At 63.6% G+C, this 112,775-nt stretch carries 113 protein-coding genes, 1 tRNA gene and 1 other RNA gene (1 of these 115 running past the window's edge); 49 read left to right on the forward strand and 66 right to left on the reverse strand.

What is annotated here, in order from left to right:
• Positions 1-132: 132 nt before the first annotated feature.
• The 7 genes from HDE76_RS14090 to rpoZ form a co-directional block, all read right to left on the reverse strand.
• Positions 133-1,428, reverse strand: coding sequence for a citrate synthase (locus HDE76_RS14090; protein WP_179482639.1), 1,296 nt, complete (start codon positions 1,426-1,428; stop codon positions 133-135).
• A gap of 272 nt (positions 1,429-1,700) precedes the next feature.
• Positions 1,701-1,955, reverse strand: coding sequence for a type B 50S ribosomal protein L31 (locus tag HDE76_RS14095; RefSeq protein ID WP_179482637.1), 255 nt, complete (start codon positions 1,953-1,955; stop codon positions 1,701-1,703).
• A gap of 79 nt (positions 1,956-2,034) precedes the next feature.
• Positions 2,035-2,970 carry a nucleoside hydrolase gene (locus tag HDE76_RS14100; RefSeq protein WP_179482635.1) on the reverse strand — a complete coding sequence of 312 codons (936 nt, stop codon included), beginning with the start codon at positions 2,968-2,970 and terminating at the stop codon, positions 2,035-2,037.
• 109 nt (positions 2,971-3,079) lie between these two features.
• Positions 3,080-5,200 (reverse strand): ATP-dependent DNA helicase RecG, encoded by a 2,121-nt coding sequence (gene recG, locus HDE76_RS14105; RefSeq protein WP_179482633.1) that lies wholly within the window; start codon positions 5,198-5,200, stop codon positions 3,080-3,082.
• 94 nt (positions 5,201-5,294) lie between these two features.
• Positions 5,295-5,678: a RidA family protein gene (locus HDE76_RS14110; protein ID WP_179482631.1), complete on the reverse strand. Its 384-nt coding sequence runs from the start codon at positions 5,676-5,678 to the stop codon at positions 5,295-5,297.
• 128 nt (positions 5,679-5,806) lie between these two features.
• On the reverse strand, positions 5,807-7,975 hold the full coding sequence (locus tag HDE76_RS14115; protein WP_184508530.1) for a bifunctional (p)ppGpp synthetase/guanosine-3',5'-bis(diphosphate) 3'-pyrophosphohydrolase: 2,169 nt from the start codon (positions 7,973-7,975) through the stop codon (positions 5,807-5,809).
• 138 nt (positions 7,976-8,113) lie between these two features.
• Positions 8,114-8,404: a DNA-directed RNA polymerase subunit omega gene (gene rpoZ / locus HDE76_RS14120; RefSeq protein ID WP_179482627.1), complete on the reverse strand. Its 291-nt coding sequence runs from the start codon at positions 8,402-8,404 to the stop codon at positions 8,114-8,116.
• Positions 8,405-8,606: 202 nt separating this feature from the next.
• Between rpoZ and HDE76_RS14125 the strand changes: the two genes are divergently transcribed.
• Positions 8,607-9,443 (forward strand): VacJ family lipoprotein, encoded by an 837-nt coding sequence (locus HDE76_RS14125; RefSeq protein ID WP_179482625.1) that lies wholly within the window; start codon positions 8,607-8,609, stop codon positions 9,441-9,443.
• A 71-nt stretch (positions 9,444-9,514) separates the two neighbouring features.
• Here the strand turns inward: HDE76_RS14125 and HDE76_RS14130 are convergent, their stop codons facing one another.
• The 6 genes from HDE76_RS14130 to gmk form a co-directional block, all read right to left on the reverse strand.
• Positions 9,515-9,823, reverse strand: a complete 309-nt coding sequence (locus HDE76_RS14130) for an STAS domain-containing protein (RefSeq protein WP_343205715.1) — start codon at positions 9,821-9,823, stop codon at positions 9,515-9,517.
• Positions 9,820-10,494, reverse strand: a complete 675-nt coding sequence (locus HDE76_RS14135) for an ABC transporter substrate-binding protein (RefSeq protein ID WP_179482623.1) — start codon at positions 10,492-10,494, stop codon at positions 9,820-9,822. Before HDE76_RS14135 ends, HDE76_RS14130 begins: the two co-directional genes overlap by 4 nt.
• Positions 10,495-10,520: 26 nt before the next feature.
• Complete coding sequence (gene mlaD, locus HDE76_RS14140; RefSeq protein ID WP_179482621.1) at positions 10,521-11,426, reverse strand: outer membrane lipid asymmetry maintenance protein MlaD; 906 nt, start codon at positions 11,424-11,426, stop codon at positions 10,521-10,523.
• 67 nt (positions 11,427-11,493) lie between these two features.
• Positions 11,494-12,270, reverse strand: a complete 777-nt coding sequence (gene mlaE / locus HDE76_RS14145; protein WP_179482619.1) for a lipid asymmetry maintenance ABC transporter permease subunit MlaE — start codon at positions 12,268-12,270, stop codon at positions 11,494-11,496.
• Positions 12,267-13,103 (reverse strand): ATP-binding cassette domain-containing protein, encoded by an 837-nt coding sequence (locus HDE76_RS14150; RefSeq protein ID WP_184508534.1) that lies wholly within the window; start codon positions 13,101-13,103, stop codon positions 12,267-12,269. The genes mlaE and HDE76_RS14150 overlap by 4 nt, the downstream gene beginning before the upstream one ends.
• Before the next feature lie 103 nt (positions 13,104-13,206).
• Positions 13,207-13,860: a guanylate kinase gene (gmk, locus tag HDE76_RS14155; RefSeq protein WP_179482615.1), complete on the reverse strand. Its 654-nt coding sequence runs from the start codon at positions 13,858-13,860 to the stop codon at positions 13,207-13,209.
• Positions 13,861-14,144: 284 nt separating this feature from the next.
• On the opposite strand from gmk, the gene HDE76_RS14160 reads away from it, so the two are divergent.
• On the forward strand, positions 14,145-14,774 hold the full coding sequence (locus tag HDE76_RS14160) for a hypothetical protein (protein ID WP_179482613.1): 630 nt from the start codon (positions 14,145-14,147) through the stop codon (positions 14,772-14,774).
• A gap of 93 nt (positions 14,775-14,867) precedes the next feature.
• Here HDE76_RS14160 and HDE76_RS14165 read toward each other — a convergent pair whose 3' ends face one another.
• Positions 14,868-15,731 carry a YicC/YloC family endoribonuclease gene (locus HDE76_RS14165; RefSeq protein WP_179482611.1) on the reverse strand — a complete coding sequence of 288 codons (864 nt, stop codon included), beginning with the start codon at positions 15,729-15,731 and terminating at the stop codon, positions 14,868-14,870.
• Positions 15,732-15,821: 90 nt separating this feature from the next.
• On the opposite strand from HDE76_RS14165, the gene rph reads away from it, so the two are divergent.
• The 7 genes from rph (at position 15,822) to HDE76_RS14200 (ending at position 22,830) form a co-directional block, all read left to right on the forward strand.
• Positions 15,822-16,556 (forward strand): ribonuclease PH, encoded by a 735-nt coding sequence (rph, locus tag HDE76_RS14170; protein WP_179482609.1) that lies wholly within the window; start codon positions 15,822-15,824, stop codon positions 16,554-16,556.
• 7 nt (positions 16,557-16,563) lie between these two features.
• Complete coding sequence (rdgB, locus tag HDE76_RS14175) at positions 16,564-17,151, forward strand: RdgB/HAM1 family non-canonical purine NTP pyrophosphatase (RefSeq protein WP_179482607.1); 588 nt, start codon at positions 16,564-16,566, stop codon at positions 17,149-17,151.
• Between the two features lie 18 nt (positions 17,152-17,169).
• On the forward strand, positions 17,170-18,339 hold the full coding sequence (hemW, locus tag HDE76_RS14180; RefSeq protein ID WP_184508537.1) for a radical SAM family heme chaperone HemW: 1,170 nt from the start codon (positions 17,170-17,172) through the stop codon (positions 18,337-18,339).
• 100 nt (positions 18,340-18,439) lie between these two features.
• On the forward strand, positions 18,440-20,698 hold the full coding sequence (locus HDE76_RS14185) for a DUF1631 family protein (RefSeq protein ID WP_179482603.1): 2,259 nt from the start codon (positions 18,440-18,442) through the stop codon (positions 20,696-20,698).
• The gene (locus tag HDE76_RS14190; protein ID WP_179482601.1) at positions 20,695-21,054 is read left to right on the forward strand and encodes a PilZ domain-containing protein; all 360 of its coding nucleotides are present in this window, start codon (positions 20,695-20,697) and stop codon (positions 21,052-21,054) included. Before HDE76_RS14185 ends, HDE76_RS14190 begins: the two co-directional genes overlap by 4 nt.
• Positions 21,055-21,184: 130 nt before the next feature.
• Positions 21,185-22,507: a Xaa-Pro dipeptidase gene (gene pepQ / locus HDE76_RS14195; protein ID WP_179482600.1), complete on the forward strand. Its 1,323-nt coding sequence runs from the start codon at positions 21,185-21,187 to the stop codon at positions 22,505-22,507.
• Between the two features lie 26 nt (positions 22,508-22,533).
• Positions 22,534-22,830 (forward strand): hypothetical protein, encoded by a 297-nt coding sequence (locus HDE76_RS14200; RefSeq protein WP_179482598.1) that lies wholly within the window; start codon positions 22,534-22,536, stop codon positions 22,828-22,830.
• Between the two features lie 88 nt (positions 22,831-22,918).
• On the opposite strand, the gene HDE76_RS14205 is transcribed toward HDE76_RS14200, so the two are convergent.
• A complete protein-coding gene (locus HDE76_RS14205) occupies positions 22,919-24,229 on the reverse strand; it encodes an aminopeptidase P N-terminal domain-containing protein (protein ID WP_255457919.1) in 1,311 nt (436 codons plus the stop codon).
• Between the two features lie 71 nt (positions 24,230-24,300).
• Positions 24,301-24,864, reverse strand: a complete 564-nt coding sequence (locus tag HDE76_RS14210; protein WP_179482594.1) for a UPF0149 family protein — start codon at positions 24,862-24,864, stop codon at positions 24,301-24,303.
• A gap of 120 nt (positions 24,865-24,984) precedes the next feature.
• Here HDE76_RS14210 and HDE76_RS14215 point away from each other — a divergent pair, with 120 nt between their 5' ends.
• The 7 genes from HDE76_RS14215 (at position 24,985) to HDE76_RS14245 (ending at position 28,303) form a co-directional block, all read left to right on the forward strand.
• Positions 24,985-25,224 (forward strand): TIGR02449 family protein, encoded by a 240-nt coding sequence (locus HDE76_RS14215; RefSeq protein ID WP_179482592.1) that lies wholly within the window; start codon positions 24,985-24,987, stop codon positions 25,222-25,224.
• Between the two features lie 52 nt (positions 25,225-25,276).
• Positions 25,277-25,582, forward strand: a complete 306-nt coding sequence (locus HDE76_RS14220; RefSeq protein ID WP_179482590.1) for a cell division protein ZapA — start codon at positions 25,277-25,279, stop codon at positions 25,580-25,582.
• Between the two features lie 146 nt (positions 25,583-25,728).
• A non-coding RNA gene (ssrS, locus tag HDE76_RS14225) (6S RNA) lies at positions 25,729-25,915 on the forward strand.
• Between the two features lie 107 nt (positions 25,916-26,022).
• Positions 26,023-26,640, forward strand: a complete 618-nt coding sequence (locus HDE76_RS14230; protein WP_184508540.1) for a 5-formyltetrahydrofolate cyclo-ligase — start codon at positions 26,023-26,025, stop codon at positions 26,638-26,640.
• Positions 26,637-27,101: an EVE domain-containing protein gene (locus tag HDE76_RS14235; protein WP_184508543.1), complete on the forward strand. Its 465-nt coding sequence runs from the start codon at positions 26,637-26,639 to the stop codon at positions 27,099-27,101. Before HDE76_RS14230 ends, HDE76_RS14235 begins: the two co-directional genes overlap by 4 nt.
• Positions 27,102-27,191: 90 nt before the next feature.
• On the forward strand, positions 27,192-27,839 hold the full coding sequence (rpiA, locus tag HDE76_RS14240; protein WP_184508546.1) for a ribose-5-phosphate isomerase RpiA: 648 nt from the start codon (positions 27,192-27,194) through the stop codon (positions 27,837-27,839).
• 83 nt (positions 27,840-27,922) lie between these two features.
• Positions 27,923-28,303 (forward strand): MAPEG family protein, encoded by a 381-nt coding sequence (locus HDE76_RS14245; RefSeq protein WP_184508549.1) that lies wholly within the window; start codon positions 27,923-27,925, stop codon positions 28,301-28,303.
• Between the two features lie 42 nt (positions 28,304-28,345).
• On the opposite strand, the gene HDE76_RS14250 is transcribed toward HDE76_RS14245, so the two are convergent.
• From HDE76_RS14250 to HDE76_RS14265, 4 genes are read right to left on the reverse strand one after another with little or no spacing between them, the layout of a single operon-like run.
• Entirely contained in the window at positions 28,346-29,476 is a 1,131-nt protein-coding gene (locus HDE76_RS14250) for a zinc-dependent alcohol dehydrogenase family protein (RefSeq protein WP_184508552.1), read from the reverse strand.
• Entirely contained in the window at positions 29,473-29,898 is a 426-nt protein-coding gene (locus tag HDE76_RS14255; RefSeq protein WP_184508555.1) for a thioesterase family protein, read from the reverse strand. The genes HDE76_RS14250 and HDE76_RS14255 overlap by 4 nt, the downstream gene beginning before the upstream one ends.
• A gap of 47 nt (positions 29,899-29,945) precedes the next feature.
• Positions 29,946-31,604 carry a long-chain fatty acid--CoA ligase gene (locus HDE76_RS14260; protein WP_184508558.1) on the reverse strand — a complete coding sequence of 553 codons (1,659 nt, stop codon included), beginning with the start codon at positions 31,602-31,604 and terminating at the stop codon, positions 29,946-29,948.
• A 40-nt stretch (positions 31,605-31,644) separates the two neighbouring features.
• Positions 31,645-32,460 (reverse strand): IclR family transcriptional regulator, encoded by an 816-nt coding sequence (locus HDE76_RS14265; RefSeq protein ID WP_179482574.1) that lies wholly within the window; start codon positions 32,458-32,460, stop codon positions 31,645-31,647.
• A gap of 418 nt (positions 32,461-32,878) precedes the next feature.
• On the opposite strand from HDE76_RS14265, the gene HDE76_RS14270 reads away from it, so the two are divergent.
• From HDE76_RS14270 to HDE76_RS14295, 6 genes are read left to right on the forward strand one after another with little or no spacing between them, the layout of a single operon-like run.
• The gene (locus HDE76_RS14270; protein ID WP_184508561.1) at positions 32,879-34,978 is read left to right on the forward strand and encodes a 3-hydroxyacyl-CoA dehydrogenase NAD-binding domain-containing protein; all 2,100 of its coding nucleotides are present in this window, start codon (positions 32,879-32,881) and stop codon (positions 34,976-34,978) included.
• Complete coding sequence (locus HDE76_RS14275) at positions 34,975-36,159, forward strand: acetyl-CoA C-acyltransferase (RefSeq protein WP_184508565.1); 1,185 nt, start codon at positions 34,975-34,977, stop codon at positions 36,157-36,159. The genes HDE76_RS14270 and HDE76_RS14275 overlap by 4 nt, the downstream gene beginning before the upstream one ends.
• Complete coding sequence (locus HDE76_RS14280; protein WP_218862565.1) at positions 36,156-37,973, forward strand: acyl-CoA dehydrogenase; 1,818 nt, start codon at positions 36,156-36,158, stop codon at positions 37,971-37,973. Before HDE76_RS14275 ends, HDE76_RS14280 begins: the two co-directional genes overlap by 4 nt.
• Before the next feature lie 46 nt (positions 37,974-38,019).
• Positions 38,020-39,195 (forward strand): acyl-CoA dehydrogenase family protein, encoded by a 1,176-nt coding sequence (locus HDE76_RS14285; RefSeq protein WP_179482569.1) that lies wholly within the window; start codon positions 38,020-38,022, stop codon positions 39,193-39,195.
• A gap of 5 nt (positions 39,196-39,200) precedes the next feature.
• Positions 39,201-40,310 carry an acyl-CoA dehydrogenase family protein gene (locus HDE76_RS14290; RefSeq protein WP_184508568.1) on the forward strand — a complete coding sequence of 370 codons (1,110 nt, stop codon included), beginning with the start codon at positions 39,201-39,203 and terminating at the stop codon, positions 40,308-40,310.
• Between the two features lie 43 nt (positions 40,311-40,353).
• A complete protein-coding gene (locus tag HDE76_RS14295; RefSeq protein WP_184508571.1) occupies positions 40,354-40,788 on the forward strand; it encodes an H-NS histone family protein in 435 nt (144 codons plus the stop codon).
• A 135-nt stretch (positions 40,789-40,923) separates the two neighbouring features.
• Here the strand turns inward: HDE76_RS14295 and HDE76_RS14300 are convergent, their stop codons facing one another.
• The 5 genes from HDE76_RS14300 to rplM form a co-directional block, all read right to left on the reverse strand.
• Positions 40,924-41,946, reverse strand: coding sequence for an XVIPCD domain-containing protein (locus tag HDE76_RS14300; RefSeq protein WP_179482563.1), 1,023 nt, complete (start codon positions 41,944-41,946; stop codon positions 40,924-40,926).
• Between the two features lie 9 nt (positions 41,947-41,955).
• Positions 41,956-42,528, reverse strand: a complete 573-nt coding sequence (locus HDE76_RS14305; protein ID WP_184508574.1) for a hypothetical protein — start codon at positions 42,526-42,528, stop codon at positions 41,956-41,958.
• A 490-nt stretch (positions 42,529-43,018) separates the two neighbouring features.
• Positions 43,019-43,092 (reverse strand) — tRNA-Gln (locus HDE76_RS14310).
• Between the two features lie 66 nt (positions 43,093-43,158).
• Positions 43,159-43,551: a 30S ribosomal protein S9 gene (gene rpsI / locus HDE76_RS14315; protein ID WP_179482528.1), complete on the reverse strand. Its 393-nt coding sequence runs from the start codon at positions 43,549-43,551 to the stop codon at positions 43,159-43,161.
• A 9-nt stretch (positions 43,552-43,560) separates the two neighbouring features.
• Positions 43,561-43,989 (reverse strand): 50S ribosomal protein L13, encoded by a 429-nt coding sequence (rplM, locus tag HDE76_RS14320; protein ID WP_179482526.1) that lies wholly within the window; start codon positions 43,987-43,989, stop codon positions 43,561-43,563.
• Positions 43,990-44,462: 473 nt separating this feature from the next.
• Between rplM and coq7 the strand changes: the two genes are divergently transcribed.
• Entirely contained in the window at positions 44,463-45,104 is a 642-nt protein-coding gene (gene coq7 / locus HDE76_RS14325; protein ID WP_179482524.1) for a 2-polyprenyl-3-methyl-6-methoxy-1,4-benzoquinone monooxygenase, read from the forward strand.
• Between the two features lie 55 nt (positions 45,105-45,159).
• Here the strand turns inward: coq7 and speD are convergent, their stop codons facing one another.
• Positions 45,160-45,945 carry an adenosylmethionine decarboxylase gene (gene speD, locus HDE76_RS14330; protein WP_179482522.1) on the reverse strand — a complete coding sequence of 262 codons (786 nt, stop codon included), beginning with the start codon at positions 45,943-45,945 and terminating at the stop codon, positions 45,160-45,162.
• 377 nt (positions 45,946-46,322) lie between these two features.
• Here speD and crp point away from each other — a divergent pair, with 377 nt between their 5' ends.
• Entirely contained in the window at positions 46,323-46,937 is a 615-nt protein-coding gene (crp, locus tag HDE76_RS14335; RefSeq protein WP_255457917.1) for a cAMP-activated global transcriptional regulator CRP, read from the forward strand.
• A gap of 7 nt (positions 46,938-46,944) precedes the next feature.
• Here the strand turns inward: crp and HDE76_RS14340 are convergent, their stop codons facing one another.
• The 6 genes from HDE76_RS14340 to HDE76_RS14365 all read right to left on the reverse strand — a co-directional run bounded on the left by HDE76_RS14340 (position 46,945) and on the right by HDE76_RS14365 (position 51,933).
• A complete protein-coding gene (locus HDE76_RS14340) occupies positions 46,945-47,472 on the reverse strand; it encodes a GNAT family N-acetyltransferase (protein ID WP_179482520.1) in 528 nt (175 codons plus the stop codon).
• 5 nt (positions 47,473-47,477) lie between these two features.
• A complete protein-coding gene (locus tag HDE76_RS14345) occupies positions 47,478-48,158 on the reverse strand; it encodes a haloacid dehalogenase-like hydrolase (RefSeq protein ID WP_179482643.1) in 681 nt (226 codons plus the stop codon).
• An 89-nt stretch (positions 48,159-48,247) separates the two neighbouring features.
• Positions 48,248-49,042 carry an indole-3-glycerol phosphate synthase TrpC gene (gene trpC / locus HDE76_RS14350; RefSeq protein WP_179482518.1) on the reverse strand — a complete coding sequence of 265 codons (795 nt, stop codon included), beginning with the start codon at positions 49,040-49,042 and terminating at the stop codon, positions 48,248-48,250.
• 118 nt (positions 49,043-49,160) lie between these two features.
• A complete protein-coding gene (gene trpD / locus HDE76_RS14355; protein ID WP_179482516.1) occupies positions 49,161-50,237 on the reverse strand; it encodes an anthranilate phosphoribosyltransferase in 1,077 nt (358 codons plus the stop codon).
• Complete coding sequence (locus HDE76_RS14360; protein WP_184508577.1) at positions 50,234-50,830, reverse strand: aminodeoxychorismate/anthranilate synthase component II; 597 nt, start codon at positions 50,828-50,830, stop codon at positions 50,234-50,236. The genes trpD and HDE76_RS14360 overlap by 4 nt, the downstream gene beginning before the upstream one ends.
• Positions 50,831-51,150: 320 nt before the next feature.
• Positions 51,151-51,933 (reverse strand): hypothetical protein, encoded by a 783-nt coding sequence (locus tag HDE76_RS14365; protein ID WP_184508580.1) that lies wholly within the window; start codon positions 51,931-51,933, stop codon positions 51,151-51,153.
• Between the two features lie 421 nt (positions 51,934-52,354).
• Between HDE76_RS14365 and HDE76_RS14370 the strand changes: the two genes are divergently transcribed.
• A complete protein-coding gene (locus HDE76_RS14370; protein WP_184508583.1) occupies positions 52,355-53,890 on the forward strand; it encodes a cryptochrome/photolyase family protein in 1,536 nt (511 codons plus the stop codon).
• A gap of 7 nt (positions 53,891-53,897) precedes the next feature.
• On the opposite strand, the gene HDE76_RS14375 is transcribed toward HDE76_RS14370, so the two are convergent.
• On the reverse strand, positions 53,898-54,587 hold the full coding sequence (locus HDE76_RS14375; protein ID WP_255481608.1) for a hypothetical protein: 690 nt from the start codon (positions 54,585-54,587) through the stop codon (positions 53,898-53,900).
• On the reverse strand, positions 54,584-56,062 hold the full coding sequence (gene trpE, locus HDE76_RS14380; RefSeq protein WP_184508586.1) for an anthranilate synthase component I: 1,479 nt from the start codon (positions 56,060-56,062) through the stop codon (positions 54,584-54,586). The genes HDE76_RS14375 and trpE overlap by 4 nt, the downstream gene beginning before the upstream one ends.
• 204 nt (positions 56,063-56,266) lie before the next feature.
• On the opposite strand from trpE, the gene HDE76_RS20960 reads away from it, so the two are divergent.
• Positions 56,267-57,427, forward strand: a complete 1,161-nt coding sequence (locus HDE76_RS20960) for a pilin (RefSeq protein WP_179477964.1) — start codon at positions 56,267-56,269, stop codon at positions 57,425-57,427.
• A 64-nt stretch (positions 57,428-57,491) separates the two neighbouring features.
• Here the strand turns inward: HDE76_RS20960 and HDE76_RS14390 are convergent, their stop codons facing one another.
• The 3 genes from HDE76_RS14390 to pdsR are packed head-to-tail and all read right to left on the reverse strand — an operon-like array spanning position 57,492 to position 60,949.
• Entirely contained in the window at positions 57,492-59,519 is a 2,028-nt protein-coding gene (locus tag HDE76_RS14390) for a histidine kinase dimerization/phospho-acceptor domain-containing protein (RefSeq protein WP_184508589.1), read from the reverse strand.
• A 36-nt stretch (positions 59,520-59,555) separates the two neighbouring features.
• On the reverse strand, positions 59,556-60,260 hold the full coding sequence (locus HDE76_RS14395) for a hypothetical protein (protein WP_184508592.1): 705 nt from the start codon (positions 60,258-60,260) through the stop codon (positions 59,556-59,558).
• Positions 60,260-60,949 (reverse strand): proteobacterial dedicated sortase system response regulator, encoded by a 690-nt coding sequence (pdsR, locus tag HDE76_RS14400; RefSeq protein WP_179477967.1) that lies wholly within the window; start codon positions 60,947-60,949, stop codon positions 60,260-60,262. Before pdsR ends, HDE76_RS14395 begins: the two co-directional genes overlap by 1 nt.
• Between pdsR and HDE76_RS14405 the strand changes: the two genes are divergently transcribed.
• Entirely contained in the window at positions 60,948-61,244 is a 297-nt protein-coding gene (locus tag HDE76_RS14405) for a hypothetical protein (RefSeq protein ID WP_179477933.1), read from the forward strand. The genes pdsR and HDE76_RS14405 overlap by 2 nt on opposite strands.
• Positions 61,245-61,735: 491 nt before the next feature.
• Here HDE76_RS14405 and rpe read toward each other — a convergent pair whose 3' ends face one another.
• The 3 genes from rpe to HDE76_RS14420 all read right to left on the reverse strand — a co-directional run bounded on the left by rpe (position 61,736) and on the right by HDE76_RS14420 (position 63,619).
• On the reverse strand, positions 61,736-62,404 hold the full coding sequence (rpe, locus tag HDE76_RS14410) for a ribulose-phosphate 3-epimerase (protein ID WP_184508595.1): 669 nt from the start codon (positions 62,402-62,404) through the stop codon (positions 61,736-61,738).
• Between the two features lie 157 nt (positions 62,405-62,561).
• Positions 62,562-63,374 carry a co-chaperone DjlA gene (djlA, locus tag HDE76_RS14415; protein WP_184508598.1) on the reverse strand — a complete coding sequence of 271 codons (813 nt, stop codon included), beginning with the start codon at positions 63,372-63,374 and terminating at the stop codon, positions 62,562-62,564.
• Positions 63,371-63,619, reverse strand: a complete 249-nt coding sequence (locus HDE76_RS14420; RefSeq protein ID WP_255481609.1) for a c-type cytochrome — start codon at positions 63,617-63,619, stop codon at positions 63,371-63,373. The genes djlA and HDE76_RS14420 overlap by 4 nt, the downstream gene beginning before the upstream one ends.
• Before the next feature lie 202 nt (positions 63,620-63,821).
• On the opposite strand from HDE76_RS14420, the gene HDE76_RS14425 reads away from it, so the two are divergent.
• The 3 genes from HDE76_RS14425 (at position 63,822) to HDE76_RS14435 (ending at position 65,760) form a co-directional block, all read left to right on the forward strand.
• A complete protein-coding gene (locus tag HDE76_RS14425; RefSeq protein ID WP_184508604.1) occupies positions 63,822-64,748 on the forward strand; it encodes a phosphoribosylaminoimidazolesuccinocarboxamide synthase in 927 nt (308 codons plus the stop codon).
• A 137-nt stretch (positions 64,749-64,885) separates the two neighbouring features.
• Positions 64,886-65,356, forward strand: coding sequence for an Mpo1-like protein (locus tag HDE76_RS14430; RefSeq protein ID WP_179477972.1), 471 nt, complete (start codon positions 64,886-64,888; stop codon positions 65,354-65,356).
• Positions 65,353-65,760 (forward strand): hypothetical protein, encoded by a 408-nt coding sequence (locus HDE76_RS14435; RefSeq protein WP_179477973.1) that lies wholly within the window; start codon positions 65,353-65,355, stop codon positions 65,758-65,760. The genes HDE76_RS14430 and HDE76_RS14435 overlap by 4 nt, the downstream gene beginning before the upstream one ends.
• Before the next feature lie 37 nt (positions 65,761-65,797).
• Here HDE76_RS14435 and HDE76_RS14440 read toward each other — a convergent pair whose 3' ends face one another.
• Positions 65,798-66,241: a hypothetical protein gene (locus HDE76_RS14440; protein WP_179477974.1), complete on the reverse strand. Its 444-nt coding sequence runs from the start codon at positions 66,239-66,241 to the stop codon at positions 65,798-65,800.
• Positions 66,242-66,387: 146 nt separating this feature from the next.
• Between HDE76_RS14440 and HDE76_RS14445 the strand changes: the two genes are divergently transcribed.
• Positions 66,388-67,770, forward strand: a complete 1,383-nt coding sequence (locus HDE76_RS14445) for a DNA polymerase (protein WP_179477975.1) — start codon at positions 66,388-66,390, stop codon at positions 67,768-67,770.
• Positions 67,771-67,821: 51 nt separating this feature from the next.
• On the opposite strand, the gene HDE76_RS14450 is transcribed toward HDE76_RS14445, so the two are convergent.
• The 3 genes from HDE76_RS14450 to HDE76_RS14460 form a co-directional block, all read right to left on the reverse strand.
• Positions 67,822-69,447: a dihydroxyacetone kinase subunit DhaK gene (locus tag HDE76_RS14450; protein WP_184508607.1), complete on the reverse strand. Its 1,626-nt coding sequence runs from the start codon at positions 69,445-69,447 to the stop codon at positions 67,822-67,824.
• Between the two features lie 74 nt (positions 69,448-69,521).
• The gene (locus HDE76_RS14455; RefSeq protein ID WP_184508610.1) at positions 69,522-71,675 is read right to left on the reverse strand and encodes a beta-agarase; all 2,154 of its coding nucleotides are present in this window, start codon (positions 71,673-71,675) and stop codon (positions 69,522-69,524) included.
• A gap of 97 nt (positions 71,676-71,772) precedes the next feature.
• Positions 71,773-73,098, reverse strand: a complete 1,326-nt coding sequence (locus tag HDE76_RS14460; RefSeq protein WP_184508613.1) for an amino acid permease — start codon at positions 73,096-73,098, stop codon at positions 71,773-71,775.
• Positions 73,099-73,373: 275 nt separating this feature from the next.
• Between HDE76_RS14460 and HDE76_RS14465 the strand changes: the two genes are divergently transcribed.
• Positions 73,374-73,919 (forward strand): hypothetical protein, encoded by a 546-nt coding sequence (locus HDE76_RS14465; protein WP_184508616.1) that lies wholly within the window; start codon positions 73,374-73,376, stop codon positions 73,917-73,919.
• A 96-nt stretch (positions 73,920-74,015) separates the two neighbouring features.
• Positions 74,016-75,116 (forward strand): DNA polymerase IV, encoded by a 1,101-nt coding sequence (dinB, locus tag HDE76_RS14470; RefSeq protein ID WP_179477980.1) that lies wholly within the window; start codon positions 74,016-74,018, stop codon positions 75,114-75,116.
• A 12-nt stretch (positions 75,117-75,128) separates the two neighbouring features.
• On the opposite strand, the gene HDE76_RS14475 is transcribed toward dinB, so the two are convergent.
• Positions 75,129-75,548 (reverse strand): DUF3224 domain-containing protein, encoded by a 420-nt coding sequence (locus HDE76_RS14475; protein ID WP_179477981.1) that lies wholly within the window; start codon positions 75,546-75,548, stop codon positions 75,129-75,131.
• Between the two features lie 192 nt (positions 75,549-75,740).
• Here HDE76_RS14475 and HDE76_RS14480 point away from each other — a divergent pair, with 192 nt between their 5' ends.
• From HDE76_RS14480 to HDE76_RS14490, 3 genes are all read left to right on the forward strand, one after another.
• Positions 75,741-76,205 (forward strand): MarR family transcriptional regulator, encoded by a 465-nt coding sequence (locus HDE76_RS14480; protein WP_218862155.1) that lies wholly within the window; start codon positions 75,741-75,743, stop codon positions 76,203-76,205.
• 122 nt (positions 76,206-76,327) lie between these two features.
• The gene (locus HDE76_RS14485; protein ID WP_179477982.1) at positions 76,328-76,753 is read left to right on the forward strand and encodes an organic hydroperoxide resistance protein; all 426 of its coding nucleotides are present in this window, start codon (positions 76,328-76,330) and stop codon (positions 76,751-76,753) included.
• A gap of 154 nt (positions 76,754-76,907) precedes the next feature.
• Complete coding sequence (locus tag HDE76_RS14490) at positions 76,908-77,501, forward strand: NADPH-dependent FMN reductase (RefSeq protein ID WP_179477983.1); 594 nt, start codon at positions 76,908-76,910, stop codon at positions 77,499-77,501.
• Between the two features lie 89 nt (positions 77,502-77,590).
• Here HDE76_RS14490 and HDE76_RS14495 read toward each other — a convergent pair whose 3' ends face one another.
• Positions 77,591-77,953 carry a glycine zipper 2TM domain-containing protein gene (locus HDE76_RS14495; RefSeq protein WP_343205716.1) on the reverse strand — a complete coding sequence of 121 codons (363 nt, stop codon included), beginning with the start codon at positions 77,951-77,953 and terminating at the stop codon, positions 77,591-77,593.
• Positions 77,954-78,060: 107 nt separating this feature from the next.
• Between HDE76_RS14495 and HDE76_RS14500 the strand changes: the two genes are divergently transcribed.
• Positions 78,061-78,351, forward strand: coding sequence for a GIY-YIG nuclease family protein (locus HDE76_RS14500; RefSeq protein WP_179477985.1), 291 nt, complete (start codon positions 78,061-78,063; stop codon positions 78,349-78,351).
• Between the two features lie 123 nt (positions 78,352-78,474).
• Here the strand turns inward: HDE76_RS14500 and HDE76_RS14505 are convergent, their stop codons facing one another.
• The 3 genes from HDE76_RS14505 to aceF all read right to left on the reverse strand — a co-directional run bounded on the left by HDE76_RS14505 (position 78,475) and on the right by aceF (position 82,679).
• Complete coding sequence (locus tag HDE76_RS14505; RefSeq protein WP_179477986.1) at positions 78,475-79,197, reverse strand: DUF6624 domain-containing protein; 723 nt, start codon at positions 79,195-79,197, stop codon at positions 78,475-78,477.
• A gap of 10 nt (positions 79,198-79,207) precedes the next feature.
• On the reverse strand, positions 79,208-81,031 hold the full coding sequence (gene lpdA, locus HDE76_RS14510; RefSeq protein WP_184508619.1) for a dihydrolipoyl dehydrogenase: 1,824 nt from the start codon (positions 81,029-81,031) through the stop codon (positions 79,208-79,210).
• 133 nt (positions 81,032-81,164) lie between these two features.
• On the reverse strand, positions 81,165-82,679 hold the full coding sequence (gene aceF / locus HDE76_RS14515) for a dihydrolipoyllysine-residue acetyltransferase (protein WP_184508622.1): 1,515 nt from the start codon (positions 82,677-82,679) through the stop codon (positions 81,165-81,167).
• Between the two features lie 95 nt (positions 82,680-82,774).
• Here aceF and HDE76_RS14520 point away from each other — a divergent pair, with 95 nt between their 5' ends.
• A complete protein-coding gene (locus tag HDE76_RS14520; protein ID WP_184508626.1) occupies positions 82,775-83,662 on the forward strand; it encodes an ABC transporter ATP-binding protein in 888 nt (295 codons plus the stop codon).
• Positions 83,663-83,738: 76 nt separating this feature from the next.
• Positions 83,739-87,359 (forward strand): M1 family aminopeptidase, encoded by a 3,621-nt coding sequence (locus HDE76_RS14525; RefSeq protein ID WP_184508628.1) that lies wholly within the window; start codon positions 83,739-83,741, stop codon positions 87,357-87,359.
• Between the two features lie 18 nt (positions 87,360-87,377).
• Here the strand turns inward: HDE76_RS14525 and HDE76_RS14530 are convergent, their stop codons facing one another.
• The 10 genes from HDE76_RS14530 to HDE76_RS14575 form a co-directional block, all read right to left on the reverse strand.
• Complete coding sequence (locus HDE76_RS14530; protein ID WP_179477990.1) at positions 87,378-88,172, reverse strand: mechanosensitive ion channel domain-containing protein; 795 nt, start codon at positions 88,170-88,172, stop codon at positions 87,378-87,380.
• A 68-nt stretch (positions 88,173-88,240) separates the two neighbouring features.
• Positions 88,241-89,482 carry a low temperature requirement protein A gene (locus tag HDE76_RS14535; RefSeq protein WP_343205717.1) on the reverse strand — a complete coding sequence of 414 codons (1,242 nt, stop codon included), beginning with the start codon at positions 89,480-89,482 and terminating at the stop codon, positions 88,241-88,243.
• A gap of 99 nt (positions 89,483-89,581) precedes the next feature.
• Positions 89,582-89,926: a DUF2845 domain-containing protein gene (locus tag HDE76_RS14540; RefSeq protein WP_184508631.1), complete on the reverse strand. Its 345-nt coding sequence runs from the start codon at positions 89,924-89,926 to the stop codon at positions 89,582-89,584.
• Between the two features lie 206 nt (positions 89,927-90,132).
• Positions 90,133-90,306, reverse strand: coding sequence for a hypothetical protein (locus HDE76_RS20800; protein ID WP_255481613.1), 174 nt, complete (start codon positions 90,304-90,306; stop codon positions 90,133-90,135).
• Between the two features lie 349 nt (positions 90,307-90,655).
• Positions 90,656-91,102, reverse strand: coding sequence for a PA2169 family four-helix-bundle protein (locus tag HDE76_RS14550; protein WP_221262427.1), 447 nt, complete (start codon positions 91,100-91,102; stop codon positions 90,656-90,658).
• Between the two features lie 141 nt (positions 91,103-91,243).
• Complete coding sequence (locus HDE76_RS14555; protein WP_184508634.1) at positions 91,244-91,996, reverse strand: DUF2884 family protein; 753 nt, start codon at positions 91,994-91,996, stop codon at positions 91,244-91,246.
• A gap of 134 nt (positions 91,997-92,130) precedes the next feature.
• Complete coding sequence (locus tag HDE76_RS14560) at positions 92,131-92,991, reverse strand: energy transducer TonB (RefSeq protein ID WP_184508637.1); 861 nt, start codon at positions 92,989-92,991, stop codon at positions 92,131-92,133.
• Positions 92,992-93,079: 88 nt separating this feature from the next.
• Positions 93,080-93,637 (reverse strand): hypothetical protein, encoded by a 558-nt coding sequence (locus HDE76_RS14565; protein WP_179477995.1) that lies wholly within the window; start codon positions 93,635-93,637, stop codon positions 93,080-93,082.
• Positions 93,637-94,191, reverse strand: a complete 555-nt coding sequence (locus HDE76_RS14570) for a peroxiredoxin (RefSeq protein ID WP_179477996.1) — start codon at positions 94,189-94,191, stop codon at positions 93,637-93,639. Before HDE76_RS14570 ends, HDE76_RS14565 begins: the two co-directional genes overlap by 1 nt.
• A 119-nt stretch (positions 94,192-94,310) precedes the next feature.
• A complete protein-coding gene (locus tag HDE76_RS14575) occupies positions 94,311-94,772 on the reverse strand; it encodes a hypothetical protein (protein WP_179477997.1) in 462 nt (153 codons plus the stop codon).
• A gap of 332 nt (positions 94,773-95,104) precedes the next feature.
• On the opposite strand from HDE76_RS14575, the gene HDE76_RS14580 reads away from it, so the two are divergent.
• Together HDE76_RS14580 and HDE76_RS14585 are read left to right on the forward strand one after the other, a co-directional pair.
• Positions 95,105-95,521 carry a universal stress protein gene (locus HDE76_RS14580; RefSeq protein WP_179477998.1) on the forward strand — a complete coding sequence of 139 codons (417 nt, stop codon included), beginning with the start codon at positions 95,105-95,107 and terminating at the stop codon, positions 95,519-95,521.
• A 235-nt stretch (positions 95,522-95,756) separates the two neighbouring features.
• Positions 95,757-96,575, forward strand: coding sequence for a ferritin-like domain-containing protein (locus HDE76_RS14585; RefSeq protein ID WP_179477999.1), 819 nt, complete (start codon positions 95,757-95,759; stop codon positions 96,573-96,575).
• Positions 96,576-96,611: 36 nt separating this feature from the next.
• Here the strand turns inward: HDE76_RS14585 and HDE76_RS14590 are convergent, their stop codons facing one another.
• From HDE76_RS14590 to HDE76_RS14600, 3 genes are all read right to left on the reverse strand, one after another.
• Complete coding sequence (locus HDE76_RS14590) at positions 96,612-97,058, reverse strand: DUF6491 family protein (RefSeq protein WP_179478000.1); 447 nt, start codon at positions 97,056-97,058, stop codon at positions 96,612-96,614.
• Between the two features lie 137 nt (positions 97,059-97,195).
• Positions 97,196-97,930, reverse strand: coding sequence for a hypothetical protein (locus HDE76_RS14595; RefSeq protein WP_184508641.1), 735 nt, complete (start codon positions 97,928-97,930; stop codon positions 97,196-97,198).
• Positions 97,931-97,981: 51 nt separating this feature from the next.
• Positions 97,982-98,878, reverse strand: a complete 897-nt coding sequence (locus HDE76_RS14600) for a LytTR family DNA-binding domain-containing protein (RefSeq protein WP_184508643.1) — start codon at positions 98,876-98,878, stop codon at positions 97,982-97,984.
• Positions 98,879-99,031: 153 nt separating this feature from the next.
• Here HDE76_RS14600 and HDE76_RS14605 point away from each other — a divergent pair, with 153 nt between their 5' ends.
• From HDE76_RS14605 to HDE76_RS14620, 4 genes are all read left to right on the forward strand, one after another.
• On the forward strand, positions 99,032-100,234 hold the full coding sequence (locus HDE76_RS14605) for an acyltransferase (protein ID WP_184508645.1): 1,203 nt from the start codon (positions 99,032-99,034) through the stop codon (positions 100,232-100,234).
• Between the two features lie 125 nt (positions 100,235-100,359).
• Complete coding sequence (locus tag HDE76_RS14610) at positions 100,360-101,622, forward strand: MFS transporter (RefSeq protein WP_184508647.1); 1,263 nt, start codon at positions 100,360-100,362, stop codon at positions 101,620-101,622.
• Positions 101,623-101,751: 129 nt separating this feature from the next.
• Positions 101,752-102,423, forward strand: a complete 672-nt coding sequence (locus HDE76_RS14615) for a glutathione S-transferase (RefSeq protein ID WP_179478005.1) — start codon at positions 101,752-101,754, stop codon at positions 102,421-102,423.
• A gap of 94 nt (positions 102,424-102,517) precedes the next feature.
• Complete coding sequence (locus tag HDE76_RS14620; protein ID WP_179478006.1) at positions 102,518-102,859, forward strand: hypothetical protein; 342 nt, start codon at positions 102,518-102,520, stop codon at positions 102,857-102,859.
• 105 nt (positions 102,860-102,964) lie between these two features.
• On the opposite strand, the gene aceE is transcribed toward HDE76_RS14620, so the two are convergent.
• From aceE to HDE76_RS14640, 4 genes are all read right to left on the reverse strand, one after another.
• The gene (aceE, locus tag HDE76_RS14625; protein WP_184508649.1) at positions 102,965-105,658 is read right to left on the reverse strand and encodes a pyruvate dehydrogenase (acetyl-transferring), homodimeric type; all 2,694 of its coding nucleotides are present in this window, start codon (positions 105,656-105,658) and stop codon (positions 102,965-102,967) included.
• 189 nt (positions 105,659-105,847) lie between these two features.
• Positions 105,848-108,139, reverse strand: coding sequence for an NADP-dependent malic enzyme (locus HDE76_RS14630; RefSeq protein WP_184508651.1), 2,292 nt, complete (start codon positions 108,137-108,139; stop codon positions 105,848-105,850).
• Positions 108,140-108,235: 96 nt separating this feature from the next.
• Positions 108,236-109,525, reverse strand: coding sequence for a flavohemoglobin expression-modulating QEGLA motif protein (locus HDE76_RS14635; RefSeq protein ID WP_184508653.1), 1,290 nt, complete (start codon positions 109,523-109,525; stop codon positions 108,236-108,238).
• Complete coding sequence (locus HDE76_RS14640) at positions 109,522-109,674, reverse strand: hypothetical protein (protein WP_184508655.1); 153 nt, start codon at positions 109,672-109,674, stop codon at positions 109,522-109,524. Before HDE76_RS14640 ends, HDE76_RS14635 begins: the two co-directional genes overlap by 4 nt.
• 278 nt (positions 109,675-109,952) lie before the next feature.
• Here HDE76_RS14640 and HDE76_RS20595 point away from each other — a divergent pair, with 278 nt between their 5' ends.
• The 4 genes from HDE76_RS20595 to HDE76_RS14655 form a co-directional block, all read left to right on the forward strand.
• Positions 109,953-110,135: a hypothetical protein gene (locus HDE76_RS20595; protein ID WP_221262428.1), complete on the forward strand. Its 183-nt coding sequence runs from the start codon at positions 109,953-109,955 to the stop codon at positions 110,133-110,135.
• 209 nt (positions 110,136-110,344) lie between these two features.
• Positions 110,345-111,649, forward strand: a complete 1,305-nt coding sequence (locus HDE76_RS14645; RefSeq protein ID WP_255481614.1) for a sugar ABC transporter substrate-binding protein — start codon at positions 110,345-110,347, stop codon at positions 111,647-111,649.
• Between the two features lie 60 nt (positions 111,650-111,709).
• A complete protein-coding gene (locus HDE76_RS14650; RefSeq protein ID WP_184508659.1) occupies positions 111,710-112,648 on the forward strand; it encodes a sugar ABC transporter permease in 939 nt (312 codons plus the stop codon).
• On the forward strand, positions 112,645-112,775 hold the beginning of the coding sequence (locus tag HDE76_RS14655) for a carbohydrate ABC transporter permease (protein WP_184508661.1). 694 nt of this gene lie beyond the right edge of the window; only the first 131 of its 825 coding nucleotides appear in the window; the start codon lies at positions 112,645-112,647; its stop codon lies beyond the right edge, outside the window. Before HDE76_RS14650 ends, HDE76_RS14655 begins: the two co-directional genes overlap by 4 nt.

Here is a 112,775-nt window from a genome sequence, read left to right on the forward strand (position 1 = left end):
TTGCAGGGACACAAAAAAATCCGGCCTTCAACAGGTGAAGGCCGGATTCTTGGGACGCCTTGGCTACGATGCAATGCTTAAGTGAACAGCATTACGGGCGAACCCGGGCTTTTTTTCAACGAAGTAAAGCGCTTAGCGCTTCGCTTCCGGCACGTAGTCGCGGACATCCGCGCCGGTGTAGATCTGGCGCGGGCGGCCGATGCGCGATCCCGGCGTTTCATGCTGCTCGATCCAGTGCGCGATCCAGCCCGAGGTGCGCGCAATGGCGAACATCACGGTGAACATCTCGGTCGGAATGCCCAGCGCCTTGTAGATGATGCCGGAGTAGAAATCGACATTTGGGTAAAGCTTGCGCTCGACGAAGTAATCGTCCTTTAGCGCCGCCTCTTCCAGCTTCATGGCCACGTCGAGCAGCGGGTCGTTGACGCCGAGTTCTTCCAACACCTTGTGGCACATCTCGCGGATGATCTTGGCGCGCGGATCGAAGTTCTTGTAGACGCGGTGGCCAAAGCCCATCAGGCGGAAGCTGTCGTTCTTGTCCTTCGCGCGCAGCACGGCCTTTTCGACCTGATCCGGCGTGCCGATTTCCTTCAGCTGCTTGAGCACCGCCTCGTTGGCGCCGCCGTGTGCCGGGCCCCAAAGCGCCGTGATACCCGCGGCGATCGACGCATAAGGATTCGCGCCGGTGGAGCCAACCAGACGTACCGTCGACGTCGAGGCATTCTGCTCGTGATCGGCATGCAGGATAAACAGCAGGTCCAGCGCCTTGGCCGCCACCGGGCTCATCTCCAGCGGCTCGCTCGGGACTTCGAACATCATGTGCAGGAAGCGGTCGACGTAGGCGAGGTTGTTGCGCGGATAGCGCGCCGGCCAGCCGATCGAATAGCGGTAGCACGACGCCGCGATGGTCGGCATTTTGGCGATCAGGCGGATGGCCGCCAGCTGGCGGTCGGCCGGATCGTCGACGTTCAGATCGTCGTGGTAGAACGCGGAAAGCGACGCCACCGAAGCGGCCAGCATCGCCATCGGGTGGGCGTCGTGATGGAAACCCTGAAAGAAGTTCTTCTGCGACTCGTGCATCATCGTGTGATGCGTGATCTCGTGGTCAAAAGCGTCGAACTGCGGCTTGGTCGGCAGCTCGCCGTTGAGCAGCAGGTACGACACTTCGAGGAAGCTGGATTTTTCCGCCAGCTGCTCGATCGGGTAGCCGCGATAAAGCAGCACGCCTTCGTCGCCGTCGATATAGGTAATGGCGCTCTTGGTGCTGGCGGTGCTGCCGTAGCCCGGGTCGTAAGTGAAGTGACCGGTGTCTTTGTACAGCGTGCCGATATCGATACACGCAGGCCCCAGCGTACCGCTGATCAATGGCAGCTCACTACTGCGCTGGGTGGACTCATCGACCAGCTTGACGATCTTGGTATCGGACACGGGAATCTCCTTACATGTGGATCACCACCGGGTTCACCCGTGCGGGCGCTGCCGGTCGGCGAGGGGAATGCTTGGTCGTTGCATACGGGGACGTGCATGCGGCAAAGCGAGCACCGAAGCGCTGTTCGCCATGAATTATCGCATAAGGCCTTGTGAACATTCGATCGCGAATGGACAAGCCATCGGCACAAAAAAATACGGGGCAAGCTGGCGCTCACCCCGTATCTCGATTCGACTCTGCAAGGCCATCAGTGGAGTGGCCCGACCGCGAATTATTCTTTGGTCGCGCCTGCATAGCGGCGACGGAACTTGTCCACACGGCCGCCGACGTCGAGCGTCTTCTGCTTGCCGGTGTAGAACGGATGCGAATGGCTGGAGATATCCACCTTGATCAGCGGGTACTCGTTACCGTCTTCCCACTTGATGGTTTCCTTGCTGGACATGGTCGACTTGGTCAGAAACGCGAAGTCGGACGACAGGTCCTGGAAAACGACCGCTTTGTTGTTCGGATGGATATCAGGCTTCATGACAGACTCGAAAGCGATGGAAATAAGAGCGGCATTGTAACCGCCGTTTGCCGGCCACCGCAACCCTCGCGGACTCGACTCAGTCTTGCGCACCCAGCGCGCGGCGAACCATGGCGGCAAAACGCGCCTGATCGACCTCCAGCACGATATCGGCGTTGGCCGGCCGGCCCAGGCGCTTGGCCCAATCGACGACGGTGGCGCCGCGGGTCAACCGACCGTCGAGTTCGACCGCTACGGCGCGCTTTTCGCTGCGCGTGACGATGGATGGATCGATCGCTACGGCCATCGCCAGCGCGTCGGCGGCAATCACCCCGCGTCGCCCATGTTGCGCGTTGTAGGCACGCGCGGTGCCGGCGATGCTGTCGTAAAACCCGGCGCGCTCGTCGCCCTGCTTGAGCCAGCCCTCGAACTCGGCATCGTCGAACGCATGCCGCAACGTGGCCTCCCAGTCCACCAGCTCGAACTGCGGAAACGCCTCGAACACCACGTGCGCAGCCTCCGGGTCGAAGCCGATATTGAACTCGGCCGGCACGTTGCCGGTATTGCCATGGCCCGTAACCGCACCGCCCATGATCACCAGCCGCGCCACGCGCTCGGGCAGGCAGGGATCGATGCGCAGGGCCAGCGCAAGATTGGTCAGCGGCGCCAGTGCGACCAGGGTCAGCTGGCCGGGGCGCTCGTGGGTCAGCCGCAGCAGCGCCAGCGCGGCCGCTTCGTCCGTCAGCGCCGCGCGCGGCGCCGGGAATCCCACGTCGCCAAAGCCGTCCTGACCGTGCACGAAGGCGGCATCTTCATCCGGCGCGCGCACCAGCGGCGTGGCACAGCCGGCAAAGATCGGTGTCGCGACACCCAGCAAATCGACCAGCGTGCGCGCGTTGCGCACCGTATGGCCCAGACCGACGTTGCCCGCCGCGATGCTCAGGCCCGCGACGTCGGCATGCGCGTGCGCCATCAAAATGGCGAGCGCATCGTCTACGCCGGGGTCGGTATCGATAAGGAGCTGAGGTCGGGTCATCGGATAGGCAAAGTCAGGAAGGGGCCGAATAGCTTAATTGGAGCGGGGAACGGGGAACAGGGAACAAGAGCCGACGCTTTTCATCTTCCCTCCTCCCCGCTCCCTGACCTCAAGCATGCACGTACCGTGCGGCGCCGCCGATCCACCGTTCAATCAATTGCTCAGTCTGCACCGGGTGCTCGGCCAGCATGCGCTCGCCGACCTGCTGCACGGCCGGCAGCAGGTGCGCGTCTCGAGCCAGATCGGCAATGCGGAAGCTGAGCTGCCCGGTCTGACGCGTGCCGAGCACTTCGCCAGGGCCACGCAGCTCCAGATCCTTTTCGGCAATACGAAACCCGTCGTTGGTTTCACGCATCACCTGCAGCCGCTCGCGCGCCAGCTGGCCGAGCGGAGGCTGGTACAGCAGCACACAGTTGGACGCCACCGCGCCGCGCCCTACCCGACCGCGCAGCTGATGCAGCTGCGCCAGGCCCAGCCGCTCGCTGTTCTCGATCACCATCAGGCTGGCGTTGGGCACGTCGACGCCCACTTCAATCACGGTAGTCGCCACCAGTACGGACAGTTCGCCGGCCTTGAACGCATCCATCGCCGCCTGTTTTTCCTTCGGCTTCATCCGGCCGTGGATAAGGCCCACATTGAAACCGGTCAGCGCCGACGACAGCTCCGCATGCGCCACCTCCGCCGCCTGCGCACGCAGCTGCTCGGATTCCTCGATCAGCGTGCACACCCAATAGACCTGCCGGCCCTCGCCGCATGCCGCGTGGATGCGCTCGATCACGTCGAAGCGCCGCGCACTGGAGATCGCGATGGTCTGCACCGGCGTGCGGCCCGGCGGCAGTTCGTCGATCGACGATACGTCCAGATCGGCATAAGCGCTCATCGCCAGCGTGCGCGGAATCGGCGTAGCGGTAAGCACCAGCTGATGCGGCACCAGACCGCTGACGTGATCGGCCCCCTTGTCGCGCAGCGCGAGACGCTGCTGCACGCCGAAGCGATGCTGCTCGTCGACGATGACCAGGCCGAGCCGAGAAAACGTCACGCCTTCCTGCATCAGCGCATGGGTGCCGATCGCCATCGAGGCACCGTCGGCAATGCGCTGCATCGCCTGCTGCCGCGCCTTGCCCTGCTGTTTGCCGACCAGCCATTCCACGGCGATACCCAGCGGCTGCAGCCAGTGCCGAAAATTGCGTAGATGCTGCTCGGCCAGCAATTCGGTCGGCGCCATCAGCGCCACCTGCTGGCCCGCCTCGATCGCTGTCAATGCGGCCAGCGCAGCCACGACGGTCTTGCCGCTGCCCACATCGCCTTGCACCAGCCGCAGCATCGGCTTGCGCTGCGTGAGATCGCGCACCACTTCGGCCGTCACGCGCTGTTGTGCGCTTGTCAGCGCAAACGGCAGCTCCTCCAGCAACTGCGCGCGCAAGTTTCCGTCGCCGCCAAGCGCGGGCGCGCGGCGACGGCGTACGGCGGCGCGCATGCGCTTGAGGCTCAAGTGCTGGGTCAGCAATTCCTCGAAGGCCAGCCGCTGCTGCGCGGGATGACGGCCGAGCGTCAGCTGGGCCAGGTTCGCGTCCGGCGGCGGCCGGTGTACGTAAAGCAGTGCATCGCGCAGTGACGTGAGCCCGTGCTCGGCGCAGAGTTCCGGCGAAATCAGTTCCAACTGCGCGGCGGGCGGCAGCAGCGCCAACGATTTGGCGATCACACCGGCGAGCCGCTTCGTACCGAGGCCTTCGGTGGTGGGATACACGGGACTCAGCAATTCGTCGACCGCAGCCAGCTCATCGCCGCTCAGGCGCTGATAGGTCGGATGCACCATCTCCAGACCCTGCGCCGCGTGACGAACCTCGCCGAAGCAAAGCACGCGCGCGCCGACTTTCAGCTGCTCGGCCTGCGCGCGGTTGAAATGAAAAAAACGCAGCGTCAGGGTCTGGCCGCTGACATCGCCGATGGCGACTTTCAGCTGCGGGCGAAAGCGAAAGCCTCGCTCCACCGCCTCGATCACCCCCTCGACCTGCGCGCGCTCGCCCACACGCAGATCGGCGATGGCCGTGACGCGCGTCTTGTCCTCGTAGCGCAGCGGTAGATGAAACCAGAGATCCTGCAGGCGCTCCAAACCCAGCTTCGCCAGCGTCACGATCAGCGCGGGGCCGACGCCGCTCAGCGTGCTTACCGGCGCAAGACCCGGGTCAGCATTGGCCGTTGGTGAAGGTCGAGGGGTGCGCGCGCTCATGGTCGCCAAGCCTAACCGAGCCACGCCAGTTGCTGTAAGCCTGACGTTGCGGGCTAGGCCGACGCGCCCTGTCGGCACGCGCCGCGCACGAAGATCAGTCCAGCACCATCACCGCATCCACTTCGACCTGCGCCGCCTTCGGCAAGGCGGAAACCTCGATGGTCGATCGTGCGGGATACGGCGACTGAAAGTATTCGGCCATCACCGCATTGACGGTAGCGAAGTTGGCCAGATCGGTGACGTAGATACCGACGCGAACGATCTGCGCCAACGAGCCACCCGCCGCTTGCGCAACCGCGGTCAAATTGTCGAACACTCGCCGAGTCTGCTCGGCGATATCGCCTTCGACCAACGCGCCGGTGGCCGGATCAAGCGGAATCTGGCCGGAAAAATACACAGTGTTGCCGGCGCGCACGGCCTGCGAATACGGGCCGATAGCGGCGGGCGCCAGCTCGGTAGCGATGATGATGCGGGACATGATTTTCCTTGGAAACGGGGAGCGGGGAACCACCCGAGGTGGTCTGGCGGGAAACGGGACGAGCATAAGACGCCGCGCACGTTTGGCAAGCCGCCTCAGGGAATCGTCATAAAAAGAACGCTTGCGCCTTACAACGGATAGCGATGTGCACCGCTGATCACGCCGGTGCGCCGCACGCGACGAATCACCTCCGCCAGATGCTTGCGGCTCTTCACTTCCATCGAAAACAACAGCGTCGCGGCAGCGGCGTCGCGCTCGACGTATTCGACGTTGTCGATATTCGAATCCGCCGCTGCGATGGCGGCCGCCACCGTGGCCAGCACGCCGGGACGGTTGATGACTTCGATACGCAACTGCGCGCGAAAATCGCCCTGCACATCGCGGTCCCATTCGATCGGCACGCAGCGCTCCGGCGACTTGCGCAGCTCGATCACGTTCGGGCATTCCTCACGGTGCACGACGATGCCCTTGCCCGAGGACAGATAACCCACGATGTCATCGCCGGGCAGCGGATGGCAGCAGTTGGCGAAACTCAGTACGCCGCGCTCGGCGCCGGTAATGCGAATTTTTTCGTGCGCATTCTGCGACGTGTGCGGCGTGCCGTCGAGGCGCTTGCCGCGCGAGGCCAGCAGTTGGGTGGCGACCACGTCGGGCATACGATTGCCCAGCGCGATGTCGGACAACAGCTCCTCCAGACGGCTGAACTTCGAGGCCTCGAGAAATCGTTCCAGCACCGCCGTCGGCACGCCATCCAGGCTGCTGCCCTGCGCATCGAGCGCGCGATCGAGCATGCGATGGCCGAAGTCCACTGCGTCTTCGTGCTGCAGGTTTTTCAGGTACTGCCGAATCGCCGTGCGGGCTTTGCCGGTCACCACGGATTCGAGCCAGGCCGGATTCGGCATCGCGGAAGGCGCCGTGATGATTTCCACCAGCTGTCCCGACGCCAACCGCGTGCGCAGCGGCAGCAGCTTCTTGTCCACGCGCGCGGCCACCGCATGATCGCCGACGTCGGTATGCACGGCGTAGGCGAAATCCAGCGCGGTCGCGTTGCGCGGCAGCGAGAGAATGTCGCCGCGCGGGGTGAACAGATAAACCTCGTCCGGAAACAGATCGATCTTCACCGCCTCGATGAATTCCGCCGAGGACGACGTGTTGGCCGAACTGTCGGCCAAGGACGAAAGCCACTCGCGCGCACGCGCCTGCGCGCTGTTGGCCGGACCGCTGTCGGTTTTGTAGGCCCAATGGGCCGCCACGCCGCGCTCGGCCACCGAGTTCATTTCAGCAGTGCGTATCTGTACCTCGATCGGCGCACCGAACGGGCCGAGCAGCACGGTATGCAGCGACTGGTAGCCGTTGGCCTTGGGAATCGCGATGAAATCCTTGAAGCGCCGATCGACCGGTTTGTACAGGGCATGCACCGCGCCGAGCGCCATGTAGCAGCTCATCGCACTGTCGACGATCACGCGAAAACCATAGACGTCCATCAGCTGGGCGAAGCTCTTGTGCTCCTCGCGCATCTTCGAATAGATGCTCCACGGCGACTTGATCCGCCCCACCACATCGCTCTGCATATGCTCGGCGCTCAGGCGGCTCGCCAGCGCCGTTTCGATCTTGCCCATCGCCTCGCGGCGATTGCCGATGGCGGCGCGGATACGCTCGCTGATGACGCGGTACCGATCCGGGTACAGCGCGCGAAAGCCAAGATCCTGCAGCTCGGCCTTGAACTTGTTCATACCCAGGCGCTGCGCGATGGGCGCGTAGATTTCCAGCGTTTCGCGGGCAATGCGGCGGCGCGAGGCAGGGTCTTTGGCGCCCAGCGTGCGCATATTGTGCAGGCGATCTGCCAGCTTGATCAGGATCACGCGCAGATCGCGCGCCATCGCCAACAGCATCTTGCGAAAACTTTCGGCATCGGCTTCCTGGCGCGTACCGAACCGCATCTTGTCCAGCTTGGTCACGCCATCGACCAGCTCGGCCACCACCTCGCCGAATTCGCCGGCCAAGGCCTCGCGGCTCAGCGTCGTGTCTTCCAGCGTGTCGTGCAGGATGGCCGCAATAATGGTTTCGGCATCGAGCCCCAGTTCGGCCAGGATGCCGGCCACCGCGACCGGGTGAGTGATATAGGGCTCGCCGCTTTTGCGCTCCTGCCCGGCATGCGCGTCGGCGCCCACTTCAAAAGCCCGGATGACCTTGGCGATCTGCGCTTCGGACAGATAGGCGACCCGCTCTTTCAATGCCAACACATAGGGAGGCAATACCGACAAGTCGACCGAACCAGGATGCGTGGCCGCTGTCATGGGAGTCGGCGCCGTCTCAGGCGCCTACCTCGGCAACACGAGAAACGCTAATGGACAAAACACGAACGGCTGCACGCGCAGGTTTCGATCCACCGGAAAAGACGGTGCGCCAAGAACGCTGTCGACAGCCGGCGTCCATCAATCGTCGCCGCCCTTGGAAAGATCGTCGTCGACTTCGGCGGCGGCCCATTCCAGCGCCTCGCGCTCGGCACGCTCGCGTTCGGCGGTGTCGATCTGGTCGATCATGTTCTGATCGATGCGGCGTTCGGCGATCTCACGCAGGGCCAGCACGGTCGGCTTGTCCTGCTCGGGATTGACCGCAGGCTCGGCGCCCTTTTCCAGCTGGCGCGCGCGCTTGGTAGCCATAAGCACCAGCTCGAAACGGTTGTTGACCACCTCGAGGCAGTCTTCAACGGTGATACGTGCCATGCGAAATCCTCAAAAAATAAATGACTTATGCGGCCCAGTAGTGTAGCCAGCGGGCGCTTTGCTGGCAATGCGGCCTGCGCGTATGATGGCCGGCTGCCTGCACATAAGCTTTATCAGGCTGAAAGCACACTGAAAGTCGTGCAAGATATAAAACCAGTCAGTACAATTATCCCGCCTCCCTCCCCGCGAACCCTCTGCAACGATGCCTTCCATGCCCCGATCCCTCTCCCTGAGTCGCTGGCTGTTGCTGCTTGCGATCGTGATGCTGGCTGGCTGCGCCACCATCGCCCCACCGCGCACCGATGACCCGCTGGAGAAGTACAACCGCAAGGTCTACAAATTCAATGACTCGCTCGACAAGGCGATCATCCGCCCCGTGGCTATTGGCTATCGCAAGGTAACCAACGCACCCGTGCGCAAGGGCGTGACGAACTTCTTTACCAATATCCGCATGCCGATCACGGTAGTCAATGACCTGCTGCAGGCGCGCCCCAAGCAGGCGGCGCAGAGCACCGGGCGGTTTGTGGTCAATCTGACGATCGGTTTCGTCGGCTTCTTCGATCCGGCCAGCCAGTTCGGCATTCCGCTGGACAACAGCGACTTCGGCATCACGCTGGCCCGCTGGGGCTTTCCGGAAGGCGATTACCTGATGCTGCCGTTGTTCGGTCCGAGCACGGGCCGCGACATCTGGCGCATCCCGGTGGACAGCTACTTCCTTGATCCGCTGAGCTACTTCTCGTCGAATTATCACTATCACGGCTTGCAGTACCTGCCGCAGGTGATCTATCTGGTCAATCTGCGCGCCCGTGCCATCGATGCGGAGAGCTTCCTCAACTCGGCCTACGACCCGTACGTGTTTCTGCGCGATGCATACCGCCAGCAGCGGCTTTACGACATCTACGACGGTAACCCGCCGGACAGCGCGATCCAGCATATGCAGGGGCTGGATGACAAGAATTTCGATCCAGACGAATTGCTCGATCAGCAGCACAAGTGGGAAAACAGCCATCCGGGGCAGACCAACAAGGGCAGCCAGTAAGTCGGCGACACCCGAATACGACGCACAAAAAAGGGGCCACAGCCCCTTTTTTGTGCGTGCAACTTACCGAACTAACCGATCAGGTGATCAACCTCGGAGACCTTGGCCAGCGCCTGCAGCCCGCCGGGCATATGCACGATTTTCAGCTGCCGTCCCTTGCTTGCCGCCTTCGCCATCACGGTCACCAGGCAGGAAAGGCCGGCGCTGTCGGCATGCGACACACCGGACAGATCGAGCTGGGCGATGGAGCGATCCGCCAACGCCGCCTCGATGGCTTCGGTGGCTGCCGCCGCCGTATTGAAGTTGAGCAGACCCGAGACGCCGAGCACACCCGGCGTCTTTGTCGTCACCTCGAAACCGCGGTCGGCAACGATGGTCACTGGCCGCCCTTGGTGTCCTTCGCCATCGAGTCCAGCGCCTGACCACCCTTGGTTTCAAGATTGGTGATCAACGCATCGATGCCGCTCTTGCGAATTTCCGCATCGACCTGATTGCGGTAGTTGGTGACATAGGAGATGCCTTCGATGATCACGTCGTAGGCCTTCCAGTCGCCGGAACGGCTCTTGCGGAACGCGTAGTCGATCGACACCAGCTTACCGTCGTCCATCACCACCTGGGTGCGCACTACAGTGCGCTTGTCGTTGAGGTCGCCGCTGAACGGCAGCACCTTGACGCGTCCGCGCGTGTAGTCGAGCAGACCCTCGGCATAGCGATGGGTGATCGAGTTGTAAAACGCCTTGGCGAAACGCTCGCGCTGGGCCGGCGTCGCTTCGCGGGCGTGCTGTCCCAGCACCAGGATCGACGCGTAGTCGATGTCGAAGTGCGGCAGCAGCACTTCATCGATGATGCTGATCAGCTTGTCCTGATTCTGCTTCAACTCGTCGCGATGGCCGTCGATGGCGGTGGCCAGCTGGTCGGCAATGGATTGAATGATCTGCTCGGGCGTCTGCGTGGCGGACGCGGCGGCCGGCGCCGGATCCTGAGCAAACGACGGGCTGGCAACGAGGGTGCCCATAGCAATAGCGGTGGCGAGAGCCAGTCTGCGCAACATGGAAAACTCCTTGGACAATGACCGGATTACTGCTTGCCGGCGGGGGTAGTGGGGGAAGGTGTATCCGACGACTTGTCGCCGGGTTTGCCGTTGCCGGCGTCTTTTTTGTCGGTGGACGAGGAACCATTGACCAGGAATTTGCCGATTAAATCCTCCAGCTGCATGGCCGACTGGGTCAGCACCATTTCATCACCGTTCTTGAGTGCATCCGGTGAACCGCCCGGCTGGATGGCGACGAACTGCGAGCCGATCAAGCCGCTGGTGAACACGGCCGCCGAGGAATCGTCGGGAATCTGGTTGTAGCGATTGTCGATCGCCAGGGTCACCTTGGCATCGAGCTTGACCGGGTCGGCCACGACCGACTGCACGCTGCCGATCGGCACGCCGGCCATCTTCACCGCCGCACCGGCCGACAGGGTACCGACGTTCGAGAAGGTCGCCGTGACCGTATACGTACCGCCCAGGTTGTCGGCCATGCCGCCAGCACCGAAGAACTTGCCCAGCATGTCCTCCAGCTGCTCGGCCGGCTTGGTCAGGGCCAGGGTGCCACCTTCGGCCACCGTCTTCTTGGACGTGCCGTAGACGATGCCGACGTACTGATCGCCCAGCAGGCCGCTGGTAAAGATGGTCGCGACCGAATCGAGCGGAATCTTGTCGTAGTTCTTGTCGATGGCCAGCTTCACGTCGGCCACCTCGGCGCCGGGCGCCAGGGTGATCGACTGCACCTGGCCGACGCGCACGCCGGCGATCTTTACCGGCGCGCGCTCTTTCAGCTGGCCGATGTTGGCGAAATGAGTGTCGACGATATAACTGGCGCCCTGGTGCGTATTCGCGACAGAGGTGGTCTGGGTCGCCAGATACACCAGCGCGGCAAAACCCAGCACGATGAACAGGCCGGTGCCGACGGCATAGGAATTTCTCGGTTGGCTCACGGCACGATCCTCGATAGACGATGGAAAAATAGGGGCTGAGAAAAAACGGAACGATGCATGGCGGCCATCACATCAGGAATGCGGTGAGGACGAAGTCCAGCGCCAGAATGGCGATCGACGAGGCCACCACGGTGCGCGTCGTGGCGTAGGCCACGCCTTCGCTGGTCGGCGGCGTGGTGAAGCCCTGATAGACCGCAATCAGCGTCACCACGGCGCCGAAAGCCAGGCTTTTCAGCAGCACGCCGTTGACGATGTCCGTGCGCAGATCCACCACCGCGGTCATGTTCGACCAGAACGTACCGTTATCGATGCCCAGCCAGGTGACGCCGACCAGATGGCCGCCGAGCACCGACATGGCGCAGAACACGCAGCACAGCAGCGGCATCGCGATCAGCCCAGCCAAGAAGCGCGGCGTGCCGACGTAGGCGATCGGATCGACCGCCATCATCTCCATCGCGTCGATCTGATCGGTGGCGCGCATCAGGCCGATCTCGGCGGTAATCGACGTCCCTGCTCGACCGGCAAACAGCAGCGCGGTGACCACCGGCCCCAACTCGCGATACACCGACAGCGCCACCACCATGCCGCTGGCCGAGGTGCCGCCGAAGATCGACAGCACGTGGTAGAGCTGCAGCATCAGGACCATGCCCACAAACAGGCCGCAGACCATGATGATGGTCAAGCTCATAGCGCCGACGAACCACAGCTGGCGCAGCGTCTCGCGCACGTAGCGGAAGCTGCGCGGAATCGCCGCCAGCAGGGTGAGCAGAAACAGCCCGCAGCCGCCGACCTGCGCCAGCGCGCCGGTCAACGCATTGCGGGTCGGTACGGGACGCGTGCTCATTTGGCGGCTCCGGAAAAGCCCAGCGCCTGCGCGTAGTCGCCGGCCGGATACTGAAACGGCACCGGACCATCCTCGTCGCCACCGAAAAACTGACGTGTCCACGCCGAGCCGTCATTGGCGATGGTCTTGGGATCGCCCTGCGCCACGACCTTGCCGTTGGCGATCAGAAACACGTGATCCGCCACCCGCTTCACCGCCTCGATTTCGTGCGCCACCAGCACACTGGTGATGCCGAGCGTTTCATTGAGCGTACGGATCAATTTCAGCACTTGGTTCAACGCCACGGGATCGAGTCCCACGAACGGTTCGTCATAAAGAATGAGCATGGGATCGAACACGATCGCGCGCGCCAGCGCGACCCGCCGCGCCATACCGCCGGAAAGCTCGTTCGGCATCAGCTGTGCGGCACCGCGCAGGCCGACCGCCTGCAGTTTCAGCAGCACCACGTTGCGAATCAGCACTTCCGGCAGCTGAGTGTGCTGGCGCAGCGGAAAGGCCACGTTCTCGAACACGCTGAAATCGGTCAGCAGGGCCGAGTTCTGAAACAGGTAGCCGATCCCCTCGCGTAGCTTGTACAGCGCCTCACGCGACAGTTTCGGCACGTCCTGGCCGTCCACCAGGATCTGTCCGGCATCCGGCGTCATCTGCCCGGTGATGTGCTTGAGCAGGGTCGTTTTGCCGGTGCCGCTGGGTCCCATGATGGCAGTGACCTTGCCGCGCGGAATGTCCAGATCGAGCTTGTCGAAAATGGTCTTGCCATTGAGTACCGTCGTCAGGCCGCGAACTCGCACCAGGGTGCTGTCGTCAGGCGGGTTGCGTACGGGATCGGTCATGGGAAGGAAACGGCGATAAGAAGACGTTCAAGGTAGCCGAAGAGCCGTACGAAGACCATGAATACCCGCGCGCCGCTTAACTCTCGCTCAGCCCTGAGATCGCTCAACCTCCGGCCAGCAGCTCCGCGATCAGCGCCTCGTGCCGCCGCCACTGCAGCGCGCTGCGCTGGCGCACCGCCCGCACAATGGCCTGCAGATCATTCAATGCATCGGCAAAAGCATCGTTGATCAGGATGTAGTCGAATTCGTGCGCATGGGCAATTTCACCACGCGAGTTATGCAGCCGACGCTCGATCACTTCGGCACTGTCCGAACCGCGCCCGCGCAGCCGGCGCTCCAGCTCGGCCCGCGAGGGCGGCAGGATGAAAATGCTGACGCAGTCGGGCTTGCTGCGACGGACCTGCTCGGCGCCCTGCCAGTCGATCTCCAGCAGCACATCCCGGCCTTGACCCAGCAGCGACTGCACGGTGGTGCGCGACGTGCCGTAGAGATTGCCGTGGACTTCGGCGTGCTCGAGAAAAATCCCCGCCCCGATCTCACGCTCGAATTCCGCGCGCTCCACAAAAAAATAGTGCCGACCGTACTGCTCGCCCTGCCGCGGCGGTCGCGTGGTGTGCGACACCGACAGCGAGATGGCCGGCTCGCGCTCGAGCAGTGCATTGACCAGACTCGACTTGCCCGCGCCGGACGGCGCGGCCACGACGAACAGCGTGCCTTCGAGATCGACGGTGGAAACGGTAGACGCAGGTGCACTCATGCCGATCAGGTCCGATGCCGTACCGAGAGGGTGAAACGCCGCAGCGTTTCGTCACCCGAACGATCCGTGGCGGCGCGAAGACAGTCGGTTGGCATCGAAGGGGCAGCTTTCATCGGCGAAGTATAGCGGCTGAACGCAGGCCGCTCGGCCGCCACGTCGGATCGGAAGCTTCCGCTGGTCTTGTGGCGTTCGGCCAACGTACTGAATTCGGCGGCCCGGATGTTTGTTAGGCTGCAGCTATCCACAGGGAAAAACGCAGCAAGATGAAGGCAAAGCTTTTTCTAATGCTCGCGCTGAGCGCCGCGAGCGTATCCGCAACCGCGCAGGCAGCCAAATTCAGCCGCAGTACGGGCCACAGATCGGCACCCAGTCTTCAGGTCTGGGGTTTCGCGTTGGGGCAGCCGCCGACGCTGATCCCTTGCCCGACCACGCGAGACGGTCTCTTCGACAGCAGGTCCTGGTCGCCGACGCTCGACAGCACCTGCATGGAGTCGCCGACGCATGCCGACACAAGCGCGGATGGCCGCGCGAAAACCCTGCCGGTCCACTTCAGCCGCGCCGAAGAACCTGCGCTGGCGGCGGGCGTCCACGCGCGCAGCTTCGCGCTGGTGATACTGGACGGCACCGTGCAGGGGGTTGTCGCGCGCACCAGCGGACTGGACAGCCAGAAAGCCGTCTACGCCATGCTCAGAAAAAAGTATGGCACCCCTACCTCGGTGGCCAAGGCGCGCGGACAGAACGGCAGGACGGGAAAAGCGGCCGAGGGCATCAGCGCCAGCTGGGCCATGGCGGATCTCAGGGTCGACTTCGAAGGCATTGGAACGACGGCCGACGAGGGGACGATCTTCATCACGACGGCCAGCGCGTTTGAACATGCGATGAAATCACCGTCCGCGCCATCGATGTCCGAGTAACTTCTGACTGCAAGATTTCGGCGACCGGGCCTCACTGGCGAGAATTATCGAGACGACCCGATCGGGTTATGGAAATCCGGTTGTTGATACGCGTCACTCGATGTTCTGCACCTGCTCGCGCATCTGCTCGATCAGCACCTTCAGCTCGACCGCCGCGTTGGTGCTGCGCGTATCGACCGATTTCGAGCCCAGCGTGTTCGCCTCGCGGTTGAACTCCTGCATCAGGAAATCCAGCCGGCGGCCGACCGGCTCCTTCAGCCCCAGCACGCGGCGGGTTTCGCCGATATGCGTGCTGAGACGATCCAGCTCCTCGTCCACGTCGGTGCGGGTGATCTGCATCACCAGCTCCTGCTCAAGCCGGCCCGGCTCGATCGGCTGCTTGATGTCGGCCAGCCGGCCTTCGAGGCGGGTGCGCAACGCCGCACGGATTTCCGGCATCCAGCTGCGTACGTCGGCGACCACGCGCTCGATCCCATCGAGCTTGTCGCGCAGGATCTCGCCGAGCTTTTCGCCCTCGCGCTCGCGCGTCGCCGTGAGCGCGTCGAGTGCGCGATCGAGCACCTCGAACAGCGCGGCCTGCTGCGCTTCCGGATCGATCTCCGCCTGCTGCATCACACCGGGAAAGCGCAGCAAATCGGTCAGTTCGACGCGCATCTGCGGAAAGCGCGTGCGCATGCTCAAGGCCAGTTCGGCCAGCTTGGACACCAGCGCTTCATTGATGTTGAGGCTGTCGCTGCGGGCATCGTTGCCGCGCAGGCGCACGGTGATATCCAGCTTGCCGCGCGACAACTTGGCCGCAATGCGCTCGCGCAGCAGCGACTCGAAGCCGCGCAGTTCGTCCGGCAGGCGCGGGCTCAGTTCCAGATAGCGATGGTTGACCGTGCGCAGTTCGCAGCTGAGCGTGCCTGCAGGGCCGGTGGTTTCAGCGCTGGCATAAGCCGTCATGCTGCGAATCATTCGAGTGACATCCAGGCGTCGTGAGAGAACGCAATGGTAAACTCTACGGCCCCGCCCTGCTTAACCCGGCGATCCGAAGCGAAGCCCTCCATGAATGCAGTTACCCGCCCCAGCGGCCGCGCCAGCGACCAGCTGCGCAGCGTCACTATCGAACGCCATTACACCCGCCACGCCGAAGGTTCGGTGCTGGTGAGCTTCGGCGACACCCGCGTGCTGTGCACGGCCAGCATCGAGGACCGCGTGCCGAACTGGCTGCGCGGCAAGGGCGAAGGCTGGGTCACCGCCGAGTACGGCATGCTGCCACGCGCCACCAACACCCGCACGCAGCGCGAAGCCGCGCGCGGCGGCCAGGGCGGCCGCACAATGGAGATCCAGCGGCTGATCGGCCGCAGCCTGCGCGCCTGCATCAACCGGCAGGCGCTGGGCGAGCGCGTCATCACGCTCGACTGCGACGTGATCCAGGCCGACGGCGGCACCCGCACCGCCGCGATTACCGGTGCCTACGTCGCTCTGGTCGACGCGGTCAATCACCTGATGAAGCGCGAAAACCTCAAGCGCAACCCTATCGTCGGCGCCGTCGCGGCGATCTCGGTCGGCATCTACAAAGGCGTGCCGGTTCTGGACCTGGATTACGCCGAGGACTCCAACTGCGATACCGATATGAACGTCGTGATGAACGACGGTGGTGGATTCATCGAAGTCCAGGGCACCGCCGAAGGCCACGCGTTTCGCCGCGACGAAATGAACGCGCTGCTGGCGCTGGCTGAGAAAGGCATCGGCGAACTGGTGCTGGCACAGCGCGCGGCGCTGACGCCGGCCGGCTGAGTCCGTTATGCAGCGCATCGTTCTGGCCAGCAGCAATCCCGGCAAGGTCGCGGAGTTCAACCTGCTGCTGGCCGATAGCGGCTTTGAAGTGGTGACGCAGGCCAGTCTCGGCGTGGAGGATGCCGAGGAGACCGGCCTCAGCTTTGTCGAAAACGCGCTGCTGAAGGCACGCCATGCCGCCCGCGCCACCGGCCTGCCCGCGCTGGCGGATGACTCCGGCCTGTGCGTCGACCATCTGCGCGGCGCGCCGGGCCTTTACTCCGCTCGTTATGCCGGCAAGCACGGCGATAACGCGGCCAACAACGCCAAGCTGCTGCGCGAGCTGGACGGCGTGCCGCCGGAACAGCGCGGCGCCTTCTTCATCTGCGTGCTCGCGCTGATCCGGCACGCGGACGACCCCGCGCCGCTGATCGCCGAAGGTCGCTGGCATGGCCATGTGCTCGGCGAAACGCGCGGCGTCCAAGGTTTCGGCTACGACCCACTGTTTGTCGCAGACGGCCAGAGCGCCAGTGCGGCCGAGCTCGATCCGTCCCTGAAGTCGCGCATCAGCCATCGCGGCCAGGCGCTGTCCAGGCTCCGCGCGCAGCTTGGCTGATCCGATGACGGTGAACCCATGTCGAGGCTGATCGCACCGCCGCTGTCGCTCTACGTGCACATGCCCTGGTGTGTGAAAAAATGCCAGTACTGCGATTTCAACTCGCACGGGCTGCGCAGCGAGCCGCCGCCGTACGAGGCCTATATCGATCATCTGCTGGCCGATCTCGACGCCGACCGGCGCGACTTCGGCGCGGTGCTGGAACAGCGCCCGATCGTCAGCGTGTTCTTCGGCGGCGGCACGCCAAGCCTGTTTGCACCGGCGCTGATCGAGCGGTTTCTGGACGGCGCGCGTGCACGCCTGCCGTTCGACGCCGAGGTCGAAGTCACGCTGGAAACCAATCCCGGCACGGTCGAACACGGCCGTTTCGACGGCTATCTGGCGGCCGGCGTCAACCGCATCTCGTTTGGCATCCAGAGCTTCGACGACGACAAGCTGAAGCGACTGGGTCGCATCCACTCCGCGACCGAGGCCGAAGCCGCGGTGAAATCGGCGCAGGATGCCGGCTACCGCAACATCAATCTTGACCTCATGTACGCCCTGCCCCAGCAGCAGCTCGACGGTGCGCTGGCCGATGTCGCCCGCGCGGTGGCGCTGCAGCCCACGCATATCTCGCACTACCAGCTCACGCTCGAACCCAATACAGCCTTCGCTGCCAACCCGCCGCCGCTGCCCGACGACGACCACGCCTGGGCGATGCAGGAAGCCTGCGAGCAAGCGCTGGCTGCGGGCGGCTACGGTCAGTACGAAATTTCGGCGTATGCCCAGGCCGGCCGGCGCTGCGCGCACAACCTCAATTATTGGCGCTTCGGCGACTACCTCGGCATCGGTGCCGGCGCGCACGGCAAGATCAGCGACACCGCCAGCGGCGCGGTTCACCGTCGCTGGAAGTCGCGCCTGCCCAAGGCCTATATGGACGCCGGCGACAGCGCGAAGCGCATCGGCGGCGACAGCGTGGTCGACGACGCCGAGCTGCCGTTCGAGTACATGCTCAATGCGCTGCGGCTGGTCGACGGCGTGCCCGCGACCGATTTCGCCTCGCGTACCGGCTTGCCCGTGGAGACGATTCAACCCGCGCTGGCCGCCGCCCGCCAGCGCGGCTGGCTGACCGACGATCCGGAAAAACTCCAGACCACCGCACTCGGCCAGCGCTTTCTGAACGACGTCATCGCCAGTTTTCTGGATTGACGCTTCCACCTCGATTTTGCCCGCGCCTACACCATTATCGAGTAGCGCGTCCGTGACAAGCGGCATAAACTCAACCGATTGGGGACAGGGCGAGTGCATCATGGATGTCGAGCAGAATCGACGTCGTCGTTTCGAGGCGTATCAATCATTCCGTCTGAAAGATGGAGTCTGGCCTGCGCGCGCGCAGCGACTGCTCGATTCTTCTTACGCGCTCTGCGTGGAAGGCCTGCAGGAACCGCTGCATCATTGCCTGGGTGATTTCGAGCAGAAGCTGTTCAAGCAGGCCGAAAGCGCCAAGCTACCCAAGCAGCAACAGGATTTTCTGATCAGCCGCCTGCGCGTGATGCACGACCGCGTGGCGTTCGAAGAGCGGTTTTTGCATGAGCTGGCCGGGGCCTTCAACGAGATCGACAAGGCCTCGCTCAAACCCGACTTACCGGTCAGCCCGCGATCGCGGCTGTCGCTGCAGCTGCTCGATCAGACCGAGCAAGAAATGGTGATGTCGATCGAGCGGCTCGGCGCGCGCGGCGAAATGCGCCACAACAGCGTGCTTTACGAGTTGGGCTACCGGCTGGCGGTGCTGATCGGCGCGCCGCCGCTGGACGGTCGTTCGCTGCCCATCGGCCCCTACGCACTGACGCGCGCCATCCACACCGCCAGCCTCGTGCTCGAACTGCCGCTGGAGCATCACCTGCTGCTGATGCAGAGCGTCGAGGAGCAGCTGATTCAGGCACTGGCGCCGATCTACGACGCCGTCAACGCAAGGCTGCTGGAGGACGGCATTCTGCCCGAGCTGCGCAGCATTCCGGTGCCACGCCAGGTCAACACACGACCCGGCGCCGTGGCGCCCGAACCCGCCGCCGCGCCAACGGAGAAAGTCCGTCAGGCCAGCGCTTCGGGTGCGGCACCCAGCGACTCCATCGAGGTGCTCGAATCGCTGCGCGAACTGCTGACCCAGCGTCGCACAACCGGCAGCGCATCGCCCGATCAGCCCGCCGGTCGCGCCGCCAGCGCGGATGAATTGCAGGTCGCGCTCGGCGCGCTGCAGCAACACCTGGTCAAGGTCACCGATCAGGCCAGCCGCGAATTGCGCAGCGCGCAGCGGCTACGCGAAGAGCTGCTGACCCAGCTCAACCTCGGCAAGCCCGCCGGCGCAACGCAGACACAGCTCAGCGTTGAGCAGGGCGACACGGTGGATCTGGTTGCGATGCTGTTCGAGCAGCTCGGCCAGCAGCTGCACGGCAACGGCGAGAACGCGCACGCCCTGCTCGGCAACATGCAGCTGCCGGTCACACGCATCGCGGTGGCGGAACCGGAGTTTCTGGAAAAACGCGACCATCCTGCGCGCAAGCTGCTCGATACCGTCACCGCTGCCGCGCACGACTGGCTCGACGGCAGCGACGACGAAAGCGGCCGTCCGCTGGCGGCCAAGCTCGACCAGCTGGTCGCGCGCGCCAATCAGGAGCCGCCGACCGCAGGCCTCTACACCAGCCTGCTGGCCGATATCGAACATCATCTATCGCTGCTGACGCGCAAGGCGCAGACCGCCGAGAGTCGCCATCTGGAAGCGGCCAAGGGCCGCGAGCGGCTCGATCAGGCGCGCCAGCGGGCCAGCGAGTACATGGCCGAGCGTTTTGCACAGGCGCCGCCGCGCGGTCTGCTGCGTGCACTGCTCGATCGCGCGTGGTCCGACGTGCTGGCGCTGACCCTGCTGCGCCACGGCGAACACAGCGGCGCGTTCGAGGCACAGCTGGCGATCACCGACCAGCTGCTGGGCCGCCTGCCGATACGCGATGTCGAACAGCTGCAGGTCGACGTGGAAGTAGGCCTGCAGCAGATCGGCATGCACGCCGAAGAAGCCGTGCAGGTCGCGCAACGGCTGCTGGGGCTGGACGATCCGGATGCCAATATCGACTTGCCCAGCACCACCGATCTGGCGCTGCGGCTAAAGCAGCACCAGCGGCTGGGCGAAAGCGCCAACCAGGAATCAGCGGCTCCGGAGATCGCGCAGGAGGCCACGATCGATCCGCGCGAGCTCGCCATGCAGCAGCATCTGCGCGACCTGCCCTTTGGCAGCTGGTTCGAATTTATCGATCCCGTCAGCCGGCGCATGGTGCGACGCAAACTGGTCTGGCATTCGCCGATATCCGGCCGCTGTCTGCTGGTGACGCAGCGCGGCCAGCGCGGCGAGGAAATGAATATTGCGCAGCTCGCACACGAAATCGTGGCCGGCCGCGTCAGCCAGGTACCGGCGCAGCGCGAAGGGCTGCTCGACCGCGCCTGGCGCAGCCTCACCGGCAGCCTGCGCCAGTCCACCATCTTGGGACAAACGCAACGACAGGAGTCAGACCGTCCATGAATATCCGCGAAGTCTACGGCGAAAAGCGCCGCATCGAACGCAAGCGAGTGACCTTTCCCGCGCAGGTCACCGACGCCATCAGCGGCCGCATGATGGGCTACGTCGGCAATCTGTCCAGCAACGGCATGCTGCTGATCAGCACGCAGGCGCCGCGCAGCGAAGCACTGTTCCAGGTGAAGCTGCCGCTGCCCGAACCGGGCCAGGACCCAAGCTCCGCTGCGCTGATCGAGGTGGGCATCCAGGAGCAGTGGCACGATCACGCGGCTAGTCCAGGCCAGGTGTGGGCCGGCTACCGGATCGTGGCGATCAGCGATACCGACGCCGAGCGGCTCCACGGCTGGCTCGACCGGAACTGATCGCCTGGCGGACTGAGCGGCCGACGGCGCTTCCGCCGCGCGCCGTCACGCGCGTGGTTGTCTGGTCTTATCATGAGCAATCAGGCCGTGCGTGACGCTCACGCCTCGGCGCTCATCTGCAGGAAAATCCATGCCCGCCGCCAGCCTCGCCTCGCTTTATCCCGATCATCTCAGCACCCTGCGCGAGCGCGCCGACAAGGCGCTGGCGCTGGCCGGCTTCGATCATCTGCTGATCGCCGCGGGCATGCCGCTGCGCAAGTTTCTCGACGATCAGGACCAGCCCTTCATCGTCAGCCCGCACTTCAAACACTGGCTGCCGCTGACCGATGCACCGGGCAGCTGGATCGTTTACACGCCTGGCAGCAAGCCCAAGCTGATCTTTCTGCAGCCGCGCGATTACTGGCACGTGGTGCCGGGTGAGCCCGGCGGTTACTGGGTCGATGCGTTCGATATAAGCATTGTGCGCACCGCGGCCGAGGCCGTGGCGCAGTTGCCTGACGGGAACCGCGCGGTGATTGCCGCGGGTTATGCGGCGATGGACGGCGTCGAGGCGAACAATCCGCCGGCCGTACTCGACTACCTGCACTGGTATCGCAGCCACAAGACACCGTACGAACTGGAGCTGATGCGCGAGGCCAACCGCATCGGCACCCGCGCGCACCGCGCCGCCGAGCAGGCGTTTCGAGCGGGTGAAAGCGAGTTCGGTATCCATATGGCGTATCTCGTCGCCGCCGGCCAAAGCGACGCGGAACTGCCGTATGCCAGCATCGTCGGGCTCAACGAACACGGCGCCGTGCTGCATTACACGCATTTCGATCGCACGGCGCCGGCGCAGAGCCGCTCGTTCCTGATCGACGCTGGCGCCAGCGCCGCCGGCTATGCCAGCGACATTACGCGCACCTACGCCGCGGCTGGCGCCGCCGAATTTCAGGCCCTGATCGACAGCGTCGACCAGGCACAACAGGGCTTTGCAGGCAAAGTGCGCGCGGGCCAGAGCTATCCCGAGCTGCATATCCATGCGCATCACGTGCTGGCCGAGGTGTTGCGCGAACACGGCTTTATCCGCATGAGCGCAGAGAGCGCCGTAGCCTCGGGCGTCACAAGCACCTTCATGCCGCATGGGCTCGGTCATCCGATCGGCCTGCAAGTGCACGATGTCGCCGGTTTTCAGCAGAGCGAACGTGGCGGCACGATCAGCCGTCCAGACGGCCATCCGTATCTGCGCATGACGCGCATGCTGGAGCCGGGCATGGTGGTGACGATCGAGCCGGGCCTGTACTTCATCGACATGCTGCTGGAAGAACTTCGCGGCCAGCCGGTCGCCAGCGATATCGACTGGAACAAGGTCGATGCCTTCCGAAAGTTCGGCGGCATTCGCATCGAGGACGACGTCGTATGCACCGACGACGCACCGGAGAACCTGACGCGCGATGCGTTCGCGCTGTTGAGCTGAGATCTTCGTACGCGGGCATCCACGCGATGACCGTTGAACGTACGCTGAAAAACACCTTCACGGAGCACCATCGCATCGACTCTTCGCCATCCAGCTATCGTCATTACCGCCATGTGCACGCCAGGCGCCCGCTGGGTCGCGTAGTCGTCGAGGTGGCTGTTGTGGCGTTGGCCAAGATCGCCTTGCTGGTGCTGATCGGCTGGCTGCTGTTTGCGCCCCATGCCAATGCGCCCGTTGCTGTGGAGGCGACGCCGCACCGGCTCGCACCAGCGCTGCTGGCGCCCACTACCGTCCGGCCGCAAGCGCCAATATCAACGAAGTAGCGTGGCCGGCATTAGCGCTTTCACCTTCATCGAGTAGCGCTTGAAACTTCGGAGTTTTCTGGACAAACAGCCAGCTGCAGAGCCGCACTCAACGATCCGCCAGCAGAGCCTCGATCGCCTCAGCCTCTTTCGGCATGCGCTCGGTCAGCACTTCGTGGCCATCGCGCGTGACCGCCACATCGTCCTCGATACGGATGCCGATGCCGCGCCAGCGCTCGGCCACCGAGCGATCGTCCGGCGGAATGTAAAGGCCGGGTTCGACGGTCAGCACCATGTCGGGCTCCAGCACGCGCGACTCGCCGCCGACCCGATAGTCGCCGACGTCGTGCACGTCCATGCCCAGCCAGTGGCCAGTCTTGGCCGGAAAGAAGCGCTTGTAGCTTTCGTCGGCAATCGCCGCGTCCGCGCTGCCCTTGAGCAGACCCAGTTCGCACAGGCCTTCGGCAAGCACCCGAACCGCCGCGGCGTGCGGCGCGTTGAACGGATGGCCGGGCCGCACTTCGTCGATCGCGGCCAGCTGCGCGGCAAGCACCACTTCGTACAGGGCGCGCTGCTCACGGCTGTAACGACCGCCGACCGGAAACGTGCGGCTGATATCCGACGCGTAGCAATCGAGTTCGGCGCCCGCATCGATCAACAGCAAGTCGCCCTCGCGCAGCGCCGCGCGATTGCTCTGGTAGTGCATCACGCAGGCGTTGGCGCCGCCGGCGACCGTCGGCGCGAACGCCGACACCGCGCCGCGGCTGCGCATGACGCTGAGCAGTTCGGCCTCCACTTCGTATTCGCGCCGGCCGGGCACGGCCACCTGCAGCGCGGCCAGATGCGCATCCACCGCGATCGAGGCCGACGCGCGCATCAGCCTCAGCTCGGCGCGCGATTTGTACAGCCGAAGATCGTGCAGCAGATGACCGAGCGCCACGAACTCCTTCGGCACCACGCCGCCGCCGCGCAGCTGGCGCAGCCGGCGCATCCAGCCGAGCAGGCGCGCATCGAATTCGGGCTCGCTGCCGAAATGGCAGTAGACCCTCGCGCGCCCCTCGATCATGCCGGGCAGGATGTCGTCGATGTCCTCGATCGGAAACGCGTCGTCCATGCCGAATTCGGCGACCGCGCGGTCCGTGCCGATCGACTCGCCGTGCCAGCGCTCGTGCACCGCGTCGCGCTCGCGGCAGAACAGCACCGCCTCGCCGTGCTGGCGACCGGGCAGCAGTGCCAGCACCGCCTCCGGCTCGGGAAAGCCGGCCAGGTAGTGAAAATCCGAATCCTGCCGGTATGGCCACGCCGCATCCGCATTGCGCATACGCTCGGGCGCGGCGGCGACCAGCATTACCGCATCGTCGCCGGCCATCTGCATCAGCTGGCGACGGCGGCTGGCGAACTCTTCCGGCGTGATCGCCAGCGACGCCAGACTGACGCCGCCGGCACCGAAACCGGCCGATCCGATGGCGGAAAGTTTGGGTGCCGCTCGCTTCAATGCAGGGTGCCGCTGGCCGATTTGCCGTGCGCCGTGCATTCGGTGTGCAGCAACATCGCGCCGATGCGCACGAACTCCTGTACTTCGATCAGCGCATCCTCGTCTTCGTCTTCATTGCCGAAGTCGAACGACGATGCCGCGATGGTGCCGAGGTCGCGCAGCACCTCCTGCGCTTCCTCCGACAGCTGCGCGTGTGCGCCGGTGCCGGCCAGGCCGAAGCCGCCGAGAAAGCCGCGACACCAATCGACCATCGCTTCGGCGCGCTCGGTGAGCGGACGATCGTCCGCCGGCAGCAGCGGCTCGAAGCCGAGCTCGGGATCGGCCAGTTCGGTTTCGCACTGCCTGGCCAGCTTATCCAGCAGCGCCTGATCGTCGGTCGAGGGATGCGTGGCCTCGCCATCGAGCTGTAGCGCCGACAGCAGCGCCACTTTGCCCAGCAGACCACCGCCGGCCAGATAGCCGCACAGCGAACCGTGCAGTTCGCTGGCCTCGGTGCCCAGACGAAGGCTGATGGCCAGCGTATCGAGTTCGTCGTAACCCACCGGCTCGTTGTCCGCCATGGCCGTGCTCCGTCAAAGAATGACGACCAGTTTAATGCAGGCGACGTTGCCCGACGGATTCCTTCGCAACCGGACAATGGCACGCCAAATCCCGACGGGCCTCCTGCTATAGTTTCGACCATGAGCACACCCGACCCTGTCCGTTCCGATCCTGTCCGCGAGGAGCTGGCCGCGCTGAGCCAGCAGCTTGATCGGCTGCTGGAAACGGTGCGTCGGCTGAACGAGGAAAACCGCAGCCTGCGACATAGCCAGGAGCAACTGTCCGGCGAGCGCGCAGGGTTGCTGGCGCGCAACGAACAGGCGCGCGGGCGGGTCGAAGCGATGATCCAGCGGCTGAAATCGCTGGAAAGCAACGGTTGAGCGCGTGCGGTCGGGCATGCGGCGTTTGGCGCACGGGGAATAAGGACAGCATATGAGCACTGAACCGGTCGCCCTGCGGCTGATCGATCGCGAGTTTCTGATTGCCTGCGAACCGGAAGAGCGCGAGGGCCTGATCGAGGCGGCCAGCTTTCTCGATCGCAAGATGCGCGAGCTGCGCGCCAATGCCAAGGCGCCCAGCTTCGAACGGCTGGCGGTCCTCACCGCCATCAGCGTAGCGCACGAGTTCCTGCTGCTGCGCAAGCAGCACGATGGCCAGGAGCAGCGGCTCAGCCACGGCCTCGCGGCGCTTCGCAGCAAGCTGGATGCCGCGCTGGAAATGGACGGACTGAAGCGCTGATTGCGCCTACGTGAAAGCGGTGTCGCCCGACGGCTCACGCCGCCGCGACAATCGGTTCGAGTGCCGTGCTGCCGCGCGAATTCATGAACCCGGCCAGTCCGACGCCGGTGGCACATTCGGCAGCAAGAGCATAAAATCAAACCCGGCGTTTTCTGCGATGTGCGCCAGCACACTCTTACATTTGCCTTGTTCCTAATTACGGCCCCGGGTCGGCTTCACATCGGTTGTTGCGCATGTCCGCTTCGTGCGGAAAGCCTGTAGACCATGTAGCCCTCCCACCTGATCCATTTTGGATCAAGGTCGTTTGGTGGGCAGCGGCATCGCGGTTAACGCCACCTCTTTCCGGCTGTCGCCTGTTCACGACGTCAGGGTGAAGCGCCGACAACCAGCAACACGCAGCGACGCCAACCAAGCGCGCTTTCGATGGAGACGCGCGACACGTGGACGCCACCGCCCAACGCCGCGAGCTTCGCCAGAGTCTGGCCGAACGCCGACGCGCGCTCGCCCCCGCCGAACGTATCGCCGCCGCGCAGGGCCTGCGCCGCAGCCTCGAGCAGTTGCCCGAATACCTGACCGACGCGCGCGTCGCCGGCTACTGGGCTACCCAGGGCGAGCTGCCGCTGAACCTGGTAATTCCACCGTTGGCCCAGCGCGGCCAGCAGTTTCTGTTGCCCATCGTCGGCAAGGGACAGAAGCTGAAGTTTGCGCCGTACCAGTCCGGCGACGACGTGCAGCCCAACCGTTATGGCATTCCGGAGCCGGTCCATCCGCGCGAACTGTTCGAACCTTTTCAGATCGACCTGGTGCTGGTGCCGCTGCTCGGCTTCGATCGTCGCGGCCAGCGGCTGGGCTACGGCGGCGGCTATTACGATCGCAGCTTCGCCTTTCTCAACGAGCAGGTGCGCCCGACCGAGCCGCTGCTGGTCGGTATCGCCTACGCTTTCCAGGAACTGCCGCAACTCGAGGAAGCCGACTGGGACGTGCCGCTGGATTTCATCGCCACCGAGTGCGAGCTGATCGACTGCAACGCGGCCGAAGACAATGAGACGAACGCATGACCGCGAAACCGAAACACTGGCTGATGAAATCCGAGCCGGACACGTTCTCCATCGACGATCTGAAGCGCAAAGGCCAGGAGCCGTGGGATGGCGTGCGCAACTACCAGGCGCGCAACTTCATGCGCGACGGCATGCGCCCCGGCGACAAGGTGTTTTTCTACCACTCCAACTGCGCCGTGCCGGGCATCGTCGGCCTCGCCGAGGTGGCGACAGATGCCTATCCCGACCCCAGCCAGTTCAATCCGAAAAGCGATTATTTCGACCCCGCCAGCAAGCCGGAAGAGCCGCGCTGGATGCTGGTCGAAGTGAAATTCGTCAAAAAGCTCAGCCGCACCATCAGCCTGGACGAACTCAAAGGCGTCGAAGCGCTGTCCGACATGGCCCTGGTGCGCAAGGGCAACCGGCTGTCCGTGATGCCGGTCAGCGCGGCCGAGTGGCGTACGATTCTCGCCCTGGAATAAGTTGCAAACCGATTCGCCAAACCTCCGCCCGGCGCTAGCGTTTGGACGGCCAAACCCATCCGACCGAATGAATCCGCAGAGAATCGACGCATGAGCACCAGCAACGCCAACGAAAAACGCCAGGCCGGCGAAGCCGCCATCCGCTTTGTCGAGGACGGCGCGATCGTCGGCGTCGGCACCGGCTCTACCGTGGCGTTTTTCATCGACGCGCTGGCCGACTTGAAAGACCGCATCCAGGGTGCGGTATCGAGTTCGGAGCAGTCCACCGCGCATTTGAAGAAAGTCGGCATCCCGGTACTCGACCTAAACAGCGCCGGCCCGCTGCATATCTACATCGACGGCGCGGACGAGTGCGATACGCACCGGCGCCTGATCAAGGGCGGCGGCGCGGCGCTGACGCGCGAGAAAATCGTCGCCGCAGCGTCGAAGAAATTCGTCTGCATCATCGACTCCAGCAAACAGGTCGAGCTGCTCGGCAAGTTTCCGGTACCGATCGAAGTGATTCCGATGGCGCGCAGCCTGATCGGCCGCGAGATCGTCAAGCGCGGCGGCCAGCCGGTGTGGCGCGACGGCGTGATCACCGACAACGGCAACTGGATCATCGACGTGCACGGCTGGCAGCTCACCGATCCCGGCGCGATGGAAAGCGATCTTAACCAGCTCGCCGGCGTCGTCACCGTCGGCCTGTTCGCACACCGTCCCGCCGACGTGGTGTTGGTCGGCGATCGGGAAATCTGAAGCGGTTGATGGGGTGATACAGGGGCTGACCTCAACGGAGCGATCGGCCTCTGCGTTGATTAAACACAAGGGGAAGTAGCGTGATGACGATAGGGCTTTGGTGCGTGCTGGTCGGCTTGCTGATGCCGTTTCTGTGGACCGGCGTAGCCAAGTCGATGGGGCGCTACGACCTGCGCGCCAACCAGCATCCGCGCGACTTTCTGGCGAACCTCAAGGGACCGGCGAGTCGCGCCAACGCGGCGCAGCTCAACAGCTTCGAGGCGTTCCCCGCGTTCGCCGCCGCCGTGCTGGTCGCCCAGTATGCTCACGCCTCGCAGCATGCCATCGATGTGCTTTCCATCGCCTGGGTCGCGCTGCGGCTGATCTACGGCGTGCTCTACATCGCCAACCTGGCGGCGCTGCGCAGCCTGATCTGGTTCGCCGCCATGGGCTGCGTGGTCGGGCTGTTTATCGCTGCCGCCTAAAGAGCCTGTTCAATATCGAGCAAGCTCTGAGCGGTACGCCCCTCAGTCAAACAGCACGACCTGACGTATCGCTTCACCGCGCTTGAGCCGATCGAAACCGACATTGATGTCGTCGAGCTTCAGCCGGTGCGACAGCAGCCGATCGACCGGCAGTCGGCCGTGGCGATACAGCGCGACATAGCGCGGGATGTCGCGACTGGGCACGGCCGAGCCCATGTAGGAACCTTTGATGGTGCGCTCTTCGGCGGTGAGGCTCACCGCGGGAATGCTCAACATCTGCTGCGGCCCCGGCAAGCCGACCGTGACGGTACTGCCCCCACGCCGGGTCGCCGCGTAGGCCTGTGCCAGCACCTTTTCGTTGCCGACCGATTCGATCACGTGCATGGCGCCGCCGCGCGTGTGCTCGCGGATGGCCGTCACCGCATCTTCGCGGCTTGCGTCGATGGTCAGATCCGCACCCAGCTCGCGCGCCAGCGCCAGCTTTTCGGGCACGGTGTCCACCGCTATCAGCGGGTACGCCGACGCCGCCCGCGCACCGAGCAGGGCCGCGAGACCGACGCCGCCGAGGCCGAAGATCGCCACGCTTTCACCGGGCGCCACGCGCGCCGTGTTGATCACCGCGCCCACGCCGGTCATCACCGCGCAGCCGAACAAGGCGGCGATTTCAGGCGGCAGATCGCGGTCGATACGCACGGCCGAATGCGCCGACGTGACGGTGTACTCGGCAAAGCCCGATACGCCCAGATGGTGCTGCAGCGGCGCATCGTCCGCGTCGTGCCAGCGCATGCCGCCGCCGAGCAGGCGGCCTCCCGCATTCGCCTGTGCGCCCGGTTCGCACAGCGCCGGCCGGCCTGCGGCGCACGGCTCGCAGTGGCCACACATCGGCACGAACGAAAACACCACGCGGTCGCCCACCGCGAAACCGTCGACACCCGCACCCAGCTGGACAATCTCACCAGTCGCCTCGTGTCCCAGCACCATCGGCATCGGCCGCGGGCGCGAGCCGTCGATGACCGATAGATCGGAGTGACACAGGCCCGCTGCAAGTACCCGCACCAGCAGTTCGCCGCGGCCCGGCGGCGCCAGTTCGATGGTCTCGATGGCAAGCGGCTTCGATTGCGCGTAAGGCGCGGGCAAACCCATTTCGCGCAGCACCGCAGCGCGCACCTTCATGGCGTCGTCCTCAGCTTTTCCAACGCGGCGCGCATGGGTGCCGGCAACGGCGTAGGACGCCGATGGGCGCGATCGACGAACACGTGCACGAACCAGCCTTCCGCCGCCGGCGTGTCGCTGCCGGGACGGAACAGGCCGATGCCGTAGCGCACGCTGGAGTTGCCCAGATGCTCGACGCGCAGCCCGGCGTCGATGGTCTCCGGAAAGGCCAGCTCGCCGAGAAACTTGCAGTGCGATTCGGCGCATACGCCGATCACGCCGCCGGCGTGGATATCCAGCCCGCCTTCGAGAATCAGATACGTGTTGATGACCGTATCGAAATAGCTGTAGTACTCGACGTTGTTGACGTGGCCGTAGATGTCGTTGTCCTTCCAGCGCGTGGGCACCGGAAGGAAATGGCGGTAATTGTCGCATTGGCTCATCGGACGTCCAGACGGCTATTCGAAAACATCAGTGTATTGGCAACGCATCAATGGGCAGCTGCGTGCGCACGAGCGTTTTCCTGCTCCTGCAGCGCACGCCACTGCACCTTGCCGGTGGCGGTCTTGGGCAGGCTGTCGACGAATTCGATCGCATGCGGCACCTTGTATGCGGCCATATGCTCGCGCGCCCAGGCGATGATGTGTTCGGCGTCGGCCTGCACGCCGGAACGCGGCACCACCAGCGCTTTGACGCTCTCGCCGCGATGCGCGTCGTGATAGCCGATCACGCAGGCTTCCTGCACCGCCGGATGGCCGTACAGCAGCGCCTCCACTTCGGCCGGCCAGACCTTGTAGCCCGACGCATTGATCATGCGCTTGACCCGATCGACCATGAAAAAGTAGCCCTGCTCGTCCTCATAGGCCAGATCTCCCGTGCGCAGGTAGCGCACGCCATCCACTTCGACAAAGGCGGCCGCCGTGGCCGCGGGATTGTTCCAGTAGCCGGTCAGCACCTGCGGCCCGTTGACGATGACCTCTCCCGCGTCGCCCAGCGGCACGCGCTCCAGCGTCACCGGATCGACGATGATCGCGCGCGTGTTGCAGATCGGCAGGCCGAGACACTGCGCCTTCGGCGCCTGCGGCGGGTTGATATGCGTGGGCGCCATGGTTTCGGACATGCCGTAGCCTTCGATATACGGAATGCCCCACAGCGATTCGATCCGTTCGGCGACCGCCTTGGGCATTGCCGCGCCGCCGCCCGACAGCACCGATAGCGAGGCCAGCTCCTCGCCGCGCAGATCCGGCTGGTTGAGAAAATCCATCAGCATCGTCGGGATCGCCGTCCACGAGGTGACCTTGTAGCGCGCGATCAGCTGCGCGGCGCAGCGCTTGTCCCAGCGCGTCATGATCACCATCGTCCCGCCCAGCCAGATCGGCGAGTTCATGCCGTTCTGCATGCCGGTCACGTGGAACATCGGCAGACAGGCCAGGGCGATGCCATCCTTCGCCATGCGCACCCATTCGACCGCGCAGACGGCGGTATGCATCACGCTGGCGTGCGTATGCGTGCAGCCCTTCGGCTCGCCGGTAGTGCCCGAGGTGTAGGGAATCACAGCGTAGTCGCTCGCGCCCGCGCTGTGCGCGGAAGGCTTTAGTTGCGCTGCCAGCGCGTCGCTCCATGCGAGCGCGCCATCGATCGGCGCGCGCGGCGCCGAAACGGCCTCGGGCACCGGCAGATCGGTTGGCGTAGTGAGGTAGTCGGAATACGTCGCCGCGATCGCATGCTGCACGATACCGCCGCTGATCAGCGGCGTGACGTTGGCGGCCAGCGCCTGGTCGAACACGATCACGGTCGAGCCGCTGTCCTTGATGATGTGCTTCAGCTCGTCGTGCAGGTTCATCGGGTTGATCGGCACCACCACCGCGTCGGCGCGCAGAATCGCGTAGTACGCAATGACGAACTGCGGGCTGTTCTGCGCGTACAGCGCCACGCGATCGCCCTTGGCCACGCCACAACGCTGCTGCAGAAAACCCGCCAGCGCATCGACCTGCCGCTTGAGTTCGCGGTAGCTGATCACGCTGTCGTAGTAGATGATCGCCGGGCGCTCGGGATAGCGCGCGGCGGCGACCTCAAGGTTGAAATAGAGCGATGTCTGCGGCACGACGAGGTCGTGCGGCAAACCGGGTGGCCAGGAACTGAAATTCATAGCGGTGAATCTCCAGTACAGCAGCGGGTGGTGAGCGTGCTTAAAAGTGGCCTTCGGTCGCTTCGTAAACGGTATTGCGCAGCGCCAGCAGGCGCGGTCCGAAATCGTGGATGAGTTTTTCGCGCGTCATCGTGGACAGCCGGCCGCTGCAGTTGAACGCCAGCACGCGCGTGCGATCGGCCGATACCATCGGCACGCCGATGGCGAACACGTCGGGGTTCCAGTCGCCCAGCGAAAAGCAGAAGCCGAAGTTTTCGACATCGTGGCGTGCGCGCACCAGCCCGGCGCGAATGTTCGGCCAGGCCGCCGGATCGCATTCGCGCTCCAGCTCCAGCAGTTTTTTCTCGAAGACCTCCAACGGCCGCGCGGCCAGATCGGCACGGCCCAGCGCGGTCGTTCCGTGCGGCACGTGCGAGCCGGTTTCCAATTTCATTTCGAACGTGCGATCGCCCTGGCATACCTCAAGCACCAGCATGCGCAATCCGTCTGCCGCGCCCAGCATGACCGCCGACTGGGTGTAGTCGGCCAACTCGCGCAGCAGCGGACGCGCCACGCTCAGCACATCGTTGCCCTTGACGAAGGCGTGGCCCAGCGCCAGCACACCGGTGCCGAGCGCGTATTTTTCCTCACGCGCCGAATAGCTGAGATAGCCCAGCGCTGAAAGGGTGAACGTGAGCCGCGACACCGTCGGCTTGGGCAGGCCGGTGCGCTGGGCGATGTCCCGATTGCCGAGATAGCGCTCCCCGCGCTCGAAGCAGCGCAGGATCGCGAACGCCCGCGACACCGCGCTGACGAACTGGGGGTGGCTGGCATCGACCGAGCGAAAGGCGTCGATATTGCGTTTGGGATTGCCCATCCATGACTCCGCGAAAGCTCGACTCGGCAGCATCTGATCCATCGCCCACCACAGCGTTGACACTCAGAGACTGCAAAATTTACTTTCGTATGATGAAACTTAAACAGCCTGATCGAGCCGTAGCGTAGGCCTCGCCGGCTTGCCGGCGCAAGTCTTGGAAGGTGAAGAAAATTCCTGCTGCAGCGCGACAAATTAAGATTCCGTGACGCGCTTGCGTTCGCTTTCTAGCGCCGATAGCATCGGTCCGCCTACCCAAAATATTGTTTCATACAGCAGAACTTACAGCGCCGCTCGCTGTTGTTTCGGCCCGGCGAGTGGGCCCGCTATTCGAAGCCCACATACCTACGTAGGTGCGCGTTGATCCACTCGACGCGCGGGCGAAATCTCACCTCATCGTCGACAGCTCAGGAATTCCCGTATGTCCGTCACCACAGCGATCCACGACACCGTCGCGGTCATCACCTTCAGCAACCCGCCGGTCAACGGCCTCGGCCTGACCATTCGCCGCGGCCTGATCGATGCGCTCGACGCGGCGCTGGAGAATGAGGCGGTCAAGGCCATCGTCCTCACCGGCGGCCCCAGCTATTTTTCCGGCGGCGCCGACATCCGCGAGTTCAACACGCCGCAGATGATGATGGAGCCCTCGCTGCACAGCGTGATCGACGCCTACGAGGCCAGCCCCAAGCCGGTCATCGTCGCGATCAACGGCACCGCTCTGGGCGGTGGCCTGGAGCTGTCGCTGGGTGTGAACTACCGCGTGGCCTCGGCCGATGCGCTGGTCGGCCTGCCGGAAGTGAAAATCGGCCTGCTGCCGGGCGCGGGCGGCACGCAGCGCCTGCCGCGGGCGGCGGGTCTGGAAAACGCGCTCAACATGATCGTGTCCGGTACGCCGGTGCCGGCGAAGAAGCTGGCCGATACGCGCCTGTTCGATCGCATCACCGACGGCGACGCGCAGGACGCCGCCATCGCGCTGGCGCACGAAGTGGTGGCCGCGGGCAAGCCGCTGCCGCACGTGCGCGACTGGGAAATCGATCACCCCAACGCCGAGGGATTCCTCGGCTTCTCGCGCACCGCCATTGCTGCGGCGTCCGGTCCCTACCCCGCGCCGCTGCGCTGCCTCGAAGCGATCGAGGCGGCGGTGCTCAAGCCGTTCGACGAGGGCATGAAGGTCGAGCGCGCGGGCTTTATGGCGCTGATGGAAACCACCGAATCCAAGGCGCTGCGCCACGCGTTTTTCGCCGAGCGCGCCGCCAGCAAGATCGCCGACGTCGGCAGCGACGTGAAGCCGCGCGAGATCAAGCGCGTCGGCATCATCGGTGCCGGCACCATGGGCGGCGGCATCGCGATGAATTTCCTCAACGCCGGCATCCCGGTGACGATTCTTGAGGTGAAGCAGGAGTTCCTCGACCGCGGTCTGGCCACCATCCGCAAGAATTACGACAACAGCGCCAAGAAGGGCCGTATGACCGCCGAGCAGGTGGAGCAGCGCATGGGCCTGCTGACGCCGACGCTGCAGTATGCCGACCTCGGCGAGGCCGACATGATCATCGAGGCGGTGTTCGAGGAGTACGACGCCAAGAAGGCGGTGTTCGAGCAGCTCGACAAGGTGGCCAAGCCCGGCGCGATTCTCGCCAGCAATACCTCCACCCTCGACGTCGACCGCATCGCCCACTTCACTTCACGGCCGCAGGACGTGCTGGGCACGCACTTCTTCAGCCCCGCCAACGTGATGAAGCTGCTCGAGGTCGTACGCGGCAAGGACACCGCCAAAGACGTGCTGGCCACGGTGATGGCGCTGGCCAAAAAAATCAAAAAGACCGCCGTGGTCTCGGGCGTCTGCGACGGCTTTATCGGCAACCGCATGATCGAGCAGTACAGCCGCCAGGCCGGCTTTCTGCTGGACGAAGGCGCGACGCCGCAGCAGGTCGACAAGGCGATCGAAAAAATCGGTTTCGCGATGGGCCCGTTCCGCATGGGCGATCTGGCCGGCAACGACATCGGCTCGGCGATCCGCAAGCGGCGCTATCAGGAAAAGCCGGACATGACCTATTCGAAAACCGCCGACCTGCTGTGCGAGCTGGGCCGCTTCGGCCAGAAAACCGGCGCCGGCTGGTACGACTACAAGGCAGGCGACCGCACCGCGCATCCGTCGGCCGAGGTCGACGCGCTGATCGTCAAGCACTCGGCCGACATCGGCGTCACGCGGCGCAAGATCGAGGACAAGGAAATCGTCGAGCGGCTGATCTATTCGCTGGTCAACGAGGGCGCGCACATTCTCGAAGAAGGCATCGCCGCCAAGGCCTCGGACATCGACGTCGTGTACCTGGCCGGCTACGGCTTTCCGGTGTGGCGCGGCGGCCCGATGTTTTATGCCGATACCGTCGGCCTGAAAAATGTCGTGGCGGCGATGAACCGCTACGCCAAAGGCTATCAGGGCGACGCGTGGAAGCCCGCGCCCCTCCTCCAGCAACTGGCCGACGCCGGCCAGTCCTTCAACACATCGGCGAAGCCCGCATGAAAGAAGCACTCATCGTTTCCACCGCACGCACCGCGCTGGCCAAAAGCTGGAAGGGCGCACTCAACATGACCCACGGTGCGACCATGGGTGGCCACGTGGTCGCGCACGCGGTCGAACGCGCCGACGTGGAGCCCGGCGCCATCGAAGATGTGCTTATCGGCTGCGCGTACCCCGAAGGCGCCGACGGCGGCAATATCGCGCGGCAGATCGCGCTGCGTGCCGGCCTGCCGGTGAGCGTGCCCGGTGCCACCATCAACCGCTTCTGCTCGTCCGGCCTGCAGTCCATCGCGATGGCCGCGCAGCGCGTCATCGCCGGCGAAGGCGACGTGTTTGTGGCCGGCGGTGTGGAAAGCATTTCCTGCGTGCAGAACGTCGCCAACACGCACATGTTTACCGAAGGCTGGCTGCGCGAAAACAAGCCGGAAATCTACTGGCCGATGCTGCGCACCGCCGAGACCGTAGCCAAGCGCTACGACATCTCGCGCGAGCGCCAGGACCGCTACGGCGCGCAGAGCCAGCAGCGCGCCGCCGCCTCGCAGGCCGCCGGACGCTTCAACGAAGAGATCGTGCCGATCACCGTATTGGCCGGCGTGGCCGACAAGGCCACCGGCCGGCTGTTCACGCGCGAGGTCACCCTGCTCGCCGACGAAGGCATTCGTCCAGACACCACGTATGAAGGCGTATCGACGATTCGACCGGCCATTCCCGGCGGCGTGATTTCCGCCGGCAACGCCAGCCAGTTTTCCGACGGCGCATCGGCCGCGGTGATTGCCGACGCGGATTACGCGGCCAAGCACGGAATGAAGCCGCTGGGCATTTTCCGCGGCTTTGCGGTAGCCGGCTGCGAGCCCGACGAAATGGGCTTCGGGCCGGTGTTCGCCGTGCCCAAGCTGCTCAAGCGCGCCGGCCTCACCGTCGACGACATCGATCTGTGGGAGCTCAACGAAGCCTTCGCCGTGCAGGTGCTGTACTGCATGGACAAGCTCGGCATCGATCCGGAAAAGCTCAACGTCAACGGCGGCGCCATCGCGGTTGGCCATCCGTACGGCGTCAGCGGCGCGCGACTGGTCGGCCACGCGCTGATCGAAGGCCGCCGGCGCGGCGCGAAATACGTGGTCGCCACCATGTGCATCGGCGGCGGCCAGGGCGCTGCCGGCCTGTTCGAGGTGTTGCCGGCGTGAGCAACGAGCTGCTGATGTCGCGGCGCGATCTGGAGTTCCAGCTGTACGAATGGCTCGACGTCGTTACGCTGACAAAGGCGAGCCGCTACGCCGATCACGGCCGTGAAACCTACGACGCCGTGCTCGACGCCTGCGAACGTCTGGCCAATGAAAAGTTTGCGCCGCACTATCAGAAGGCCGACCGCATTGAGCCGCAGTTCGACGGCGAGCGCGTCACCCTCATCGACGAGATCGGCCCGGCGCTGCAGGCGTTTGCCGAAGCGGGTTTGCCTGCGGCCACGCAGGACTACGAGCGCGGCGGCATGCAGCTGCCCACGGTGATCGAGAAAGCCGCCTGGTCGTATCTGTGCGCGGCCAATATCTCGACCACCGCGTATCCGCTACTGTCGCTGGCCAACGCCCGCCTGCTGCTGCATCACGGCAACGCGGCGCAGATCGCCGCGTTCGCCGAGCCGCAGCTGCGCGGCGAGTGGTTCGGCACCATGTGCCTGTCCGAGCCGCAGGCCGGCTCATCGCTGGCCGACGTTGCCACGCGCGCGCAGTACGAGGGCGAATCGCCGTTCGGCCCGCAGTATCGCGTCAGCGGCAACAAGATGTGGATCTCCGGCGGCGATCACGAGCTCGGCGGCAATATCGTGCATCTGGTGCTGGCGCGCACGGTCGATACGGACGGCCAGAGCATTCCCGGCGTCAAAGGGCTGTCGCTGCTGCTGGTGCCCAAATATCTGGTCAACGAAGACGGTTCGCTCGGCGAGCGCAACGACGTGCGCCTGGCCGGCATCAACCACAAGATGGGCTATCGCGGCATCGTCAACACGCTACTGAATTTCGGCGAAGGCACCACGTATAAACCGGGCGGCAAGGCCGGCGCGGTCGGTTACCTGGTGGGCCCGCTGCACGGCGGCCTGGCCTGCATGTTCCACATGATGAACGAGGCGCGCATCGGCATCGGCCTGGGCGCCACCGCGCTGGGCTACACCGCATATCTGCATTCGCTCGACTACGCGCGCCATCGTCCGCAGGGCCGCACGCTCGGCTCACGCAGCAGCAAGCAGCAGCCGATCATCGAACACGCCGACGTGCGCCGCATGCTGCTGGCGCAGAAATCGTACGCCGAAGGCGCGCTCGGCCTGAACCTGTATTGCGCGCTGCTGGTCGATCAGGCGCGCGTCACCGCCGACCAAAGCGAACGCGCCGCGCTGGAACAGCTGCTCGAGCTGCTCACGCCGATCGCCAAGAGCTGGCCGTCGCAGTGGTGCCTGGCGGGCAACGATTTAGCCATCCAGATCCACGGCGGCTACGGCTACACGCGCGAGTACAAGGTCGAGCAGTTCTATCGCGACAACCGCCTCAACCCGATCCACGAAGGTACCCACGGCATCCAGGCGCTGGACCTGCTCGGGCGCAAGGTCACGATGAACGACGGCGCCGCGCTGGCACAATTCAGCGCCCGCGTCGCCGCCACGATCGACGCGGCGCGAAAGCTCGCCGGGTTGGCGCCGCATGCCGACGCCCTGCACGCCCAGCTGCAGCGGCTGCAGCAGGTCACGCGCACGCTGTGGTCCGCCGGCGATCCGCTGCTGACGCTGGCCAACGCCAGCGTGTATCTGGAAGCTTTCGGCCATATCGTGATCGCCTGGATCTGGCTGCAGCAGGCTGCGGCCGCGCACGGCAAGGACAGCGATTTCCATCACGGCAAGCGGCAGGCCGCGCAGTATTTCTTTGCGTGGGAGTTGCCCAAGGTCAGCGCGCAACTCGATCTGCTCGCCTCACTCGACCGCAGCACGCTGGACATGCGCGACAGCTGGTTCTGACGCGCCTTTTTTCAACACGATCCAACACAGTTGCCACGGAGCCTTCATGGACCTCGATTTCAACGCTGAAGAAAACGCCTTTCGCGACGAGGTGCGCGCGTTTCTGAAAGCGCATCTGCCGAGCGAGATCAGCACGCGCATCGGCCGCGGCGACGACAGCCAGATTGCGCAGGACATTCCGCGCTGGCAGTCGATTCTGCACCAGCACGGCTGGGGCGCGCCGGCGTGGCCGAAGGCCTTCGGTGGCACCGGCTGGAGCACCACCCAGCAATACATTTTCGAGACCGAATGCGCGCTGGCCGATGCGCCGATCCAGCTGCCGTTCGGCCTGAAAATGGTCGCGCCGGTGATGATGCGCTACGGCAATGCCGAGCAGCAGGCGCGCTTTCTGCCGCGCATTCTGTCCGGCGAGGACTGGTGGTGCCAGGGCTATTCCGAGCCCGGCTCCGGCTCCGATCTGGCGTCGTTGAAAACCCGCGCCGTGCGCGATGGCGAGGAATACGTCGTCAACGGCCAGAAAGTGTGGAACACGCTGGGCCAGTACGCGGACTGGATCTTCTGCCTGGTGCGCACCGATGCCGGCGCCAAGGCGCAGCAGGGCATTTCGTTTCTGCTGATCGACATGAAGTCGCCCGGCATGAAAGTGCAGCCGACGCGGCTGCTCGACGGCACGCACGAGGTCAACGAGATCTGGTTCGACAATGTGCGCGTGCCCGTCGCCAACCGCATCGGCGAAGAGAACGACGGCTGGACCTACGCCAAGTTTCTGCTCGGCCACGAGCGCACCAATATCGCCGGCATCGGCGGCTCCAAGCGCGAGCTGAAGCGGCTCAAAGAGATGGCCGCCGCGCGACAGCTCGACGGCAAACCGCTGCTCGAGGATGCGATGATCGCCGCGCGCATCGCCCAGGTGGAGATCGATCTCACCGCGCTGGAAATCACCAACCTGCGCGTGATCTTCGACGCCGAACAGAAAAAGGCGCCCGGCCCGCAGGCCTCGATGTTGAAAATTCGCGGCACCGAAATTCGCCAGCGCATCGCCGAGCTGCAGGTCGACGTGCTCGGCGCCGACGCGCTGGCCTTCGACGGTCACGGCGACAGCGACGACGTGCCGCGCGCGATGGCCGACTACCTCAACCTGCGCAAGCTCTCGATCTACGGCGGATCCAACGAGATCCAGCGCAACATCATCGCCCAGATGATTCTCAGGCTACGGGGATAACCAGCATGGATTTTTCATTCAACGACGAGCAGCAGATGCTGCTGGAAACCACCCGCCGCCTGATCGCGAAGGACTACAGCTTCGCGCACCGCATGAAGATTCGCGAGGGCGCCGACGGCTGGTCGCGCGATACCTGGTCGCAGCTGGCCGATCTGGGCCTGTTGGCGCTGACCATCCCGGAAGACGACGGCGGCATCGGTGCCGGCGCGATCGGCGCGATGCTGGTCTCCAACGCGGTCGGCGAAGGCCTGCTGCTCGAACCGTTTCACGCCAGCGCCATCGTCGCCACCCAGGCTATCGTGCAGCTCGCCAGTGCGCAGCAGCGCGAGCGCTGGCTGCCCGCGCTCGCCGGCGGCGAAACCATCGCCGTGCTCGCGCATGACGACGCGAGCAAAGGCCTCGGCGTCGAAGCCACACCGGAAGGCGACGGCTGGACGCTGAGCGGGCACAAGCCGGCCGTGTACCACGCCGACATCGCCGACCTGTTGCTAGTCTCCGCGCGCATCAAGGGCAGCGACGAAGTCGCGCTGTTCGCGCTGCCCGCCGACATGCAAGGCCTCACACGCCACGGCTACCGCACCGTCGACGATCAGCGCGCGGCCCATCTCGAACTCAAGCATGCTTCTGCCGGTGCCGACACGCGGCTCGGCGGCGATGCCACGACCGGCCTGCAGCTCGTCATCGATTTTGGCCTGGCCGCGCTCTGCGCCGAAGCCGTCGGCGCGCTCGACCGCATCCTCGCCGCCACCATCGACTACAGCCGCTCGCGCAACCAGTTCGGCGTACCCATCGGCAGCTTCCAGGCCCTGCAGCACCGGATGGCCGACATGCTGATGTACGCCGAACAGGCGCGCTCGATGTCCTACCTCGCCACCTCGCGCTGCACCGATGCCGACGCCAACGTGCGACGCGCCGCGCTATCGGCCGCCAAGGTTTCCATCGGCCAGGCCGCACGCTTCGTCGGCCAGCAAGCCGTGCAGATCCACGGTGGCATGGGCATGACGGACGAGCTTGATGTCAGTCATTACTTTAAGAGGCTGACGGCGTTTGAGTTGCGCGGGGGTACGACGGATGCGCATTTGCGGGGGTTGGCGCGGGGGTTGGTGAGAAAATAGATAAAGCTGTACAACTGTCGACTCCCCCACATTGAGAAGCCCCATGCCCATCAACCTCGAAAACCTTTCCCCTAAAGAACTTCAAGCGGTCATCGCCGACGCCAACGCCAAAATGAAAAATGCACACAGTAATTTGATTGAGGACGTCAGAAAGAAAATTGATCATCTGCTCAGTAATAGTGGTCTGACGTTGGCTGAGATCTATCCAACCCGTGGCGGCAGGAAAGCGACGAGCAAGAAAGGTGCTGTAACCCCCAAGTACCGTGACCTTGTTGACCCGACGAAGACCTGGTCTGGTCGTGGCAAACGGCCTCTTTGGTTTACTCAGGCCATCAAGAAACGGGGGGTGACCGCTGAGAGCCTTCTGATTGATGGGGTGGCCACAAAGGCTCCCGCCAAAGCTGCAAAGAAAGCCGTGAAGAAGGCCGCTAAGAAAGCAGTCAAAAAGACCGCCGCTAAGAGGACGGCAAAAGCCTAGGTTCTGCGGTAAGTCCTGAAAGTCCAAGCCCCACATAAGAAATCGAGTGGGCTTTTTTCTTGGGCAAAATTTTGCGCTTCAAAAGTGCCTGACAAATAGTCACGTCAAGGTAAGCCATCATGGGCTCAACCCAACCTAGCCCATTACGGCGCCGGGTTGTTGGGTTGGCGCTTGCTGTTGAACCTGTGCCACCTGTTGCTGCTGAGCTTGAGCCTGCACCTGTTGACCCTGCTGCATGGCTTGTGGCCAATTTGCACTGCTTTGATTCACCGGGGTATTGAGTCCTTGCATGGTTTCCACATAAACCATCTTCCCGTCGAGCCCATGCCCCGCCTTGATTTGGCCCTCCATGGCAAAGATGCGCGAGCCGTCCGAGCCAACCATGACGTGGTCAATTTGATTCAGACCACCGGCCCGAGCCGAAACCACCAAGGACGCAGCCAAGTTGTCACTGTGAATTGTTGGCGTCCGACCATGTTCGGCATCAATTTTGCCTACCCCCGCCCTTGCCTGTTGATACATGGCGTAGTCGGGATGCTTGGGGTCATTCAATTGCTGCTCACTCAAAAGATGCTGCAACACACTTCGGTGAGCGGGCATCGGATTGGAGTGAGAGCTGTTGAGGGGGCTGCCTGGAACCGGGTCCTTGATGCTTTTGACATCATCCACATTCTCAGCGGGTCGAAGCGCACTCTTGCCTTCACCGTGTCCCGGTAAAGGAAGTCGAACGCTGGGCCCGAGGGGCGCGCCGGGCAGAGTAATGTCTGCATGGTTTTGGCGCTCAATACCGGCATGATTTAGGCCAGCCCAGGTGAAGTCCACACAGTTGTGCCGGACATCTTTGTAGTACTTATCGAAGCCAAACTTTTCGGGATGCGCACCAAATTCGTTGAGCTTGTCGTATTGGGCTTTGCTGACTTCCATCGTCCTTGAATAGATGGGGTCTTTGTAATTGATGTTGTCGTCAATAGTGATGCCGCCCGGCCCATCCATGCTTCCATGTTGGATGGGAGCAAAGCCAAAACTCTTGGGCGTGTCGTGACCATTGCTTGTCGTATAAAACATGTGCCCCGGTCCCGATGTTGTGCCAGGCGGCTCGTTGACCAAAGGCGTGCCGGGTGCAGCGAGGTAAACGGTAACGGTGTATTTATCATCCATGATGAGTCCTCATTCGCCTGTGTTGTAAAACTCGTCAACCTTCAATTCGGTCTGGATGTTTTTAAACATCGGCAGATCCTTTACGGTTTTGACCACCGCAACATAGTGACCGTAGTGCGATGGATAAAACCCGGCAACGAGGCAAGTGGATGCTCCTCCTTGGTATGCATGGAGATGCAAGTTCGCGATGTCGCTGTCTGCTTTCGGTGTAGCTCCATTGGAGACCGCCAAGATGGTTTGCTCATCTTCCGTTGGGATGGGAACCATCTTGCCCTGGTCAACCGAAAAGACCTGAACCTGAACAGGCACATCTTTTTGCTGAATCACGTTCTCGATGCTTCCATCTTGCGTCTGTGGAAAATCCAGACCCACCATGAAGCGGCGCTTGAGGTTGGCTTGACCTTCAACCACTGAGAACTCGATTCGAGCGGTTTGCCCTGCTTTGTCCATCGGGAAAGGAACAGTCACGGGCAATGCGTGATGTCCTGAGGCTGGAGGCGGCGTGGATGGTGAGCAAGCAGCGACTGCGAGAAGGCCAAAGCATCCAAACAACAACCTCGCAATCCTTGGTGCAGTGTTCACGATGAAGATTCCTTGTGAGATGCATCTTCATCCTATCGTAACTGCAATATTGCTCCCAGGTTAGGCAATTGCTTGTAAGGACGAGGGGCGACGGGGTGTCCGCGCATGTCTCGCTAGGAATATGTAACCAGGTACGGTCTGTCTAGCGATAGGTTGCAATCAGATCAATCCAGATTGAAAGAACGGGGCGCGATTTCGGTGTGATGCTTTGAATTTTCCATATGCAAGAAGCCGGACTGGTTCGCTCCCCTTGGCCGAACGGCCTGGATTGTTGGTCCCATCCTTGAGACCAACTCCGCTTCGCGGGACCAGCCTTCGGCTGTCTACAATCCAGACAAAATTGTCGACTGCGAAGGCAGGATGCCGAAGCGAACATCGGCGCAGCCGATGGCCCGAAGGGCGAGGCACAGGATGTGCCGAGTAACGTGGTTCGTCTCCTTTGCCTCCCAACGAAAATAAAAAACCCGCCACTGGGGCGGGTTTTTTATTTTGGCTGGGAGACTAGGATTCGAACCTAGATAGACAGCGTCAGAGGCTGTCGTCCTACCGTTAGACGATCTCCCAAAAACTGCTGGATCGATGCGCTCTGACTTTGGTGCATCGAACCGACAAACGCAATTCGGTAGGGAATTAGCGCTTGGAGAACTGGGTGGCGCGACGTGCTTTGTGCAGACCGACCTTTTTACGCTCGACTTCGCGAGCGTCGCGGGTCACAAAGCCAGCCTTGCGCAGTGGCGACTTCAGGGTTTCGTCGTACTCGATCAGAGCGCGAGCGATGCCCAGACGGATCGCGCCGGCCTGGCCGGTGATGCCGCCACCAGCGACCGTCACCAGGATGTCGAACTTGCTGGTGTTATCGGTCAGCTCAAGCGGCTGACGCACGATCATGCAGGAGGTCTCGCGACCGAAGAACTGCTCGAGCGACTTGCCGTTGACCACGATCTGGCCATTGCCCTTGCGAAGGAACACGCGGGCGGCGGAGGTTTTGCGGCGGCCGGTGCCGTAATTCTGCTGGATCGACATGATGATTCCTTAGAGTTCCAGCGCCTGCGGCTGCTGTGCGGTATGCGGATGCTCGGCACCGCCGTAGACCTTGAGCTTGCGATACATCTCGCGGCCCAGGGAATTTTTCGGCAGCATGCCCTTGACGGCGGTCTCAATCACACGCTCCGGGTAGGTAGCGAGCAGATCCTTGAGGCTGGTGGTCTTCAGGTTGCCGATGTAACCGGTAAAGCGGTGGTACTTCTTGTCGTCCAGCTTGCGGCCGGTGACGTGCACCTTCTGCGCATTGATCACGACGATATAATCGCCGGTATCGCAATGCGGGGTGTACTCCGGCTTGTGCTTGCCGCGCAGGCGATGTGCAATTTCGGTCGACAGGCGACCGAGCGTCTTGTCCGTGGCATCGACCACGAACCAGTCGCGCTTGACGTTGTCTGCATTGGCGCTAAACGTTTTCATTTCAGAATACCTGTTCTGCCGCCGTGAGGCGGTGCATATCATCGGTCGATCAGAGGCGCGAGATGATAGCGGAGCCGTCATCTACGGTGCAAGCCCGACGTTGGTCCGGCTGTGAGCTGGTAATCATAGCATGATGCACCCGCCGCTTGAAAAGTCCCCCCAGAGACGACAACCGTGTACGGCATGGCAAGCCCGGTCCGGCGGACGCAATGGCAACGGTTGTGTCCGGGATGGGCAGGTTACCGGCACCTGTCGGAGCTCTGCGTGACATGCTGCGCGGCGCGTTGGGAAACCGTTGATCCCCGGCCGCGAGCGGTCTGCGGCAAGCTGCCATGCTGTTGCTGCCACGGTTACTGTTGTCCAATGGCATTCCCATCGGGTCTTTCGCCGCTGGCAGCATTTGCTGCCATGCCGGGCAGGACCCGGCCAATGAACACCTCGTAAGCAATTTTCCAATGAAATCAGGAGCCGCCATGACTGTCCGTACCCTGACGCTGATCGACCGGCTGCTCGCTCAGTGCGAGCGCGCGCTGGAAGCGGTGGCCGGATCGCCCGCCGCGCAGCGCCCTTCACCCGGCAGCGCGGTGATGGAAGCGGATCTGGACGACGCCGAGCGCCGCCACGCCGCCGGCCTGATGCGGATCAACCACACCGGCGAAGTCTGCGCGCAGGCGCTGTACCTGGGTCAGGCCGCGCTGGCACGCCATGCCGATACGCGCGAGCACCTGCTGCATGCAGCCGACGAGGAAACCGATCACCTGGCCTGGTGCGCCGCCCGCCTGAAGGAGCTGGACAGCCGCCCGAGCCTGCTCAATCCGTTGTGGTACGCCGGCAGCTATGCGATCGGCGCCGCTGCGGCGCTGGCCGGCGACCCGTTGAGCCTGGGCTTTGTGGTGGAAACCGAGCGCCAGGTCGAGGCGCATCTGCAGGAACATCTGGAAAAACTGCCCGCGGCGGACGAACGCTCGCGCGCGGTGCTGACGCAGATGCAGGCGGACGAAGTGCGCCACGCGCAGGAGGCCCAGCAGCGCGGCGGTATCGACCTGCCCTTCCCGCTGCCTAAGCTGATGTCTCTCAGTTCGATGGTGATGAAGGCGGTCGCGTATCGCCTCTGACCCGCAGGCTTTGCGGGTGCGGCTATAAAAAAGCCGCCTTTCGGCGGGTTTTTCGTTACATCAGGTTGCGGCCGTGAAACAGCTCCTCGATCTCGCGCCGCAGCAGCGACTCGATGCGCTGGCGCTCCTTGAACGAGAGATCGTCGGCGTGCGAGTCGAACAGGTACGTGTCCAGATCGAAGTCCTTGATGTGCATCTTCGTGTGGAACATGTTTTCCTGATACACGTTGACGTCGAACATCTCGTACTTCTGGCGAATGTGCTTGGCAAGGTAGTCCTGCACCGAGTTGATCTTGTGGTCGATGAAGTGCTTCTTGCCCTTCACGTCACGGGTGAAGCCGCGCACGCGGTAGTCGCACACCACGATGTCCGACTCGAAGCTGTCGATCAGGTAGTTCAGTGCCTTCAGCGGCGAGATCACACCGCAGGTGGCCACGTCGATATCGGCGCGGAAGGTGGCGATGCCGTTGTGCGGATGCGTTTCCGGATAGGTATGGACAGTAATGTGGCTCTTGTCCATGTGCGCGACCACGGCACCGGTGATGGTGTCGCGACCGAGCTTCTCCAGCACCGGCTCCTCGGAAATCAGCATCGTCACCGACGCGCCCTGCGGGTCGTAGTCCTGGCGGGCGATGTTGAGGATGTTGGCGCCGATGATCTCGGCCACATCGGTGAGGATCTGGGTCAGCCGGTCGGCGTCGTACTGATCGTCGATGTACTCGATGTAGTTGCTGCGCTGCTCTTCGGACACCGCGTAGCAGATGTCGTAGATGTTGAAGCTCAACGCCTTGGTCAGGTTGTTGAAACCCTGCAGGCGAAGACGGGGAAGTGGTTTAACCAAGACGGCGCTCCATGGCGGTATGAGGCCAGCAGTAGAGGCGGGTTAGCGACAAGGGTCCCCGCTGAATGGTGTGACGCGCAGGCCGCAACCTTCCGCGATCATTGTGACCGGCGTGCGACAACGCAACATTGCCTTCGCCGAAAGACCGCGAAGTATGCGGTAAAACGCCGAAAAACTGAACCTTCGGCAAGTCGCTCAGGTTTGCCATAATGCAGGCCAACAGGGGACGGCAACGGCTACTGATTGGGCGGTAAGCCTTGGCTGCCGCCGGCATGAAACCATCGGCGGGAATGATAGTGGCGCAACTCAAATACCAGCTGCAGCAAGCTTTTGAAAGCTCCCAGGCGCCGCTCAGCCTTGCGCCCGATCCGGCCTCGATGGAGCGATTTCTTGCGCTTTGCCATCGCCGCCGCTATCCGGGCAAGACCGCGATCATCCGGCCGGGCGACCCGGCCAACACCCTTTATTACGTCATCGACGGCTCGCTCGTCGTATGCACCGAGGACGAACAGGGCCGCGAACTGATCCTGGCATACATCAGTCGTGGCCAGTTCATCGGCGAAATGGGCCTGTTTGTGGAGCAGGCGCAGCGCGAGTCGATAGTGCGCACGCGCACACCGTGCGAGATGGCCGAGATCAGCTACGAGCGCCTGTTTCAGCTGATGGAAACCTCGCTGCGCGAGGAATGCCCGAAAATCCTCTTCGCCATCGGCGCGCAGCTCACCACCCGAGTGCTGCGCACCTCGCGCCAAGTCAGCCGCATGGCCTTCATGGATGTGACCAACCGGATTTCGCGCACGCTGCTGGACCTATGCCAGGAGCCAGATTCCATGACCCACCCGGACGGCACGCAGATCCGCATTTCGCGTCAGGAAGTCAGCCGCATCGTCGGCTGTTCGCGCGAGATGGTCGGTCGGGTGCTGAAGCAGCTCGAAGAGCAGCGCATGATCGACGTGTCCGGCAAGACCATCGTGGTGCGCGGCACCCGCTGAGCTGCGTTCAGTCGTCGATAGCCGCCGGCTCCGGCGACTGATAAATCATGTACACGTCCGCGCGCCGGTAATGCGAATCGGCACGGGTGGACGGCTGCATCACGAAGCCGGCTTTTTCGTACATGCGCAAGGCGGTGGTCAACCGGCTGCTGGATTCGAGAAACAGCCGTCGGCCCTCGCGCCGATGGAACTCGGCAATCGCCGCATCGAGCAAGCGCCGCCCCGCGCCGTGTCCGCGAAAGCTCTCGTCCACGCCCATCTTGGTGAGTTCGTACACGCCGGGCGACTCATGCAGCAGCGCACAAGTGCCGATGATGCTGTCACCGAGCCGTGCGAAAAAGATCGCGCCGCCGGATTGCAGCACCTGCGTTTCCGGTTCGGTGAGCACCCGGCGATCGAGATCCTCGATGTGGAAATGCCGCTCCAGCCACTGCGCGTTGAGCCGATAGAAATGCTCCCGCAGCGCCGGCTCGAAAGGCACGATCTGCAGCGAAGCCGTCTCGCCCTGGCGTTCGTGGCTGTGCGAAGAAGACATGGCGCTCAGAACCACTCGACGCGTTTCACGCTGCGGCCCAGCGCCCTCTCGATTTTCTTGCACAGCTTGGGCGTGCCATTTACCAGCACCGCCTCAGCTGCGGGCTTGAGCATCGGAATGTCGTGCGATGAATCGCTATAGGCCACGCGCCAGGCCTGCAGGCCATGCGACGCCAACTCCTGCAGTTTGCGCTTGCCTACGTTGTGCGACTTCACCCGCATGCCCAGCCAGCTTGGCCGCAGCTGCGAGGCGAGCACTTCGATATCGGTCAGACCGAGCTCCTGCAGCATAGCGCTGACCAGGGTGTACTCGCAGCCGGTCACCACAACCACCCGGTCGCCCGCGGCCTGATGCCGGCGCAGCGCCAGCAGGCCATCGCGACAGAACAGCTTGGGCCGACGCACCAGCTGGGCGGCGAATGCTTTGGCCGCCGCGGCGTAGCGCGGCTCGCTGACGCCGAGCAGACCGATGTGCACTAGCGTGCGCACCGGCCAACGCCACGACACCATTAGGCCAAGAAGCAGCCACGGCACGGTAGGCAGCACCAGCAGCTTGCGCAGCAGCGAACGCTTGTAGCGATCGCGTATGAAAAGCCCGAACGAATCGGCGTGAATCAGCACCCCGTCAAAGTCGAACAGCACCACGCGTGACACCTTGGCGTCGATGATGGTGGGTTCGCCGGGCATCGCAGCGGTCGTCGCAGCTGGATCGAGCTCGATCGGTTGGGCAGCGAACGCCGCTTCATCCGGCATCGCTTCATGCGGTAATGGTTCGGTCACGGCGTACCGAACAATCGCCGCAGTTCGCTGCCCGGATTTTCGGCACGCATGAACGCCTCGCCAACCAGAAACGCCTGGATACCGCCTTCGCGCAGGCGCGCAACGTCTTCCGGCGTATGTATGCCGGATTCGGCGACCAGCACGCGGTCGTATTCGATCAGATCCTGCAGCGCCAGCGAGGTTTCCAGCGAGGTCTCGAAGCTGCGCAGGTTGCGGTTGTTGACGCCGATCAGCGGTACCGGCACGGCCATCGCGCGTTCGAGTTCCTCTTCATCGTGCACCTCACACAGCACGTCCAGATCCAGCTCGGCGGCCAGCAGCGACAGCTGCAGCAGCACGTCGTCGTCCAGCGCGGAAACGATCAGCAGCACGCAGTCCGCGCCGATCGCGCGGGCCTCGTACACCTGATACGGGTCGATGATGAAATCCTTGCGCAGCACCGGCAGCGCGCACGCGCCCAGCGCCTGCTGCAGAAACGCTTCGCTGCCCTGGAAAAAATCCGCATCGGTCAGCACCGAAAGGCAGGCAGCTCCGGCCTCCTCGTAGCTTCGCGCGATCGCCGCCGGATCGAACTCGGCGCGGATCACGCCCTTGCTGGGGCTGGCCTTTTTCACTTCAGCGATCACCGCTGGAAGGCCGGCGGCGATCTTTGCCTCGATCGCGGCGGCAAATCCGCGCGTGTCGGGCATGTCTTTGACGCGGGCGATCAGCTCGTCCATCGGCATTTTTGCTTTACGCTCGGCGACTTCTTCGGCCTTGCGCGCAAGAATGCGATTGAGAATGTCGGTCATGGCATGTCTCTGATTGGAACAACGTGGGTATGTGAATCGTGCAAGCGGCGCAGGCTGCAGTATCGCCGCTTCGGCTTGTGCAAGCACGCGGCCATGCTAGCGGCTACGCGAGCCCACTTTACGCGGATGCGGCAAGCCGGCGCGTGGCCTCGACGAACGCGTTCATTTTGTCATGCGCCGCGCCGCTGGCAATGGTCGCACGCGCCAGCTCGATGCCGTCGTCGATCGAGTCGACCACGCTGGCGGCGTACAGCGCCGCGCCGCTGTTCAGGCAGACGATGTCATGCGGCACGCCGCGACGGCCCTGCAAGGCCTCGAGCAGCATCGCTTTCGATTCCTCCACATTTTCCACCCGCAGATTGCGGCTGGAGGCCATAGCGAAGCCGAAGTCTTCGGGCTCGATTTCGTACTCGCGCACCACGCCGTCGCGCAATTCACCCACCAGGGTGGTCGCGCCCAGCGAAATTTCGTCCATGCCATCGCGGCCCCAGACCACCAGGGCGTTAAGCGCACCCAGCGCCTGCAGCACGCGCACCTGAATACCGACGAGATCGGGATGGAACACGCCCATCAGGATGTTGGGCGCATCCGCCGGATTGGTCAGCGGGCCGAGAATATTGAACAGCGTGCGCACGCCCATCTCGCGCCGCACCGGCGCAACGACTTTCATCGCTGGATGATGATTCGGCGCGAACATGAAGCCGATCGCGGTTTCTTCCATGCACTGCGCGACCTGTTCCGGCATAAGGTCGATCGACGCGCCCAGCGACTCCAGCACGTCGGCACTGCCGGACCTTGACGACACGCTGCGCCCACCGTGCTTGGCCACGCGGGCGCCGGCCGCGGCGGCCACGAACATCGATGCCGTGGAGATGTTGAAACTCGACGCGCCGTCGCCGCCGGTGCCCACGATATCCAGCAGGTGACGCGTCTCACCGCCGATCGGCACCTTGGCCGACAGCTCGCGCATTACCCGCGCCGCGCCGGTGATCTCGCCGATGGTTTCCTTCTTGACGCGCAGGCCGGTCATGATCGCCGCCGTCATCAGCGGACTGACCTGGCCACCCATGATCTGGCGCATCAGCGAAATCATCTCGTCGTGGAAAATTTCGCGATGCTCGATCGTACGCTGCAGGGCCTCCTGCGGCGTGATCGTGATTTCCCGATGCGGCACCTCGCGATGCGCCGCGCTCATGCGGCGAGCTTCAGCGGCTGACCGAGAAAATTGCGCAGCAGGTCGTGGCCGTGCTGAGTCAGGATGGACTCGGGATGAAACTGCACGCCTTCCACCGGCAGCGTCTTGTGACGCAGGCCCATGATCTCGTCGATCGAACCGTCCGGATGCTCGGTCCACGCGGTGACTTCGAGGCAATCGGGCAGCGAGTGCTGTTCCACCACAAGCGAGTGGTAGCGCGTCGCCTCGAACGGATCGGGCAAGCCGGCAAATACGCCCTGCCCGCGGTGGCGTACCGGCGACGTCTTGCCGTGCATGATCTGCTTGGCCCGAATCACCTTGCCGCCAAACGCCTGCCCGATCGCCTGATGACCGAGGCACACGCCGAAGACCGGGATCTCGCCCGACAGCTCGCGCAATACATCCAACGACACGCCCGCATCGTCCGGCGTACCCGGCCCCGGTGAAATCATGATGTGCGAAGGGGTCAGCGCGCGAATGCCGGCCACATCCAGCGCATCGTTGCGCACCACCTTCACCTGCTGCCCCAGCTCACCGAGATACTGCACGAGGTTGAAGGTAAAGCTGTCGTAGTTGTCGATCATCAGCAGCATGGGATGGCGGATCCTGTCGGTAAAACAGCGCGGGCCACCAACGGCGCGTGCCGGCTGTGCGACAACGGCAAGTCTGCCTGGACTGCCGCCGCTCGCATCTGCAGGCCGTCATTGTGCGGGATGACGCATGCTGTCGTCATCCCGCCAGTTCGACGGGGTAATGCTGTGACAAAAAGGTTATAGAGCGGCAATGGGCATTGCGTAGTGCAGCCGCCGGCTGCGTTCCGCTTCATAATTGCGGGAAGCTGACGTTTTTGCGCAGCCACCGAAGCGAACCGCTGGCGGACTATCGCCCGCCAGTGGCTGGTCCGACTACTGAATCAACCCTCCGGGTGCATGGCCTTGCATGACGCACCGGTGCACTCGATCTGCAGCGCGGCCGTTGTCGGGCATGTTGACTCGAACAACGCACGCTGACCGTCTGCCATCAACACGCGGATCGCCCGGTCACACTGCCGCGTAGCGGCAACGTTTTGCGCCGCATTGAACATGGAAGCGCTGATGCGCCCATCGAGACTGGCCAGATCCACCTGTGGTGAATTCTGCGGCTGGCTGTAGCTGATCGGCGACGGCACCGAAGGACTGATGTAAGAATAGGCGTGCGAAGACGGAGCATTCGACATCACCGAGATCGTGTTCGGATAGTGATGCGCCGCGCCGTTGCCGAAATCGACGATCAGGCCAATCACCCCGCCGAAAAGAAGATTGCCCCAGACCATGCCGCGCACGCTGGAGTAAGTCATCTGGCTTCCGACCGGAGCGCCGTCTTTCACGCATTGGACGTCGAGCGGACTGCTGTCGCGGTGCACGGTAACTGTACCTGGCGTCGTGACGCTTTGTGTTCCCCGGTTATTCGTCACCGAACAGTTGGCGCCCTGGACGCTTTGGCCGCCCGAACGAGCCTCCACGCTGAGGTGTTGATGTGTACCGCCCACGATGGATGCGCAACCGGAAAGGCCGCAAATCATCAGCAACGTCATGGCTTTCTTACTGGACAAATGATGCATCGTTCCCGCTCCTTGAGTAGTGATATGCACACGGACGCACGGCGTTCGAAAGAACGCCTGCTTGAAAAAGTCACCGGAAGTGTGAAACGCCTGCACCAGAGCCCGGCGAAGAAGCCCAGGTTGTCGCGTAGAAGCGACTTGATGCCTCGGCACGATTACCCCCCAGTCATCGTGCCCGCTGATTCTTGCAGAAACGCGTGGGGAATTTCGACTATTTAATTCGATGGCCGCATCGAAAGATTTTGCGGCGTTAAATGGAGTGAAGTCTGCTCAGATGAATTCGCGGTCGTGCGTGTCGTGAATCAGCCTAATCTCCACAACCGTCGCGAAGGCGCGGAACTTTGCGGAAGCATGTAGCGAGCTCTGACGGAGGCTTTAGGATTTCTGCATCCCAAGCCTAGCCGCTTCGGATCCTACTGCTGTACCGAATATTTTTTCTGCGGCGGCTGATGTCGCACGCTCTCCGGTTGCCGCCCAAGAGCAACTACGATTGCCGTATAAACAGGGCAGCTAGCCGATGCGTAACTTGATCGTGGTGCTTGGCGACCAGCTGGATCGCGAATCAACCGTGCTGGAAGATTTTGACCCCGCGCTTGATGCGCTGTGGATGGCCGAATGCGTCGGTGAGGCGACGCACGTGTGGTCGCACCAGGCGCGCATCGCGATCTTTCTCGCCTCGATGCGGCACTTTCGTGACGACATGCGCGCGCGCGACTGGCCGCTGCACTATCGGGCGCTGGGCGAGCACACGCAAGCGCAACTCGATGGCGTGCTGCGCGAAGACTTGCGCAAGCTGAAACCCGAACGCGTAGTGCTGGTGCGCCCCGGCGAGTGGCGGGTGCGCGAAGCACTGCGCACCGTGGCCAAGGACGAAGGCGTCGAATACGCCGAGCATCCCGACCGCCATTTCTTCATCGAGCCGGAGGACTTCGCCGAATGGGTCGGCGCGCGCCGTGAAATTCGCATGGAGCATTTCTATCGCTGGATGCGTCGGCGCTTCGACGTGCTGATGGACGAGGACCAGCCGACCGGCGGCCAGTGGAATTACGACCACGACAACCGCAAGAGCTTCGGCAAGAAAGGTCCGGGCATGCTGCCCGCGCCCAAGCGTTTCCCGCCGGACGCGATCACCCGGGAAGTGCTCGATCTCGTGGCCGAGCGGTTCGGCGATCATCCCGGCAGTCTGGAGGCTTTCGACTGGCCGGTCACGCCGAAACAGGCTACGCAGGCACTGAAGGATTTCATCGATCATCGGCTGGCCGCCTTCGGCCAGTGGCAGGACGCGATGTGGAGCGACGAGCCGTGGCTGTATCACGCGCGGCTGTCCACGGCGATGAACCTCAAGCTGCTCGACCCGCGCGAGGTGGTGCAGGCCGCTGTCAACGCCCTCAAGAGCGGACGCGCCGAACTGGCCGCGGTGGAGGGTTTCGTGCGGCAGGTGTTGGGCTGGCGCGAGTTCATCCGCGGCATGTACTGGCGCGACATGCCGAAGCTGCTGCAGGGCAACGCGCTGAAGGCGCATGCGCCGCTGCCCACTTTTTACTGGACCGGCGACACCGACATGAACTGCCTGCGCGAAGCGCTGGGGCAGACGCTGAAACACGGCTACGCGCACCACATCCAGCGGCTGATGGTCACCGGCAACTTTGCGCTGATGCTGGGCGTGGAGCCGGCACAGATCCACGCGTGGTATCTGGCCATTTATGTCGACGCGGTGGAATGGGTCGAGGCACCCAACGTGATGGGCATGAGCCAGTTTGCCGACGGCGGCAAGATGGTATCCAAGCCGTACTGCTCGTCCGGTCGCTACATCCAGCGCATGAGCAACTACTGCGACGACTGCCGTTTCAAACCCGATAAAGCCGTCGGCGACGACGCCTGCCCCTTCACCACGCTGTACTGGGATTTTCTCGACCGTCATCAGACGCGCTTCGCCCATCACCCGCGCGCCGCGCTGCAGTGGAAGTCGCTGGAGCGCTTGAGCGAGGATGAGCGCAAGGCCATTCGCGATCAGGCGGGCGCGTTGCGCAAGCAGCTGGCGAAAGCGGATTGATCGCGAGTCAGCGACCGGCCGGCGCCGGAAACGCCAGCACCTGCTCGGTGTAGGTCTCGATCACCGTACTGAACGGCCGATTGTCGGCCGCGTAGAGAACTGCACGATGCTGCAGCACTTGGTGCGGAATCGACAAGGTGCCCTGGCCGGCAGGCAGTGCGTTATCGGCCGACTCCCAGCCAGCGGGCAATGGCGACCACAGCAACTTCGCGTCGAGCGTCTGCCGACGAAAATGCAGCGGCAGTACCACGCGTCCGAAGGGCGTATCGGTGTGATCGAGCTGCTCGTTCATCGCGGCCGTGAGCCGCGACGGCACGTACCAGTTGTCCGCTTCGGAAAGCACATGCGAGCCGCAGCGCAGCAGCACGCGGCGATAGCGCACCGGCTCGCTCGGCCCGATCGCCAGCTGCGTGCGTAGATCGTCAGGCAGCGGCTTGTCTTCACCGGTGACGCGCTGTGCGCTGATCTTGGCCGGCTCGGCCATGTGGTGATCGCCGCACCAGCGCTCCATCGTCAGCGTGGCGCTGTCGTGACTCAGCAGATCGGCGTTGAAGGTCTGCAGCAGCGCCAAAGCTTCCAGTCGGCCTACCGGCGTATCCGGCCATGCCGTTGTCGTATCACGCGCCGAGGCGCCGCCGACCAGACAGCATAGTAAGAGTCCGACGATGATTGTCGATGCCCGCCGATTCTTCATCATAAGCCTTTCGCCGCCTGTGCCACCGCACGAAACAGCGCGCGGCCTTTGTTCATGGTCTCTTCCCACTCGGCCGCAGGATCGGAGTCGTAGACAATGCCAGCGCCGGCCTGAACGTGAAGACGACCGTTCTGGATCACCGCGGTGCGAATCGCGATGGCGGTGTCGGCATCGCCCCACCAGCCGATCCAGCCGATCGCACCGGCGTAGATATTGCGTTTGTACGGCTCCAGCTCCTGAATGATCTCCAGCGCTCGGATCTTCGGCGCGCCGCTGAGCGTACCGGCCGGAAACGTCGCCTTGAGGACGTCCATATAGCTTAGCCCGGGGCGCGCTTTGCCCTGCACCTGCGACACGATATGCATCACATGCGAGTAGCGCTCGATCGCGAACGATTCGCTCACTTCCACGCTGCCGGTTTCGCTGATGCGGCCGATGTCGTTGCGCCCCAGATCGATCAGCATCACATGCTCGGCGCGCTCTTTCGGATCGGCCAGCAGCTCGGCTTCCAGAGCCGCATCCTCCGCCTCGCTCGCGCCGCGTTTGCGCGTGCCGGCGAGCGGACGCACGACGACCTTGCCGTCCTTCAAGCGCGCCAGAATTTCCGGCGACGAGCCGACGATCTGCGTATCGCCCAGATCGACGAAGTACATGTAAGGCGACGGATTGAGCGCGCGCAACGCGCGGTAGACGTCGATCGGCCGCGCGTTAAAACGCACGCTCAATCGCTGCGACGGCACCACCTGGAAAATATCGCCGGCGCGAATGTATTCCTTCGCACGCTCGACCATCGCCTCGAATTCCTCGCGGGTGAACGACGAGGTGAAATCGCTTTCGTCCACCAGCTCGACCGATGGCGTCGGCGACGGATACGAGGCACCGCCCTGACGCAGGCGGTAGACCAGTGCATCCAGCCGCCGCTGCGCATTGGCATAGGCCTGCGGCTGCGTGGGATCGGCGTGCACGATCAGGTACAGGCGGCCCTTGAGGTTGTCGAACACCGCGACCTCTTCGGCCAGCATCAGCAACACATCGGCCGTGCCCAGCTCGTCGGGGCGGTCCCACTGCGCCAGCCGAGGCTCGATGTAGCCGATCGTCTCGAAACCGAAATACCCGACCAGACCGCCGCTGAAAGCGGGCAGCTCGGGCAGCTGCGGCACGTCGTATTGCTGGCGCAGCACCTCGATTTCGGCCAACGGATCGGCGACGTGGCGGCGCTCGGTCACCTCGCCCGAATCCTCCACTTCGAGTTCGTGGCCGCGCAGCCGATACACGCGCCGGGCCGGCAGACCGATGATCGAATAGCGACCCCAGGTCGCCCCACCCTCGACCGATTCGAACAGAAACGTATAGCGGCCATCGGCCAGCTTCAGGTACACCGACAGCGGCGTATCGAGGTCGGAAAACACCTCGCGCACCAGCGGGATGCGCGTATGGCCCTTGGCCACCAGCACGTCGAATTCGTCTCGGGAAATCACAAGCGGCTCTGACTGAAGGGAAGCGGCTGCTGAAGATAGCAGGCTGCGGGCGGACAGGCACGGCGTTGGCCCATGCTCGACAGCTTTCCGGCGCCCATCTACTCTGCGACATGGACGGCAGGGGAGATACATCGTCGTTCGCTGCAGGCTTGCTCGCCAAGCCCCGCAGCACACAGCTCACTTCACGAAGACAGGGGACGCCGCGTGACCATTGACGATCAGGTATGGATAGGCCAGAACGGCGAAAAATATGGGCCCTACAGCGAGGCTACGGTGCGCCAGTGGCTGGCCGAAGGAAAATTCGCTCCCGATGCGCTGGCATGGCGCGAGGGCATGCCGGACTGGGTGCCGCTGAGCCACTTTTTTTATGCGGCTCCCGGCATGACGCCACAGCCGGCACCACCGCCGGCCTTTCGAACGCAAGACGGTGGTTTCGGCGGCGATTCTTTTTCGGCCCAGCGTTACGGTGACACCGGCCGCACCCAGGCAAACCGTGCCGATATTCCCGAGCCACCTTCGCTGCACTGGGGCCTGGTGCTGCTGTACTCGATCCTCACCCTCGGTATTTTTTCGCTGATCTGGCCGTTTATTCAGGCCAGCTGGATTCGCAGGGTCGATCCGCAAAGCAAGAGCCGGCTGCTGCTGGTCATCGCGCTGGTCTGCTTTTTGATCGGTGAGCCGATCTACTGGATCGGGGTCGCGGCTCAAATGCATGGCAACAGCGGAGCGGCCGGCCTGGGCGGGATGATCTTGCTGGCGCGCTGGATTCTTTATCTGGTGGCTTATTTCTCGATGGCCGGATCCATCGAGAGGTTGGTTGGCCAGTACGGCATCCGTTCGGAGATCGGCCGCATCACCCTGTTCTTTTTTCCGATGTTCTACCTGCAGGCACAGCTGACGTGGCTGGCGCGCTGGCGGCAGACCGGCCAGACCTTTCCGGCCGCATCGAAGGGATCTATCTGGGCCACGGTCCTGATCGTGCCCTTCATTGCCATACTGGCCGCCATCGCCATTCCCGCTTATCAGAGTTACATCGTCCGCATGCAGGTGACCGAAGGTTTGTCGCTGGCCGATAGCGCCAAGACGGCATTCAGCGCGTACTACGACAGCCACCATGCCGTGCCGACGGACAACGCCGCCGCCGGCCTCGCGCCGGCGACATCGATCACCGGCAAATACGTCTCCAGCGTCGATGTCTCCGGCGGCAAGATCACGGTCACGTTCGACGGCGACGGCGCCAACGGGACGATCCGCGACAAGGCGCTGGTGCTGACGCCGGAAACCAGCAGCGGCCAGATCACCTGGACGTGCAGCGCGGAGAGCACGGTACCGGCGCGGGATCTGCCCGTGAGCTGCCGCCGCTGAATTCAACCGCAGGGTGCGAGTTCTCGCGTTTGCATCCAGCCGGGCTTTTTCGACTTACATCGGCTCAGCCGCCCAGACGCTGCCTCGACATGCCGTGCAGCTGCAGGGCGAAAGCCACGCCACTGGCGTCGTCGAGATTGCGCGCCGTGGCGACGCCATGGTGGCGCTCGGCCACCAGCCGCACCACGTAAAGACCGAGCCCCAGATGCGGCACGTCGCCCGGCGTGGCCTTGTCGCGCAGGCTGACCAAGGTATCGAACAGGCGACCCTGCATGGCTTCGGGCAGCAGCGGGCCCTGGTTGGCCAGCTCGATCTGCGCGCCGTTGTCGATCGGCGACAGGCTCAGCCGCAGCCAACCCTGTTCGGGCGTGAACGACAGTGCGTTGTCGAACAGCTTGTCCAGCGCCTGCGCCACCAGTTCGGGCGCGCAGTGCAAGACCAGCGGGGCGTCGGGCAGCACGCAGTCCAGCCGGCGCGGGCCGATCAGTGCGCGATAGGCGTCGGCGCAGCCGCGCACGACGTCGCGCAGATCCACGTCTTCGGGTTCGGCGCTGGTGATCGACCGCTCCATGCGGCTGGACTCGCTCATGGCGCGCACCAGGGCACCGAGCCGAGCCACGCCGTCACGCGCGCGTTCCAGATAGGGCCGCCCTTCGGGAGTCAGTGCCGCGTGCTCCAGATTGTCCAGCGACGATTTGACGATCGCCAGCGGGGTGTTGAGCTCGTGCGACAGCTTGGAGGTCAGCGTGCGCAGATAATCGGTATAGCTGCCGACCATGCCGAACAGTTTCTCGAAGCTGCGCGCGAGGTCGCCGATCTCATCCATCGAATCGGTCATCGGAAAACGGCCATCCTCGAAAAGGCCGTCCAGACGTCCATCGTTGAGCTGAGCGCGCTCGGCCGCATTGCGCAATCGACCGAGTCGAAGGCTTAGCCGAGTGGCAAACGCCAGCAGGATCGCGCCGGCAACCAGCAGCACGCCAAAGCTGGTCAACAGCAGGCCGAGCAGCGCGCGATTGGCCAGCAGCGGCACGGTGCGGCTGGCCTGCTCCAGCAGCAGCACGCCATCGACCTTGCCGCCCTGCCCGATCGGTACGGCGGCGGTGAGCACCACGCTGCCGCGCTGCTCGCCGCTGCGCCATACGCTGACCGGCTTGCCTGCACCGGCATGGGCAACTTCGCGCGTATCCAGTCGAGGCACGTCCTGCGACCACAGGCTGGCGTCCTCCAGCCGCTTGCCGAGCAGCGAGCGATAGATGATCGAGGCGAACCAGCCGGGCTGGCCGTCGGTGCCCCGTGTGGTATTCAGCCGGCCGCTGCGCGCCAGCAGCCAGCCCTGCGGCGCCAGTAGGCGCGCCTGCGCGTCGTCCGGCGCAAGCCGACCCAGTTCACCGGACAAGAGTGTCGAGTAGGCAAGTAGCGGTCGCGTATCCGCCGCTGTGGGATCACCACCGGCCGAGGCGTCGTACACGCCCACGCCCAGCGCGCGCAGTTTCAGGCTGCGCGACAAACGCAGCTCGACGCGATAACCGCTGCCGTCCTCCTGCCACTGCGCGGTCAGCGGATCGGGAAAGCCGGCCACCGGCGGATCGAGCGAATGTGCGGTCAGCGGGCCGGGCGCCGCGCTGGCCAGCAGATAGCGCTGCTTGCCCGCCGCGTTCGCCAGCGTAAGGATGAGATGGTCGGCGGCCAGCGCATTGGCGTCACTCGCATCGGCGCGCGTGCGGCGGGTATCGCGCACGTCGGCGTAGAGGTAAAGCCACTCGCCGTCCTGGGCCAGCAGCAGTTTGCCGCGAGGATTCGATGCGGGGCCGAGCGCCTGACTCCAAGGCGTCAGCGGCGCCCAGTCGTCGCCGTAGCCATCTACCGTGATGGGGCTGGTCGCCTGCTGCACATACCAGCCGTTGGCATCCTCCGGCAGCACCGCGCCGGTGACCACCAGGCTGCGCGCCACCGCGCGTGCCGAGGCGAGCAAGGCATCGGCCTGCCCTTCGCGCAACAGCGTCTCCATCTGCCGCACGTATAACCAACCCGCGATCGGCAGCGCCAGCGTGCACAGCGCCACCAGCAGCAGCTTTTTACGCAGGCTCATCGGCGGACTAGCCGCGACGCAGGCATCGGCGTGCCATCACGGCGTTGACGTTCGGCTGGTGGACTTGTAGCCGCGCTGATATTTCGTGTACGTCGATTTCTGCACCACCTGCCGCAGCAGCGCCAGCACCGACGCGCGCTGCGGGTCCTTGGCGGCCACCGTCATCGACCAGCTCAGGCGGATGCCGGTAGCTTTGCCGGGATCGCAGAACACCACGGCATCGTCCATGTGGTCGCTGCCCTGATACAGCACGCCGTCGCAGGTCATGGCCGTGCCGGTGACCGGGAACGCACTGACCGCGGCTTTCGGATCTTTCTTCACATAGCTGGCCTGGTCGGCCGCCCGCTCCGCCTTCAGCGAAGGCAGCTTGCGCGGCCACACGTTGAGCACCATCACGCGGTCAGGGTTGCCGGTCCAGTCGCCCTGGTAGATCACTAGATTGACGCCGATGGCGCGGGCGTACTGGCAGCAGTCGCTGGTCCAGCCCGCCGGCGGCACGGTCACGATGGACCAGCCGGGTACCGATTCGTCGGCACCGCCGCTGACGGTTACCGTCTTTGCGTCACCCTGGGTCGCTGCGGTCGCAGCGCGAGGCGAGACGTGCGAGGCGCCATGCGACGTCGACAGCGGAATCGGCGACGTGGCGGACGATGCAGCCACCGGAGCGACCGCCGTGCGATCGACGGAATGCCCCGTCGTGGCGACCAGCAGCAGTGCAAGCGCGATGAGCGTCGCGCGCATCACGGCTTCCACCGGTAGCCGACGCCGTGCACGGTTTCGATGCCGTCGAACTCGGGCGCCACGGCGATGAATTTTTTGCGGATGCGTTTGACGTGCGAGGTGATGGTGGCGTCGTCCACCACCAGCTCGGCCTCGCGCATCAGCTGGTCGCGATTCTTCACGTGGCCGGGGAAGCGGATCAGCGTGTGCACCATCCAGAACTCGGTGACGGTGAGCGGAATCTCCTCGCCGTTCCAGGTGATGCGCATGCGCTCGGACTCCAACTTCAGCGGCCCGTGCTGGATCACCGTTTCGCTGGAGGCCGGCGCCTTCAGCGACTCGATCCGGCGAAACAGCGCTGCAATGCGCGCAGCCAGCTGATGCAGGCTGGTGTCCTTGCTGAGGTAATCGTCGGCGCCCAGGCGCAGGCCGGAGATCACGTCGAAATCCGAATCGCGCGCGGTGAGAAAAATTAGCGGCAGCGTGGCCGATTTGGCGCGCAGCTCGCGGCACAGGTCGAAGCCGCCCTCCGGCTCGTCGCCCAGGCCGATGTCGATAATCACCAGCTCCGGCAGACGCATGGCGAACGCGCTCGAGGCTTCCTGCCGTGAACCGTAGCCGCGCGCGTCGTAGCCAAAACGGTTCAAGGCCTCGACGTAGTTGGCGCGAATCAGCGGTTCGTCTTCAACGATGGCAATGCTGCGGCCCATGGCGCGCTCCTTTGTGGTGGGCGCAGCGTGCTATGTGAAGGGCACTGGCGCAAGCCATTCGTCGTCACTGCCCGCGTATTGCCACAACCCAGCGGCAGGTGCGCCCGATTGCGTCGGCGCCAGCGCCCGAAAACGCGGTGTGATGGCCACCATGAACCACGCACGGAGAACGGCAATGCAGGGCAACGAATCCAAAGAACGCGACCCCAACGCCGAATTGCGCAGCTTCGAACCGCTGCGGGTGTCGCTCGCGATCGGCGCGCTGCTGCTAGGCGTGATTCTCGGCTTTCACTGAGGCCGCGGCCGTGCTGAACCATTCATTCTGTTCAGGTTTTATCGACTCAGGCTCCGACGACTGGGCTGCCATGGAAGGCGAGCGGGCATCTGGCGCGAACGGAAGCGCGCCGGATGCGCGGCAGGAACCCGATCCCGGCTGGCAGCCGCTCTAACGCCGCATCGGCCCGATGTTCAACGATCATGGTGACCTGTTCTCCCCTCGGTCATGAGGGGAGCTTTTTTGGCACAGGCTCTACAAGCGCGCGGGCCGTATTTTATTTCGCGCACAGCGGGAACCAAACCGGAAAACGCAATGTCTGAGTCTGTGATTGGCGCGCTTCCATAGCCGTGGAATGTGTCGATGCGGGCGTTGACCCCTCCCTCCGATGCGCTCGCATCGACCTGCGCCAATCATTGATGTTTCCTCTCACGTCTGACGACGTTTATCCCGGTGCTGCCCTGCGCCGGGATTTTTATTGGGCGCTAGTCGCGCCGGCCCCGATGCCCGTCTCAGCCGATGGCCCTGCGCATGGCGTCGATCTCGGCGCGGTAGTCCTTGGCGTGGAAAATCGCCGAACCGGCGACGAAGGTGTCCGCACCGGCTTCGGCAATGGCAGCGATATTTTCAGCCGTGACGCCGCCATCGATCTCCAGCCGAATCGCGCGGCCGCTGTCATCGATGCGGCGACGCACCTGACGCAGCTTCTCCAGCGCGCCGGGGATGAACTTCTGCCCGCCAAAACCCGGGTTCACCGACATGATCAGGATCAGGTCGAGCTTGTCCATCACATAGTCCAAGTGATCCAGCGGCGTGGCCGGATTAAACACCAGCCCAGCGGTGCAGCCGGCGTCCTTGATCAGGCCCAGCGTGCGGTCGATATGCTCGCTGGCCTCCGGATGAAAGCTGATGTTGGTCGCACCCGCCTTGGCGAAATCCGGCACGATGCGATCGACCGGTTTCACCATCAGATGCACGTCGATCGGCGCCGTAATGCCGTACTTGCGCAGCGACTCCAGCACCGCCGGCCCGATGGTGAGGTTCGGCACGTAGTGGTTGTCCATCACGTCGAAATGCACCCAGTCCGCACCCGCGGCCAGCGCAGCGGCAGTGTCATCACCCAGCCGCGCAAAATCCGCGGCGAGAATGGACGGAGCGATCATCGGGGCTTGCTTGCTCATGGGAGAACCTGATTGGAAGACGAGGGGCGAGAGACGAGTAGCGAGGGCGCGAGGACCGACCTTCGACGCCAACGTGCTGGCGCTGATGCTGACTTGCAAGTTTGCCACGGTGAAGCATGCAGCGCGCCCTCGTCACTCGCCCCTCGACCCTGGTTGTTCACTTAAACCCCCGCTGCTCCTTGATCCGGTCGTACGCCGCGTTGATCTCGCTGGCGCGCGACTCGGCCCGCTTGCGCATGTCTTCGGGCAGATCGCCTAAGCGGTCGGGGTGATGTTCGGAAATCAATTTGCGGTAGGCGCGCTTCACCGCGCGGTCGTCGGCGCTGCGGTCGATCCCGAGCACCGCGTACGGATCGGGACCTTGCGCCGTGCGCTGCGGCGGCACGTAGTTCCCGCTCGAACCGTAACCGGTGCCGCGGCTATAGCCGCGCTGGCCGCCGCCGTTCCAGGCGTAGCCTTTCATCGCCATCAGCGCCATCAGCTCCATTTCGCTGACCCGCAGCGCAAACGCAAGCTGGCGCAGAATCGCCATTTTTTCCGGCGCAGGATTGCCTTCGGCGAGCACGGTGTCGATCACCACGTCGAGCACGGGGAAGGCGTGGTCGCGGCGCATGCCGACCCAGCCGCGCAGCTCGTTGATGGTCCGGGTGACGTCGAACTCCGGCTGCTTGCCGGCGTTGAAGCTGGCGGCGGCCTGCTTGCGCTGGTCGGCGTCGAGGTTCATGCGCGCCATCATCCGTTCGGCGATGGCGATTTCCGCTTCCGACACCCGGCCGTCGGATTTCGCCACCGCGCCCAGCAGGGTGAACAGCGGCCCGATAAAGCCGCCCGCCTCCGGCGTGGCGTTTTTGCGCTGGGTATGGCGCAGGTTGTCGAAAATGAAACCGACGATGGCGCCGGTGATCGCGCCGGGCGCGTGACCGATCAGCAGGCCGAAAAAGGCGAACCAGAGGGTATAGGAGTAACTCATCGCGACGGCACCTGCGGCGGCTGGGCGCTGTACCAGCGCGCCAGCGCATCGAGCTCGACATCGCTGACCGGCCCGATCGCCGCGCGCATCGGCGCCACGTTGCGGCTGCCGTCGCGGTATTGCTTGAGTGCGCTGCGCAGATAGTCCAGATGCTGCCCGGCCAGATTCGGCACGCCCGGCTGGCTGGCTTGCCCGTTGGCGCCGTGACAGGCCGCACACAGGCCCAGCCGGCTGGGCGGCTGCATGGCGGACTGGCTTTGGGCAAGCACAGGAAGGGCCGCGGCGAAGCAACATGCCGCAATCTGAAGGGTTCGCATCGGCAGGACATGGGGTTGAAGACGCCCAATTCTAGCAGTGCCCGCCACATGGCCTGTGAGGTGCGACGTTCCGGCGGCGCGGCCACAGCAGTTACAATGCTCGTCCTCCACCGCCAGCGGAACCCACGTCGTGCCTACCAGCTTGCTGCAATCCGATCTGCCCGGCCTGGAACTGCTCCATCGCGGCAAGGTGCGCGACGTCTACGCGCTGCCGCCGAGCCATCGCCCGGATGGCACGCCGGAAGAAGCGCGCCTGCTGATCGTGGCGACCGATCGCCTGTCCGCGTTCGACGTGGTGCTGCCCAACCCGATTCCGGGCAAGGGCGAAATGCTGACGCAGATCTCCAACTTCTGGTTTGCGCAGACGGCGCACCTGGTACCCAACCACCTGCTCGACGTGCCACTGGACGACGTGCTGCCGCCCGGCACCGATCTGGCGCTGTACGAGAAGCGCGCCGTGGTGGCGCGCCGCCTGAAGCCGGTGCCGGTCGAGGCGATCGCCCGCGGCTACCTGATCGGCTCGGGCTGGAAAGACTACCAAGCCACCGGCACGCTGTGCGGCATTACTTTGCCGGTCGACCTGCAGCAGGCCCAGCAGCTGCCTGCGCCGATCTTCACGCCGTCGACCAAGGCGGCGGTGGGCGATCATGACGAGAACGTCAGCTTCGATGCCGTCGTCGCGGCGGTCGGCAACGCCACTGCCAACGAAGTGCGCGACGCCACGCTGAAAATCTACCAGTGGGCGGCGGCGTTTGCGGCCGAGCGCGGCATCATCATCGCCGACACCAAGTTCGAGTTCGGCACCGATGCCCACGGCAAGCTCTACGTGATGGACGAAATGCTGACGCCGGACTCCTCGCGCTTCTGGCCCGCCGAGGACTACCAGGTCGGCATCAGCCCGCCGAGCTACGACAAACAGTTCGTGCGCGACTACCTGGAAGCCATGGGCTGGAACAAAAAAGCTCCCGGCCCGACCATTCCCGACGACGTGATCGCCGCGACGGCCGAAAAGTATGCCGAGGCGCTGCATAAACTGGCAGGCATCACGCTGGACTGACTCCCGCGGCGCGGATGCGCGCGTGGTGCAACGCGACGTTGCGCCCGGCGCGAGCTGGATTAAGCTCAGCACAGCGTTGAGACACGCGCGGCCACCAAGCCGCCGGCTTCCATCCTGCGAATACGAGGCAACCCACCGTGCGCACCATGCAGAACTGGCTCGACAGTTACAGCAGCGACCATCAGAACCCGACCAACAAGCGTCTGCACTGGATCTGCGTGCCGCCGATCGTGTGGAGCGTGATCGCGCTGCTGTGGGCGATTCCCGTACCGGCCAGCCTCCTGCGACCCGGGTCGTGGGCCGTGCTGGCCATGGTCGCCGCGTTCTACTGGTACTGGAAACATTCGCATCGTCTGGCCGCCGCGCTGCTGATCGCGTTCGTCGTGCTGGGGCTGTTCACCAACGCGCTGTTTTACCAGCTGGGCGCAACGAGGCTGTGCGAACTGGCGGTCGCCGTGTTCGTGGTTGCGTGGATCGGTCAGTTCATCGGCCACAAATACGAAGGGCGCAAACCAAGCTTCCTCACCGACCTGTCGTATCTGCTGATCGGACCGGCCTGGCTGATGGCCAAGGTGCTGCGCAAACTGGGCTTTCAGCAGGTCACATGATCACCCTACTCACCCTGCTCAGCAGCCTGCTGTGGTGGGTGCTGTACAGCTCCATCTTCGCCCTGTTCTTCGCCCTGATCGCCTACGCCGTGCTGCGCTGGACCGAGCGCAGCCGCGTGCTGTTCAACCGCGTCTATCTCGCCTGCCTGCTGTGGAACCTGATCGGCCTCGTGCTGATCCTCGGCGTGGCCGGCGCTGAAGGCCATCTGCATCCACCGTATGCGCCGCTGCTCGCCTCCGGCCTGCTGCGCGTGGCCCTGGTGTTCGACATGCTGATAGGCACCGTGCTGCTTTGGCGACTCACCCCGCGCATCGACGCCCGCCGCATTCGCCCCGGCAGCGCCTGTATGGCGGTGGCCGCGATCATGGCGATCGGTTTCGGGGTGGCGACAAGCCTGGTGTGAGCTCTTCCATTCGAATGCTTTCAAATAGGCGCGCGCATCAGTGCGTCCCGGCAAAGAGTCCAACGAATAGAAGGCCAAGAATTACCGCCACGATCACACCTAGAACAACGGCCATCACCAGATAAATCAGCTGTACCAGACATGCCTGGCCGTAACCGATCTGCCTTCCGTCCCGAGTGGGCAAGAGGTAATGGATTGCCGCCGAACCCACTAAAAACTGCACGACGAGCTTGATCAGGGCGCTCCAGCCAAAGGCAGAAGTCGTGTTCCATACAAGCGCAATGACCAGGGAAACAATCAGAGAAACGATCAGGGTAAGCAGCATGACGCCGATGGCGCGAGGGTAAGACGGCATGTGGCCGACCATGATGCGAAATGCCAGACAAAGCAGCAAAGCGCCCAGCGGGATAACGACAACAAGCATCACCAGCAAGGGAACGAAGCTGATTGCCCCAAGCGCGCCGAATGCGGAAGTGTTCATAAATTTCCTCCTTGAATGAAAGCTCCGGTTTACCGGCACAGACCTCTGGCGCCAGCCTAGCTGATTCAATCGCAACTGTGCGACGACACTGTCTCCGCACGCGAGACCGGCGCACGCTATAACATCTGCTCGCTTACGAGATTTGCATGAGCCTGCGCAGCCTTTTCGTCGACTTCAACAGCTACTTTGCCTCGGTAGAACAGCACGAGGACGAAACGCTGCGCGGGCGCCCGGTGGGCGTGGTGCCGGTGGCCGCCGAAACGACGAGTCTGATCGCCGCGAGCTACGAAGCCAAGGCCTTCGGCGTCGGTACCGGCACGCTGGTGCGCGACGCGCGGCGGCTGTGTCCGGGCATCCAGATTCGGGTCGCACGACCGGAGCGCTACGTGTACTGGCACCATCGGCTGATCGAAGCGATCGATCGCGCCATTCCCATTGCGTGCGTCGGCTCCATCGATGAAGTGGCGTGCGAACTGGTCGGCCGCCAGCGGCAGCGCGCCGTGGCCGAGGAGATTGCTGCGCAGGTGAAGCGTGAGGTGGCGCTGGCCGCCCCGGGCGGCGCGATCCGCTGCTCGATCGGCGTTGCGCCCAACGACTTTCTGGCGAAGACGGCGTCGGATATGCGCAAGCCCGACGGCCTCACCGTGATCGAACAAACCGAGCTGCCGCAGGCGCTGCACGGGCTGGCATTGCGCGATCTGTGCGGCATCGGCCAGTCCATGGAAGCGCGCCTGCACGACGCCGGCATCGCCACGGTGGCGCAGCTCACCGCCGCGGACAAGCATCGCCTGCGGCATGTGTGGGGCGGCATCGAGGGCGAGCGCATGTGGGGGCTGCTGCGCGGTGCGTGGCTGCCGGTCGCAGCGACCGTGCGTGGCTCGATCGGCCATTCGCACGTGCTCGGGCCGGAGCTGCGCAACGCCGTCGGCGCCCGCGCCGTGCTGAAAAAGCTGCTGGTCAAAGCCGCCATGCGCATGCGCCGCGAGGAAATGCTGGGCGGCGCGCTGGCCGTGCGCATTCGCTTTATCGGCCACGAGCTGCGCTGGGAGCGCGATCTCACCTTCGATCACACCGACGACAGCCGCGAACTGCTGCAGCTGCTCAACGGCATGCTCGACAGTGGTCAACGTACACGCCTGCTGCCCGGCCCTGCCAATGCCGTGCCGCTGTCGGTCAGCGTGACCTTGCTGCGGCTGGTACCGCGCACGCAGAGCAGCGGTTCGCTGTTTCCCACCGTCGAGCACCCACGCAAAATCAACGCCGGCAGCATCGATACGCTGGTCGATCGGATCAACGCCAAGTTCGGCTACAACAAGGTCTACTTCGGCAGCATGCAGCTGGCGCTGGAACACGACGCGGCGCCGATGCGCATTCCGTTCAACCGCATTCCCGACACCCTCAGCGAAAACGAAGCCAGCATCGAAAGCGACGCCAGCCACAACGCACTCTGGCTGCAATCGCTGAACCGCTTCAAGGTGCTGGCGGAAGGCCAGCACCGGCAGAAGGATCGCAAGCGCAAGGGCGATTGAAGGCCGGTCGAGTCAGCGAAGTTCAACCGCGATATGCGGACGCTCAATCTTTCAGTGCGTGGCCAGCGCGGCGAACGCCAGCGCTACCGCCTCGGCCCCGGGATCGACCGCACCCACCAGCGCATGCTCCGGCACATAGGCCGAGCGCCCCGCGCGGGCGCGAGTGATCGTGGCCGTGTGATCAGCACCGGCGCGAGCGGCGGCCGCCGCGGCCGCAAGCCCCTGCGGCAATGCCGCGATCGCCGGAATCAATGCATCCAGCATGGTGCGGTCGCCGAGCCGCGCGCCGCCGTAGTGCTGCACCCGCTCGACCCCGTCGCCCAAGGCATCGGGCCATGATTTGCCAGCCGCTAGCGCCGTGCCGGTAGCCGTGAACAAAATGGACAACAGCACGCCGCTGGAACCACCCATAGCGCGAGCGAGCAGGCGTCCCAGCTCGTCATTCAGACGCGAGGGCTCCGCGCTGCTCAGCGCACCGTTGGCCAGCTTGGCATCGACGGCCCGTGCGCCAGCGGCAAATGTGCTGCCGGCATCGCCGTCGCCGCTGCGCGCATCGAGTTGGTCGAGCTGTTGTTCCGCGTTGCGCAGCGCGGCAGTGACTCGCTGAATCGCCTGTTCCGTGGTGGAACTGCGCTCGCCGACAGCAGGCTCATCGTCGGCATCGCCTGCGACAGCGAACGTCTGCTGCGCGTGCGGCTGGCAGACGCCCGGCCATGCGGCCACGTCGACGGGGCTGCTGAGTGCCTCCAGATAGTCGTCATCGGCTGGCAGCAGGGTGATCGAAAAACCGTGCATATCGAGCGAGGTCGTCAGGGCCGCCGGGCGTACCAGCATGGCGATGCGCTCAACGCCGATGCGCGTGAGCAGCTCATCCGTCAGCACCGCCACTTCCTGCGTGGAACAGCCGCCGAGATTGTTGAGCATCACGATCAGCCGGCGCTTCTCGCCGTAGCGCCGCTGCGCCTCGGCCAGCAGCGGCTTGAGCACGATGGCCACCGCCTCGCCGGCATCCCCGGGCGCCACCTGCTCGGCGCCCGGCTCGTTGTGAATGCCCAAGCCCAACTCGGGGCTACGTCGCTCGATCGGGTGCCCCGGCAGGGTGCAGCTGGACAAGGCCATGCCCAGCGAGATCAGCTGGCCGGCGAAATGCTCGGCGCGCTTGGCTAGCTCATCCAGCGCTAGGCCCTGCTCGGCGAGATGGCCGACATACTTGTGCATCAGCACCGTGCCGGCAATGCCGCGCGGCTGGCTTGCATCGGCCAGCGCGATGTCGTCGGCGACGATCACCATGCGTACGTCGATGCCTTCGCGTCGCGCCTGCTCGGCAGCCAGACCGAAATTGAGTCGGTCGCCGGTGTAATTTTTCACGACCAGCAAGCAGCCGGACTTACCGCCGCAGTGCCGCAGGCCGGCCAGTACCGCGGCGACGCTGGGGGAGGCGAACACTTCACCCGAGACCGCGGCGGTGAGCATGCCGCGCCCCACAAAACCCGCATGCGACGGTTCATGCCCAGCACCGCCGCCAGACAGCACGGCAACCCGTTCACCGCGCCAGTCGGCGCGCGCCAGAATGCGCACCCCGGAACTCGGCTCAGCGACGATCAGCGGCTGCGACTGCGCCAGCGATCCCAATACTTGATCGACGACCCGGCCAGGTTCGTTGAAGAAAAAATCCATGACATGCCTCCGAAGGTGAGTGGTACGTGGGAACCCATGCTAGCCAGACCGACGTTAGCAAGTCAGATTGATCGTCAACGCGGACTTGAGACCTGGCGGTTGGCTGCACGCACCGCCTCGACAAAGCCGCCGAACGGAATATCGGTAATCCCCACCAAACCGATATGGCTGTTCTCGCCATCGAGCAATCGGCCGGTCACCGGCTGATCGACGTATTCGAACCAGTGCGCGCCGACGATGTGGGTGTCGGCCGCTGCAGCAGCGACGAACTTCGCATAGGCCTCGCCACGCTGCTGTTCCGTATAAACCGACACCACGCCCTTGCCGAACGGGCCGCGATCGGCGGAGCCGAAATGGAACTCGCTGATCAAAACCGGCTTGTCGAGCTGGTGCATCGCGGCCGCGTCGAAGCCATGCTGCGGCAGATCGGCATAGACGTTGAAGCTCACCACGTCGCAATACTGCGCGCAGGCAGCCACTGCTTCGGGCGTATTGACCGCGAAGCGGCCGCCGAGAAACAGATGGTGCGTGTCGTGCCGATGGATGGCCTCGGCCACGGTCCGGAAATAGGTGTCGGCGTAGCGGCGAAGCCAGGCGCTGTAATCGGCGGCAATCGCCGGGTGCGACTCGTTTGGCACAGGAGCGGCGAACGCCGTGACGTTCAGCGCATCCCACGAACCCAGCGCCATGCCCCAGGCGCTGGCCAGCGTTTCGGGCTCCACGTATTTCTTCCGCAGCATCGCGATGAACGCCTGCTTGGCGGGGCTCTTGGCATCGCCGCGCAGGGTGCCCAGCGCCAGCCCCCAGCGACCCTGCGGACCGACGCCGGCCCAGGCCAGTTCGTTGTCGGCGAAATAGCCGAGCAGCCAGGGATCGTCGTGCACGTCGCGGCTGGCATTCGCCACCGCGCGCTCGGTCGCCTGCACGAAACGTGGATCGAACGGATCGGGCATGCGGCCCCAGTAGTCGTAGCCGGCGGATACGTTGGCGTAGTCGCCGGCGATATTGATCGGGCGCGTGTACGGCACACGATGCGCGCGGCCGAGCGACGCATCGCTCCAGTTGCCAACGGTATTGAAGCCCCAGTCGCGCAGTCGATTCAACGTGCGTGTACGCCAAGCGTCCATCCACGGGTCACCATCGACCCGGTAAAGATTGGCCGCGTAAAAATCGAACCAGCGTCCATGGTTGTAGCCGATGCCCTGGCTGGCGCCCTGATCCGGCTGGCGGCTGTCGCCACTGCCGTAGAACGGCGACCATGCGCCGCTGGTCGGCGGCAGATCCTTAAACATGAACTCACGGCCCTCGACATAGCTGCGGCCGCCGTCGGCCACCACGGCGTTGACGCCGAGCGAGAAAAACGCGTGCCCGTCCGGCGTCACCAGCTGCCAGCAGCCGTTGGCCTTCTGCGCATGGAACCAGCCGGTGGCAGTGAGATTATGGACGTCCAGACGTCCGCCGTAGTTATCCATACCAGCGAGCTTGTCCGGCGCCTTGGCCAGCGCCGATTGCTCGGCCGCATGGGCGGCGCGCAGTGCCGCGTCGTCGGTGATTTTTTCCGGCCACTGAGCGCGAGTGAACTGCCCGTAGCGGTCGACGATGCCGGCGTAGGTATCGTGCAGCGTTGCCTCGCCCGCTGCGGTGTCGACACGACCTAGCAGCAGCGTCTGCGCCGCCTGCGGTGTCGGCATGCTTAGCCGGATCGCGCCGACTTGGCGCAGATCGACCGCGCCCTGCACCGTCGTGGCCAGCAGGGTCAGCTGCCCGCGGTCGTCGAACGGCATGGGCGGCGGCGCCTGCATGCCTTCGCCGCGCGGCGACTCGGCATGCAGCGGCAGCACCACCGTCTGCGCGGGGCCGGCCGGCAGGCCGACCGTCGCGTGCAGATGCTGCGCCCCTGCCCCGCTGTCGATATCGAGATTGAGCGTGACCGCCCACGGCATCGCGTTCTGCACGCGCAGACGCAGCTCGCCCTTGCCCGTCCATTCCCACGTCTTGCCATCGCCGGGCGCGATCGTTATCTGCGGTTGAGCCGATGGCTGAAAGGCGTAACGCTGCTGCATCACGCCATCGCTCGCATGCTCGGCGCTGCCCGTGCGCTGCACCTGCGCGAGCGTTACGTGTGCGGCAGGCGAGGCCGATGCCAGATCGATCGTCGCCGCTTCCGTCGCATGGCAGGCGTTCAGTCCCAGCAAGCACAGCGGCCAGAGCAGTGCGTAACGTTTCATGGGCGGGCGGCTCGATCGATAGTTGCCCAAGTATGCCGCCGACAGCTGAAGCGCAGCCCGCCAGCTCGGACCATTCGATGCGGCGAAACGGTGCGCGCTAGCGCAGCCGCGAGACCCGGCGCCAGCCGTAATACGCCGGCACGCCGAGCGCGATGATCAGCAGGCTCATGCCGGCGTCGCCCGGCGTACGGATCGCCGTGGCCACGATCACGCTGAACACGGTGATCACAAACACCAGCGGCAGCAGCGGATAGAGCGGCACCCGATACGGCGACGGCTGATCGGCGAAATGCCGGCGATACCAGAACAGCGTGCCGATGCCGAACACGTGCGCCAGCCACTCGCCCACGGTGGTGTAGTCGAGCAGCTGGTTGAAGCTGCCGGAGACGGTCAGCACGATCGCCCACGAACCCAGCGCGGCGAGCGCGATTTGCGGCGCGCGCGTGCGCGGATCGATGCGCCCGGCCGCCCGAAAAAACATGCCGTCGGCGCCCATCGTCTGCAGCACCCGCGCGCCACCGGCGATGGCGATATTGCAGTAGCCGAACGCCGAACAGGCGATGCCGATGGCGATCACCGTGGCGCCGCTTTCGCCAAACAGCCGACGCATCAAGTCCGCCGCCGGCGCGTGGCTGGCGGCCAGTCCGGCGTGGCCAAGGCCCGCCAAATAAGCGAAGTTGACCAGCACGTAGCAGATCACCACGCCGGCCATGCCCATGCCGAGCGCGCGCGGCAGCGTGCGCTGCGGGTTGCGCACTTCGCCGGCCAAATCGTTGAGGTAGTGAAACCCACCGTAAGTAAACAACACCGGCAGCAGCGCACCGACAAAGGCCCACGACGACACCGGGTGCGACGTGTCCACCGCCAGCGCCGTGCCCAGATGTCCACGCGCCAGCACCAGGCCGACCGCCACCAGCAGCGCGATCGCGGCGATCTTCAGCACGGTAAAAACGTTCTGCACCCAGGCGCCGGCTCGAATACCGAACAGATTGATGCCCACGATAAAGACAATGCCGCCGGCCGCTACCGGCTTTACCCACAGTTCGGACAAACCTGTCGCCGTACAGAAGTAATCGGCGAAGATCGTCGCCACCGCGGCGACGCTGCCGGGATAGTTGATCAGCGCCATGGTCCAGCCGAACAGAAACGCCGGCAGCTGGCCGAAGGCCTCGCGCAGATAAACGTACGTACCGCCCGCCTGCGGCCGCCGCGCGCCCAGCTCGGCATAGCAGAGCACCCCGGCCAGGGTGAGCAGGCCACCGATCACCCACAGGCTCAGTACCTGCAGACCGGACGACGTTTGCTGGGCGATGGTGGCGGGATTGCGGAAAATGCCCGCCCCGATCACGCCACCGATCACGATCATCGCGGCGTCCCAGGTCGTCAGGCGCCGCACATAGGCATTGGCAGGTTCAATCGACATGAGCGCTACCTTGCCATTGTGCGCGGTGTTTCAGCTAGTCCCGTGTGGCAGGGTCATCGTCGTCACCGTTCGGGCTCGAACAAACCGGCGAGTGGGCGGGCGCGTCAGTACCATGGTGGAAAGTATGGCTCGCACGCTTGACCATCCGGCGCGTGGGCGCATAGTTAGCTTTTGGCGAGCCATCGAGAAACATCGGCGCGCCGGCAACGGCACAGGCCCATCGCATGATTCCGCTCGGCACGTTACACCGATTAGGCCGCCGCATCGGCTGCACGATGCTCGCCTCCACCACGGCTGCGCTCCTGCTCCTGTGCGCCATGATGTCGCCAGCGCATGCTCTGGGCCGCACGCAGCCACCCTGGCATATCGAAAGTTTCTGCCATCGAGGTGCGCCATCAGCGCATCGATGCCTGGTACGCGCGCGCCAGGGCATTCTTGTTTTCCAACTGGCCGAGCTCGCTTCGGCGCCCAGCGTCAGCTGGAGCAACGGCGTGGCGGTGCTGGCGTCAGGTACGGACAAAGCGTCTCGGCAACTGCGCTTCTTTGTACCGCCGCAAAAGCTCAGCGTGCCCTTCACGCAAGTTCGAGCTTATGACATCGCGCAGCAGCGGGTCGCTTTGTACAGCGACGGCCAGCTGCGCGTTCGCGCGATGTTTGCCGGCGACACGGATACCAACCGTCGCGATCTGGCCGTGCTGCCCCTGCCCTCCAACATCGTCGCGGACACGCTGCAGGTGAGTTTTGAAGGACTCACCCTGCATGCGTCCTGGCGCGATCGCGACGGCCGCTCACAGCAGCGAACGCTGCCGGCCAGGAACTGACACGAAAGTCGTCCGCCTCACCCCTGCACACGAAATACGCGCAGTCGCACGGTCTAGAATCGTGTCCCGTGTTTCATCGGCCATACGCCAGCGCGCATGATCGCCCCACCCCGAAAAATTCTGCATATCGACATGGATGCGTTCTACGCGTCGGTCGAGCAGCGCGACGATCCCTCGCTGCGCGGCAAGCCGGTGGCGGTGGCCTGGCGCGGCGCGCGCTCGGTGGTCTGTGCAGCGAGCTACGAGGCTCGGGTGTTCGGCATCCGCTCGGCGATGCCTGCGCTGCGCGCGGAGCGGCTGTGCCCGCAGGTCGTCTTCGTGCCGCCGGACTTCGCGCGCTACAAGGCGGTGTCGCGCCAGATCCGCGAGATCTTTGCGCGGCACACCGAACTGATCGAGCCGCTGTCGCTGGACGAGGCCTATCTCGACGTCACCACGACACTGACCGGCCTGCCATCGGCTACGGCGACGGCCGAGGCAATCCGCGCCGCGATACGCGAAGAAACCCAGCTGACCGCATCGGCCGGCGTGGCACCGAACAAGTTTCTCGCCAAGATCGCATCGGACTGGCACAAGCCCGACGGGCTATGCGTGATTCGGCCGCACCAGATCGATGCGTTTCTCATGCCGCTGCCGGTCGGCCGTCTGCCTGGCGTGGGCAAGGTGATGGAAGCGAAGCTCGCCGTGCTCGGTGTCGCCACGGTGGGCGAGCTGCGCGCATTCGACCTGCCTGAACTGGAGCAGCGCTTCGGCCGATGGGGCCGGCGCCTTTACGAGCTGGCGCGCGGCATCGACGATCACGCCGTGCAGCCGGAGCGGGCGAGTCTGCAGATTTCCGCCGAGGACACCTTCGAACAAGACCTCACCTTGGACGAACTCGAACCGCATATCCGCCGGCTTGCCGAAAAAACCTGGGCCGGCTACCTGCGCAACAACGCGGGGTCGGCGCAGGCCCGTGTGGCGCGCACTGTCGTGCTGAAGCTGAAGACGTCCGACTTCCGCACGCTGACGCGCAGCCTCACGCCCGTACAGCACCCGCAGTCGGCAACGGAGCTCGGCGACATCGCCTGCGCACTGCGCGCTCGCGTCGAGCGCCCGGAAGATGCGCTTTATCGACTCGTCGGCGTCGGCCTGGCCGGCTTCGTGGAGCGGGACAGTTATCAGGCGCAAACGGATCTTTTCGACCACCCTGGTTGACGGCCGGCCCGATCACTCGGCGTCGGGCAACGGGCTGTCGGACAGCAGGTAATCGAACGCGTAATGATGCCGGCCATCGACGATCTTGATCGCCAGCGTACCGGACAGGCCGGACAACTCGTCGGTCGCCGAATCGGGTACCACGGTAACACTCAACGACTGCGTACCCTGCGCCATGGTGCCGCTGTGCTGTAAGGCGAACGAGCCCCGGCGGCCGTGCAGCGTGCCGGTGACGCGCTCCATCGCCACATACCCTGCCGAGCCTTCGACCGCGGTGCGTACCGCCAGCATCTGGCCGTTGCTCGTCGCCTCGAGGTCGCCGCTGAATATCTTGTCCAGCGCCATGCGGGCGATGCTGGCGTCGCCGACGTTTTTCTCCGGCGTCTGGGGAGTCATCTTCACTTCGAAGGTGCCGCTAGCGAGCTTCGTCATCGTCGTTCCCGATACGTTTTGTCGCTGAAGTCTAACGCCGATAGCGCTTGAGCACTGGTTAGCTGCGGGATAAGCCATCACAGCGCTGGCTAGCGGCGAGCCGGACTTTTTAATCTCATTAAATGTCGGCTCCTGAACAGCGCACGATATATAGCTTGCAATTAAATAGCGCGCTATGTATATTGCGAGCCCATGAAGCCAAAGACTATGCCCACACCATCCACCAAGTCGATGCTGCAGCTCGATCAGCAGCTGTGCTTTGCGCTGTATTCGGCGAGCCTCGCCATGAACAAGGTGTACCGCACGCTGCTGGCCAAGCTCCGACTCACCTACCCGCAGTACTTGGTGATGCTGGTGCTGTGGGAGCGCGATGCGCTGACCGTGTCGGAGATCGGCGAACGCCTCTACCTCGATTCCGCCACGCTGACACCGCTGCTCAAACGGCTGGAAGCAGCGGGGCTATTGGACCGCGCGCGTTCGGCCGAGGACGAACGTCAGGTGATCATCTCGCTGACGGCGGAGGGCCGCGCGCTGAAAAGGCAGGCGGGCAGTGTGCCTTCAGAAGTGTTTTGCGCCACCGGCTGTGAGGTGGACGAACTGCTGGCTCTCAAAACGCAGCTGAACGGCTTGCGCGAACGGCTGGCCAACAACAGCTGAGCGCACGCTGCACGAACTTTAAACAGCCAGAAATGCACAACGAACCGAAGACGCTCAAGCACATCGACCGGTTTTCCATCCCATGTTCCACTGACTCACCCACCCCCAAAAGGAGACGCCCCATGTCTATCGAAAAAGTTGCCTACCGCGCTCATGCCAAGGCCCAAGGTGGCCGCGACGGTCGCGCCGTGTCGTCCGACAAGGTGCTGGACGTCAAGCTGACCACACCGAAAGAACTCGGCGGCGCCGGCGGCGACGGCACCAACCCGGAGCAGCTGTTTGCCGCGGGCTATTCCGCCTGCTTCCTCGGCGCGCTGAAGTACGTGGCCGGCCAGCAGAAAATCGCCCTGCCCGCCGACACCACGGTCGAAGGCGATGTCGGTATCGGCCCGATCCCGACCGGCTTCGGCATCGAAGTGGCTTTGAAGATCACCATCCCGGGCCTCGACCATGCCCAGGCCGAAGCGCTGGTGGAGAAGGCGCATGTTGTATGCCCTTACTCGAACGCCACGCGCGGCAATATCGACGTCACGCTGACGGTTGCCTAAGCGAGCAGTGAGTCATGCCGATGTGCTCCGTGCACGTCGGTGGCTCTCAAAACACCATGCCGGCCGCACTCGATGCGAGCCGGCATTTTTTGTTCCGTATATGCGCGAAAACAACCTCGAAACGGCTAAGGTGAGCACAGCCACGGAGCCTGCCATGACGACTGAATCCCAGCCCCTATCCATCGCCGTATTGCTCGGCACAGTACGCCACGAACGCATGGGCATACGCGCCGCAAGCTTGGTCATGAGGTCGCTGGAAGAACGCGGCCACGAAGCGGTGCTGGTCGACCCCATGCGTCCGCCGCTGCCTCTGCTGGACCGCATGTACAAGGAGTACGACGCCGGCACGGCGCCTGAGGTCTTGGAGACCCTGGCGACGCTGTACCGCCGCGTCGACGGTTTTCTGATCGTCAGCGCCGAATACAACCACGGCATACCGCCAGCGATGAAGAATCTGCTGGATCACTTCCTCGAGGAATATTTCTGGCGGCCGTCCGGCATCGTCTGCTATTCGCAGGGCCAATTCGGCGGCGTTCGCGCAGCGATGGCGCTGAGAGCGACGTTGGCAGAACTGGGCATGCCCAGCGTGCCTAGCCTTTGCCCGATTCCGCATATCGGCAAAACGCTGGATGAGGGCGGCAAACCGACTGATCCGCACACGCAGAAATCGCTCGATCGTTTCCTAGAGGAATTTTTCTGGTACGCGCGTGCGCTGAAGCGGGAGCGTGCGTTGGGTACCCCGTACTGACGAAGGCTGCACCCCGACAAACACCCATAAAAAAGCCCGGACGATAGGCGCGTCCGGGCTATGAGTGGCGAACTCTCGAACCCAGTTCGTCAGTCGTTGACTTCTTCGCAGCGGCGTTCGGTCGTGTAGTAAGCCTTTTTGTTCTGCGCGTTTTTCTGCACCTGATTGCCGACAACGCCGCCGGCCACAGCGCCACCGACGGTCGCCAGGGTCTTGCCCTTGCCACCGCCAACCTGATGTCCAAGCAGACCGCCCGCGACCGCACCGACGCCGGTGCCGATGAGACGATGGTTGTCCTGCGACTGAATATGTTTGACTCGCACGTTGTGACAGACTTGTCGCGCCTGCAACGACGTCGCCCCAAACATCCCAAGCGCCAGACCAGCTGTAAGAACTAGTGTCTTTTTCATCGCTAACTCTCCAATCACGTAGAAACTATTGATAGCCTGCACTGCGTGACGGGTGAGTCAAGCCCGGCGCTGCCCGCTTCAGCGCGGCTTGGACGAATGGGACATGAATTTCGGGTAGCCATATCTGTCAGCAGCAAAAACGACACTTAATGACCATTTCAACCCAACCTGCAGCAGCCCACACCACCAAGCCCCTCAAGAGTTGGTGTGTGTATCTGATCGAGTGCCGCAACGGCAGCTACTACGCGGGCATCACCAATCGGCTCGACGCACGCTACGCCGCCCATGTCGCCGGTCGCGGCGCACGCTATACACGCGCCAACCCACCGCTGCGACTGCTTGGATTTCGCAGTTTCCCTGATCGATCAAGCGCGTCGCGCGCAGAATGGCAGATCAAGCAACTGCCGCGGGAAAAGAAACTGCAATTTCTAGAAAGTTGAAGGTCGCCGGATGACGCCTCAGCTTGCGTATCTCGAATGAGGGGAACCTTAGCAGCGGTAGACGGCAAACGCTTCGCGCATCGCATCGGGAGTGGGACGCCCAGCGCAGAGTGAGCTCACCCGTCAGGGCTCCAGCTTGATTTTCTTTCCCGTATAAGCCGACATCATGCATGCGTAATCGACCATAGGCGGCAAGTCCATTGCTGCGCGGCGTTTGTCCAGATTCGCCATATCTTCAGTCGGTTGAAGTTTCATGCTTGAACCATCGGTATCCTGATCGAACTGACTTCCATAGCGCTGGGGCTTGCCCTGTGCGCGCAATACGCGATCAGTCAGTAAAGCCACATCGCTTCCACTGATCATCCCTTGATCATGAAGCGCCACCAGCTGAGGCAAAACCTGCGACTGCAGCACCGGGTCTAGATCAGCGTGTTGAATCAGCAGGAACGCGGCCTTGAACCCGTCGACGCCGACTTGCGAGGGCTTCGGAAATCCCTGCCGCTGGATGATCGGCTTGAATGCCGCCAGATTTTTAGCATCGACCGCCAACATTTTCTTGAGAGCATCCTGTGATTGAAAGCCCGACTTTGCGACAGCCTCTCGTGCAGCTTGATCGGGCTTCACCATAGCCAAAAGTTGCCGGCGTAACTGAGGATTAGTCGGCTTTCCAAAAGCCGCCGTAAGGCGTGCCGCCTGATTGTTCTCTGACCATTGCGGGTGAGCGCTTTCCCATGCGGACAAACCTGGACAACGCTGTTCAATTGGCGCGTGAACGGCGTCACTGGCGTGTGACGCGACGATAGAGGTAGCCAGTAAGACAGCACAAAAAATCGAACGACGTGCCACAGGAAAATTCCTATTTTTTCTTGGGCATGTACAAGTCGGTGATCGTGCCTTCGTAGATTTCCGCGGCCATGCCGACGGACTCGCTCAGCGTCGGGTGCGGGTGGATGGTGAGGCCGATATCGGCCGCTTCGCTACCCATCTCGATCGCCAGCGTCACTTCGGAAATCAGGTCGCCGGCGTGCTGGCCGACGATGCCGCCACCGACGATGCGATGAGTTTCCTCATCGAACAGCAGCTTCGTGAAGCCTTCGGTGCGATCGTTGCCGATGGCGCGACCGCTGGCGGCCCAGGGGAATTTCGCCACGCCGACCTTCAGGCCTTTTTCTTTCGCTTCGCGCTCGCTGACGCCGACCCAGGCGATTTCCGGATCGGTGTACGCCACCGACGGAATCACTCGCGCATCGAAATAGCTCTTGTGTCCGGCCACCGCTTCGGCGGCGACCTTGGCTTCATGCGTGGCTTTGTGCGCCAGCATCGGCTGGCCGACCAGATCGCCGATGGCGAAGATGTGCGGCACGTTCGTGCGCATCTGATGGTCGACCGTGATGAAACCGCGCTCGCTGACGCTGACGCCAGCCTTGTCGGCGCCGATCTTGCCGCCGTTGGGTGAGCGGCCGACGGATACCAGCACACGGTCGAACAGCGTCGTTTCCGGCACGCTGTCACCTTCGTAGCTGACCTCGATGCCTTTCTTGGTCGCCTTGGCCTCGACCACCTTGGTCTTGAGATGGATGCCCTTGAGGCGCTTGCCCATGCGCTGCGCCAGCGGTTTGATCAGGTCGGCGTCGGCGCCGGGGATCAGCTGATCCATGAACTCGACCACGGTCACTTCGCTACCTAGCGCTGAATACACGGTGGCCATTTCCAGGCCGATGATGCCGCCACCGACGACGAGCAGCTTCTTCGGCACGTCCTTCAGTTCGAGTGCACCGGTGGAATCGATGATGCGCTCGTCGTCCCACGGGAACGAGGGCAGCTTCACCGACTGCGAGCCGGCCGCAATGATGGCGTTTTCGAAGCGGATAAGCTTCTTGCCATCCTTCGTCTGGACTTCCAGTTCATTCGGCGAAATGAATGCGCCGGTGCCCTCGACCGTGCGCACTTTGCGCTGCTTGGCCATCGACGTGAGACCGCCGGTAAGCTTGCCCACCACCTTGGTCTTGAACTCGCGCAGCTTGTCGATCTCGATGGTCGGCTTGCCGAAGGTGATGCCGTGTACGGCCATCGCCTCGGCTTCGTCGATCACGGCAGCGGCGTGCAGCAGGGCCTTGGATGGAATGCAGCCCACGTTGAGGCAGACGCCGCCGAGCGTGGCATAGCGCTCGACCAACACGGTGTCGACGCCGAGATCGGCCGCGCGGAATGCGGCGGTATAGCCGCCCGGACCGGAGCCCAGCACGACGAGTTTGCATTCGATATCGGCCTTGCGACCGGATTCACCGGCGGCCTTCACTGCTGGCGCGGTCGGCTTGCTGCTGTCGGCGGCCGGCGAAGGCGCGGCTTGGGACGCTTCGGGCTTGCTTGGCTCCGCTTTCGGGGCAGACTGTTTGGGCGCGTCGGATGGTGCAGCTTCCGGAGCCACTGCAGCATCGGCCGCCGTCTCGACGATGGCAATCACGCTGCCTTCGGAAACCTCGTCGCCGACCTTGAGCTTGATCTCCTTGATCACGCCCGCGACGCTGGTCGGAATCTCCATGGTCGCCTTGTCCGATTCCAGCGTGACCAGGCTCTGTTCCTTGGTGACCGCGTCGCCGACCTGCACCAGAATTTCGATGACCGGCACGCTGCCGTTGCCGCCGATGTCGGGGACTTTGATTTCGATAGTGTTGGCCATGGGAGAGCATCCTTCTTTAGTCGCTCGCGGCACGAACGGCGCGTAGCTTGAGTATGGGTCTGGCACAGGCAGGAGGCGGTCGACCGACCGCTCTCACCCTGGCGCCTCCCCCGCCGGGAGAGGCGCCGAAACGTCAGAGCAGCAGGCGGCGAATATCACCCAGCTGAATAGCCAGGAAGGCCGCAAAACGCGCGGCCAGCGCGCCGTCGATGACGCGATGGTCGTAGCTCAGCGACAGCGGCAGCAGCAAACGCGGCGCGAATTCCTTGCCGTTCCAGACGGGCTTCATCGCGGCCTTGGAGACGCCGAGAATCGCCACTTCCGGCGCGTTGACGATCGGCGTAAAGCCGGTGCCACCGATGCCGCCCAGCGAACTGATTGAGAAACAGCCGCCCGACATTTCCGCCGGGCCGAGCTTCTTTTCGCGCGCCTTTTTCGAGATCTCGCCCAGTTCGCGCGCCAGGTCGAGCAGACCCTTCTTGTCGCAATCGCGAATCACCGGCACGACCAGGCCATCGGGCGTATCCACCGCGATGCCGATATGGAAATATTTTTTCAGAATGAGTTTTTCGCCGGACTCGTCCAGCGAGGCGTTGAACTGCGGAAACTGCTTCAGTGCCGCGACCACCGCTTTGATCTGAAAAACCAGCGGCGTGACTTTCAGATCCTTGTTCTCTTCGCCGAGCTTCTTGCGGAAGGCCTCCAGCTCGGTGATGTCGGCATCGTCATGCTGGGTGACGTGCGGAATCATCGCCCAGTTGCGCGCCAGGTTGGCGCCGGAAATCTTCTGGATGCGCGAGAGCGGCTTTTCTTCGATCTCGCCGAATTTGGAGAAGTCGATCTTCGGCCACGGCAACAGGTTGAGGCCGCCGACCGAGGCCGAGGCATTGCCGACGACGGGGCGAGCGCCCGACGCCAATGCATGCTTCACGTAATCGCTGACGTCCTCGCGCTGGATGCGGCCGCCGCGGCCGCTGCCCTTGACCTGGGCGATGTCCACGCCAAGCTCGCGGGCGAACGCGCGGATGGCGGGGCTCGCGTACGGCGCGTCGCCAGGCATCACGATGGTGGCATCGAGCGGCGGACGCGCGCTCGGGGCAGCGTCGCCCTCGGGCGCATTGCCCGGCAGCACGGCGCGGCCGCCGATGGGCGCGGGTTTTTCGGCAACCGGTGGGGTCTCTGCAACCTTTTCCGGCTCGGCTTTCGGTGCCTCGGCCTGAGCCGGCGCGGCGGCCTTGGCGAGCGCAGCGGCTGCCGAACCCGCGTCATCGGCTTCGATGATGGCGATAAGCGTGCCCTCGCCCACCTCGTCGCCCACTTTGACCTTCACTTCCTTCACTGTGCCGGCAAACGGCGCAGGGACTTCCATGGTGGCCTTGTCCGATTCCAGCGTGATCAGGCTTTGTTCTTTTTCGACGCGATCGCCGGCTTTGACCAGCACTTCAATGATCGGAACGTCGGACTGGCCGATATCGGGAACGCGGGCTTCTTTCAGATCAGCCATGGGGACTCCTGCTGTGGGGTGGCGTGCCGCCTGGGGATGGCGGTCGCGGGCAAGGCCGCCATCATAACGAACGCCTGCGCCATACGTCTGCCTTGACAGCACTATCGGAGCCTGAGGGCAGTCACCATGCGCGTGCGTATGCATGACCTTGAGCGCACGCAAAACCTCGATCGATGCCCTACGCTGAACTCACTCTCGCCACTACGCGCACGCTGCGCACCCGGCCAAGGAAGCCAAGCATGCTGACCATTCGCGACCTGTCGAAGACCTACGCCAACGGCGTGCGCGCGCTGCGCAGCGTGTCGCTGGAGATTCCGCACGGCATGTTCGGCCTGCTCGGCCCCAACGGCGCAGGCAAGTCGTCGCTGATGCGCACCATCGCCACGCTGCAGGATCCGGATGCCGGCAGCATCACGCTCGACGGCGTCGATCTGCTGGCCGACAAACAGGCCACCCGGCGCAAGCTCGGCTATCTGCCGCAGGAGTTCGGCGTATATCCGAAGGTATCGGCCGAGGCGATGCTCGATCACTTCGCCGTGCTGAAAGGCGTCACGGTAAAGACCGAACGGCGCGAACTGGTCGAGTCGCTGCTGCGTCAGGTCAATCTGTGGGACGTACGCAAGCGCAAGCTCGGCAGTTATTCCGGCGGTATGCGCCAGCGCTTCGGCATCGCCCAGGCGCTGATCGGCGACCCGCGACTGGTGATCGTCGACGAGCCCACGGCAGGGCTCGACCCGGAAGAGCGCAACCGCTTTCTCAATCTGCTGGCGGAAATCGGCGAACGCGTGGTGGTGATTCTTTCCACGCATATCGTGGAGGACGTGACCGACCTGTGCCCGCGCATGGCGATCATCGCGCAGGGCCAGGTACTGCTCAGCGGCGAGCCGCTGGAAGCGATCCGCTCGCTCGACGGTCGCGTCTGGCGCCGCAGCATCGACAAGGCCGAACTGGACGGCTATCGCGCGCGCATGAACATTCTGTCGACCCGACTTGCCGGCGGTCGCACCGTGCTGCATGTGCTGGCCGATTCACAGCCAGGCGAGGGTTTCGAGTCCGTGGCGCCCGATCTGGAAGACGTGTATTTCGGAAGGCTGCGCGCCCAGGGCGCCGTGGCGCAGGCGACTTGATGCTTTCGCTTTCTCGCGCCCTTATTCCGCACTCACTTATCTCACCGTCAACGACCGCACAGCGACAGGAACATTGATGTTCTTCGAAATCCTCCGATTCGAATGGCGCCAGCAGCTGAAGGCACCGCTGTTTTGGGTCGTTGCGCTGGTCTTCGGCGCACTGGCGTTTACCCTGGTCAGCACCGATGCCGTCGTCATCGGCGGCGCCAGCGGCAATGTGCTGCGCAATGCGCCTACGGTGATCGTGCGGCTATTGAGCGCGCTCACCGTACTGAGCATGTTTCTGGTGACGCTGTTCGTCGCCGGCGCAGCGCTGCGCGACTTTGACCTGCGCACCGCCGAGCTTTTTTTCAGCACGCCGATCAGCCGCGGCGCCTATCTCGGCGGGCGCTTCGCCGCGGGCTATCTGGCGTCGCTGGCAATCATGCTGGCCTGTGCGTTGGGCATCGCTGTCGGCGGTTTTATGCCGTGGATCGACACGGTAAGGCTCGGCCCCGCCAGCTGGCACGGCTATGCCTGGGCGTTCGGCGTGATGGTGATACCCGACATGCTGTTCATCGCCTCGTTGCTGTTTTTGTTGGCCACTACCACGCGCTCGCTGCTGGCGACCTATGTCGGCGTGATCGTCTACTTCGTGCTGCAAAGCGTGGTTGGCCAGCTGACCAAGGACGTCAACAATCACTTCGTCGCGGCGATGCTCGATCCGTTCGGCGCGCGCACCATGTCCTTGGTCACACGCTACTGGTCGGCATATCAGTCCAACCACGAATTACCGGCGCTGGAGGGCGTGCTGCTGTTCAACCGGCTGCTATGGAGTACCGTCAGCGTGGTGATGCTGGCAGCAGCCTTTGCGCTGTTTCGGCCGAATCGCGAAGGCATGCAGTTGCCCCGCCGCAAGAAGCGCGCGGAGCCGCCCATGCTGCGGCCGCTGTCTACCGCCGCGTCATTGACTTTGCCAGCCGTGCACCTCTCCGATGACGCGCGAACGCACTGGCTGCAGCTGCGCAAACTGTTCGTGTTCGACACGCTGGGCGTACTGCGCGGCGCGCCGTTCCTGATCATGCTGGTCCTTGGCGTGGCCAACGTGATGGGCGCCTTTCTGCTGTCCGGCCAGATCTACGGCACCTCGACCTATCCCGTCACGCATCAGGTGCTGGAGAACATTCGCGGCGGCTATCAGTGGTTGCTGTACATCATCATCACCTTCTACGCCGGCGAGCTGGTGTGGCGCGAGCGCAGCCAGCGCTCGGCCGAAGTCAGCGACGCCTTTCCGCTGCCTAACTGGATACCGCTGAGCGCCAAGCTCGGTGCGCTGACGACGGTCGTCGCGACGTTCCTGCTGGTCGGCGCGCTGGTCGGGGTTGTCTGGCAGCTAGGTCACGGCTATACGCATATCGAGCCAGGCCTCTATCTGGGCTCGGTGGCGCTGGATGCCATTCCTTTCCTGTTGCTGGCTGCGCTGGCGCTGTTTCTGCAGGTGATCTCGAACAACAAGTTTCTCGGTTATCTGCTGACCATCGTATGGCTGGTCGCGCAGATCGGCTTTGGCCTGCTGCACTGGGAACAGAATCTGTACAACTACGGCAGCGCGCCGGACACGCCATATTCGGATATGAACGGCTTCGGCCATTTCCTGAAAGCCGCACTGTGGTTCGACTTCTACTGGGCCAGCTGCGCCGTCGTACTGCTGGTGCTGGCCGCACTGTTCTGGGTGCGTGGCACCGCTGATGCCTGGCGCGACCGCCTGCGCGAAGCAAGTATGCGCCTGCGCGCGCCGGCTGCGTCTGCGCTGATTCTGGCCCTGCTTGCCTTTGTCGGCAGCGGTGCCTGGATCTACTACAACACCAACGTGCTCAACCACTACCAGAGCAGCGCCGACAAGCTGCAGCAGCACGCCGATTACGAAAAGAAATACGCGAAATACAAGGATCTACCGCAGCCGCGCATCACCGCGGTGAAGGCCGACGTGGACATCTATCCGAACGAACGCAGGCTGGCGTTTCGCGGCCAGTACACGCTCACGAACAAACACGCTGCACCGATCAGCGAACTGCATGTGAACTTTGCCGATCAGTTCACCGTCAAGTCGCTTCAGTTTGCGCCGCATGAAACGGTGAGCGAAGACAAGTCGCTTGGCTACACGATTTACCGGCTGAAAACGCCGTTGGCTCCGGGCGCCTCAATGACTTTCGACTTCGCACTCGAATACGCGCCCAGAGGTTTCACGAACAGCCCGGAAGGCCAGTTCCTTGCGTACAACGGGACCTTCTTCAACAACAGCGTCATCCCGCAGTTCGGTTACCAGAGCAGCGAGCAGATTACCGACCGCAACGATCGCCGCAAATACGGCCTGAGCGCTGAAGTGCCGCGCATGCCCAGGCTCGGCGACGAAAAAGCGCGTGCGAATACCTATCTCAGCAACGACGCGGACTGGATCAGCTTCGATACCACGGTATCGACCTCAGCCGATCAGATCGCCGTAGCGCCGGGCTATCTGCAAAAGGAGTGGACAGCGAACGGCCGGCACTATTTCCACTACACCATGAATCAGGACGCCAATACCAAAGACAGCGTGGATCAGCCGATGCTGCCGTTCTTCGCCTACCTCTCCGCGCGCTATGCGGTGAAACACGAGCTGTGGAAAGGCGTGGATATTTCGGTCTACTACAACCTCGCGCACGCCTGGAACGTCGACCGAATGATCCAGAGCGCCAAGGATGCGCTCGATTATTACGACGCCAACTACACGCCCTACCAGTTCCACCAGCTGCGCATTCTGGAGTTTCCCAACTACAGCAGTTTTGCGCAGTCGTTCGCCAACACCATTCCGTTCTCCGAATCGATCGGCTTCATCGCCGATCTGCGCGACACCCGCAAGATCGACTATGTCTACTACGTCACCGCGCACGAGGTTGCGCACCAGTGGTGGGCGCACCGGGTAATTGGCGCCAATATGCAGGGCTCGACCATGCTGAGCGAATCACTGGCGCAGTATTCGGCGCTGATGGTGATGAAGCAAAAGTATGGCGCCACCCAGATGCGAAAGTTTCTGAAGTACGAGCTGGACGCCTATCTGGCCGGCCGCGGCACCGAGAAGGTCGCCGAGGAGCCGCTGGCGAAAGTGGAGAACCAGCAGTACATACATTACCGTAAAGGTTCGCTGGTGTTCTATGCGCTGCAGGACTACGTCGGCGAAGCCGTGCTGAACAAAATGCTTAAGCAGTTTCTGATCGACAAGGGCTTTCAACAACCGCCCTACACCACCTCAAAGGAATTCATGGATGCGCTGGGCCGCGCCGTCGACCCGAAGTGGAAGCCGCTGCTGGACGACCTCTTCTGGAATATCACCCTGTTCGATAACCGCATCACCGACGCGACAGCGAAAAAACTGTCCGACGGCAAATACGAAGTAACGATGAAGGTTCACGCCGGCAAGGTCTATGTCGACGGTACCGGCAAGGAAACCGATGCGCCGCCGAACACGCCTATCGAAATCGGTGTGTTCGCAGCCCCGGCGCAGGCAGGTATGGACGGCCAGCCGCTCTACCTGCAGAAACGCACGCTGCCCAGTGGAGACAGCACGATCACGTTGACCGTGCCCGGCAAACCCTTCGACGCCGGCATCGATCCGTACAACGAACTGATCGACCGGGTGTCGGCTGACAACCGCAGGCCGGTCACCATCCAGCAGCCCTGATCCATCGAGTCTCCCGGATCACGGGAACGCGAGCGTCACGCCGGCCTTTTCGAGGTTCTCCTTGATCGCGCGCAACAGATCGGCTTTCACCGACCAGTTGTCCGCGGAGCGCGTCCAGCCGCGCACGATCAGGCTGACGGATTTATCGCCCAGCGCGCCGGTCCAGACGCCGGGCGCGGGATCCTTGAGAATGCGCGGGTCTTCGTCGAACAGCCGCTTGATCTCGGCCATCACGGCGCCGATATCGTCCTTGTAACCGATCGCAATCGGCAGCTCGAAGCGGCGCGTGCCGCGGCGGTTGAAGTTGAGGATCGCATCGCCGCCGACCTTGCCGTTGGGCACGATCGCTTCGCGGTTATCGGGCAGCACGATCAGCGTATGCATGAGGTTGATCGCCTCCACCGTGCCTTCGATGCTGCCCGCGGTAACGTAGTCGCCGACGCGAAACGGCCGGAACACGATCAGCAGCACGCCCCAGGCAAGATTGCTCAGCGAGCCCTGCAGCGCGAGCCCAATGGCCAAGCCAGCGGTGCCGAGCGCGGCAACCAGGGGCGCCGCCGACACGCCGGCAGTGATCAGCGCCATCACGATCAGCACGGCCACCAGCACGCCGTAGATAAGGTTGCGTAAAAAACCGCTCAGCGTCACGTCGACCTGGGCCCGATGCAGCGCGCGTTCGGACACGTTGGCAAGCCGCGCGGCTACCCAAATGCCGATCAGCAGCACCAGCAGCGCGAGCAGCAAATTCAGGCCCACGTGGATGACGCTTTCCGAAAGCTTCGCTCCCAGCAATCGGTCGAGAAAATCATGCATGGCATCGGCTCGCGTGAAAAAATCGGATTCAAGCTAGCAAACCAAGCATGAAAAATTTGCTGAATGCCTCAGTGGGTCGATCCCTCTTCCATCGACTCACGCACATGCCGCAGCGAGCGTACCTCCCAAATCGCCACCACCAGCAGTACGACGGTGGTTGCCACACCGAGCGCGGCAATCGGCCACCAAGCGAGCGTCAGCGCGAGCGCGGCCAGCAAGGCCAGACCGACGAGATGCGACAGCGGCAAGTTGGTGTGGTTGACCGTTTTCTTGAATAGCGCATTGCCGAGCAGATACAACGCCGGCCCGCCGACCAATACGGCGGACGTGATTACATCGGTGCGCTGCTGCGGATAACGCAGTGTCAGTTCATCCGCCACCGCGCACACGATGATGCCTGCCACGATCAGTAGATGCAGGTAGGTATAGGCCACGCGCGCGGTTCGACCGGGATCGTCCGACTGCCTGATCGCGCGACTGCCCCGCTCGGCGCCGAGATCGAAGTAGATCCACCACATGGCCACGCTGCCGATAAACGCGCTGATGAAGGCGAGCAGTGCAGTGGGTTGGCGCAGCGTTTCGGCAAAACTCGAGCCGGTTACCAGGACCGACTCGCCCAGTGCAATGATCACGAACTGGCTACAGCGCTCGGCCAGATGGCCGCCATCGACGTTCCAGTCGGCGGTGCTCGACCGCCCGAGGCCCGGAACGCGAAACGTCATGGCCGGACCGAGATACTCCAGCAGTAGCGCAGCCACCCAGCACGCCGCACGCGTTTGGCCGTCCAACCAGCCACCGATCAGCCAGAGAACGCCCGATGTCGCCAACCACACGGCGATGCGCTGAAAATTCCGTGTATTCGCCGGCGCCGCATCGCCAATAGCCCAAAGCATGAACAGCGTACGACCCACCTGCATAAAGACATAGGCGCCGGCGAACAGCATGCCACGCTCGCCGAATGCATCTGGAATAGCGATCGACAGCAGCAGACCCGCCAGCATCAGAGTCAGCAAGGCCACTCGAACCATCGACCGCTCCGGGTCGAGCCAGTTGGTTACCCAGCCGGTAAAAATCCAGACCCACCACACAGCCAGAAACAGCAGCAGCACCTGAAGCGCGCCGACCAAATTCAGCTGGTGCAGCAGGGTATGCGAGAGCTGGGTCACCGCGTAGACAAAGACCAGATCGAAAAACAGCTCGATATTGGTGACCTTGCTTTCCAGGTGCTCACCGCGCTGGCGCAGCAAGCTGACCTGCGGCGGCAGGCCGGCGCGCGCGAACCGGGAGTGGCCTGATGATGGGTACGGCACGTGTAAGACCCCCCGACTGTTCGCCGACTTGCTCGCGTTTATCGCACGATGCCGCAGAATTCACCACCGGGTTCTTGGGACGCAGATACGGCGCCCTACTCAGAGGCGACGATCTTCGATATCGCTGACCTTGCCGTCCACGATCGTCACCGTGGTGACGTGATCGTCGCGCCGGTATTGCCACTTTTCGCCAATGCCTTCGTCGGATAGAACGCGCACTCTGCCGCGCCTGCTCCGCCCGCCGTTGATGGAGTGACTGCTCCGCGAACTGCGGCTGCGTGATTTATGCGAAGGCTTGCCCAACAGCTCGGTCACGCGAACCTCGCTGTCGCCAGCGGTCAATACCTGGTTGCCGACGCGCAAGGTGCTGACGGCCTGAACGGTGGTACTCAGGGCAAGCGCTGCGCCACATGCGGAAAACACAACGATACGCGGAATACGCATGACATCTCCTTGTCTGCTTGAAGTCCTGAGTTTATTGCGAGCCTAGCGAGATCGTGGCGCTTCGATGTCAGGCTTGTGCCGCCAGCCTAGTAGGTCTAAGTATTCTTAATACGTCTGACTTTCCTCAATATTGGCGACTCGGCCACCGACAATCGTGATCGTCACCACGCGCCCGCTATCGCGCTTGTACTGCCAGCGTTCGCCGACTACGCGCCGTACTGATTCTGCAAGGGTTCCTTGTAGACCGGCGTACCCAGCAGGTCGATCACATGCGCAACCGGGTCGCCGGCAGTCAACACCTGCTGACCGATGCGCAAGGTGTCATTCGCATGGATGCCGAGGCTGATTGCCAATAGCGGTATCCACAGTAATCGACGCATGGTGCTCACTCCTGTATGTCATCGGCCGATCGACGGTCCTGCCTCGCTTCCCTAGTTGCGTGGCGAATGAGTCCGCGCTCACGTCGCAGCATATCCGAAAATGACTGCCTGTCCGAAGCCAGCACGGCTCATCAGAAACCTCTGTTCGACAACTCGTTTTCACGGCGATCATATCTGCATCGACCCTAACTACCCCCGCCCCTGGGAGGAATGCGCCGGCCAGTTGAAGCGATGCCGCCCTACCTGATGATCGAATCGCCACGAACACCTTTATAGGCATACGCCGGTCAACGTCTCCAGCGCGCCAAGCCGTCCACTGCGCGTTTCATCCGCCCACCGCTGCAAAGAGTTACGACGCCGTGCCGGCCAGGTTGTCCATATCCAGATGGATGCTGTTAAGTCGAGGCAGCTGTCTGCGCAGAGCGAGCGCCGACTCGGGTGGCAGTTCGGCAACCACCCTTTCAAAGGCATGCAGCAGACTGCTTTCGCCGTCCGACAGTTCGCGAATCCAGGCTACATCGCGATGCGAAGCCATACGGGTCAACGAGCCTGCAATATGACGTCGCATGGCCCCGCGCATCGTGCCGGATCGGCTGGGCTTGCCGCCGCTGGCGTGCAGCTGCGTCTGCAAGTCGCCGATCATGGCGGCCAGCGTCTGGGCGTTTTCGTCGAGGACCACCTTTAAGCCGGGTTCGCAAGACGATGCTGCGTGCCGATACAGCTGCAGCAGATCGATGCTGCGCTGGATCAAGGTGTTGTAGGTGCTCTGCGGCAACGTCGGGGATATCGAGGACATGGCCACCTCCTGAGGATGGGCTGTTATTCCTGCCCATATCCTCTGCCCGGGCGACTTAGCAACACATAAATCGGCTGTAATCGGCAGAACTCCGGTCAGGCTGCAGTCGGCTGCGTGCCGCAGGTGCTGCCTGAAAGCCGATTACTGCTTGGTCTGGATAAGGTCCAAAGGCTGACCGGTGCTGGTGCGCACGCCCTCCTGCAATTCGCTCAGCGCCTCAATCGACGGGCACAGCGACTGGATCTGCGGGCGCAGCGCCTGCATGCGCCGCAGCAGACGCGGCTGGATCTGCGTAGCAAGGCCGGCGGCCTGATCGCGCAGGGCCGACGCCGCCTGCAGATCGCCGTTCAACGCCGCATCGATAGCCTGCTGTCCCATGTCGCTGGCAATCAGCGGCATCAGGTCGCCGGCAATCTGGTTGGCGTATTGGTTGATGGCATCGCCGTTCCAGTCGTGCGTACTGCGGCTGGCGGCGATGCGCTGCTTGAGTTCTCTGGCGTGGTCGCTCAGTCGCTGATCCAACTCGGCTCGCGTGGCCGCACTCAGATGCATGCTACTGGCCTCGGCGCGTACCGCCTGCACCGCCATGTCCACGCCGTTTTGCGCGACAGCACGCACACGCGGTGCCAGCGCTCGCAGGTCCCGCTCGAACAAAGTCATGCGATCCTGATTTTCCGCATTGAGCCGCACCGTGACGCCATCGGTGCGCAGTAAGCCGCGTTGAATCTCGACCCGCGATGGCGCGGGCGTAGCGCGGTCGAAAACGACGCTGTCGGCATTTAGCGTGACGTCGTAGCTGCTGGTCGCATGGCAGGTGGTAGCGAGATCCTGCGCGCTGAGTGGTGCAGCGCTCAGCAGGAGCATGGACGCGGCAGCGAAACGTGGAAAATGCATGGGTGTTATTCATTGAGAAAGTGCGTCAGCGATACCCCGCGAGCGGCGAACCCCTGCTGAATGCGGCACGGGCCACATGCCTTCTCATCTGACCGGCATGTCGGCCCGCGCGGCGGCGCGACGGGTCGCCGACATCACGCGCCGGCCAGTGGCGTCTTCAGCTCCAGTCCCTGATCCAACTGATAGATGCCGCCGGCGGGGGAGGCATCGGGGCTGGCCGACATCAGCCGATTTTTATCGGACCACGGGATGATCTCGCGCGGACCGGGTATGTAGCTTTGCCATTTGCCGTAGGTATCTTGCGGTGGTGGAGTGCCGTTGACCGAGAGATTGAAATTGACCGGCACACGCGCCACCCAGTATGGGTCAGCCGCGTGCTTGCCGACGGACGGCGGATTGAACGTCCATTGGCGCAATGCCCTCAGCGTCGCCTGGGAAAGATCGTGGCGAAACAGATTCATGTCGCGTTCGCTGGCATACACGCCGAGATTGACCTGTTCGGTCGCGGCATCGATCACGTTGCCGTCCCGGCCGATCTTCAACAGCACATACACCGTACCCGTCACTCGCGACTGGATCTCGCGATCGGGATATCTCGGATTTTCGGCGGTTTTCTTGCTGACGGTTTCGCCGGGTGTCTCACCGCTCTGGCCGAAATGCGCACCTTCGATGTCGATGGAAGCGTGCTGATCGTCGACGCGTTTTGCCACCACGCGCAAACTCATTTCCGCGCGCGCTTCCACCGGAGCGCCATCGACGACGACCGGACTGAACTCCCAAGTCGGGATATTTTTCTGCAGCAGGTCGACCACCGGCGCCGGCAGCTTGTCCTGCTGATCGATGGCGAAGCTTTTGATCTTTCCCTCGGGAGTGACGTCGATCTGGCCTGTCACCAGCATGCTCGCCTGAGCCTGCTTGAGTACTTCACTTGGGCCGGCGGCCAGCGCCGCGCACGACAACAACAGTAACAACAGACCCGACAGCGACTTTTTCATAACGCCTCTCCTTGGTGATAGCCGACTTTAGCCTAAGAGCCTGTTGACGAGCTCCCAGCGCGAGGCAAGGGGAGATCGTGAACGGGCTCTAACGCCGCGTCCGAAACTGCGCGCGCACGGCGGGGTTACCAAGCTTCCAGGCCAGCCAGAGCGACGCGAGGCAGCCGATCGCCTTGAATGCCAGCGCCAGCTGATAGCCTCGCTGCAATCGCACCAGCATCTGCCCAGCAGCCGTGCCCTGCTGCTGGGCCTGCGCCAGGATGGCGGCGCTATTCGCAGCAAGGGCCTGCAGATCGCGCAGCTGCAGATATCCGGTGATCAGCAGCCAGATGGTCAGAAGCACTGCCGCCACGCGCATGCACGGCCTGGCCCAGGCCTGGCGCATGATGCAGCCGGCGCAGATCACGATAAGCGCGAACACAACCAGCAGATACGCCGCGTCCCACCCGAGCATGCCATGAAGCGCATCGAGCTCGGCGGGCTGCAGAGAGAGGTTATCGCGCAGCTGTTCCCACACATTCTGCATATGCCTGACGTACTGCAGAGAGCCGAACGCCGATACCAGCAGCAGCATCCACACCACCACGCGCCACAGCATCGGTCGACGCGCGCGTGCCGGCCGATCGGAAGGAGCGACGACAGCCATTACGGCGCGGCTTTGAGTGCGGCTAGATCGGTCAGCACCTGACCGGCGTTTTTCTCGGGATCGACGTCGACGTAGATCTTGGCGATCCGGCCCTGCGGGTCGATCAGGAACGTGGTGCGTTTGGCGTAATGCACGCCGTTGTCCGAGGTCAACACGCCATAAGCCGTTGCCACCGAATGATCGGAATCGGCCAGCAGGGGGAACGGTACGTGGTATTTCGCGGCGAATTCGGCGTGCGACTTCACATCGTCCAGGCTCACGCCGACCACGCTGGCACCGGCCTTACGAAGCTTGAGGACATCGTCGCGGAAAGTGCAGACTTCCGTTGTGCAGCCGCCGGTGAAATCCTTGGGGTAGAAATACATCACCAAGTAATGACCGTGGAAACCGCTCTGCGTGACCCACTTGCCGCTCTGATCCTCGAGACGGAAAGCGGGAGCTTTCTGCCCGACCTGCAGTCCGGCGACGCTATCGGCCGCAAGGGCCGGCGTGACGATACCAGCGATCGGCGCCAGACAAAGAATCCACGCCAACAAACGGGACAGACGACGCATAACCGAATCTCCAAACAGGAAGGTGTGCAAAAGCCAGCGGGAGAGTGTACGCGCTCAAAAGCGAAGGGCGCCATGCGGCGCCCTTCGTCGGATCATCCAATCCAGCTATATGCCAGTGATCAGCGCGGCGAAATGGTGAACTTGCCGGCCGAAATGCCCAGGTTCACGCCTTCACCCGTACCGGCCAGCGCCAGCGAGGTGGTGCCCTTGGTCAGGACCTGAGCATTGGCGCTCTTGACGAGACCGGCATCCGCACCAGCCTGTGCGTAATCTCCGAACACGTCCTTGATCCCGTTGACCGTGCTGATTTCGCCGGTGCCGTTGGTGATCTTGTACTTGCCGGCGGTCAGACCACCGCCGACGACGGCAATTTTCACGCTCGAGCGCTGACCGTTGTCGCAACGGATCGTACCGTTACCTTCAGCGTGCTTGTAGATCAGCGACCAGCCCGAGAGGTTGAAGCGCAGATGGCACTTCACCGTGGCCGTATCGGCACGGGCGCTGGAGGTTGGCAGAATGGTCATGCCGCCGGCAGCAAGGGCCAGTACGAGGGCGGCCGTTCCAAAAGTACGCTTGATCATCGTCATCTCCTTAATTTGATTGCATGAGGGTTTGGTGGAATATCGTGCCGATGCGATTTTGGAGCCTTCACAAAAGTGAAGCCGCGTCAGGGGAGTCAAGATTGTTCAGATGCGCGTGATGGCGATGTGCACGAACCTGCGATCATTCAGGTTCCTGACCGAGCGCGGCGATCCGGCGCTCCCGAGACGCCGAGTGGCGCGACGGCATGGCATTTCCAACCGGCTTGTTTCGCGGCAAAGTAATCCTGAGCGCCGACTTTCTGGCATCGTCGCGAGTAACAGGTGCGCCCATTTTTTCGCCAGTCTTCGCCCATCGTGACACAAGGAAACTTATGGTCAGGTATTCGCTGGTTGGCTACGACGGTTCCCAGGCATCGCGGCGCGCGCTGGATTTTGCGGTTGAGTTGGCGCGCGTGAGCGGCGGGCGCGTGCGCGTGGTGTCGGTGCTGCAGGTAGCCGAGGGCGGGGTGGATGCATGCACGCTGATGATGGCCGACTCCGGCGCCCGGCGTGTACAGGAGCTGCATGACGAACTGGCGCAAATCGTGCCGGATGCCGCGACCTTGCTCGACATCGAGCTGATTCATGGAAGCCCCGGCGACGTGCTGCTCGGCCAGATCGATCAGCACGGAGTCGACCACATCGTGATCGGCCATACCGAGCGAGGCGCGCTGGCGCGTTGGCTGATGGGTTCGGTGTCGGGCAACGTCTTGGCCCGCGCGCATGTGCCGGTCACCGTGGTTCGCTAAAGGTCGCACGCTGGAACATCACGGCACCGCACGTAGCGGAGCGCGCTCACCCTGTCGACGATAACGCGGTTGCCTGCACCTGCCGGCAGAACTCAGCGCGCAAGACAGGTGGGCGAGCGTTAATCCAATGCGCGGATCAGGCCGTATGCTGTCGCATCGACTTTCGAACGCGCGGCCTGCGAGCCTCAGACCTTGCCGCGGCAGCGTTTACGCATCACTGACGGGAAACGGCACGTTGAGCTATCACCCACTGCCCTGGACTCTGGAGAGTCTCGATTTGGACAACATCCAGGTCGCACGCATACGCCACAACGAGGATCTGTTTTTTCTGCTGTGCAGTTCTTCGTTCGTGGAAAGCGGTTCGGATCTGTACACGCAAAACCTGGTCGACCACTTTGCCGGCGATGAAGAATTGCAGCGCTGGCTCAGCGAGCACTGGGAACACGAAGAGCTGCAGCACGGCCGCGCGCTGACGGCCTATGTGCGCAAGGTCTGGCCGGAATTCGACTGGGACAAAGGCTTCGCCGCGTTCTGGAACGACTACGCCGCCGTGTGCACGTCGGAGCAGCTGGAATCCAACCGCGGGCTGGAACTGGCGGCGCGCTGCGTGGTGGAAACCGGCACCGCCAGCCTGTATCGCGCGCTGCACGACATCACCGACGAGCCGGTACTGAAGCAGCTGACCAACCACATCAAGAGCGATGAAGTGCGCCACTACAAGCACTTCTACCAGCACTACCGCGCCTACCGCGAACGCGAGGGCTTCGGGCGCTACAAGGTATTTCGCGCAATCCTTCGCCGGGTCAACGAGATCAAGAGCGAAGACAGCGACATCGCCCTGCGCCACGTCTTCAACCAGTGCTATCCGCAGCACCTGGGCGACGAAAAGGAGTTTCGTCGCATCAGCGATCGCGCGCAGGGGCTGCTGCGCCGGCACCTGCCGGCCGAGATGACGGTAAAGATGCTGCTCAAGCCGCTCGACCTGCCGGCCCGACTGCTATCGGCGCTGGAAAAACCGTTGGCGCGCATCACCGAGAAGCTCTTTCTGCACTGAGCGCCCCGGTCGGCGAGCGATAGGCGCCTGACGATATCAAGCGCCCGAGGCTGCCGGGCGCTGATCTTCTTCAACCTTCCGCTGCGCCTGCTGCACGGCCTTCAGCTGTGCCATGTCGATCGGCCGTATCTGTGAGATGACGCAGGGTATACGGGGAGACCGGGTGATGACGCGATCGAAGCCCACCTGGACCTGCCCCAGATTGGAGGTGAGCCCGATGCCGTTGGTCACCTGCAGATTGGCGCAGGCATCCAGATCGAGCAGATAAGCTTCCTTGAGCTTGGTGTAGACCACCAGCTGGGTATCGCTCAGCGGCTCCCAGGAATACAGCGGACTGAAGAAGCGAAAGCTTTTCACCGGCGCGCCAGCGGCGGCCGTATAGGCGGCCAAACGATCGCTGGTACGCTTGGCATAGGGCACGTTGGAGCAGGCAACGAGCAGGCCGGCGAGAACCGATGCCGCGATAAAAGACCGACTTTTCATGGCGAATCTCCGCTCTACGAGATGATGGGCGCTACCGACAACGCGCCAGCGGCTGACCGGCTGACGCCATGCGCGACATTCACGCTGTTGTAGTCCGCTCAGGCCCAGCGGCGCCTGAACCGAAGCCGATGACGCGGCTATTTTTTCTTGCCCTTGCCTACGCTGACCCACTTCGACGGATCGAACCCGCCGACCTCGTAGACCAGCGCCTCTTTCTTTTCGCCGTCGACCAGGGTCACGTTCATGGTGATTCTTTTCGCCTTTTGCAGCATGGCGATAAACGCCTTGTCGTCGCGGATCATCAGCGCCGGTTCGCCCGTGGTCGGCGCGAATGCCTTGATGCCGACCGATTTGCCGTCGACCGTAGTGGCAATGGTGCAGTTGGCGCGACAGACGAAGCCGTGGCCTTCGCCGTACAGAAACGCGTTCTGACCCCACTGTGTATGTCGGCGCAGCACCAGCCGCACCCGACCGTCGCCGGAGGGCTGGCTGCTGTCGATGGTGGCAGTGGACTGGGTACCGCCTTCCATCGGCGAGACCTGATAAAGCCACAGCGCTGCGAGTCGGTTCTTTTCGCTGAAGGTTTTGTAGCGAGCCTCGATCGCCGGCAGGCTCTGCGCCACTTCGGTGGCCGCTGGGGTATTCGGGTAATGGTCGAGAATGTCGTGGCCCATCGACACGACCATCTCGTCGTTCTTGATGCGCAGCAGCTCGCGATACGTGTTGAGCTTGTCCGCCGCCTCGGCGTTCACCGCCTGCTGCGCGTTGGCCGCTGCGGGCGCATTCGACTGGCCGCCCTGCGGCGAACAGGCGGCGAGCAGCCAGGCCGCGCCAAGCAAGGCCAGGGTGGAGCGATACGAAAAGGATTTCATCGGCAGGCATCCATCAACGACAGGAGCGTAGAGTGGAACCAGCCGGCGGCTTCATGCAACCGGGGCCACTCGGGCGGGTGTGATCGGCGCTTCGCCGAAGCGATCGCGCAGGGCCGCGCGGTAGCGTCGGCTGCAGGGAATTTTCGCGCCGTCGCGCAGTTGCAATCGGGCGTCGCCGGTGTCCAGCGGCTCGATCTCGGCCAGGTAGTCGAGATTGACGAAGTAGCTGCGGTGCACACGAACGAAACGCGTTCGGTCGAGCCGGTTCTCGATCGTCGCCATGGTGGCGCGCAGCGGGTAGTCGCGCCCACGCACGTGCAGGTTGACGTAATTGCCCGAAGCCTGCAGCCATTCGATCTCGCACGCGTTGACCAGAAATTCCTTGCCCAGCTTGCGCACCAGAAAGCGCTCCGGCCGCTCGATCGGCTCCACCGGTGGGCCCGCATCCGGCGCTGCCAGCAGCCGCGCCTCGCCCTGCAGCCGTAGCAGGGCCAGCCGATACAGCCAGACCGTAGCGATGATGCCGAAATAGCTGCGCACATCCTTGAGGTATTCGTACCCGAAGTTGCGCCACCAGGGACCGAAATCGTAGTGCGAACCGGCGTAGGCGTAGCAAAGCTTGCGCAGAGCGACCATACCGCCGACGTGGGCCAGACTGAACAGCACACTGGCCATCAGATGCAGCGGCAACGTCTGTCGCCATGCACTCACCCGCAGCGGCCAACGCCGCTCCACCGCGATCACGACGGGAACCAGCGCCAGCGACAGCAGCGAGCTGCTGCATTCCCAGCACCACGGCTGCCAGGCCGGCAGCGCAGGGTGGTCGATCTGCGCGGTCACCGAGTTGAACAGCATGCTCAGCACGTAGGACACCGCCCACAGGCCGATCTCGAACGGTCGGCGCCAGCGCAGGTAATCGTCCAGAGTAAAACGATGCCGGGAAATCATGCCGGGCATTCTACGGAGTGGATGACGCTTTGGGCCGGCCTTCGTCCCCGCCATCCACCGTTCGTCACTCAAACCTCGCCACCGGTCACTTTCGACGAGGCAAAAACCCGCGATGGCTTCACGCTGGTCACTTCTTGAACACCGGACCCTGCCATGAACCGCCGCCACGATATCGATGCTTTACGGGTGCTCGCCTTTGCGCTGCTGATTTTCTATCACCTCGGCATGCTGTACGTAGCGCCGCTGTCCGACTGGCGCGGCATGCCCCTGCACAGCGCGCATATGGCGCAGTGGCTGCAGTACCCGATGCTGTTCGTGAACCGCTGGCGGATGGAGCTACTTTTTCTGATTTCCGGCCTGGCCGTGCACTTTCTACGCGGCAGACTCAGCCTGCCTCGGCTGGCGTGGAAGCGCACCGTTCGCCTGCTGCTGCCGCTGGTGTTCGGCATGCTCGTGGTGATGCCGATCCAGCCATATGTGCAGGCGGTAACCGAAGGCACTGCCGTCGATGGCTTCGGCCCCTTTCTTTTGCATTACTGGACCGGCGGCCGTGCAGCCGGTCTGACCTGGGCGCACCTGTGGTACCTGCCCTACGTCTGGCTGTACACGATGCTGCTGTTGATCCTGCTGCCGGCGCTGGAATCGCGCCTTGGCAGGCGCCTTCACGCGAGTTGCCTGCGGCTGCGTGGCGCGAGCCTGCTGGTGCACCCGGTGCTGCCGCTGTTCGCGTACGGCGTGCTGCTGTCCTGGCGCTATCCGGAGACCCATGCGCTGGTCGGCGACTGGTATGCGATGGCGCTCTACGCCACCATGTTTTTCTACGGCTACCTGCTCGGCACCGACACCGCGCTGTGGACCGAACTGGCGCGGCTGCGGCGCTATTCGTCGACGCTGGCGCTGGGCTGTTTCGCGCTGTATCTGTTCCTCGACAAATTGGCCGGTCAGTACATCGATCAGAACATCCATAACTACGCGGTGCTCATCTTGCTCAAGCTGCTCCACGTCTGGCTGCGCTACAGCTACACCTGGATCGCGATCGCCGCCGTACTCGGCTGGGGCCACACGCTGCTCAACCGCCCATTCCGCTGGCTACCGTATGCGCGCGAGGCGGTGTATCCCTGGTACATCCTGCATCAGAGCCTGCTGCTGTTTTTCGCCTGGCAGGTGATGCCGCTGCATCTGGGGCCGCTGGCCGAACCGCTGCTGATTCTGCTGGGCACGGTGGCTGGCTGCGCGCTGCTGCACGAGTGCCTGATCCGGCGCACGCGCCGGCTCAGGCCGCTGTTCGGGCTCAATCCGCTGCCGGCACGCGAGCGGCCTGCTGTCAGCACCGTGCTGACAGCAGGCGTGAAATAAGGGCTTGGATGCGGCACCTTCTTTTTGCAGGAGCACGTTAGCCACCGATGCGGGCACTGACGATTTGCCGCGCTATGCCAGCCAGCGCGATGGCACGATACTGTCTGGCCTGACCAGGACATTCGATGCCAGCCCGCCCACTACGTTCGGATTCGCTGTTCCACCATCCCGCCTTCGTGGCGTTCTGGTTTGCGCGGATCGCCTCCGGCTTCGGCTTCCAGATGCTTTCGGTGGCGGTGGGCTGGCAGATCTATGCCATCACTGGCCGCGCGTTCGATCTGGGCCTGATCGGGCTGGTGCAGTTCATTCCCTCGGTGCTGCTGGCGCTGCCGGCCGGGCATATGGCCGATCAGTTCGACCGTCGCCGCATCGTGCTGATCGGCCAGATCGTGGAATGGGTGGCGATCGCCGCGCTGGCCGCGCTGACGCTTTCGCACAACATCCACGAAATCGGCATTCTCGCGCTGGTGCTGGTCATCGGCGTAGCCAAGGCGTTCGAGTTTCCGGCGCTGCAGTCGATGCTGCCGGCGCTGGTGCCGCCAGCGATTCTGTCGCGGGCGATGGCGATCAACAGCTCGGCCGGTCAGGCCGCCATGATCATGGGGCCGGCGCTGGGCGGCTTTCTGTATGTCGCCGGCCCGGGCGTGGTCTACGTGGTTTCCGCCATTCTGTATTTGGTCGCCGCCGTGATGATGAGCCGCCTGCGCTACGAGCAGGCGCCGCCGCGGCGCGAACCGGCCACGCTGAAAACGCTGTTCGCCGGCGTGCATTTCATCCGTGCGCGCAAGGACGTGCTGGGCGTGATTTCGCTGGACTTATTCGCGGTGCTGCTGGGCGGCGCCACGGCGCTGCTGCCGATTTTCGCCAAGGACATTCTGCACACCGGTCCCTGGGGCCTGGGCCTGTTGCGCGCATCGCCCGCGGTCGGCGCGCTGCTGATGTCGCTATGGCTGGCGAAGCACACCATGGAGCGCCGCGTGGGCGCGATCATGTTCGCCTGCGTGGCCGGCTTCGGCGTGGCAACGCTGGTGTTCGCGCTGTCGACGACGCTGTGGCTGTCGATGGCCGCGCTGTTTGCGCTGGGCGCATTCGACATGGTCAGCATGGTGATCCGCGGCGCGCTGGTGCAGCTCGATACGCCCGACGAGATGCGCGGGCGCGTCAGTGCGGTGAACGCGATCTTCATCAACACCTCGAACCAGCTGGGCGAATTCGAATCCGGCATGCTGGCGGCATGGATGGGCGCGGTGCATGCCACCGTGCTCGGCGGCGTCGGCACGCTGGTGGTGGTGGGGCTGTGGATGGTGATGTTTCCCACCTTACGTCGACGCCAGCGCTTGCAGACGGAAACGGTTGCCGCCGAGCAGCCTTCGAACGAGGCTTTATAGTGCCCCGACTACGCAAGCATGGGCGAAGCACAATCATCAAACCGCCACGCGCGAGTTCGCTACGCTGCAGCCCTTCCGACGCACGACGTCGCCCCTCCCTGTCGTAAAGCCACCGATGGAACCCATGCCATGATCGTTCTTCATCACCTCAACAACTCGCGCTCGCAGCGCATCCTGTGGCTGCTGGAAGAGCTTGGCGTGCCGTACGAAGTGAAGCGATACCAACGCGATGCGAAAACGATGTTGGCGCCGCCGGAGCTGCGGAAAATCCATCCGCTGGGCAAATCGCCGGTGATTACCGACGGCGACGTCACCCTGGCCGAATCCGGCGCGATCATCGAATACCTCGCCGAAACCTATGGCGACGGTCGTCTACTGCCGCCGGCCTGCACGTCGAACCGTTTGCGCTGCACCTACTGGCTGCATTACGCCGAAGGCTCGGCGATGCCGCCACTGCTGCTGAAGCTGATATTTCGTCGCGTGGAAACCACGCCGATGCCGTTCTTCGTGAAACCCATCGCCAAGGGCATCGCGCACAAGGTGCAGGACAGCTTTGTCGATCCACAGCTGAAGCTGCATCTGGAATATCTGGAGGGCGAACTGGGCAAGAGCGCCTGGTTTGCCGGCGACGCGTTCAGTGCCGCCGACATCCAGATGAGCTTTCCGCTGGAAGCATTTGCCGCGCGCGGCGGTCTCGATGCCCAGAGCACGCCACGGCTGTGGGCGTTCCTGCAGCGCATTCACGCCATGCCGGCCTATCAGCGCGCGCTGGAACGTGGCGGCGAATACAGCCTGGGCTGAAGGCTGAACGAAAGGTAGCGACGACGTTCGCCGTCTACGTCGTGCTCACGATTCGCTGGGCATTCTTTTCGTCCACACTTGGAGGAAAGCAGTCATGGGTAACCGAGATATTGAACGTCAGATTCGCGCCGCCGGTGAACGTGCTGGCGACCGCGTGCGCGGTTACGCCGACGACGCAGCCAGCGGCGCACAAAACCTTTTTGAGCGCGGCCGCAGCGTTACCGAGCGTGCGGTCGAGCGTTTCAGCAAGAAGGGCGACAGCTACAGCCGCCGCCTGACCAACGCCGCGGAAGATTTTGCCGACGAGGCCAACTACCACTACCGTCGTCTGCGTCGTCAGGTGAACCGCCATCCAGGCGCCACCGTGGCGATCGTGGCCGGAACGATTGGCGCCTTCATCCTGCTTCGCCGCGCGTTCCGCAGCGACGAGGATTGATCAGCGGCACGGCATTTCGGCCGTGTGACTACTGCCGGAATGGACGCCAAAAAAAAAACCGCCGTCATGGCGGTTTTTTTTGCTCGTTCGAAGCCCCCGTAACGGTCAAACCGTCTGCGGGTTGGGCTTGTCCTGATCAAGCTTGTACTCCTTGATCGCGCGGCTGACGTCCTTGGCGTTGACCTTGCCATCTTTGGCCAGTGCCGCCAGCGCCGCGTGTGCGATCCAGTACCGATCGACCTCGAAGAAGCTGCGCAGGTTGGCGCGCGTATCCGAACGGCCATAGCCGTCCGTACCGAGAACCGTGTAGCGCATGCCGTCCGGCATGAAGGCACGCACCTGATCGGCGAACTCGCGCACGTAGTCGGTGGCGGCGATCGCCGGCCCCTGACGACCCTCGAGCAGGCCGGTGATGTACGGCACGCGCTGCGTCGCTTCCGGATGCAGGCGGTTCCAGCGCTCGGCGTCGAAACCGTCACGGCGCACTTCGATGAAGCTGGGCACCGACCAGATATCCGACTTGACGCCGAAGTCCTTCTCCAGCAGTTCGGCCGCGGCAATCACCTCGCGCAGAATCGTGCCCGAGCCGAGCAGTTGCACGCGCGGCTCGCCCTTCTTCGGCTTGCCGCCGTCCTTGAACAGGTACATGCCCTTGATGATGCCTTCCTCGCTGCCTTCGGGCAGGTCGGGATGGCTGTAGTTCTCGTTCATCACGGTGATGTAGTAATAGATGTCTTCCTGCTCCTGCATCATCCGGCGCGTGCCGTCCTGCAGGATCACCGCGACCTCGTAAGAGAACGTGGGGTCGTACGACTTCACATTGGGGATCGCGCCGGACATCAGGTGCGAGTGGCCGTCCTCGTGCTGCAAGCCCTCGCCGTTGAGCGTGGTACGGCCAGCCGTACCACCGATCAGGAAGCCGCGCGAACGCATGTCGCCCGCCGCCCAGCACAGGTCGCCGATGCGCTGGAAGCCGAACATCGAGTAGTAGATGAAGAACGGCAGCATCGGCTGATCGCTGATCGAGTAGCTGGTGGCCGCGGCCATCCACGACGCCATGCCGCCGGCCTCGCTGATGCCCTGCTGCAGCACCTGGCCTTTCTGGTCTTCGCGGTAGTACAGCAGCTGATCGGAATCCTGCGGGCGATACTTCTGGCCGAACGGTGCGTAGATGCCGATCTGCCGGAACATACCTTCCATGCCGAACGTGCGCGCCTCGTCGGCGACGATCGGCACCACGCGCTGGCCGAGCTGCTTGTCGCGCAGCAGCAGGTTGATGCCGCGGACGAGAGCCATGGTGGTGGAGATTTCGCGCTCGCCGGTGCCCTTGGTGATCTGCTCGAAAGCGGCCAGCTCGGGCGTCTTCAGTTTCACGTCGGTCTTGCGCCGACGCTGCGGCAGCGAGCCGCCCAGAGCCTTGCGACGCTCCAGCATGTACTGCACTTCCGGCGAGTCCTTGCCCGGGTGGTAGTACGGCACGTCCTTGAGCTGCTCGTCGGTGATCGGAATCTGGAAGCGGTCGCGGAAGTGGCGCACCGCCTCCTCGTCCAGCTTCTTCTGCTGATGGGTGGGGTTCTGCGACTCGCCGGCCGCGCCCATGCCGTAACCCTTGACCGTCTTGGCCAGAATGACAGTGGGCATGCCCTTGGTGTTGGACGCCGCGTGGTACGCCGCGTACACCTTGTGCGGATCGTGGCCACCGCGATTCAAGCGCCAGATGTCGTCATCGCTGAGGCTGGCGACCATCTCGCGCGTTTCGGGATACTTGTTGAAGAAGTGCTCGCGCGTATACGCGCCACCGAACGCCTTGCAGGCCTGGTATTCGCCGTCGACGGTTTCCATCATCAGCTTGCGCAGCACGCCCTTGCTGTCGCGCGCGAGAAGGGGATCCCAGTAGCTGCCCCAGACCAGTTTGATCGCGTTCCAGCCGGCGCCGCGGAACACGCCTTCGAGTTCCTGGATGATCTTGCCGTTGCCGCGCACCGGACCGTCGAGGCGCTGCAGGTTGCAGTTGATCACGAAGATCAGATTGTCCAGACCCTCGCGACCGGCCAGCGAAATCGCACCGAGCGACTCCGGCTCGTCGGTTTCGCCATCGCCGAGGAAGCACCAGATCTTGCGGTCGCTGGGCGGCACCAGACCGCGATGCTCCAGGTACTTGAAGAACTGCGCCTGATAGATCGCCTGGATCGGACCCAGGCCCATCGACACCGTCGGCACCTGCCAGTAATCCGGCATCAGCCACGGGTGCGGATACGACGACAGCGCGCGGCCCTTGCCGGCGACTTCCATGCGGAACAGATCGAGCTGATCCTCGGCCAGGCGACCTTCGAGAAACGAGCGCGCGTAGATGCCCGGGCTGGAATGGCCCTGATGGAACACCAGATCGCCCGGATGATCGGCCGACGGCGCGCGCCAGAAATGATTGAAGCCGACGTCATACAGCGTGGCGCTGGAGGCGAAGCTGGCGATATGGCCGCCCAGCTCGCCGGGCTTGCGGTTGGCGCGCACTACCATCGCCATCGCGTTCCAGCGGATCAGCGTACGGATGCGCCATTCCATCGCGGCGTCGCCGGTCATCTTCGCCTCGTGACCCGGCGCGATGGTATTGACGTATTCGGTGGTCGGATCGAACGGCAGATAGCCGCCCGAACGACGCGTGTTGTCGACCATGCGCTCGAGCAGAAAGTGCGCGCGCTCGGTGCCGTCGTGCTGAATCACGGCGTCGAGCGAATCCATCCACTCGCGGGTTTCGGTGGGATCGATATCCTGATTGAGGATGTCGTCGAGCTGATCCATGGGGGATTCTCCGCGGCGCTATGGCGGCGCCAGGCCTGAAGGGGGATGCCCGACGCGGGGATCGTCGGGACGAAGTGCCCATTCTAGCCGCTGGCAGCGGGAGCCGCCAATTCGATCATCCATGCGTTGGCGCATGGTGATGCGGCATTTACGCCGGATATCTCGACCTAACGAGATCCGGCGTCGCCATCATTCCACCTGGCGATTGCTCGCCCGAATCTGCGCTTCGACGCACGCGACCGCGCTCATGTTGACGATGCGACGCACGGTCGACTGCGGCATCAGGATGTGCGCCGGCTTGGCCACGCCCATCAGGATCGGACCGATCACCACGCCGTCGCTGAGCATGCGCGTCATGTTGTACGCGATGTTGGCGGCGTCGAGGTTCGGGAACACGAAGACGTTCGCCTTGCCCTCCAGCCGCGAGTTCGGAAACAGCTTGTCCCGCAGTTCGGGCGTCAGCGCCACGTCGGCCTGCATTTCGCCTTCCACTTCCAGCCGCGGCGCCTTGGCACGGATCAGTTCGAGCGCCTTGCGCATCTTGGTCGCGCCACAGCTGTCGCGGCTGCCGAAGTTGCCGGCGGACAGCAGCGCGATCTTCGGCGTGATGCCGAACAGCTTCAGGCGGATCGCCGCCTGCAGCGTGGCCTCGGCGATCTGCTCGGGCGTGGGGTCGTCCTGCACGTGGGTGTCGAGATAGAAGAAGGCGCCCTTTTCGGTCGATACCGCCGCCATCGCCGATGTCCCGCTGACGCCCGCGTCCAGTCCGATAATTTGCTCGATGTTGGTCAGCTTGCTCTGGTACTGGCCGATCAGGCCGCAGATCAGGCCGTCGGCCTCACCGCGCTCGACCATAAGCGCCGCGATGATCGTCGGCCGCGTGCGCACCAGCGCCTTGGCCATCGACGGCGTCACGCCGCGGCGCTCCATCAGGCGGTGATAGTGCTGCCAGTAATCGTCGAAGCGCGGATCGCTGTGGATATTGCACAGCTCGATGTCCACGCCGACCTTCAGCCGCAAACCGGCGCGCTTGATGCGCTTTTCGATCACGTCCGGGCGGCCGATCAGAATGGGCCTGGCCACGCCTTCGTCGACCACCACCTGCACCGCGCGCAGCACGGTTTCTTCCTCGCCCTCGGCATACACCAGACGCTGCGGCGCAGATTTGGCGCGCTCGAACACCGGCTTCATCAGTAGACCGGTGCGGAAGACAAAGCTGGTGAGGTGATCGTTGTAGGCGACGAAGTCGGTCATCGGTCGCGTGGCCACGCCCGAATCCATCGCCGCCTGCGCCACCGCCGGCGGCAGCTGCAGCAGCAGGCGCGGATCGAACGGCTGCGGAATGAGATATTCAGGCCCGAAGCTCGGCGGCTTGCCACCGTAGGCGCGCGCACTGACGTCAGAGGATTCACGCCGCGCCAGTGCGGCGATCGCCTTGACGCAGGCGATCTTCATCGCCTCGTTGATCACCGTGGCGCCGACATCCAGCGCGCCGCGGAACAGATACGGGAAGCACAGCGCATTGTTGACCTGGTTGGGATAATCCGAGCGCCCGGTCGCCATGATGCAGTCCGGCCGCACGGCCTTGGCTTCCTCCGGGGTGATCTCCGGATTCGGGTTCGCCAGCGCGAAGATGATCGGCTGCGAGGCCATCGTCGCCAGCATCTCGGGCTTCAGAATGCCGCCGGCCGAAAGACCCAGAAACACGTCCGCACCGTCCACGATTTCAGCCAGCGTGCGGAACTTGGTATCGCGCGCGTAGCGCTGCTTGTCCGGGTCCAGATCGGTGCGCTCGCTGTGCAGCACGCCGTCGCGATCGAACGCGAGAATGTTCTCCGGCTTCGCGCCCAGCGCTACCAGCATGTCGACGCAGGAGATGCCCGCCGCGCCCATGCCGGTGGTCGCGATGCGGATGTCCTCGATACGCTTGCCGACCACGACCAGCGCATTGGTCAGTGCCGCGCCGACGATGATCGAGGTGCCGTGCTGATCGTCGTGGAACACCGGGATCTTCATCCGTTCGCGCAGCTTGCGCTCCACGATGAAGCACTCCGGTGCCTTGATGTCTTCCAGGTTGATGCCGCCGAAGGTCGGCTCCAGCGAGGCGATGATGTCGACCAGCTTGTCCGGATCAGATTCGTCGATCTCGATGTCGAACACGTCGATGCCGGCGAACTTCTGGAACAGCACGCCCTTGCCTTCCATCACCGGCTTGGCCGCCAGCGGCCCGATATTGCCCAAGCCGAGCACGGCCGTGCCGTTGGTGATAACCGCGACAAGATTGGCGCGCGCCGTATATTCGGCGGCCGTGCTGGGGTCTTCGACGATCGCATCGCAAGCCGCGGCCACACCCGGCGAGTACGCCAGCGACAGATCGCGCTGGGTCAGCAGCGGCGTGGTCGGGGTGACCTTGATCTTGCCGGGGCGCGGCAGGCGGTGATACTCGAGGGCGGCAAGACGCAGTTCTTCGGGGAGGGACATCGGCGGCGTTTATTTGAGTGAGGAAGGGGCGACACTCGCCTTGGCGGGTGGCTTTTCATGGTATCACCGCGGCGGCGGGTGCCGGCGCTGCCGCGGTCACACGCTTAGGGACAGCTCGTCGCCCTGCACCCGATTCATGTGGATGCCGTTGACGAACACCGAAAACGCCAGCTTGCCGGCCAGCCCATGCACGTGCTGCATCCACGGCGGCAGCCAGTGCGGCGGCAGAATCGCGCCGGATTCGAAATACGGCTGCAGCGCCACCACGTCGTGCAGCGCCAGCTTGCCGGCGAACAGGCAGCGCAGCAGATCCATCCGCCGCTCCTTCAGCGCCCAGCGGAAAAACGTGTGCACGGTGAGCAGACCTGCCAAATAGACATTGTCCTTGGCGAAGGCCGAACCACCGGTCAGCGGCACGCCGCGAAACACGCGTTGGGCCGAGTGGAAGCTATCGGCCGGGCTCTGACCGCAGTCGCTGAAGTAGCGGTAGACCTCGACAAAGTCTGCCCCGTTGAGCGCCATGTCGATCGCCAGAATGCGCAGGCTGATGCGCTTGAGCCGGGTGATGTCGATCGCGCCGGACATCAGTTCGGCGAACACAGCCAGGCCCTCCTGCGTGGCAGTGACCCGCGGCGAGGTGCGCGCCAGCGAGGTCAGCAGCGGCTGACGGCGGCCGTTCAACGCAGTAAGCGAGTGCACAAAGGCCTCGTGCGCCAGCAGTTGGTGGTGGTCGTATTCGGTGAAGTGCGTTTCGCCGCGCAGGCGGATGCGCGTGGCGCCGGCGGCGGCCTTCGCGGTCAGTTCGGGATCGACCTCGACGCGGATCGTGCCGGCACCGAAAAAATCGTCCAGCGTTCTGCTCAACTCGTCGCGCAGCGCTTCGGAACTGATGTCGGTATGCACGCCATCGGACAGCAGGTCGGCACCCAGCTCGTCGGACAGCTCGACGAAATAGCGCGCAGCATCGAGGTTGCTGCGCCTGCTGCCGGGCAGCGTATCGTTTGGACGTCCATACAGAACGATCGACGGCGCCGTGACACCTGCGGTACCCACGGCCTCCAGCATTTCGGCGGCGATCCGCCATGACTCCGCGGTGCGGCGCAGATACTCGCCCAGCGGATCGATATCGGCAGGGTCGCGACCGCCGGCGTCGGCTTCGATCGCCGCCAGCTCTGCGCGCGCCGCGGAGAGATCCGGACGCTTGTAGGTCACCTCAGGCAGCGCAAACTGGCCCTTGGCATACGCCGCGATCATGCGGTTTTCCAGCGACGCGGACCACGCCACCGTGGGCAGAATGGTGATGCCGCGCGCGGCCGCCAGCAGGCGTTTGTCCAGATCGGCGTAGCGCTGCAACTCGGGTTTGACGGCGCTCGTTGGAGCGCTCATTCGCGCACCTGTCGCAACGCATCGCTACGCCCGATCACATCGGCAGCGATCGGATCGAAAATCGGCTTGCGGTATATGACCAAGCCGACCAGAAAAATGAGGATCGACGGCAGCATCGACAGCCAGCCTATCGATGCTCGACTGTGCATCGATGCATTCCACGGCGTCCGTCCCGAGAGTATCGGGATCAGCAGCCCTATCGGTGGAAACACCCCTTTGTGGAACGTAGAAGACAAACGGCGCATGGCGCGATCCGCAATGACGATGCTTCGATAGTAGTGCCAGACTCCGTGTCGGCGGGGGCCGAGTACGTATTTCGAGCGACAATTTTCGACCGACGGGCCGTCTGCGGCCCTGTCCCCGATCGCAGGCGCAGGCGCAGGCGCAATCGAACCGCCGCGTCGACGAAAAATCCACCGACATGTCCATGCTGAAAACCACGGTGTGGAACCCCGACTGGCGTCAATGCGGAATGGCGCCGAGGGAAGATGGCGGAACCCGTGCGCTCTACCGCGGCATCGCTTTACGCGAAACGTTGCAGCGCCTTATGAAATTGCGCGGCCACCCATACGATCCCGCTTTGCAACATCGATCGACGCCTTCGAATTGATCATCGGAAGCCGCTCGACGGCCCACCGGAAAGGTTTTCCCCGGCCCGATATCCGACCCATTCCATCGATCCATGATGTTTATTGTTGCATACGCAGCAAAATCATTTAGATCGATCCATCACGTGCATTGGCTTACCAATGTTCCAAGATGATGATTGACACGATGCATGAATCACCACCCTCGAATCACGCCGCATAAGGACGAATGATGACGATCAAGACGTTGCTTTTCATTGCAGGCATGGGCGCCACGGCGGTGGCCTCCGCGCAGAGTGCCATCACGGTCGCGGTAGTGAACAACCCCGACATGGTGACCATGCAGAAACTGTCCGGCGAGTTCGGCAAGCTGCATCCCAACGTCAAGGTGAATTTCGTCACCCTGCCGGAAAACGAATTGCGCCAAAAGGTCACCACCGACATTGCCACCAGCGCCGGCCAGTACGACGTGGTGATGCTGAGCAACTACGAAACACCGATCTGGGCGAAGAACGGCTGGCTGATGCCGATGGCCCCGACCGCGGACTACGACGTCAACGATCTGCTGCCGTCCGTGCGCAAGGGCCTGTCGTATAACGACAAGATCTATGCGCTGCCGTTTTACGCCGAGTCGTCGATGACGTATTACCGCAAGGACCTGTTCGCCGCGGCCAAACTGACCATGCCGGTCGAGCCGACCTGGACCCAGATCGGCCAGTTCGCCGCGAAGCTCACCGATAAGTCCAAGGGCACGTACGGCATCTGCCTGCGCGGCCTGCCCGGCTGGGGCGAGAACATGGCGCTGTTCGACACCATGGTCAACGCCTACGGCGGCCGCTGGTTCGACATGAACTGGAAGCCCGAGCTGACCTCCGCGCCGTGGAAGAATGCCGCCAACCAGTACAAGACCCTGCTGACGCAATACGGCCCGCCGGGTGCGACCTCCAATGGCTTTACCGAATCGGAAACGCTGTTCGCCAACGGCCAGTGCGCGATGTGGGTGGATGCGACGGTGGCGGCGGGCTACCTGGCTGATCCGAAGACGTCGAAGGTGGCCGCCAACGTCGGCTTTGCCCAGTCGCCGCACGAGGTGACCAAGGCCGGTTCCAACTGGCTGTACATCTGGGCGCTGGCGATTCCGAAATCGTCCAAGCACGCGGCCGATGCGCAGACCTTTATCGACTGGGCGACCTCGAAGGGTTATATCGCCACGGTGGCCAAGGCCAAGGGCTGGGTCGCCGTCCCGCCGGGCACGCGCCAGTCGACCTACGCCAATCCGGAATATCTGAAGGTCGCGCCGTTCGCCAAGCTGGTCGCACAGGCTATCGGCACGGCGGATCCGACCAAGCCGTCGGTGCAACAGGTGCCTTATGTCGGCATCCAGTTCGTCGACATCCCCGAGTTCCAGGCTATCGGCACCCGGGTCGGCCAGATCATGGCCGGCATCCTGGCCGGGCAGACTACGGTGGATCAGGGCCTGCAGGTGGCGCAGACGTTCACCCAGCGCATGATGATCCAATCGGGCAAAGCCAAGTAAAGCTCCCTCGCGACCGCTGACGCACTGGCGTCAGCGGTCCGCACACTACTGGATTCGCCTATGTCGTCCCCCGCCGTCGCCGTACCGTCTCGCAGCAAGCCGGCCGCTTCCAAAGCCAAAGCCAACTTGTCCGGCGCCCCCGTACGCCGGCTGCTCGCGCCGGCCGTGATCTTCATGTTCGTGTGGATGATCGTGCCGCTGGTGATGACGCTGTACTACGCGTTCCGGCGCTACAACCTGATGATGCCGGACGTCACCGGCTTTGCCGGCATCACCAACTTCAAGCTGATGTTCATCGACCCCACGTTCTGGGATTCGCTGATCAACACGCTGGTGCTGGTGGGTGCCAGTCTAGTCATCACGGTAAGTGTCGGGCTGGGCCTGGCGATACTTTTCAATCGCACTTTCGTCGGACGCGGCGTCGCGCGCACGCTGGCGATCGCGCCGTTCTTCGTGATGCCGGTGGTCACCGGCCTGATCTGGAAGAATATGCTGTTCCATCCGGTCTACGGCCTGCTGGCCTGGGTGTTTCGCCATCTCGGGTTGAACCCGATCGACTGGCTCGCGCAGTATCCGATGCTGTCGATCATCATCATGGTGTCGTGGGAGTGGATTCCGTTTGCCCTGCTGATCCTGCTGACCGGGCTGCAGTCGCTGCCCGAAGACCAGATCGAGGCCGTGCGGCTGGACGGCGCCAATCGCTGGCAGGAATTTCGCCATATCGTGGTGCCGCATCTGGGACAGGTTCTGTATGTAGTGGTGATGCTGGAAAGCATTTTCTTTCTGACCTCGTTTGCCGAGATCTACACCACGACATCCGGCGGCCCCGGTACGGCAACCACCAACCTGCCCTATTACATCTATCAATCGGCGTTTTTCCAGTACGACATCGGCATCTCGTCGGCAGCGGCGATCGGCGCGGTGATCCTGGCGAATATCTTCTCGATCTTTCTGATCCGCTTCGTGGCGGGCAACTTGAACGCGGGGAGCCGTCGATGAAAGACAGAACCATAGGCGGCATCCTGCTGACGGCGCTGGCGTACTTCGTGGCGCTGGTGATGTTTTTTCCGATCCTTTGGATGCTGCTGACGGCCTTCAAGACCGAGCAGAACGCGTTCACCATCGA

This window comes from Rhodanobacter sp. ANJX3 (assembly GCF_014200755.1).
GTDB lineage: Bacteria > Pseudomonadota > Gammaproteobacteria > Xanthomonadales > Rhodanobacteraceae > Rhodanobacter.

Excerpts from the sequence above, each read along its gene's own strand:
- HDE76_RS14590 (WP_179478000.1), bottom strand. The coding sequence starts at position 97,058 with ATGAAAAGTCGGTCTTTTATCGCGGCATCGGTTCTCGCCGGCCTGCTC.
- HDE76_RS14110 (WP_179482631.1), bottom strand. The coding sequence starts at position 5,678 with ATGTCCCGCATCATCATCGCTACCGAGCTGGCGCCCGCCGCTATCGGC.
- HDE76_RS20595 (WP_221262428.1), top strand. The coding sequence starts at position 109,953 with ATGCTGAAAACCACGGTGTGGAACCCCGACTGGCGTCAATGCGGAATG.
- HDE76_RS14465 (WP_184508616.1), top strand. The coding sequence starts at position 73,374 with ATGCTCGCCTCCACCACGGCTGCGCTCCTGCTCCTGTGCGCCATGATG.
- rph (WP_179482609.1), top strand. The coding sequence starts at position 15,822 with ATGAATGCAGTTACCCGCCCCAGCGGCCGCGCCAGCGACCAGCTGCGC.
- lpdA (WP_184508619.1), bottom strand. The coding sequence starts at position 81,031 with ATGGCCAACACTATCGAAATCAAAGTCCCCGACATCGGCGGCAACGGC.
- HDE76_RS14235 (WP_184508543.1), top strand. The coding sequence starts at position 26,637 with ATGACCGCGAAACCGAAACACTGGCTGATGAAATCCGAGCCGGACACG.
- rpiA (WP_184508546.1), top strand. The coding sequence starts at position 27,192 with ATGAGCACCAGCAACGCCAACGAAAAACGCCAGGCCGGCGAAGCCGCC.
- HDE76_RS14450 (WP_184508607.1), bottom strand. The coding sequence starts at position 69,447 with ATGGATTTTTTCTTCAACGAACCTGGCCGGGTCGTCGATCAAGTATTG.
- HDE76_RS14185 (WP_179482603.1), top strand. The coding sequence starts at position 18,440 with ATGGATGTCGAGCAGAATCGACGTCGTCGTTTCGAGGCGTATCAATCA.
- HDE76_RS14540 (WP_184508631.1), bottom strand. The coding sequence starts at position 89,926 with ATGCGTATTCCGCGTATCGTTGTGTTTTCCGCATGTGGCGCAGCGCTT.
- HDE76_RS14490 (WP_179477983.1), top strand. The coding sequence starts at position 76,908 with ATGACGACTGAATCCCAGCCCCTATCCATCGCCGTATTGCTCGGCACA.
- HDE76_RS14405 (WP_179477933.1), top strand. The coding sequence starts at position 60,948 with ATGGCGCGCTCCTTTGTGGTGGGCGCAGCGTGCTATGTGAAGGGCACT.
- HDE76_RS14550 (WP_221262427.1), bottom strand. The coding sequence starts at position 91,102 with ATGTCCTCGATATCCCCGACGTTGCCGCAGAGCACCTACAACACCTTG.
- hemW (WP_184508537.1), top strand. The coding sequence starts at position 17,170 with ATGTCGAGGCTGATCGCACCGCCGCTGTCGCTCTACGTGCACATGCCC.
- HDE76_RS14525 (WP_184508628.1), top strand. The coding sequence starts at position 83,739 with ATGTTCTTCGAAATCCTCCGATTCGAATGGCGCCAGCAGCTGAAGGCA.
- HDE76_RS14455 (WP_184508610.1), bottom strand. The coding sequence starts at position 71,675 with ATGAAACGTTACGCACTGCTCTGGCCGCTGTGCTTGCTGGGACTGAAC.
- HDE76_RS14420 (WP_255481609.1), bottom strand. The coding sequence starts at position 63,619 with ATGCAGCCGCCCAGCCGGCTGGGCCTGTGTGCGGCCTGTCACGGCGCC.
- HDE76_RS14560 (WP_184508637.1), bottom strand. The coding sequence starts at position 92,991 with ATGAAAAAGTCGCTGTCGGGTCTGTTGTTACTGTTGTTGTCGTGCGCG.
- HDE76_RS14595 (WP_184508641.1), bottom strand. The coding sequence starts at position 97,930 with ATGAAATCCTTTTCGTATCGCTCCACCCTGGCCTTGCTTGGCGCGGCC.
- HDE76_RS14125 (WP_179482625.1), top strand. The coding sequence starts at position 8,607 with ATGCCTTCCATGCCCCGATCCCTCTCCCTGAGTCGCTGGCTGTTGCTG.
- HDE76_RS14630 (WP_184508651.1), bottom strand. The coding sequence starts at position 108,139 with ATGTCCCTCCCCGAAGAACTGCGTCTTGCCGCCCTCGAGTATCACCGC.
- HDE76_RS14300 (WP_179482563.1), bottom strand. The coding sequence starts at position 41,946 with ATGGATGATAAATACACCGTTACCGTTTACCTCGCTGCACCCGGCACG.
- HDE76_RS14520 (WP_184508626.1), top strand. The coding sequence starts at position 82,775 with ATGCTGACCATTCGCGACCTGTCGAAGACCTACGCCAACGGCGTGCGC.
- HDE76_RS14605 (WP_184508645.1), top strand. The coding sequence starts at position 99,032 with ATGAACCGCCGCCACGATATCGATGCTTTACGGGTGCTCGCCTTTGCG.
- HDE76_RS14460 (WP_184508613.1), bottom strand. The coding sequence starts at position 73,098 with ATGTCGATTGAACCTGCCAATGCCTATGTGCGGCGCCTGACGACCTGG.
- trpD (WP_179482516.1), bottom strand. The coding sequence starts at position 50,237 with ATGAGCGCGGCGCATCGCGAGGTGCCGCATCGGGAAATCACGATCACG.
- HDE76_RS14435 (WP_179477973.1), top strand. The coding sequence starts at position 65,353 with ATGATCACCCTACTCACCCTGCTCAGCAGCCTGCTGTGGTGGGTGCTG.
- HDE76_RS14580 (WP_179477998.1), top strand. The coding sequence starts at position 95,105 with ATGGTCAGGTATTCGCTGGTTGGCTACGACGGTTCCCAGGCATCGCGG.
- HDE76_RS14370 (WP_184508583.1), top strand. The coding sequence starts at position 52,355 with ATGCGTAACTTGATCGTGGTGCTTGGCGACCAGCTGGATCGCGAATCA.
- HDE76_RS14265 (WP_179482574.1), bottom strand. The coding sequence starts at position 32,460 with ATGGGCAATCCCAAACGCAATATCGACGCCTTTCGCTCGGTCGATGCC.
- aceF (WP_184508622.1), bottom strand. The coding sequence starts at position 82,679 with ATGCATACGCACGCGCATGGTGACTGCCCTCAGGCTCCGATAGTGCTG.
- HDE76_RS14575 (WP_179477997.1), bottom strand. The coding sequence starts at position 94,772 with ATGATCAAGCGTACTTTTGGAACGGCCGCCCTCGTACTGGCCCTTGCT.
- crp (WP_255457917.1), top strand. The coding sequence starts at position 46,323 with ATGGAGCGATTTCTTGCGCTTTGCCATCGCCGCCGCTATCCGGGCAAG.
- HDE76_RS14290 (WP_184508568.1), top strand. The coding sequence starts at position 39,201 with ATGGATTTTTCATTCAACGACGAGCAGCAGATGCTGCTGGAAACCACC.
- HDE76_RS14215 (WP_179482592.1), top strand. The coding sequence starts at position 24,985 with ATGAGCACACCCGACCCTGTCCGTTCCGATCCTGTCCGCGAGGAGCTG.
- HDE76_RS14150 (WP_184508534.1), bottom strand. The coding sequence starts at position 13,103 with ATGACCGATCCCGTACGCAACCCGCCTGACGACAGCACCCTGGTGCGA.
- HDE76_RS14190 (WP_179482601.1), top strand. The coding sequence starts at position 20,695 with ATGAATATCCGCGAAGTCTACGGCGAAAAGCGCCGCATCGAACGCAAG.
- HDE76_RS14440 (WP_179477974.1), bottom strand. The coding sequence starts at position 66,241 with ATGAACACTTCCGCATTCGGCGCGCTTGGGGCAATCAGCTTCGTTCCC.
- dinB (WP_179477980.1), top strand. The coding sequence starts at position 74,016 with ATGATCGCCCCACCCCGAAAAATTCTGCATATCGACATGGATGCGTTC.
- HDE76_RS14210 (WP_179482594.1), bottom strand. The coding sequence starts at position 24,864 with ATGGCGGACAACGAGCCGGTGGGTTACGACGAACTCGATACGCTGGCC.
- HDE76_RS14220 (WP_179482590.1), top strand. The coding sequence starts at position 25,277 with ATGAGCACTGAACCGGTCGCCCTGCGGCTGATCGATCGCGAGTTTCTG.
- HDE76_RS14500 (WP_179477985.1), top strand. The coding sequence starts at position 78,061 with ATGACCATTTCAACCCAACCTGCAGCAGCCCACACCACCAAGCCCCTC.
- recG (WP_179482633.1), bottom strand. The coding sequence starts at position 5,200 with ATGAGCGCGCGCACCCCTCGACCTTCACCAACGGCCAATGCTGACCCG.
- HDE76_RS20800 (WP_255481613.1), bottom strand. The coding sequence starts at position 90,306 with ATGCGTCGATTACTGTGGATACCGCTATTGGCAATCAGCCTCGGCATC.
- HDE76_RS14530 (WP_179477990.1), bottom strand. The coding sequence starts at position 88,172 with ATGCATGATTTTCTCGACCGATTGCTGGGAGCGAAGCTTTCGGAAAGC.
- HDE76_RS14640 (WP_184508655.1), bottom strand. The coding sequence starts at position 109,674 with ATGCACAGTCGAGCATCGATAGGCTGGCTGTCGATGCTGCCGTCGATC.
- HDE76_RS14390 (WP_184508589.1), bottom strand. The coding sequence starts at position 59,519 with ATGAGCCTGCGTAAAAAGCTGCTGCTGGTGGCGCTGTGCACGCTGGCG.
- HDE76_RS14200 (WP_179482598.1), top strand. The coding sequence starts at position 22,534 with ATGACCGTTGAACGTACGCTGAAAAACACCTTCACGGAGCACCATCGC.
- aceE (WP_184508649.1), bottom strand. The coding sequence starts at position 105,658 with ATGGATCAGCTCGACGACATCCTCAATCAGGATATCGATCCCACCGAA.
- HDE76_RS14100 (WP_179482635.1), bottom strand. The coding sequence starts at position 2,970 with ATGACCCGACCTCAGCTCCTTATCGATACCGACCCCGGCGTAGACGAT.
- HDE76_RS14555 (WP_184508634.1), bottom strand. The coding sequence starts at position 91,996 with ATGCATTTTCCACGTTTCGCTGCCGCGTCCATGCTCCTGCTGAGCGCT.
- HDE76_RS14270 (WP_184508561.1), top strand. The coding sequence starts at position 32,879 with ATGTCCGTCACCACAGCGATCCACGACACCGTCGCGGTCATCACCTTC.
- HDE76_RS14395 (WP_184508592.1), bottom strand. The coding sequence starts at position 60,260 with ATGCGCGCGACGCTCATCGCGCTTGCACTGCTGCTGGTCGCCACGACG.
- HDE76_RS14275 (WP_184508565.1), top strand. The coding sequence starts at position 34,975 with ATGAAAGAAGCACTCATCGTTTCCACCGCACGCACCGCGCTGGCCAAA.
- HDE76_RS14285 (WP_179482569.1), top strand. The coding sequence starts at position 38,020 with ATGGACCTCGATTTCAACGCTGAAGAAAACGCCTTTCGCGACGAGGTG.
- HDE76_RS14165 (WP_179482611.1), bottom strand. The coding sequence starts at position 15,731 with ATGATTCGCAGCATGACGGCTTATGCCAGCGCTGAAACCACCGGCCCT.
- HDE76_RS14475 (WP_179477981.1), bottom strand. The coding sequence starts at position 75,548 with ATGACGAAGCTCGCTAGCGGCACCTTCGAAGTGAAGATGACTCCCCAG.
- rpsI (WP_179482528.1), bottom strand. The coding sequence starts at position 43,551 with ATGTCGATCCAGCAGAATTACGGCACCGGCCGCCGCAAAACCTCCGCC.
- HDE76_RS14295 (WP_184508571.1), top strand. The coding sequence starts at position 40,354 with ATGCCCATCAACCTCGAAAACCTTTCCCCTAAAGAACTTCAAGCGGTC.
- HDE76_RS14565 (WP_179477995.1), bottom strand. The coding sequence starts at position 93,637 with ATGGCTGTCGTCGCTCCTTCCGATCGGCCGGCACGCGCGCGTCGACCG.
- HDE76_RS14115 (WP_184508530.1), bottom strand. The coding sequence starts at position 7,975 with ATGACAGCGGCCACGCATCCTGGTTCGGTCGACTTGTCGGTATTGCCT.
- HDE76_RS14160 (WP_179482613.1), top strand. The coding sequence starts at position 14,145 with ATGCTCGCGCTGAGCGCCGCGAGCGTATCCGCAACCGCGCAGGCAGCC.
- HDE76_RS14095 (WP_179482637.1), bottom strand. The coding sequence starts at position 1,955 with ATGAAGCCTGATATCCATCCGAACAACAAAGCGGTCGTTTTCCAGGAC.
- HDE76_RS14255 (WP_184508555.1), bottom strand. The coding sequence starts at position 29,898 with ATGAGCCAATGCGACAATTACCGCCATTTCCTTCCGGTGCCCACGCGC.
- pepQ (WP_179482600.1), top strand. The coding sequence starts at position 21,185 with ATGCCCGCCGCCAGCCTCGCCTCGCTTTATCCCGATCATCTCAGCACC.
- pdsR (WP_179477967.1), bottom strand. The coding sequence starts at position 60,949 with ATGGGCCGCAGCATTGCCATCGTTGAAGACGAACCGCTGATTCGCGCC.
- HDE76_RS14600 (WP_184508643.1), bottom strand. The coding sequence starts at position 98,878 with ATGATTTCCCGGCATCGTTTTACTCTGGACGATTACCTGCGCTGGCGC.
- HDE76_RS14615 (WP_179478005.1), top strand. The coding sequence starts at position 101,752 with ATGATCGTTCTTCATCACCTCAACAACTCGCGCTCGCAGCGCATCCTG.
- HDE76_RS14375 (WP_255481608.1), bottom strand. The coding sequence starts at position 54,587 with ATGATGAAGAATCGGCGGGCATCGACAATCATCGTCGGACTCTTACTA.
- HDE76_RS14345 (WP_179482643.1), bottom strand. The coding sequence starts at position 48,158 with ATGCCCGGCGAACCCACCATCATCGACGCCAAGGTGTCACGCGTGGTG.
- HDE76_RS14485 (WP_179477982.1), top strand. The coding sequence starts at position 76,328 with ATGTCTATCGAAAAAGTTGCCTACCGCGCTCATGCCAAGGCCCAAGGT.
- trpC (WP_179482518.1), bottom strand. The coding sequence starts at position 49,042 with ATGACCGACATTCTCAATCGCATTCTTGCGCGCAAGGCCGAAGAAGTC.
- rpe (WP_184508595.1), bottom strand. The coding sequence starts at position 62,404 with ATGAGCAAGCAAGCCCCGATGATCGCTCCGTCCATTCTCGCCGCGGAT.
- HDE76_RS14610 (WP_184508647.1), top strand. The coding sequence starts at position 100,360 with ATGCCAGCCCGCCCACTACGTTCGGATTCGCTGTTCCACCATCCCGCC.
- rpoZ (WP_179482627.1), bottom strand. The coding sequence starts at position 8,404 with ATGGCACGTATCACCGTTGAAGACTGCCTCGAGGTGGTCAACAACCGT.
- HDE76_RS14245 (WP_184508549.1), top strand. The coding sequence starts at position 27,923 with ATGACGATAGGGCTTTGGTGCGTGCTGGTCGGCTTGCTGATGCCGTTT.
- HDE76_RS14650 (WP_184508659.1), top strand. The coding sequence starts at position 111,710 with ATGTCGTCCCCCGCCGTCGCCGTACCGTCTCGCAGCAAGCCGGCCGCT.
- rplM (WP_179482526.1), bottom strand. The coding sequence starts at position 43,989 with ATGAAAACGTTTAGCGCCAATGCAGACAACGTCAAGCGCGACTGGTTC.
- HDE76_RS14570 (WP_179477996.1), bottom strand. The coding sequence starts at position 94,191 with ATGCGTCGTCTGTCCCGTTTGTTGGCGTGGATTCTTTGTCTGGCGCCG.
- HDE76_RS14340 (WP_179482520.1), bottom strand. The coding sequence starts at position 47,472 with ATGTCTTCTTCGCACAGCCACGAACGCCAGGGCGAGACGGCTTCGCTG.
- gmk (WP_179482615.1), bottom strand. The coding sequence starts at position 13,860 with ATGAGTGCACCTGCGTCTACCGTTTCCACCGTCGATCTCGAAGGCACG.
- HDE76_RS14635 (WP_184508653.1), bottom strand. The coding sequence starts at position 109,525 with ATGAGCGCTCCAACGAGCGCCGTCAAACCCGAGTTGCAGCGCTACGCC.
- HDE76_RS14645 (WP_255481614.1), top strand. The coding sequence starts at position 110,345 with ATGACGATCAAGACGTTGCTTTTCATTGCAGGCATGGGCGCCACGGCG.
- djlA (WP_184508598.1), bottom strand. The coding sequence starts at position 63,374 with ATGAGTTACTCCTATACCCTCTGGTTCGCCTTTTTCGGCCTGCTGATC.
- coq7 (WP_179482524.1), top strand. The coding sequence starts at position 44,463 with ATGACTGTCCGTACCCTGACGCTGATCGACCGGCTGCTCGCTCAGTGC.
- HDE76_RS14250 (WP_184508552.1), bottom strand. The coding sequence starts at position 29,476 with ATGAAGGTGCGCGCTGCGGTGCTGCGCGAAATGGGTTTGCCCGCGCCT.
- HDE76_RS14260 (WP_184508558.1), bottom strand. The coding sequence starts at position 31,604 with ATGAATTTCAGTTCCTGGCCACCCGGTTTGCCGCACGACCTCGTCGTG.
- rdgB (WP_179482607.1), top strand. The coding sequence starts at position 16,564 with ATGCAGCGCATCGTTCTGGCCAGCAGCAATCCCGGCAAGGTCGCGGAG.
- HDE76_RS14445 (WP_179477975.1), top strand. The coding sequence starts at position 66,388 with ATGAGCCTGCGCAGCCTTTTCGTCGACTTCAACAGCTACTTTGCCTCG.
- HDE76_RS14480 (WP_218862155.1), top strand. The coding sequence starts at position 75,741 with ATGAAGCCAAAGACTATGCCCACACCATCCACCAAGTCGATGCTGCAG.
- HDE76_RS14135 (WP_179482623.1), bottom strand. The coding sequence starts at position 10,494 with ATGTTGCGCAGACTGGCTCTCGCCACCGCTATTGCTATGGGCACCCTC.
- HDE76_RS14360 (WP_184508577.1), bottom strand. The coding sequence starts at position 50,830 with ATGCTGCTGATGATCGACAACTACGACAGCTTTACCTTCAACCTCGTG.
- mlaE (WP_179482619.1), bottom strand. The coding sequence starts at position 12,270 with ATGAGCACGCGTCCCGTACCGACCCGCAATGCGTTGACCGGCGCGCTG.
- HDE76_RS14620 (WP_179478006.1), top strand. The coding sequence starts at position 102,518 with ATGGGTAACCGAGATATTGAACGTCAGATTCGCGCCGCCGGTGAACGT.